The 109,537-nt window shown below is 63.2% G+C and carries 123 protein-coding genes and 2 pseudogenes; 61 read left to right on the plus strand and 64 right to left on the minus strand.

Translation table 11 applies throughout. The annotated features are described in order from the left end of the window. Window positions 1-245: 245 nt before the first annotated feature. The 10 genes and pseudogenes from LCF60_RS06530 to LCF60_RS06575 form a co-directional block, all read right to left on the minus strand. Window positions 246-371: pseudogene (locus LCF60_RS06530) on the minus strand (IS5/IS1182 family transposase); the annotation flags it as partial. A gap of 316 nt (window positions 372-687) precedes the next feature. Continuing rightward, the gene (locus LCF60_RS06535; protein ID WP_292290551.1) at window positions 688-1,131 is read right to left on the minus strand and encodes a hypothetical protein; all 444 of its coding nucleotides are present in this window, start codon (window positions 1,129-1,131) and stop codon (window positions 688-690) included. Between the two features lie 11 nt (window positions 1,132-1,142). After that, complete coding sequence (locus LCF60_RS06540; RefSeq protein WP_292290552.1) at window positions 1,143-1,823, minus strand: hypothetical protein; 681 nt, start codon at window positions 1,821-1,823, stop codon at window positions 1,143-1,145. 38 nt (window positions 1,824-1,861) lie between these two features. Beyond that, window positions 1,862-2,281 carry a hypothetical protein gene (locus LCF60_RS06545; protein ID WP_292290553.1) on the minus strand — a complete coding sequence of 140 codons (420 nt, stop codon included), beginning with the start codon at window positions 2,279-2,281 and terminating at the stop codon, window positions 1,862-1,864. A gap of 119 nt (window positions 2,282-2,400) precedes the next feature. Next, window positions 2,401-3,105 (minus strand): hypothetical protein, encoded by a 705-nt coding sequence (locus tag LCF60_RS06550; RefSeq protein ID WP_292290554.1) that lies wholly within the window; start codon window positions 3,103-3,105, stop codon window positions 2,401-2,403. Between the two features lie 134 nt (window positions 3,106-3,239). Beyond that, window positions 3,240-4,130 (minus strand): hypothetical protein, encoded by an 891-nt coding sequence (locus LCF60_RS06555; protein WP_292290555.1) that lies wholly within the window; start codon window positions 4,128-4,130, stop codon window positions 3,240-3,242. Window positions 4,131-4,644: 514 nt separating this feature from the next. Next, entirely contained in the window at window positions 4,645-5,205 is a 561-nt protein-coding gene (locus tag LCF60_RS06560; RefSeq protein WP_292290557.1) for a hypothetical protein, read from the minus strand. A gap of 322 nt (window positions 5,206-5,527) precedes the next feature. Next, complete coding sequence (locus LCF60_RS06565) at window positions 5,528-6,328, minus strand: hypothetical protein (protein WP_292290558.1); 801 nt, start codon at window positions 6,326-6,328, stop codon at window positions 5,528-5,530. Then, entirely contained in the window at window positions 6,316-6,477 is a 162-nt protein-coding gene (locus tag LCF60_RS06570) for a hypothetical protein (protein WP_292290560.1), read from the minus strand. Before LCF60_RS06570 ends, LCF60_RS06565 begins: the two co-directional genes overlap by 13 nt. A gap of 214 nt (window positions 6,478-6,691) precedes the next feature. Continuing rightward, a complete protein-coding gene (locus LCF60_RS06575; RefSeq protein ID WP_292290561.1) occupies window positions 6,692-7,366 on the minus strand; it encodes a response regulator transcription factor in 675 nt (224 codons plus the stop codon). Window positions 7,367-7,805: 439 nt separating this feature from the next. Here LCF60_RS06575 and LCF60_RS06580 point away from each other — a divergent pair, with 439 nt between their 5' ends. After that, complete coding sequence (locus LCF60_RS06580; RefSeq protein ID WP_292290562.1) at window positions 7,806-8,189, plus strand: oxidoreductase; 384 nt, start codon at window positions 7,806-7,808, stop codon at window positions 8,187-8,189. Window positions 8,190-8,326: 137 nt separating this feature from the next. Further along, complete coding sequence (locus LCF60_RS06585; RefSeq protein ID WP_292290564.1) at window positions 8,327-10,852, plus strand: ATP-binding protein; 2,526 nt, start codon at window positions 8,327-8,329, stop codon at window positions 10,850-10,852. A gap of 314 nt (window positions 10,853-11,166) precedes the next feature. On the opposite strand, the gene LCF60_RS06590 is transcribed toward LCF60_RS06585, so the two are convergent. The 6 genes from LCF60_RS06590 to ppk2 all read right to left on the minus strand — a co-directional run bounded on the left by LCF60_RS06590 (window position 11,167) and on the right by ppk2 (window position 17,160). Further along, window positions 11,167-11,733, minus strand: a complete 567-nt coding sequence (locus LCF60_RS06590; RefSeq protein ID WP_292290565.1) for a hypothetical protein — start codon at window positions 11,731-11,733, stop codon at window positions 11,167-11,169. Window positions 11,734-12,028: 295 nt separating this feature from the next. Then, window positions 12,029-13,126, minus strand: coding sequence for a redox-regulated ATPase YchF (gene ychF, locus LCF60_RS06595; protein WP_292290567.1), 1,098 nt, complete (start codon window positions 13,124-13,126; stop codon window positions 12,029-12,031). A 36-nt stretch (window positions 13,127-13,162) separates the two neighbouring features. Continuing rightward, window positions 13,163-14,545 (minus strand): MATE family efflux transporter, encoded by a 1,383-nt coding sequence (locus tag LCF60_RS06600; protein WP_292290569.1) that lies wholly within the window; start codon window positions 14,543-14,545, stop codon window positions 13,163-13,165. A 48-nt stretch (window positions 14,546-14,593) separates the two neighbouring features. Further along, window positions 14,594-15,511 carry a hypothetical protein gene (locus LCF60_RS06605; RefSeq protein ID WP_292290570.1) on the minus strand — a complete coding sequence of 306 codons (918 nt, stop codon included), beginning with the start codon at window positions 15,509-15,511 and terminating at the stop codon, window positions 14,594-14,596. Beyond that, window positions 15,490-16,131, minus strand: coding sequence for a DUF1007 family protein (locus tag LCF60_RS06610; RefSeq protein ID WP_292290571.1), 642 nt, complete (start codon window positions 16,129-16,131; stop codon window positions 15,490-15,492). The genes LCF60_RS06605 and LCF60_RS06610 overlap by 22 nt, the downstream gene beginning before the upstream one ends. A gap of 78 nt (window positions 16,132-16,209) precedes the next feature. After that, window positions 16,210-17,160 (minus strand): polyphosphate kinase 2, encoded by a 951-nt coding sequence (gene ppk2 / locus LCF60_RS06615; protein WP_292290573.1) that lies wholly within the window; start codon window positions 17,158-17,160, stop codon window positions 16,210-16,212. 151 nt (window positions 17,161-17,311) lie between these two features. Here ppk2 and trpA point away from each other — a divergent pair, with 151 nt between their 5' ends. Both trpA and LCF60_RS06625 read left to right on the plus strand, forming a co-directional pair. Continuing rightward, window positions 17,312-18,103: a tryptophan synthase subunit alpha gene (gene trpA, locus LCF60_RS06620; protein ID WP_292290574.1), complete on the plus strand. Its 792-nt coding sequence runs from the start codon at window positions 17,312-17,314 to the stop codon at window positions 18,101-18,103. After that, the gene (locus LCF60_RS06625; RefSeq protein ID WP_292290575.1) at window positions 18,096-18,884 is read left to right on the plus strand and encodes a hypothetical protein; all 789 of its coding nucleotides are present in this window, start codon (window positions 18,096-18,098) and stop codon (window positions 18,882-18,884) included. Before trpA ends, LCF60_RS06625 begins: the two co-directional genes overlap by 8 nt. A 181-nt stretch (window positions 18,885-19,065) precedes the next feature. Here LCF60_RS06625 and LCF60_RS06630 read toward each other — a convergent pair whose 3' ends face one another. The 3 genes from LCF60_RS06630 to LCF60_RS06640 form a co-directional block, all read right to left on the minus strand. Beyond that, window positions 19,066-20,361, minus strand: a complete 1,296-nt coding sequence (locus LCF60_RS06630) for a hypothetical protein (protein ID WP_292290576.1) — start codon at window positions 20,359-20,361, stop codon at window positions 19,066-19,068. A gap of 178 nt (window positions 20,362-20,539) precedes the next feature. Continuing rightward, the gene (locus LCF60_RS06635) at window positions 20,540-21,001 is read right to left on the minus strand and encodes a MarR family transcriptional regulator (protein ID WP_292290577.1); all 462 of its coding nucleotides are present in this window, start codon (window positions 20,999-21,001) and stop codon (window positions 20,540-20,542) included. Continuing rightward, window positions 20,994-22,115 carry a twin-arginine translocation pathway signal protein gene (locus tag LCF60_RS06640; protein ID WP_292290579.1) on the minus strand — a complete coding sequence of 374 codons (1,122 nt, stop codon included), beginning with the start codon at window positions 22,113-22,115 and terminating at the stop codon, window positions 20,994-20,996. Before LCF60_RS06640 ends, LCF60_RS06635 begins: the two co-directional genes overlap by 8 nt. Before the next feature lie 137 nt (window positions 22,116-22,252). On the opposite strand from LCF60_RS06640, the gene LCF60_RS06645 reads away from it, so the two are divergent. Then, window positions 22,253-23,419, plus strand: coding sequence for an alpha-hydroxy acid oxidase (locus LCF60_RS06645; protein ID WP_292290580.1), 1,167 nt, complete (start codon window positions 22,253-22,255; stop codon window positions 23,417-23,419). A gap of 440 nt (window positions 23,420-23,859) precedes the next feature. Here the strand turns inward: LCF60_RS06645 and LCF60_RS06650 are convergent, their stop codons facing one another. Continuing rightward, on the minus strand, window positions 23,860-25,020 hold the full coding sequence (locus tag LCF60_RS06650) for an MFS transporter (protein WP_292290582.1): 1,161 nt from the start codon (window positions 25,018-25,020) through the stop codon (window positions 23,860-23,862). A 171-nt stretch (window positions 25,021-25,191) separates the two neighbouring features. On the opposite strand from LCF60_RS06650, the gene LCF60_RS06655 reads away from it, so the two are divergent. Beyond that, window positions 25,192-25,839 carry a 50S ribosomal protein L25/general stress protein Ctc gene (locus tag LCF60_RS06655; RefSeq protein WP_292290583.1) on the plus strand — a complete coding sequence of 216 codons (648 nt, stop codon included), beginning with the start codon at window positions 25,192-25,194 and terminating at the stop codon, window positions 25,837-25,839. 196 nt (window positions 25,840-26,035) lie between these two features. Here the strand turns inward: LCF60_RS06655 and LCF60_RS06660 are convergent, their stop codons facing one another. Continuing rightward, window positions 26,036-26,452 (minus strand): VOC family protein, encoded by a 417-nt coding sequence (locus tag LCF60_RS06660; RefSeq protein ID WP_292290585.1) that lies wholly within the window; start codon window positions 26,450-26,452, stop codon window positions 26,036-26,038. Window positions 26,453-26,513: 61 nt separating this feature from the next. Beyond that, window positions 26,514-26,855, minus strand: a complete 342-nt coding sequence (locus LCF60_RS06665) for an antibiotic biosynthesis monooxygenase (protein WP_363318398.1) — start codon at window positions 26,853-26,855, stop codon at window positions 26,514-26,516. A 174-nt stretch (window positions 26,856-27,029) separates the two neighbouring features. Here LCF60_RS06665 and chrA point away from each other — a divergent pair, with 174 nt between their 5' ends. The 3 genes from chrA (at window position 27,030) to LCF60_RS06680 (ending at window position 29,577) form a co-directional block, all read left to right on the plus strand. Then, on the plus strand, window positions 27,030-28,283 hold the full coding sequence (gene chrA, locus LCF60_RS06670; protein WP_292290587.1) for a chromate efflux transporter: 1,254 nt from the start codon (window positions 27,030-27,032) through the stop codon (window positions 28,281-28,283). Between the two features lie 75 nt (window positions 28,284-28,358). Next, entirely contained in the window at window positions 28,359-29,066 is a 708-nt protein-coding gene (gene pth, locus LCF60_RS06675; protein ID WP_292290588.1) for an aminoacyl-tRNA hydrolase, read from the plus strand. A gap of 127 nt (window positions 29,067-29,193) precedes the next feature. After that, window positions 29,194-29,577, plus strand: a complete 384-nt coding sequence (locus LCF60_RS06680) for a DUF2237 domain-containing protein (protein WP_292290590.1) — start codon at window positions 29,194-29,196, stop codon at window positions 29,575-29,577. A gap of 5 nt (window positions 29,578-29,582) precedes the next feature. On the opposite strand, the gene LCF60_RS06685 is transcribed toward LCF60_RS06680, so the two are convergent. The 8 genes from LCF60_RS06685 to LCF60_RS06720 form a co-directional block, all read right to left on the minus strand. Then, complete coding sequence (locus LCF60_RS06685) at window positions 29,583-30,113, minus strand: helix-turn-helix transcriptional regulator (protein WP_292290591.1); 531 nt, start codon at window positions 30,111-30,113, stop codon at window positions 29,583-29,585. A 30-nt stretch (window positions 30,114-30,143) separates the two neighbouring features. Further along, the gene (locus tag LCF60_RS06690) at window positions 30,144-30,590 is read right to left on the minus strand and encodes a hypothetical protein (protein ID WP_292290592.1); all 447 of its coding nucleotides are present in this window, start codon (window positions 30,588-30,590) and stop codon (window positions 30,144-30,146) included. Window positions 30,591-30,654: 64 nt separating this feature from the next. After that, on the minus strand, window positions 30,655-31,314 hold the full coding sequence (locus tag LCF60_RS06695; RefSeq protein WP_292290593.1) for a PepSY domain-containing protein: 660 nt from the start codon (window positions 31,312-31,314) through the stop codon (window positions 30,655-30,657). Between the two features lie 229 nt (window positions 31,315-31,543). Further along, the gene (gene trpB, locus LCF60_RS06700; protein WP_292290594.1) at window positions 31,544-32,764 is read right to left on the minus strand and encodes a tryptophan synthase subunit beta; all 1,221 of its coding nucleotides are present in this window, start codon (window positions 32,762-32,764) and stop codon (window positions 31,544-31,546) included. Between the two features lie 153 nt (window positions 32,765-32,917). After that, window positions 32,918-33,148, minus strand: a complete 231-nt coding sequence (locus LCF60_RS06705; RefSeq protein ID WP_292290595.1) for an N-(5'-phosphoribosyl)anthranilate isomerase — start codon at window positions 33,146-33,148, stop codon at window positions 32,918-32,920. A gap of 35 nt (window positions 33,149-33,183) precedes the next feature. Next, window positions 33,184-34,512 carry an MATE family efflux transporter gene (locus tag LCF60_RS06710; RefSeq protein WP_292290596.1) on the minus strand — a complete coding sequence of 443 codons (1,329 nt, stop codon included), beginning with the start codon at window positions 34,510-34,512 and terminating at the stop codon, window positions 33,184-33,186. Beyond that, window positions 34,505-35,011: a PaaI family thioesterase gene (locus tag LCF60_RS06715; RefSeq protein WP_292290597.1), complete on the minus strand. Its 507-nt coding sequence runs from the start codon at window positions 35,009-35,011 to the stop codon at window positions 34,505-34,507. Before LCF60_RS06715 ends, LCF60_RS06710 begins: the two co-directional genes overlap by 8 nt. Before the next feature lies 1 nt (window position 35,012). Then, on the minus strand, window positions 35,013-35,441 hold the full coding sequence (locus LCF60_RS06720; RefSeq protein ID WP_292290598.1) for a PaaI family thioesterase: 429 nt from the start codon (window positions 35,439-35,441) through the stop codon (window positions 35,013-35,015). A 115-nt stretch (window positions 35,442-35,556) separates the two neighbouring features. Between LCF60_RS06720 and LCF60_RS06725 the strand changes: the two genes are divergently transcribed. The 9 genes from LCF60_RS06725 to LCF60_RS06765 all read left to right on the plus strand — a co-directional run bounded on the left by LCF60_RS06725 (window position 35,557) and on the right by LCF60_RS06765 (window position 44,624). Next, window positions 35,557-35,928: a MerR family DNA-binding transcriptional regulator gene (locus LCF60_RS06725; RefSeq protein ID WP_292290599.1), complete on the plus strand. Its 372-nt coding sequence runs from the start codon at window positions 35,557-35,559 to the stop codon at window positions 35,926-35,928. Between the two features lie 258 nt (window positions 35,929-36,186). Further along, window positions 36,187-36,591: a MerR family DNA-binding transcriptional regulator gene (locus LCF60_RS06730; protein ID WP_292290600.1), complete on the plus strand. Its 405-nt coding sequence runs from the start codon at window positions 36,187-36,189 to the stop codon at window positions 36,589-36,591. A 26-nt stretch (window positions 36,592-36,617) separates the two neighbouring features. After that, the gene (locus tag LCF60_RS06735; protein WP_292290602.1) at window positions 36,618-38,399 is read left to right on the plus strand and encodes an acyl-CoA dehydrogenase C-terminal domain-containing protein; all 1,782 of its coding nucleotides are present in this window, start codon (window positions 36,618-36,620) and stop codon (window positions 38,397-38,399) included. 39 nt (window positions 38,400-38,438) lie between these two features. Then, window positions 38,439-38,651 (plus strand): hypothetical protein, encoded by a 213-nt coding sequence (locus LCF60_RS06740; RefSeq protein ID WP_292290604.1) that lies wholly within the window; start codon window positions 38,439-38,441, stop codon window positions 38,649-38,651. Between the two features lie 18 nt (window positions 38,652-38,669). Further along, a complete protein-coding gene (locus tag LCF60_RS06745) occupies window positions 38,670-39,809 on the plus strand; it encodes an acyl-CoA dehydrogenase family protein (protein WP_292290606.1) in 1,140 nt (379 codons plus the stop codon). Between the two features lie 310 nt (window positions 39,810-40,119). Beyond that, a complete protein-coding gene (locus LCF60_RS06750) occupies window positions 40,120-40,758 on the plus strand; it encodes a glutathione S-transferase (protein WP_292290607.1) in 639 nt (212 codons plus the stop codon). A gap of 13 nt (window positions 40,759-40,771) precedes the next feature. Continuing rightward, complete coding sequence (locus LCF60_RS06755; RefSeq protein WP_292290608.1) at window positions 40,772-41,983, plus strand: acetyl-CoA C-acetyltransferase; 1,212 nt, start codon at window positions 40,772-40,774, stop codon at window positions 41,981-41,983. A 3-nt stretch (window positions 41,984-41,986) separates the two neighbouring features. Next, window positions 41,987-42,403, plus strand: a complete 417-nt coding sequence (locus tag LCF60_RS06760) for a hypothetical protein (RefSeq protein ID WP_292290610.1) — start codon at window positions 41,987-41,989, stop codon at window positions 42,401-42,403. A 34-nt stretch (window positions 42,404-42,437) separates the two neighbouring features. Then, window positions 42,438-44,624, plus strand: coding sequence for a 3-hydroxyacyl-CoA dehydrogenase NAD-binding domain-containing protein (locus LCF60_RS06765; RefSeq protein WP_292290611.1), 2,187 nt, complete (start codon window positions 42,438-42,440; stop codon window positions 44,622-44,624). A 72-nt stretch (window positions 44,625-44,696) separates the two neighbouring features. On the opposite strand, the gene LCF60_RS06770 is transcribed toward LCF60_RS06765, so the two are convergent. Continuing rightward, on the minus strand, window positions 44,697-44,891 hold the full coding sequence (locus LCF60_RS06770) for a hypothetical protein (RefSeq protein WP_292290612.1): 195 nt from the start codon (window positions 44,889-44,891) through the stop codon (window positions 44,697-44,699). Between the two features lie 172 nt (window positions 44,892-45,063). Further along, window positions 45,064-45,714: a sulfotransferase family 2 domain-containing protein gene (locus tag LCF60_RS06775; protein WP_292290711.1), complete on the minus strand. Its 651-nt coding sequence runs from the start codon at window positions 45,712-45,714 to the stop codon at window positions 45,064-45,066. Window positions 45,715-45,818: 104 nt separating this feature from the next. Here LCF60_RS06775 and LCF60_RS06780 point away from each other — a divergent pair, with 104 nt between their 5' ends. The 3 genes from LCF60_RS06780 to LCF60_RS06790 all read left to right on the plus strand — a co-directional run bounded on the left by LCF60_RS06780 (window position 45,819) and on the right by LCF60_RS06790 (window position 49,280). Then, window positions 45,819-47,447: an AMP-binding protein gene (locus LCF60_RS06780; RefSeq protein WP_292290614.1), complete on the plus strand. Its 1,629-nt coding sequence runs from the start codon at window positions 45,819-45,821 to the stop codon at window positions 47,445-47,447. Window positions 47,448-47,507: 60 nt separating this feature from the next. Then, on the plus strand, window positions 47,508-48,035 hold the full coding sequence (locus LCF60_RS06785; protein WP_292290615.1) for a GNAT family N-acetyltransferase: 528 nt from the start codon (window positions 47,508-47,510) through the stop codon (window positions 48,033-48,035). 219 nt (window positions 48,036-48,254) lie between these two features. After that, window positions 48,255-49,280 carry a hypothetical protein gene (locus LCF60_RS06790; RefSeq protein WP_292290617.1) on the plus strand — a complete coding sequence of 342 codons (1,026 nt, stop codon included), beginning with the start codon at window positions 48,255-48,257 and terminating at the stop codon, window positions 49,278-49,280. On the opposite strand, the gene LCF60_RS06795 is transcribed toward LCF60_RS06790, so the two are convergent. From LCF60_RS06795 to LCF60_RS06820, 6 genes and pseudogenes are all read right to left on the minus strand, one after another. Then, the gene (locus tag LCF60_RS06795; RefSeq protein ID WP_292290618.1) at window positions 49,281-49,916 is read right to left on the minus strand and encodes a hypothetical protein; all 636 of its coding nucleotides are present in this window, start codon (window positions 49,914-49,916) and stop codon (window positions 49,281-49,283) included. Window positions 49,917-49,974: 58 nt separating this feature from the next. After that, window positions 49,975-50,607, minus strand: a complete 633-nt coding sequence (upp, locus tag LCF60_RS06800; protein ID WP_292290620.1) for a uracil phosphoribosyltransferase — start codon at window positions 50,605-50,607, stop codon at window positions 49,975-49,977. Next, entirely contained in the window at window positions 50,604-51,581 is a 978-nt protein-coding gene (locus LCF60_RS06805; protein ID WP_292290713.1) for an adenosine deaminase, read from the minus strand. The genes upp and LCF60_RS06805 overlap by 4 nt, the downstream gene beginning before the upstream one ends. Before the next feature lie 62 nt (window positions 51,582-51,643). Then, complete coding sequence (locus LCF60_RS06810) at window positions 51,644-52,852, minus strand: phosphopentomutase (protein ID WP_292290621.1); 1,209 nt, start codon at window positions 52,850-52,852, stop codon at window positions 51,644-51,646. Then, window positions 52,849-54,141, minus strand: a complete 1,293-nt coding sequence (locus tag LCF60_RS06815; protein WP_292290623.1) for a thymidine phosphorylase — start codon at window positions 54,139-54,141, stop codon at window positions 52,849-52,851. Before LCF60_RS06815 ends, LCF60_RS06810 begins: the two co-directional genes overlap by 4 nt. Then, window positions 54,141-54,539 (minus strand): annotated as a pseudogene (locus tag LCF60_RS06820) (cytidine deaminase); the annotation flags it as partial. The pseudogene LCF60_RS06820 and the gene LCF60_RS06815, both read right to left, overlap by 1 nt. 112 nt (window positions 54,540-54,651) lie before the next feature. Here LCF60_RS06820 and LCF60_RS06825 point away from each other — a divergent pair. After that, on the plus strand, window positions 54,652-54,852 hold the full coding sequence (locus tag LCF60_RS06825; RefSeq protein ID WP_292290625.1) for a DUF3072 domain-containing protein: 201 nt from the start codon (window positions 54,652-54,654) through the stop codon (window positions 54,850-54,852). Window positions 54,853-54,931: 79 nt separating this feature from the next. Next, window positions 54,932-57,211 (plus strand): NADP-dependent malic enzyme, encoded by a 2,280-nt coding sequence (locus tag LCF60_RS06830; protein WP_292290627.1) that lies wholly within the window; start codon window positions 54,932-54,934, stop codon window positions 57,209-57,211. A 78-nt stretch (window positions 57,212-57,289) separates the two neighbouring features. Here the strand turns inward: LCF60_RS06830 and LCF60_RS06835 are convergent, their stop codons facing one another. Genes LCF60_RS06835 through LCF60_RS06845 form a run of 3 tightly spaced genes read right to left on the minus strand, consistent with a single transcriptional unit; the run spans window position 57,290 to window position 59,879 of the window. Then, on the minus strand, window positions 57,290-58,804 hold the full coding sequence (locus LCF60_RS06835) for a cryptochrome/photolyase family protein (RefSeq protein ID WP_292290628.1): 1,515 nt from the start codon (window positions 58,802-58,804) through the stop codon (window positions 57,290-57,292). Then, entirely contained in the window at window positions 58,798-59,463 is a 666-nt protein-coding gene (locus LCF60_RS06840) for an SDR family NAD(P)-dependent oxidoreductase (RefSeq protein ID WP_292290630.1), read from the minus strand. The genes LCF60_RS06835 and LCF60_RS06840 overlap by 7 nt, the downstream gene beginning before the upstream one ends. Before the next feature lie 41 nt (window positions 59,464-59,504). After that, a complete protein-coding gene (locus LCF60_RS06845; RefSeq protein ID WP_292290631.1) occupies window positions 59,505-59,879 on the minus strand; it encodes a hypothetical protein in 375 nt (124 codons plus the stop codon). Window positions 59,880-59,942: 63 nt separating this feature from the next. Between LCF60_RS06845 and LCF60_RS06850 the strand changes: the two genes are divergently transcribed. Beyond that, window positions 59,943-60,707, plus strand: coding sequence for an alpha/beta fold hydrolase (locus LCF60_RS06850; protein ID WP_292290715.1), 765 nt, complete (start codon window positions 59,943-59,945; stop codon window positions 60,705-60,707). Here the strand turns inward: LCF60_RS06850 and LCF60_RS06855 are convergent. Then, the gene (locus LCF60_RS06855) at window positions 60,701-61,120 is read right to left on the minus strand and encodes a hypothetical protein (protein ID WP_363318399.1); all 420 of its coding nucleotides are present in this window, start codon (window positions 61,118-61,120) and stop codon (window positions 60,701-60,703) included. The two genes, LCF60_RS06850 and LCF60_RS06855, sit on opposite strands and share 7 nt — an antisense overlap. 102 nt (window positions 61,121-61,222) lie before the next feature. On the opposite strand from LCF60_RS06855, the gene lepA reads away from it, so the two are divergent. The 5 genes from lepA to LCF60_RS06880 all read left to right on the plus strand — a co-directional run bounded on the left by lepA (window position 61,223) and on the right by LCF60_RS06880 (window position 65,045). After that, window positions 61,223-63,025 (plus strand): translation elongation factor 4, encoded by a 1,803-nt coding sequence (gene lepA / locus LCF60_RS06860; RefSeq protein WP_292290632.1) that lies wholly within the window; start codon window positions 61,223-61,225, stop codon window positions 63,023-63,025. A 164-nt stretch (window positions 63,026-63,189) separates the two neighbouring features. After that, entirely contained in the window at window positions 63,190-63,855 is a 666-nt protein-coding gene (locus LCF60_RS06865) for a hypothetical protein (RefSeq protein WP_292290633.1), read from the plus strand. A 112-nt stretch (window positions 63,856-63,967) separates the two neighbouring features. Further along, window positions 63,968-64,279 carry a TraR/DksA family transcriptional regulator gene (locus LCF60_RS06870; RefSeq protein WP_292290634.1) on the plus strand — a complete coding sequence of 104 codons (312 nt, stop codon included), beginning with the start codon at window positions 63,968-63,970 and terminating at the stop codon, window positions 64,277-64,279. 212 nt (window positions 64,280-64,491) lie between these two features. Continuing rightward, window positions 64,492-64,794 (plus strand): DUF6455 family protein, encoded by a 303-nt coding sequence (locus LCF60_RS06875; RefSeq protein ID WP_292290636.1) that lies wholly within the window; start codon window positions 64,492-64,494, stop codon window positions 64,792-64,794. Window positions 64,795-64,862: 68 nt separating this feature from the next. Further along, window positions 64,863-65,045, plus strand: a complete 183-nt coding sequence (locus LCF60_RS06880; RefSeq protein WP_292290638.1) for a CTP synthetase — start codon at window positions 64,863-64,865, stop codon at window positions 65,043-65,045. Here LCF60_RS06880 and LCF60_RS06885 read toward each other — a convergent pair. Beyond that, window positions 65,036-65,500, minus strand: coding sequence for a low molecular weight protein-tyrosine-phosphatase (locus LCF60_RS06885; RefSeq protein ID WP_292290640.1), 465 nt, complete (start codon window positions 65,498-65,500; stop codon window positions 65,036-65,038). The genes LCF60_RS06880 and LCF60_RS06885 overlap by 10 nt on opposite strands. A gap of 44 nt (window positions 65,501-65,544) precedes the next feature. On the opposite strand from LCF60_RS06885, the gene LCF60_RS06890 reads away from it, so the two are divergent. Continuing rightward, on the plus strand, window positions 65,545-66,240 hold the full coding sequence (locus tag LCF60_RS06890; protein WP_292290641.1) for an NAD-dependent deacylase: 696 nt from the start codon (window positions 65,545-65,547) through the stop codon (window positions 66,238-66,240). 5 nt (window positions 66,241-66,245) lie between these two features. Here LCF60_RS06890 and LCF60_RS06895 read toward each other — a convergent pair whose 3' ends face one another. The 8 genes from LCF60_RS06895 to parA form a co-directional block, all read right to left on the minus strand. Then, complete coding sequence (locus LCF60_RS06895) at window positions 66,246-66,728, minus strand: copper chaperone PCu(A)C (protein WP_292290642.1); 483 nt, start codon at window positions 66,726-66,728, stop codon at window positions 66,246-66,248. Between the two features lie 39 nt (window positions 66,729-66,767). Continuing rightward, window positions 66,768-67,124, minus strand: coding sequence for a hypothetical protein (locus LCF60_RS06900; protein ID WP_292290643.1), 357 nt, complete (start codon window positions 67,122-67,124; stop codon window positions 66,768-66,770). A gap of 95 nt (window positions 67,125-67,219) precedes the next feature. Next, the gene (gene rpmB / locus LCF60_RS06905) at window positions 67,220-67,510 is read right to left on the minus strand and encodes a 50S ribosomal protein L28 (RefSeq protein ID WP_292290644.1); all 291 of its coding nucleotides are present in this window, start codon (window positions 67,508-67,510) and stop codon (window positions 67,220-67,222) included. Between the two features lie 246 nt (window positions 67,511-67,756). Beyond that, window positions 67,757-68,749, minus strand: a complete 993-nt coding sequence (gene meaB, locus LCF60_RS06910; protein WP_292290645.1) for a methylmalonyl Co-A mutase-associated GTPase MeaB — start codon at window positions 68,747-68,749, stop codon at window positions 67,757-67,759. A 63-nt stretch (window positions 68,750-68,812) separates the two neighbouring features. Next, window positions 68,813-69,364 (minus strand): hemerythrin domain-containing protein, encoded by a 552-nt coding sequence (locus LCF60_RS06915; RefSeq protein WP_292290646.1) that lies wholly within the window; start codon window positions 69,362-69,364, stop codon window positions 68,813-68,815. A 48-nt stretch (window positions 69,365-69,412) separates the two neighbouring features. After that, window positions 69,413-69,820, minus strand: coding sequence for a universal stress protein (locus LCF60_RS06920; protein ID WP_292290648.1), 408 nt, complete (start codon window positions 69,818-69,820; stop codon window positions 69,413-69,415). A gap of 72 nt (window positions 69,821-69,892) precedes the next feature. After that, complete coding sequence (locus LCF60_RS06925) at window positions 69,893-70,738, minus strand: DUF6206 family protein (RefSeq protein WP_292290650.1); 846 nt, start codon at window positions 70,736-70,738, stop codon at window positions 69,893-69,895. Between the two features lie 31 nt (window positions 70,739-70,769). Continuing rightward, a complete protein-coding gene (gene parA, locus LCF60_RS06930) occupies window positions 70,770-71,411 on the minus strand; it encodes a ParA family partition ATPase (protein WP_292290651.1) in 642 nt (213 codons plus the stop codon). 95 nt (window positions 71,412-71,506) lie between these two features. Here parA and LCF60_RS06935 point away from each other — a divergent pair, with 95 nt between their 5' ends. Further along, window positions 71,507-71,998, plus strand: coding sequence for a pyridoxamine 5'-phosphate oxidase family protein (locus LCF60_RS06935; protein ID WP_292290652.1), 492 nt, complete (start codon window positions 71,507-71,509; stop codon window positions 71,996-71,998). A 32-nt stretch (window positions 71,999-72,030) separates the two neighbouring features. On the opposite strand, the gene LCF60_RS06940 is transcribed toward LCF60_RS06935, so the two are convergent. Continuing rightward, entirely contained in the window at window positions 72,031-72,447 is a 417-nt protein-coding gene (locus LCF60_RS06940; protein ID WP_292290654.1) for a DUF4864 domain-containing protein, read from the minus strand. Between the two features lie 63 nt (window positions 72,448-72,510). Further along, window positions 72,511-74,088: a lysine--tRNA ligase gene (locus LCF60_RS06945; protein ID WP_292290655.1), complete on the minus strand. Its 1,578-nt coding sequence runs from the start codon at window positions 74,086-74,088 to the stop codon at window positions 72,511-72,513. A 124-nt stretch (window positions 74,089-74,212) separates the two neighbouring features. Here LCF60_RS06945 and LCF60_RS06950 point away from each other — a divergent pair, with 124 nt between their 5' ends. Beyond that, window positions 74,213-74,638, plus strand: coding sequence for a tellurite resistance TerB family protein (locus LCF60_RS06950; protein WP_292290657.1), 426 nt, complete (start codon window positions 74,213-74,215; stop codon window positions 74,636-74,638). Window positions 74,639-74,667: 29 nt separating this feature from the next. Here the strand turns inward: LCF60_RS06950 and LCF60_RS06955 are convergent, their stop codons facing one another. Continuing rightward, complete coding sequence (locus LCF60_RS06955) at window positions 74,668-75,096, minus strand: PaaI family thioesterase (RefSeq protein ID WP_292290658.1); 429 nt, start codon at window positions 75,094-75,096, stop codon at window positions 74,668-74,670. 56 nt (window positions 75,097-75,152) lie between these two features. Here LCF60_RS06955 and LCF60_RS06960 point away from each other — a divergent pair, with 56 nt between their 5' ends. The 3 genes from LCF60_RS06960 (at window position 75,153) to dacB (ending at window position 78,157) form a co-directional block, all read left to right on the plus strand. After that, window positions 75,153-75,938, plus strand: coding sequence for an enoyl-CoA hydratase (locus LCF60_RS06960; protein WP_292290661.1), 786 nt, complete (start codon window positions 75,153-75,155; stop codon window positions 75,936-75,938). Between the two features lie 2 nt (window positions 75,939-75,940). Continuing rightward, complete coding sequence (locus tag LCF60_RS06965) at window positions 75,941-76,549, plus strand: nicotinate-nucleotide adenylyltransferase (protein WP_292290718.1); 609 nt, start codon at window positions 75,941-75,943, stop codon at window positions 76,547-76,549. A gap of 99 nt (window positions 76,550-76,648) precedes the next feature. Then, on the plus strand, window positions 76,649-78,157 hold the full coding sequence (gene dacB / locus LCF60_RS06970) for a D-alanyl-D-alanine carboxypeptidase/D-alanyl-D-alanine-endopeptidase (RefSeq protein ID WP_292290662.1): 1,509 nt from the start codon (window positions 76,649-76,651) through the stop codon (window positions 78,155-78,157). A gap of 66 nt (window positions 78,158-78,223) precedes the next feature. Here the strand turns inward: dacB and LCF60_RS06975 are convergent, their stop codons facing one another. After that, complete coding sequence (locus tag LCF60_RS06975) at window positions 78,224-78,451, minus strand: DUF1127 domain-containing protein (protein ID WP_292290664.1); 228 nt, start codon at window positions 78,449-78,451, stop codon at window positions 78,224-78,226. Window positions 78,452-78,634: 183 nt separating this feature from the next. On the opposite strand from LCF60_RS06975, the gene LCF60_RS06980 reads away from it, so the two are divergent. The 4 genes from LCF60_RS06980 (at window position 78,635) to rpsI (ending at window position 81,714) form a co-directional block, all read left to right on the plus strand. Next, entirely contained in the window at window positions 78,635-79,972 is a 1,338-nt protein-coding gene (locus tag LCF60_RS06980; RefSeq protein ID WP_292290665.1) for a PLP-dependent aminotransferase family protein, read from the plus strand. A gap of 89 nt (window positions 79,973-80,061) precedes the next feature. Beyond that, window positions 80,062-80,586 (plus strand): GNAT family N-acetyltransferase, encoded by a 525-nt coding sequence (locus LCF60_RS06985; protein ID WP_292290667.1) that lies wholly within the window; start codon window positions 80,062-80,064, stop codon window positions 80,584-80,586. A gap of 175 nt (window positions 80,587-80,761) precedes the next feature. Further along, window positions 80,762-81,226: a 50S ribosomal protein L13 gene (gene rplM / locus LCF60_RS06990; protein WP_292290668.1), complete on the plus strand. Its 465-nt coding sequence runs from the start codon at window positions 80,762-80,764 to the stop codon at window positions 81,224-81,226. Then, window positions 81,226-81,714: a 30S ribosomal protein S9 gene (gene rpsI, locus LCF60_RS06995; protein WP_292290669.1), complete on the plus strand. Its 489-nt coding sequence runs from the start codon at window positions 81,226-81,228 to the stop codon at window positions 81,712-81,714. The genes rplM and rpsI overlap by 1 nt, the downstream gene beginning before the upstream one ends. A 110-nt stretch (window positions 81,715-81,824) precedes the next feature. On the opposite strand, the gene LCF60_RS07000 is transcribed toward rpsI, so the two are convergent. Both LCF60_RS07000 and tsaA read right to left on the minus strand, forming a co-directional pair. Further along, complete coding sequence (locus LCF60_RS07000; protein WP_292290670.1) at window positions 81,825-82,853, minus strand: fatty acid desaturase; 1,029 nt, start codon at window positions 82,851-82,853, stop codon at window positions 81,825-81,827. 100 nt (window positions 82,854-82,953) lie between these two features. Continuing rightward, window positions 82,954-83,448 (minus strand): tRNA (N6-threonylcarbamoyladenosine(37)-N6)-methyltransferase TrmO, encoded by a 495-nt coding sequence (gene tsaA, locus LCF60_RS07005; RefSeq protein ID WP_292290672.1) that lies wholly within the window; start codon window positions 83,446-83,448, stop codon window positions 82,954-82,956. A 179-nt stretch (window positions 83,449-83,627) separates the two neighbouring features. Here tsaA and LCF60_RS07010 point away from each other — a divergent pair, with 179 nt between their 5' ends. The 8 genes from LCF60_RS07010 (at window position 83,628) to LCF60_RS07045 (ending at window position 89,501) form a co-directional block, all read left to right on the plus strand. Then, on the plus strand, window positions 83,628-84,521 hold the full coding sequence (locus LCF60_RS07010; protein ID WP_292290673.1) for a helix-turn-helix transcriptional regulator: 894 nt from the start codon (window positions 83,628-83,630) through the stop codon (window positions 84,519-84,521). A gap of 26 nt (window positions 84,522-84,547) precedes the next feature. After that, a complete protein-coding gene (locus tag LCF60_RS07015) occupies window positions 84,548-84,910 on the plus strand; it encodes a DUF202 domain-containing protein (RefSeq protein ID WP_292290675.1) in 363 nt (120 codons plus the stop codon). A 95-nt stretch (window positions 84,911-85,005) separates the two neighbouring features. Further along, on the plus strand, window positions 85,006-86,760 hold the full coding sequence (locus LCF60_RS07020; protein ID WP_292290677.1) for a DNA polymerase III subunit gamma/tau: 1,755 nt from the start codon (window positions 85,006-85,008) through the stop codon (window positions 86,758-86,760). Beyond that, window positions 86,736-87,119, plus strand: a complete 384-nt coding sequence (locus LCF60_RS07025; protein ID WP_292290679.1) for a hypothetical protein — start codon at window positions 86,736-86,738, stop codon at window positions 87,117-87,119. The genes LCF60_RS07020 and LCF60_RS07025 overlap by 25 nt, the downstream gene beginning before the upstream one ends. A gap of 15 nt (window positions 87,120-87,134) precedes the next feature. After that, entirely contained in the window at window positions 87,135-87,479 is a 345-nt protein-coding gene (locus LCF60_RS07030) for a YbaB/EbfC family nucleoid-associated protein (RefSeq protein WP_292290681.1), read from the plus strand. A 45-nt stretch (window positions 87,480-87,524) separates the two neighbouring features. Then, a complete protein-coding gene (gene recR, locus LCF60_RS07035; RefSeq protein ID WP_292290683.1) occupies window positions 87,525-88,118 on the plus strand; it encodes a recombination mediator RecR in 594 nt (197 codons plus the stop codon). A gap of 89 nt (window positions 88,119-88,207) precedes the next feature. After that, window positions 88,208-89,107, plus strand: a complete 900-nt coding sequence (locus LCF60_RS07040) for an MBL fold metallo-hydrolase (RefSeq protein ID WP_292290684.1) — start codon at window positions 88,208-88,210, stop codon at window positions 89,105-89,107. Window positions 89,108-89,117: 10 nt separating this feature from the next. Then, a complete protein-coding gene (locus LCF60_RS07045) occupies window positions 89,118-89,501 on the plus strand; it encodes a rhodanese-like domain-containing protein (RefSeq protein WP_292290686.1) in 384 nt (127 codons plus the stop codon). 73 nt (window positions 89,502-89,574) lie between these two features. On the opposite strand, the gene LCF60_RS07050 is transcribed toward LCF60_RS07045, so the two are convergent. Further along, the gene (locus LCF60_RS07050) at window positions 89,575-90,342 is read right to left on the minus strand and encodes a cell cycle transcriptional regulator TrcR (RefSeq protein WP_292290687.1); all 768 of its coding nucleotides are present in this window, start codon (window positions 90,340-90,342) and stop codon (window positions 89,575-89,577) included. Window positions 90,343-90,477: 135 nt separating this feature from the next. Between LCF60_RS07050 and LCF60_RS07055 the strand changes: the two genes are divergently transcribed. After that, window positions 90,478-91,116 carry a ribonuclease T2 gene (locus LCF60_RS07055; protein WP_292290688.1) on the plus strand — a complete coding sequence of 213 codons (639 nt, stop codon included), beginning with the start codon at window positions 90,478-90,480 and terminating at the stop codon, window positions 91,114-91,116. A gap of 2 nt (window positions 91,117-91,118) precedes the next feature. Here the strand turns inward: LCF60_RS07055 and LCF60_RS07060 are convergent, their stop codons facing one another. Next, the gene (locus tag LCF60_RS07060; RefSeq protein WP_292290689.1) at window positions 91,119-91,811 is read right to left on the minus strand and encodes a COQ9 family protein; all 693 of its coding nucleotides are present in this window, start codon (window positions 91,809-91,811) and stop codon (window positions 91,119-91,121) included. Window positions 91,812-91,968: 157 nt separating this feature from the next. On the opposite strand from LCF60_RS07060, the gene LCF60_RS07065 reads away from it, so the two are divergent. The 11 genes from LCF60_RS07065 (at window position 91,969) to LCF60_RS07115 (ending at window position 102,016) form a co-directional block, all read left to right on the plus strand. Beyond that, a complete protein-coding gene (locus LCF60_RS07065) occupies window positions 91,969-92,661 on the plus strand; it encodes a hypothetical protein (RefSeq protein WP_292290690.1) in 693 nt (230 codons plus the stop codon). Window positions 92,662-92,747: 86 nt separating this feature from the next. Then, window positions 92,748-92,954, plus strand: coding sequence for a 30S ribosomal protein S21 (gene rpsU, locus LCF60_RS07070; protein ID WP_008207378.1), 207 nt, complete (start codon window positions 92,748-92,750; stop codon window positions 92,952-92,954). Window positions 92,955-93,157: 203 nt separating this feature from the next. Beyond that, window positions 93,158-93,835: a haloacid dehalogenase type II gene (locus LCF60_RS07075; protein ID WP_292290691.1), complete on the plus strand. Its 678-nt coding sequence runs from the start codon at window positions 93,158-93,160 to the stop codon at window positions 93,833-93,835. Next, window positions 93,835-94,656 (plus strand): alpha/beta hydrolase, encoded by an 822-nt coding sequence (locus tag LCF60_RS07080; RefSeq protein ID WP_292290692.1) that lies wholly within the window; start codon window positions 93,835-93,837, stop codon window positions 94,654-94,656. Before LCF60_RS07075 ends, LCF60_RS07080 begins: the two co-directional genes overlap by 1 nt. 7 nt (window positions 94,657-94,663) lie before the next feature. Next, complete coding sequence (locus LCF60_RS07085; RefSeq protein WP_292290693.1) at window positions 94,664-95,641, plus strand: threonine/serine dehydratase; 978 nt, start codon at window positions 94,664-94,666, stop codon at window positions 95,639-95,641. Between the two features lie 11 nt (window positions 95,642-95,652). Further along, window positions 95,653-96,441, plus strand: a complete 789-nt coding sequence (gene pcaD, locus LCF60_RS07090; RefSeq protein ID WP_292290695.1) for a 3-oxoadipate enol-lactonase — start codon at window positions 95,653-95,655, stop codon at window positions 96,439-96,441. 82 nt (window positions 96,442-96,523) lie between these two features. Next, window positions 96,524-97,729: a TCR/Tet family MFS transporter gene (locus tag LCF60_RS07095; protein WP_292290697.1), complete on the plus strand. Its 1,206-nt coding sequence runs from the start codon at window positions 96,524-96,526 to the stop codon at window positions 97,727-97,729. 75 nt (window positions 97,730-97,804) lie between these two features. Then, entirely contained in the window at window positions 97,805-98,884 is a 1,080-nt protein-coding gene (locus LCF60_RS07100) for a Zn-dependent alcohol dehydrogenase (protein ID WP_292290698.1), read from the plus strand. Window positions 98,885-98,972: 88 nt separating this feature from the next. Further along, window positions 98,973-100,208 carry a mandelate racemase/muconate lactonizing enzyme family protein gene (locus LCF60_RS07105; RefSeq protein ID WP_292290699.1) on the plus strand — a complete coding sequence of 412 codons (1,236 nt, stop codon included), beginning with the start codon at window positions 98,973-98,975 and terminating at the stop codon, window positions 100,206-100,208. A gap of 72 nt (window positions 100,209-100,280) precedes the next feature. After that, the gene (locus LCF60_RS07110; protein ID WP_292290700.1) at window positions 100,281-100,601 is read left to right on the plus strand and encodes a metalloregulator ArsR/SmtB family transcription factor; all 321 of its coding nucleotides are present in this window, start codon (window positions 100,281-100,283) and stop codon (window positions 100,599-100,601) included. Then, window positions 100,598-102,016: an amidase family protein gene (locus LCF60_RS07115; RefSeq protein WP_292290701.1), complete on the plus strand. Its 1,419-nt coding sequence runs from the start codon at window positions 100,598-100,600 to the stop codon at window positions 102,014-102,016. Before LCF60_RS07110 ends, LCF60_RS07115 begins: the two co-directional genes overlap by 4 nt. Here the strand turns inward: LCF60_RS07115 and LCF60_RS07120 are convergent. The 5 genes from LCF60_RS07120 to LCF60_RS07140 all read right to left on the minus strand — a co-directional run bounded on the left by LCF60_RS07120 (window position 101,988) and on the right by LCF60_RS07140 (window position 108,366). Continuing rightward, window positions 101,988-102,404, minus strand: a complete 417-nt coding sequence (locus tag LCF60_RS07120) for a DUF1801 domain-containing protein (protein ID WP_292290702.1) — start codon at window positions 102,402-102,404, stop codon at window positions 101,988-101,990. The two genes, LCF60_RS07115 and LCF60_RS07120, sit on opposite strands and share 29 nt — an antisense overlap. 154 nt (window positions 102,405-102,558) lie before the next feature. Further along, a complete protein-coding gene (locus LCF60_RS07125; protein ID WP_292290703.1) occupies window positions 102,559-104,439 on the minus strand; it encodes an acyl-CoA synthetase in 1,881 nt (626 codons plus the stop codon). 188 nt (window positions 104,440-104,627) lie between these two features. Then, window positions 104,628-106,013 carry an FAD-linked oxidase C-terminal domain-containing protein gene (locus LCF60_RS07130; protein WP_292290705.1) on the minus strand — a complete coding sequence of 462 codons (1,386 nt, stop codon included), beginning with the start codon at window positions 106,011-106,013 and terminating at the stop codon, window positions 104,628-104,630. Between the two features lie 58 nt (window positions 106,014-106,071). Continuing rightward, window positions 106,072-106,737, minus strand: a complete 666-nt coding sequence (locus LCF60_RS07135) for an SOS response-associated peptidase (RefSeq protein WP_292290706.1) — start codon at window positions 106,735-106,737, stop codon at window positions 106,072-106,074. A gap of 45 nt (window positions 106,738-106,782) precedes the next feature. Then, window positions 106,783-108,366, minus strand: coding sequence for a bifunctional metallophosphatase/5'-nucleotidase (locus tag LCF60_RS07140; RefSeq protein WP_292290707.1), 1,584 nt, complete (start codon window positions 108,364-108,366; stop codon window positions 106,783-106,785). 162 nt (window positions 108,367-108,528) lie between these two features. Here LCF60_RS07140 and LCF60_RS07145 point away from each other — a divergent pair, with 162 nt between their 5' ends. After that, window positions 108,529-108,864 (plus strand): DUF952 domain-containing protein, encoded by a 336-nt coding sequence (locus LCF60_RS07145; protein ID WP_292290708.1) that lies wholly within the window; start codon window positions 108,529-108,531, stop codon window positions 108,862-108,864. Further along, window positions 108,861-109,537 (plus strand): dihydroorotate dehydrogenase (quinone) (gene pyrD, locus LCF60_RS07150; RefSeq protein ID WP_292290710.1); only part of this gene is annotated, 677 nt, incomplete at its 3' end. The genes LCF60_RS07145 and pyrD, both read left to right, overlap by 4 nt.

Below are 109,537 nucleotides of genomic sequence, written 5' to 3' on the forward strand. Positions count from 1 at the left end.
ATGAGAGCTTGCTCAACCGTCGTCTCAGTTCCGTCTCCAACCTTGCGCATCTACATCACGCAGTGCCCGGCGCCGCCGGATTATTTGCCATGAACCAAAGGCTTGACAGCGATCATGAGAACAGGATGCTGAAGAAGTCGGTTGGAAGGACGCTGTTCCTGCTATCACGGTTTGACTGCGGAACTTCGAGGCAGCGGACCTGGTCTGGGCTACCCCTTTCGTCAGGCCGCCAATAGTTTCGGTAGCCTGCCCGTGGACTTGGGTGCTGGCATGAAGGGCGCGATCAGTGCCCATTCGGGGTCTGTCAGCTCGCTTGCATACTTGTCGCCCACTCGGTCATGTTGGCGGCGGGTGAGTTCGGTCCAGGCCATCGTGATCTCCGTTCAGCTTTGCAACCGAACAGAAGCACAACCTGCTGAACTCACACAATTAGTTTCAAATCGGGTTTTAAGAGAAAGGTTGGCCAAAGTCTGGCCAACCGAAGATTTTTTACAACACATTCGGTAAGGGGCTTGCTAATCTTACTGGGGTCTTTTTTCGGGTTTGTCGTCGAAATTGGCACCAACCGGCAGGAAGGAGTTGGGCGGTGGCAATAATCTAGCAAATCTTTTCATCCTCGATCACAGCTACGGATCGATGACCCGCACTGGTCCTCGTTCATTGCCAACCATCTAGTTCCAACCACTTTCAGCCTCCCGGCACGAGGCCGAAAATCAACTCGCCTCGGCGATCGACTGCGCGATCTCCGCCGGCCGCCGCAGCCATGCTTTCCTTGTTCCCCTGCGAGATGGCCGAGACAACCTTGTCTGCGACACCGCGTTCCGACAGGTGGCCCATCAGAATTCGGACCCTCGCCTCATCCAAGGGAAGACCCTCAATTTTCTTGCGTTCGTCGCTGGCCCTATGGGCCACCACCTTCACGCCGATATTGTCGAATACGCTCAGCACGGCGGCCGTCTGGTCAAAGACCTCCTCGGATCCCTCAACCGGGACCACGCTGTCCTTTTGGAAGAAGACGAACATGGCGGTCGGAACATCTTTGGAGGCAACCTCGCGCTCGAGCTTGGTCATCTGCGGCGCGCATCCTCCGAGCGCCGCTGCAAGCCCGACGGCGGCCGCGACTTTATACAAGATCTTTTTCCTCATTTCGAGTTCGACCCGCTTTTGCTCTCACTGAACGAGACGTTTTCGACCGATCCATCGGCAGAAAAAGTGCCCGACATCGTGGTGTGGCCGTTGTCCACCGAAAAGGAACCGGTCCCGTCCCGATTGGAAGAGGAGGTAGCGGCGGTACTCACGCTGCCCGTTTGACTGGACGCCGAATGGCTTTCACCCTCGGGGTCGGTGCGGCTGGACGCGCTGACGCGGTTGTCTCCGGCAGAATTCGACGCATCCTGTTCGGTGGACTCGTCCGCCGGTGGCGCTGGCGGGAGCGACGGGAATGCCGCCGCGTCGCCCGTTAGGTTCGCTTCGGCGAGCTCAACCCAGACGAAACAGTCCGGAAAATCCATGACCGTCGCGTTTTCCGAACGTAGCCAACCGCAGGAGACCGGCACCCGTGACATCCAGATTTCCTGTTCGTCCAGTTTTTCAGTGTCATATGTCTGCTGGTCGACGATGGCGCCGTGGTCCTTGCATCCGGGAACCGCGCGGGCAAGATCGACATTCAGCACGCGACACTCAACAACACCGGGGGTAATCTTGTCCGGTGAAAAGGCAAGGCTGTATCCGGGCCGAGGCTGTAGTTTGGATTGAGCTCCGTCCACGCAGGCGGACAAGGACATGGCGGCGAGAGTGGCCGTGCAGAGGGCGATATTCTTCAACGTTTGCTCCAATTCGGTTTTGTTTTTTGCGTGCCCAGTCACTGTTCGCCGAAAAAACCGGACTCCGTTTCGGGTCCGGGTGCTTCGGAAACATCGGGGGCGAACGCGGTTTCTCGGTGTATCGTGGCGGTCGACCGACTGGCGGCCCGATCGCCTGGCAAACCGGAACCCTCTTGTGTCGGAACTGTTTCCGACGGTCCCGGAACCACATCTGCCGGGTTCCAGCCGATGAAGGCCGGGGGCGCCATGGACACAGGGCTGGCCTGGACAGCTTGTGCTTCGATGAAATCGTCCACGGCCTCGTCGACGCGTTCGGTCCAGTAAACTGCGAGGGTCCTGTTAAACTCGATCAGGTATTGAGGATCAGGCAGGATCATCGGTTCGTAAGGCGCGATGTAGTGTTCGACCACGCCCCCCGAACCGGCAAACTGACGAACCCGCGCTTCAATCCGGGCCATCGCGGGCTCGAAACCTTCGACCATTGGCGGAAAAGAGGTCACAGGTGCCGCTACGGGATCTGCGGCCGCCGTGACGACAGACCATACAACCAACGAAACCGAGACCAGACAATGTCGCATCACTGCACCTCGGGGCGGCATCCCTGCGCCTTGAGAAGGCGGGCCATGGCGGCGGGCGCTCCGCGCGGAATGACCGCGGTGCAGCTGCCGGCAAGCTTGCCGTTCGTTTTCGACGGGGCGGACCGTGTCTCGGCGGCTTGAGCCCGACTGCGGTCAGCCGGCCTGGCGGGTTGCGACTCCTGTGCTTTCTCGCGGCGCTCTTTTGCGCTTTCGTAGCCCAGTGCGCGAAAAGCCTCGCCGGCATATTTGTCCTGCATCATGATCTCGATGGCGGCTTTCTTCAGGGCGTTCGCCTCCTGTTCCGGCATGTGCTGCGCCGCGCCGATCAAGGTCTGCACCCAGTTGCGCCGCTGGCAGGATTCGTCCTCCAAGGACTGGCCGTAGCCGAGCGAAAACCCCGGGGCAGAGCCCGACATCGCATGACCCGGGCCGACACAGGATCCGCCCCCGAAAGCACCAACCGACGGCGCCGGCGGCGTGTTGCGAGAGCTGCTGGAAAAGTCGAAGACGTTACCACCCGATTGCGAGTTGGCGTCGTTGTTGACTTCGTTCTGGCTCTCGATGTCCACATTGGCATCCGCGTTCGGGGACCCCACGTTCCGTGGCGGGTTTTCCTGCGCTTGCGCCATGGGAATGGTCGATCCCGTGCCGAGGACGAGTGCGACAGCAATCGTCCGGACCGTGCGGGCAAGCGTGAGGGACATGAAAAGCCTTTCTTTCTGTTGGCAGTGAAATCAGTGATGAAGGCCGCCCTTGCAGGCGACCTTCTGACACCCGACCGGGTGGGTTTGCACGACGCGGCCGGGGCCAATGCCTGAAGCAGGTCGGACAGACCTTGTTAGTTGGCGCCGTCGGTGGTTGTGCCGAACTCGAAGTCACCAAAGGCGGACGAGCCACCGTTGAAGAAGCCACCGGACTGAGCACTCAGAGCCACCGAACCGCCGCCGGCGTTCGCGATCGACAGGTCGATCGGGCCGCCCAACTCGGAATCCATCGCGAATGCAACGCCGTCTTCCTGATCTGCGGGGACACCGAGACCGGTGAACTTTTCATAAGCCTCAATGGTCGCATCGTCCTGACCCGTAAGAATGAGCGGATTGATGGTGATCCCGCCAGTGCTCGAATCCGACGTCAACGCGCTGTAGGCGAAACCTTCATTGCTCTCGGACAGCGTGGTTCCGTTTGCTGCGGCAAAGCGGGTTTCGGCGCCGTTCAACTGCAGGTTCGCTCGCGTCGAAACGCTACCGGTCATGGCCGCTTCACTCTCGACGTTGGAGGAAGAGGTTGCTGCCGTTGTGTTTCCGGAACCATCGGACGTCGTGTTGCCGAATTCGCCAGTGCCGAAAGCAGAACCGACGAAGCCGGACGCACCTGTTGCCATACCTTCGGATACGGCGGTGCCGGTCCCCACGAGTGAGCCGTTCACCGTGACCGCACGGTCGAACGTGAACGTGCCCAGAACACCAGCATCGCTTACGGACCGGTCGGATGCTGTTCCCGATGACGCGTAGCCGGTGAAGCCGTGCACAGACGCGCTTTCCGCGACGCTGGCTGCGGCAGAGCCCACGCCGTTCACGCCGACGGTCGCGCCAAACAGGAAGCCGGTGTCCTGAGGAGCCATGAGTGCAACCCCCGCAGTTGCCGACTGCGTATTCGCCGAATCCTGAGCCAATGCGCCAGAAGCGGCCAAGCAGAGCGCCAGTGCCGAAGTAACATTTAGATATTTCATTTAGGTTCTTCCTATATTTACCTTTTCACATGGCCGAGCGCAGCACTGAAATGGAGCTTCATGTCCACTCCATTTCGCCATGCGTGGCGGCGACCGGGATTTAGGTAACACGCGCTCAGATCCGGATCGACAAATCTAAAGCCAATCTCACTCTATCTAAAGATGACATTGATTGCACTGTGGACAGCACTTTGTATGCAGCTAATGCAATTCTCAAATACTTTTGGCCCGTGCTGCGTGACCCACGCCCAGCATATACCCGCGGCGAAAATCACGGCATTTCATCAAAAGATATGGGCAATTATACCAAAGCTTGTGTACGATTGTCGAAGCAACAGGTTACAAGTACAGGGTACGGTTCGTCGATAGGCCTCTTTTGCCAACCACTCACGAAACCTCGGTAGCCTGGCAAGGTGTTTCGTTGGCCGCCGGTCCCCACCCGGCCTCGTGCACAAGGCGCCAGATAAACCGGCGAACCGTACATTTTCTAAATAAGACCGGACTGACAAGCGTCCTAAACGGATTCCCCTGCCTTGAAATTGGATTTCATGGCGTCAATACCGGCGAGCAACCGGCTGCGGAATACCGGCTTGCGCAGGGTCGCGTCACCGATGGCTCGACGATGATCCGACAATTCATCCTGCTTGACCGATTGCGACAGCAACAGCACCGGAATATCCGCGCAATCCAGGCGAAACGCCATCAACTCGTCCACGCAGGCGTCCAGATCATCGAACAGATCAAGATCGAAGATGATGAAATCCCAATCGACAGGGCGCGTCTGGACTGTCTCGAACATGGCGTCGATGTCGGTCGTGTGGTGAATGTCGTAGCCCTGCTGGGCGAGGTCCGTCGCGATCCTGCGGGTTTGCACCGTGTTCCGAGCGATCAGCGCGATACGCAAAGCATCGTCTTCTTCCCGTGAATAAGAATAGGATCGCCAAACCTGCAAATCCTCCATTGGCGTGTCGCGAATTCTCTGCGAACTCACACTGACCCCAGCGTCGCCGGATGTTCGGTAGAAACCGATCATCATGAGGATCAGGAAAACCAGGAGTTGCAGGCCGATGGTCAACAGGGCCGCTTGAAGAAACGTGTATCCAACCCACCAGAGGCTCGGGAGGGCGACGAGCGCAATCGGTCCGCATAAAACAAGGGCGAACACCGCGGATCCGGCAGGATTGCCATCGGTTGATCCTTGCGGCTGGCCGTCCTGTCCCACCCGCCTTGCGGTCGAGTCAGTTGGATCGTGGTTCCACCGCAACGCCATCCATCAAGGTTAATCCGCCAACGCGCCACGTCCAGCGGTCTTCCTTGGTAAGCAAGTTCTTGCTTGATACCTGTCCATGATCCGGAGGGACGCAGATGTCCGGTACCCCGTCAAGACAGCCGATCGATCAGCTTGTTGCAAGCGCTCGACGCTCTGTACCGCGGCGAAACATCAGAATCTTTCCGCCCGTAGACGGAACTTCCTTCTGCGCCTGGCTCGTCCGTTCATCCTTGTTCTCGACAGTGGTTTTGACCGCGACATGCAGGCGGGCCATGGTTACCGGAGCGCGCAACGTCGCATCGCAAATCGCTTTCCGATCTGCGCTCAGATCGTCGCTTGCGACCTTGGATGAAACAAGTACAACCGACATGTGCGGTCGGATTTCGCGGAAACTCTTGAGCGCATCTACCGCGCTGAACAAGTCGCCAAAGGCGTCGCCATTTACCACCAGCATGGAAACCGTTTCGTGAATGGCCGCAATGTCCAGGATCTCGTGTATACCGGCAGAGAACGCGTTCGGTGAAAGTGCCGCGCTTTCCAGATAGGCAATCATGGTGTCACTATCCGACTTGTCGAAACCCATGACGCAGATGCGGCCTTGACCTGCATCAGGTGATACCCGGCGCTCTGCTTCTGACCACAGGCGCGACTGGAGTTCCGAAATATCCTGAAATCTCGACCCAACCCGTCCTGGATCGGGATATCTGTCTTTCGCACCTGCATCAGCAACCCGGTATTCAGGCGCCAATTCATACTGCCGTCTGGATGTGGACAGAGATTGAATTTTCCTGCTTGTATCGCGGACACCTGCGAACAGAGAAACCACTCCGGCTTCCCAGAACCCGCCTCTTGTATCGTCGGCGTCAATTCGGCGCGGCTTGCTCTCTGTGGCTACGGCAAAAGCGTCGTCAAAAATCAGAAAACCCATACCAACAGCCTCCCCAGCAGGTAAATCCAGAACAGGAGGCCAAGAGGTACAAAAACCACGAATAGAGCCGGGACAAGAAGCGACGGGAAACCGTCCATCTCGCTTTCGTACTTTTTCGGAATTTGCTCAAATTCCGAAAAACGTTCCATCTTGGGACTATATTGGTTCATGACGCCTCCAAATTCGAGACGACATTAGCGCTATTTGCGTCGCGGAAGAATTGTATCTTTCGATTATTGGAGCGGGAATTAGTTTTCGAACGTTATCCCGTTTTGCTTTTCGACGGTCTTTGTCAGGCCGGCTGCGCACTGCGCCATGGGTTCGCTGTTCAGGAACGTCGCCCCAAAAGCCTGACCTGACCGCTCAGATGATCTGGGTCTGCTTTGCAATCATGGCGGCCTGAGTGCGGTTCTTGGCGCCCAGCTTGGTGCATATGGACCGCATGTGCATCTTGACGGTCACTTCAGAGATCGACAAGTCATGGGCGATCTCCTTGTTGGACTGACCTATCGAAGCACCGTACAACACCTTGAGTTCACGCTCGTTCAGTTTTGATGCCGCGTCACTTGCCGGCTCGCGCTTGGCGCGATTGTCCTGGGGGGTCTCGAAGAAACTGTAGGGCACGAAACGTTCTCCGGAGGCGACCAGACGCAGGGCATTTTCCAGGGACCTGAGCGAAACCGATTTCGGGATGAAGCCCCGTGCCCCTTCCTCGAGCGCCCTCATCACAACCACACGCGAGACGGAGCCGGAAAAAAGAACTACCGAGCCGCCGGCATTCTCGGCAACGATGGATTTGATCGTCGACAAACCGTCCATGCCCGGCATGTTCAGATCAAGAAGCACAACGTCGAAAGGTCCATCCGCCCTGATCCGCTCGCAGGCCGAGGAGAAGCTGTTGGCCAGATGCACATCGAAGCCGCATTTTTCCAGCGGTCGTACCATCGCATCCAGCAACAACTGATGATCATCCGCGATGAGGACCTTTATGGAACCGGATTCGGCCGCGGCTGTCGCGGCTTTGGTGTCTGTCGGCATTGATTTTTTCTCGTTCTGTGTGCTGGCTTTTGGTACCTCTCGATTGAGAAGCACTCATTCTGGTGGGGAAAAATCTTCAAGGAAGATCAGCACTGGTCTCTTGTAACAACGGCTGTCTATACTTTACGTCGGCCCGGGGAAGGCTGGCGCAACGCATGCACATGGCTTCCTCCAAATGATCCAATTCGCTATCTTAAGATAGCTTGAATTGGATCAAAGGTTGGAAAACTATCGGCCAAGAAAAACAACCTTTAGCCGAGCAAAACAGAAGCCACTTGATATGACTGAACACAGAAAAACAAGACCGACTTGGACAACGATCATCGCCTGCCTTCTTCTCGTGGGTGCGTCTACAATACTTGCTCAGGTTGCATCGGCCCAAAACGACATCTTGTCGCAGGAAAACGTCCTTCTCCGTGTTGCACCCACAAATGGACCCATGGCTGATAGCCGTTCGGTCAACTTCGACCGCGCTCGGCTGGACGACTTGCCACAGCAGGAGTTCACGACCTCGACCATATGGACAGTCGGAGACCTTTCATTCTCAGGGCCCTCGCTCTTCGACGTGTTGGGAGCGGCTGATGTCAGCGGCAGCACGGTGCACCTTGTCGCGGCGAACGGATACGAAGTCAGGATGGCTTGGGAAGAGATCGAAGAAACGGTTCCCATCGTCGCCACGCGAATCGATGGCGAACCTTTCTCGGTCCGCGAAAAAGGTCCGCTCTGGGTTGTCTTTCCCTATGATCTGGACCCGAGCTACCGGACAGAAGCGGTTTATGCCCTGAGCATCTGGCAGCTCACAGACGTGCGTGTCTCCAGGTGAAGCTGTCGGTCCGGTTCACTGAAGGCGGGCCTGACCAGGACGTACGGATATCTTCCAGGCTGTGGTTCAGCATTCTGCTGCTCCTGTTCGTGGGGGTCGGGGCAACCGTCTTTGTCGGCTCACATGTCGTAAGGAACATGGTCCAGACAGGGCAGGAGTCGCTCGACAATCGGACCTGGGTTTTCGCGCAATTGGAAGTCGATTATTTTCGCTTCGAAACGGCACTTCATGACGCGATCAACGCCGACCGATTGTCCCCCGCAGTCATGCGTCCGCTGCGTCACGCTTTCGACATCTATTACAGCCGTGTCGATACAGTCAACGCGAGCAACTCCCTGTTTGACGCAGCCGACCCCGGCGGGCTTGCTCTTCAGACCGGCATCGCGCGTACCGTGGGCCACCGCGACGCTCTGGCCGGGTTGATAGATCAGATCGAGATCCCGACCCGGGAAGAGCTTGTGGACATTCTCGCCCTGTCCAAGGAAGTGCTGCCGACACTGCGCGACGTGACCACGGGTGCATTGATGCAATTGACCCGCCGCTATAGCGAAACCCGCCAAACAGAAGAGATGGCGGTCAAGCAGTTCATCGCCCTGTCTTCCGTTCAGGCTTTGGTCCTGTTCGCGATCGCGATCCTGGCCATTCGGTTGGCCATCAAGCTTCGCATCCGCGCGACGGCCATGAAACGTGTCGGGGACAGCTTCAAGAACATCGTCGAAGCCTCGCTTGACGGGGTCGTATTGCTCTCGTCGAAAGGCAAGATCCTAAGCTACAACTCGGCGGCTGCGACGATTTTCGACTGTCACGACACCGATCTCGTCGGCCAGTCACTGGCCGACATCGCCCTGCCCCGGCTCAGGCACACCGCCTTCAAGTCGGACCCGGCCGCCTTCATGAAAAGCGCCCTTGGCATACTTGCAAACCGAAGCCGTCTGCGGACACAGTTGAAGACCAGCCGTGGTCGGATGTTCAATGCCGAAGTCGCGCTTGCACGGCACGAGGATACGTTCGGTCGCTCCATCATCATCGCGTTCGTCCGCGATCTGAAAGATATCATCGCGCACGAGAATGACCTCAAGCGGGCCCGCGACAAGGCATTGCAATCGATGTCCGCAAAAGGCCGGTTCCTGAACATGATGAGCCATGAAATGAAGACGCCGCTGCACGGAGTCATCGCGTCGCTGGATCTGCTGCAAGGCGATGCCCTGTCCCCCGATGATCACGAAAACCTGCAGATCGCGCGGGACTCCGCGGCAGCCGCTCTGGCCCAGGTGGAAGATGTCCTGGCCATCAGCAGCAACGAGGCCGGAACCCCGGAAACCACGCCCCTCAAGCCGTTCGACCCCGTGGAAGTCACCAAGCTCATTGTCGGGCAAGCACGGCTGAAAGCGCGACATAAAGACGTGACGGTTGGCTACACCATCACCGAAGACGGCGGAGACAGCTGCATCCTGGGCCGCGAGGAAGCGTTTCGGCGGGCCGTGGCGAACCTCGTCGACAATGCGGTCAAATTCACCGAGATCGGAAGCGTCAAGGTCCACCTGGTCTACGGGCCGGAAGACGCATCGGGCCGGCGGCTGACCGTAAAGGTTTCCGACACCGGACCGGGTATCCCCCCGGATGTTCAAGACCGCGCATTCGAGGATTTTCAGACCGTGTCCCATGGCGAAGCGCTAAGGTACGCCGGCAGCGGCCTTGGGCTGGGGATTGCAAGGCGCGCGGTTGTCCGCATGGGCGGTATCCTGCATCTGGACAGTCGCAAGAACGAAGGCAGCCATTTCAGCTTTGACATCCCCGCGCCTTCGGTCCCGAAACCGCAACTCACGCGCATCGAGCCACAGGCCAAGGAACATGCGGCCCCGTTGTACAGGACACAGACGTTCGCCCGCGCCCTGGTGGTTGACGATAACGCGGCAAATCGGATCCTGATGCAAAAGATGCTGGAGCGACTTGGCTACTCGGTGCAATGCGCCGAGAACGGAGAACACGCCGTTGACCTGTCCGATACCTGGCGCTTTGCCTTGATCCTGATGGACATCCAGATGCCCGGATTGGACGGGTTCGAAACCGCCATGGCCATTCGCGCCGGCAGCTTTTCGCGCGACGCGGTGATCCTTGGCATCACGGCCAACCTGGCATCCCAGGACGCGGAACGCTTCAAGGTCTCGGGGATGCAGGAGATGCTCGCCAAACCTTTGACGATTGGTCAGCTCAGCGAGAAGGTCTCGCACCATATCGATGGGCTGAAAGATGGCTCTTTGCCGAGTCTACCTGTTGTCGAGGCCATCGAAGCGGAGGATCAATTCGTGATTTCCGCCACGTCGGGCAACCTCTCGTTTATCTCCGAAAGCATGGAGCGCGACGAGTTCGAAGGCTGGCTGCATGCCTGTTTCGACGAAATCAGGCGTGCTCTTGACGCCGCAGCGCGCGACGAGCCCGACTTTATCCAGGCCATCCACAAAGCTGCGGGAACGGCCGCATTCATCGGCCTGCCGGGACTTCAGGCCGCGCTGAACCAGATGGAGGTCGCCTCGGCCCAAACCGACACCGGTCTCTTCACGTCAGCCTTCTTCGACGCATCTGAAATCTTCCGGAAGATCCGAGTAGATCTTTCGGGCATGAACGACGCGGATAACCGCAGCAATTCTCCTTTGAACGTTTGATATGATCACCGGGCCTCCGTAAATTCGCGACATGGGGAGTGTCTGGCGCGGTGCCCACCGTGCTTCTGATAGGCTCGAACAATGTGACCATCTGGTCACCGTCTATCACAAGCCGGGACGCGTTTAGCCCACTAATACCGCCTGAAACTGTCCGGTGACTGTCGCCCTTGGGATATCCGACACGCACCGGACATTTTTTTTGCGCCGTATTACGTCATCCGCCCGGGCAATTCCCTAATGCGTCGCGTGTTTGCGAAAAGGAACCAGGGTGGTTGACGCCCATGGAATAAATCGCGCGGAATTTTGGTGGACCGCTATTGCGAAATCAACACGGAATTTCCATGCCCGGTCTGTGTCACCAACGCGCTGTTGCCGCGACCGACTTGCTGCACTGCACTCAGGTTGCGTTGCCCGACGACACGCAGGTTCGCGTCTGAAGCAGACCCGATCTGCCTGATCGAGAACTGGTTTTCCGCACCGCTGATAGAAAGGCTCGAAATCAGCCCTGCGCCATCCTGGAGCACCGAGTTTGGCGGCAATCCAGTCGCCGTTGCACGAAGCCAGCTCGGCGCTGAACTGAGCGCATTCGATCCGTCCAGCAGAATTTGCAGGCTATTGCCGCTACCATCAACTTTCTGGATCGACACCAAGTTCGCCCCGTTATCACTCGCATAGACAAGAATGCCTTCATTTGGTCCGCCTGAAAAGACCTGCGCATCTTTCCCGTCAGTCTTGGCGTGCTCCACCGGGCTTTCTTTGGTCGCACCTGTGATGACAAGAATGTTTTCATTCCCATCTGAACTATAGGCCATTTGCGGCGCCATAGCCGCCACGAATACCAGAACGGCCATTTTTTCATGCTTGAAAGTATCAAAGATCATGGCGTTCCCTATTCAGGCAATTCAATGCCATTTACATAAAGGGACCCACATAGGAACGCAGCATATCTTAATGCCAATGATATTCGCATTGGCGCAAGGACAGCTATCTTACGATATCTTCACGGATTGCCTGCGTGTCGATGAATTGATCGCCTCGCACGGCATCGATATGCCAAGGCGGGTCAGCAAACGCGCCCGCATGTTCACGCGCCCATCCTTGCGACATGGTCGGGACGGGCACGGAAAGGTGGCGCGTCAAGCCGCGCGCGCACCCGCGCCCCGGGTTTTTCGCGGCTTACGTATTGAACAGGAAATGCAGCACGTCGCCGTCCTTGACGACATAGGCCTTGCCTTCGGCGCGCATCTTGCCGGCTTCCTTGGCCGGGGTTTCGCCCCCCAGCGTCACGTAGTCGTCATAGGCGATGGTTTCGGCGCGGATGAAGCCTTTCTCGAAATCGCCGTGGATCACGCCGGCGGCCTGCGGCGCGGCGGTGCCCCGCGTGATGGTCCAGGCACGGGCCTCTTTCGGACCGACGGTGAAATAGGTCTCAAGCTGCAACAGCTCGTATCCGGCGCGGATCACGCGGTCGAGGCCCGGCTCCTCAAGCCCCATTTCCGACAGGAATTCCTGCGCCTCTTCGGCATCAAGCTGGCTGATCTCTTCTTCAATCTGCGCCGAGATGACCACGTGGCTGTTTCCCTGCGCGGCGGCCATTTCGCCCACGGCGGTGGACATCGCATTGCCTTCGGCGGCTTCGGCCTCGGAGACGTTGCACACGTAGAGCACCGGCTTGGTGGTCAGCAATTGCAGCATGTCCCAGGCGCGGCGGTCCTCGTCGTCGACGGGCACGGTGCGGGCGGGTTTGCCCTCTTCCAGCGCCGCGAGGGCGGCGCGCATCAGGCGTTCCTGCTGCACCGCGTCCTTGTCGCCGCCACGCACCTTGCGGACGATGTTCTGGAGCCGTTTCTCGAGGCTTTCGATATCGGCCAGCATCAGCTCGGTCTCGATGGTTTCGGCATCGGCCACCGGGTCGACGCGACCATCGACATGCACCACGTCGTCGTCTTCGAAACAGCGCAGCACATGGGCGATGGCGTCGACCTCGCGGATGTTGGCCAGGAACTGGTTGCCCAGGCCTTCCCCCTTGGACGCGCCTTTCACCAGGCCGGCGATGTCGACAAAGGTGATGCGGGTCGGGATGGTCTGCTTGGACTTCGCGATCCCGGCAAGCCTGTCGAGCCGCGCGTCGGGAACGGCCACGTCACCGACATTGGGTTCGATCGTGCAGAACGGAAAGTTCGCCGCCTGCGCCGCTGCCGTCTTGGTGAGCGCGTTGAAGAGGGTCGACTTGCCCACGTTCGGCAAACCCACGATTCCCACCTTGAAGCCCATGTCGCTCTCTCCTGATCCTGCGAATGTGGGCCGCTTCTATGCGTTGGCCGCAGGGGCCGCAAGACGGCTGAGTCCGGGGATCATGCGAAACCAGAAGCGGTGGTTGAGAAGCACCGCGGCAACCGCCAATCCGATCACCAGCCCGCTCCAGACCCCGGCGCCGCCCCAGCCCAGCCCGAAGCCCAGCACGTAGGCGGCGGGCAGGCCGACGCCGAAATAGGACACCGCCGCCAGCACCATCGGCACGCGGGCATCCTGGATACCGCGCAGAAGGCCCAGCGCCACCACCTGCGCGCCATCCACCAGTTGGAACAGCGCGGCCAGCACCAGCAGGATCACCCCGGTGGCGATGATGTCGGCCCGCGCCGGATCGTCGGGATCAAGGAAGACCGAGATCAGCGGCTCGGGCAGGCTCACGAAAAGGACGATCGTCAGCAGCGCCACCAGCGCGGACAGGGTCAGCGCCACCGCGCCGCCGCGCGCCAGATGCGGCATGTCGCGCCGGCCAAAGGCGTTGCCCGCGCGCACCGTGGCGGCGTTCGACAGGCCCAGGTGCAGCATGAAGGTCATCGACGCCAGTTGCAGCGCGATGCCATGCGCAGCCAGCGGAATGGTGCCCAGCCAGCCCATCATGATCGCCGAGGCGGCAAACAGCCCGACCTCGGACAGGGTGGTCAGCCCGATGGGCCAGCCCAGCCGGAACACCGTGGCGAACATGTCCCAGTCCGATTTCCAGATCCGCTGGAACAGCGAATGTTCCGGAACGAAGGCGAGGATGTAGCCGACGACCACCGCAGCCGAGAAGAGATGCGTGCTGAGCGACGCGATCGCCGCGCCCTCGATACCGAGTTCGGGAAAGCCGAAATTGCCGAAGATCAGCGCATAGTTGGCAAGGGCGTTGAAGGGCACCGCCACCGCCGTGACCCAGAACACCACCTGCGTGCGTTCGAGCGCGGCAAGGTAGCTCTTGAGCGTCATCGTCACCAGCGCGGGCAGCAGGCCGAACACCAGGATCCGCAGGTACAGCTGCGCCTCCGAGGCGACCTGCGGCAGCTGGCCCAGCATCAGGAGCAGGGCTTCGGACCACCACAGCAGCGGGAACACGGCGGCACAGAAGAGCGCCGACAGCCACAGCCCCATCCGCGTGGAGCGGCGGACGCTCTGGTCGTCGTCCTCGGCGTGGTACTTGGCGACCATCGGCATCACCGCCCAGGCAAAGCCCGACCCCGCCAGCATCAGCGTCATGAAGAGCGTCGTGGCCAGAGTCACCGTGGCCAGCGCCTCGGCCCCGTACCAGCCGACCATGATCGTGTCTGTCAGGCCGATGCCCATCTGGGCCATGTGCCCACCCACCAGGGGCAGACCCAAGACAAGGATGGCCCTGACATGGGCCGGGTATGACATCTGCGCGGAAAGCATGGCCGAGCGTTAGCGCCACCGTCCAGAACGGGCAAGCGCTTTGTCGCGTCAGATCGCGCGAAGCAGGAACTGTGCCGCGAGAAGCGCGATGATCAGCCCCGCCGCGGTTTCGATCATCCCGGCGATGCGCGCGGTGTGCGGCCCACCGGCAAAGCGCGCCAGCGCGCCTTCGCGGAACGTCACCGACCCGATGGCGGCGGCAAGGGTGACACTGGCGGTGCCCAGCCCCATCGCCAGCGTGCCAAGGATGCCTGCAAGGTCTATCCCCATGCTCACCGCAAGGATCAGCAGGAACAGCGCCCCGGTGCAGGGCCGGATGGCAATGGCCCCGATCAGCACCAGCGCATCGCGCAGCGATTGGACGTTCCGCGCCTGTTCGGGGCTCGGCGCATGGGCGTGTCCGCAAGAGCCGCACACAGTGTCTTCACCGTGGTCGTGGTCGTGCGGATCGCGCTGCCCTCCCGTGACGGCCTGGTCGCGCCAGAGCCGCAGGCCCCCGCGCAGCGCCAGCCACAGCCCGATCAGGCCAATGGCGGCATAGCTGACCGGCGCGAACCAGTCCTCGGCCGCGCCCACCATGGCCTCGCGGCCCAGACCGAGAAACCAGACGCCCGCATAGACCACAAGGATCGCGGTCAGCGCCTGCGCAAGACTGGACAGCACCGCCAGCAGCGACAGGCGGGTCAGCGCCACGCGTTCGGCCACGCCGTACCCGGCAATCAGGATCTTGCCATGCCCCGGCCCCACTGCATGGAAAAAGCCGTAGCCGAAGCAGACCGCCATCAGCGCGCCGATCGCGCCGGGCTCGTTCGCCCGCAGCGCGCGCAGGCTTTGGGCCATGCCGCTCTGGGCCATGCGCTGGCCTTCGGCGGCCCAGCGTTCCAGCATCCGCGCACCATCGAAGCCCCAGAGCCAGACCGCAAGGGCGACGACGGCCAGCGCCGCTAGTTGGAGGGCTGTGCGCATGAGAGGGTGACAGTGTCGGCGAAATGGATGCCGACCCGCATTTCGTTGAAAATGTCTTCCATCGACCCGCCTGCCAGTTCCTTCTCGACCGCGTCCTGCGCCGCCTGCTGATCGGGATCCGTCACCGTGGCGGTGCAATCCGGGTCCGTCAGGCTGACGCCCTGGGACACGTCATAGGCGACATAATAGGTCGGATCGTATTGCAGGATCTCGATGGCCTCGACCGGCACGGGCGGGATCTCGCGGAAATGCGTGGCGGTGATGAACCCGTCCTCGACCGCAATGCCGATGGGACGCGGGCGCGGCATCTCGACCTTTTCACCGGCGGAATAGACGTAAAGATCACCCTCGAACCCTTCCGGCCATTCGATCAGGTCGAAGCCGTGAAGCTCGTCCAGTTCGGCCTGCGTCAGTTCACCATCGCCATCCGGGTCCAGGCCGTAATCCTCGAGGATCAGCAGCGTGAAGAAATCGTCATAGGTCCAGGTGACCGTGACGCCCGTGACCTCCAGCCGGTCGTTGATCTCGAGCCGCAGGGCGGTGTCGACAAAGATATGCGGATGCGCCCCCAGGGGCGTCGCGACAAGAGCAAGGGCAAAAGCGCAATAGGCGTGTTTCATCATATGTACCGGAGGTAGAACCCTCTGGTACTTAACGCAAGATCAACCGGCCGCCTGTGGCGGGGTTTCGCGCACATCTCAGCTTCGAACGTTGCGCGTTTCGGGATGCAGCGAGGTGCCAAGGATATGATCGGACCGGTGGATGACATGCCCGGCCCCGCCGACGATCAGCGGATCGAAAGGAATGGCCACGGCATGATCCTTGCCCGGATAGTCCAGCGTCGACAGGAAATGCTTCATGCACTCCAGGCGCGCGCGCTTCTTGTCGTCGGACTTGACGATCGTCCAGGGCGCGTCGGCGGTGTCGCTGTAGAAGAACATCGCCTCTTTCGCGTCGGTGTAGTCGTCCCACTTGTCGAGGCTCGCCTTGTCGATGGGCGACAGCTTCCACTGTTTCAGAGGATCGGTCTCGCGGCTGGCAAAGCGGCGGCGCTGTTCGGCCTGCGTGACCGAAAACCAGTACTTGTAAAGTCGAATGCCCGAGCGCGTCAGCATCCGCTCGAAATCGGGCGTCTGGCGCATGAATTCGAGGTATTCGCTGGGTTCGCAAAAGCCCATCACCCGCTCGACCCCGGCACGGTTGTACCACGACCGGTCATACAGCACCATTTCCCCCGCGGTTGGCAGATGCTCGATATAGCGCTGGTAATACCACTGGCCGCGCTCCACATCGGTGGGCTTGTTCAGTGCCACCACCCGCGCGGCCCGCGGGTTGAGATGCTCGGTGAACCGCTTGATCGTGCCGCCCTTCCCCGCCGCGTCCCGGCCTTCGAAGATCATCACGAATTTCTGGCCGGTCTCCTGCGCCCACAGCTGGACCTTGAGCAACTCGGCCTGAAGCGCGGCCTTCTCGGCCTCGTAGGCCCTGCGCGACAGGCGGTTGCGATACGGGTATTTGCCGGACTCGAAGGCGCGGCGCACGTCATCCGCGCTGACGACCTTGTTCCGGGCAGGCGGCAGGTCTTTCAGGGCGCCGGTCGGCGTGTCCTTGATCTGTGTGTCGGCGGCGATCGTGGGGGATGATGGCATGCGGGACTCCCGGGCAGGTGGTTCGGATTGCCCCGAGTGTAACAGGTGCGTGATAATGTCTCTTTGACACGCATCAAAAACAGCCGCCCCTGCCCCATTGATTTTCCCCGCCAACTCCGGCAATCGGTTCTGATCATTTCAGGAGATCGCCATGACCCGTATCGACGCCAAATTCGCAGAGCTGCGCAAAGACGGCAAAAAAGCCTTTGTGTCCTACGTGATGGCAGGCGATCCCGATTTCGACACCTCGCTGGAGCTGGTCAAGGGACTGCCGGGTGCCGGCGTGGACATCATCGAACTGGGACTGCCCTTCACCGACCCGATGGCCGATGGCAGCACGATCCAGCTGGCCGGTCAGCGCGCGCTCGAAGGCGGCATGACGCTGGACCGCACGCTGGAGCTGGCGCGCAGGTTCCGCGAAGAGGACGACACGACACCGATCGTGATGATGGGCTATTACAACCCGATCTATTCGCGCGGTGTCGACCGGTTCCTGACCCAGGCCAAAGAGGCGGGCATCGACGGTCTGATCATCGTCGACCTGCCACCCGAGGAAGATGACGAGCTGTGCATCCCGGCGCAGGCGGCGGGTCTGAACTTCATCCGTCTGGCGACACCCACCACCGATGACAAGCGCCTGCCCAAGGTGCTCCAGAACACATCCGGCTTCGTCTATTACGTGTCGATCACCGGCATCACCGGCGCCGCCGAAGCGCAGGCCGCCGATGTCGGTCCCGAAGTGGCGCGGATCAAGTCGCAGACCGACCTGCCCGTGATCGTGGGCTTCGGCATCAAGACCCCCGAAGCCTCGCAAGCGATTGCCGGTGTGGCGGATGGCTGCGTGGTCGGATCGGCGATCGTGTCGGAACTGGCCAAGGGCAAACCGGTGAGCGACGTTCTGGCCTTCGTCAAATCGCTCGCGGACGGGGCGCACCGTGCGTGACACGTCCGCAGATGCCCTGCTTGCGGCCTTTGACGGCAATTTCCAGATTGCGCCGCTGACGGACGCCTCTCCTGACCTGACGCTGGACGAGGGCTACGCCATTGCGGCGAAGATAGGCGAGATGCGCCGCGCGCGCGGCGAACGGATCGCGGGCCGCAAGATCGGGTTCACCAACCGCACGATCTGGCCGATCTACAATGTCGATGCGCCGGTCTGGGGCTGGATGTACGAAGGCGGCGTAAGTGACATTCCGTCGGATTGCGTGATCCCCCTGCCCGCCCTGCCGGAACCCCGGATCGAGCCCGAAATCGTCTTTGGGTTCAAAGCCTCCCCCGCGCCCGACATGGACCTGACCGCGCTTGCCGACTGCATCGACTGGGTGGCGCATGGGTTCGAGATCGTCACCTCGCTTTACCCCGCTTGGCGGTTCACCGCGCCCGATGCCGTGGCCGCGATGGCGATGCACGGCGCGCTCTGGGTCGGTCCTCGCAGGGCAGCGACGCCCGACCGGCTCGAAGCCTTGACGACCTGTGGCGTCACCTTGTCCGGACCGGGAGAAGCGCTGATCGGGCACGGCGTCGACGTGCTGGGTGGGCCGTTGATGGCGCTGCTGCATCTGGTCAGCCAGATCGACCGGATGCCGGGTGCCGCGCCGATCCAACCCGGTGAAGTGATCACCACAGGCACCCTCACCGACGCCCGCCCGATTGCGCCGGATCAGGTGTGGGAAACCACCTTCGACACACCCCTGATCGACGGGCTGCGCGTCACCTTCGCCTGAACCGAGCGCCCGATAACCAGCCCCTAGGATTGCAGCAGGACAAATGATGCCTTTTGGGAGTATGGCTCGAACAGGGAACTGACGACGCTGGACAATGCTGTCGGATGTCGGCCTGGAGACCATTGGGACTAATGCAGCGCAACGTATAATATCCGCTTCGTCTTTGAGCTGCGCATATACTCTAACGACACAAAACAAACCCCTCCGCGTATTTCAATTCCGTCTCACGCAATTGTTTTAGATGGGTACTGCAAAGTTGATCCGACAACAAAGGTTTTGGCGCGTCTTCAAAGCGGTCGAGAAGCAAATGGAAGAACGTAGTTTCGGTTGCAAAACCGTTCAAAAGAGCCGTCTCAAATGTCTTGTGCAAAAGCTTTGAGGCATGCTCATGGGGCAGTAAAGGTATCATGAATCTATGGATCATAGAGATGTCCGGACCTTGATCGCTTCCGAAGCCATCCAGAACGCGGATCGCAATTTCAAGCGCACGATCCTGCACCGCAACGCTGAGTGCGTCTCTAGGTGCTTCGCACGACGGTGTCCCAAAACAAGCTGCAGGCCTCAATATTGAGTAAAGCAAGTTTTCACCATGATTTGACTCAAGATGCTTGTCAGAAAAGAGCAGCTTTTCTGCGTAATCCATCGCCCTTAGCGGATCCGGGGATGCAGTATCCAGCCATGACAAATCCATTTTGACGCCAAGAGCGCGCTCAAGCAATGCATAGGATAGGTTGCTGGGAGTGTCATGGAGCGGGTCGTACCAACCTTGCGCCCCGAATGACCATCGCTCCTTTCCTTGCGCAGGTCCTTTGGCATGTATCGTCGCGCTTCGCTCACGAAGAGCCGCTTTTCGCTGCTCAAGTTCGGGTATGGCGGGCCAAAACTTCGGAAGTTCTTTCCCTGCATCGTCACTTTTGAACTCCGTAGCGATTGCCCGTCCCAAAAGCGTCTCTTGTCCATCGATCCGTTCAGACAGATCAAATTGCCAAGCTTCGTCGTGACCAAACTTCCCAGGATGGTCCCAAGCATAGTGTATCCAGCCGTTCCAACGACTTTCGAGGTGGTGATCCCGAATAAGCCGCAAAACCAGTGCCTCTGATGGCTTATCCGTCTTTTCACGAATGAGACAATGATCGAACAAACCTAATTCAACAAAGACGTACTTTGCAAAAGCTGAAGGCTCTTCGCAGACAACTCCGGTTGCCGCGCGAATGGCAATCAGTTGAGGATCAGTACTCGAAACCGGCACAATCACTGTTACTGGTGCGCTCATGACGATGTCTATAAAAACGGCGGACTGAATAGTGCGGCCATGAAGCTCAACAAAATTGTGTTTCTGTATCGGACGGTTAATCGTTGTCGTTGCTGCCGCTTCAAGCCGTGCCGGCCACGTCCAACCGAACCAGATCTCGTAGATGAGCATGGCGAACACAGATGAGAAAATGACGCAAAAAACAGTTTTTGACATTTTTTTCATTTTGGGGTGCCTAGGTCGACCTCCGGAAGCCCTTTTACAATGCCAACCATTTAGAACCAGATGGAAAGCAGACATTCAACATTGATAAATGAGCGTCTGCGCCGTCCGCATACACGCGCCGCGACACGAAGCTGCCAAAGCCTTGAGCCCGTGGAACCCTTTTGTCACGCGGCAAACCCTAATCCCGCGCGGCGTCCATCCGTTTGCGCAGGATGGCCAGCTTGTCGATGACAGCGCGCACCTCCTCCGGGTCCAGCGTGTCGGCCATGCCGGCAAGGTCAGGCGCGATCCCGGCAATCGCGGTATCGCGAAATCTGCGGCCCGCGTGGGTCAGCCAGACCTGCTTGCTGCGGGCATCGCCCGGATTGACGCGCATCGTGACAAAGCCGCGTTTCTCCAACCCCGCCAGCGTGTGGGTCATGCTGGTCTTGGGCACCTGAAACGCGCGGGCCAACTGCAAGGGCGTGCGCCCGTCCTGCACCCGGATCAGGTGGTTGATCACCGTGAAATGCGGCAGCACCAGACCGTCGGGCAACCGCGCCTCGAACAGGGCGCGGCTGAGTTGGCCGAGGATGCCGATCTCGTTGAAGAGTTCGAAATAGAGACCCGTCGCTGTGTGTGTGTCTGGTGTGTCAGGCATTCCCGGGTCTTGGCCTCATCCGTGCATCGATCGGCCATCGCGGGGTGCGGGCCGTGGGCGCAGCGTAGCCCAGAAGCCCGAGCATTTGAACTGTCCCGCCGTCGGGTGCGTGGGCGGCATGGATCGCGTCGTAAAGCGCCGTCATCTCGGGGTATTCCTGCAATGCCTGACTGACGGGCCGCACCCCCAGCCCGGCACCCGTGGCCGCAAGGTTGAGCCGCAACCACCGCGCCCCTGTGGCGATCTGGTCGGCGCGGGTATTGGTGGGGCTGGTCTGCACCACCAAAGCAGGAGCTGACGCGATGGCGTCCACCGTGCCCTGGATCGCGCCCTGCGCGGCCATTGTCGTCGGATCAAGCGAGGCCTCGCGGGTCAGAAGACCGGTCCTGTTCAGCAGCTCGAACGTCGCACCGCCCAAGTCGATGCCATCGGGTTGCGCGTTGATCTCGGCCTTGCCGATCCGCAGAAGATCAATGCTTTCCTTCCACGCATCGGGCGTCCCGGCTTCGATCAGCCACGCCTCGGTCGCGAGATCGCGCAGGGCTACGGCATCGGCACCTTGCGCGACCAGATCGACATGCGGCGCGATGCTGTCCAGAGCGGCGGCATCCAGCGCTCGGTCCTGAAACATTTCCTTGTGCGAGCGCCTTTGCAGGACATGGGCGAACAGCGGATCGGGCTGCGCGCCACCGGCGATGAAGCGGCACAGCGCCACCGGACCCGCCTCGCCCGCGGGAAACAGCGTCTGGTCGATGGCGTAACCTTCCTCGGCGGCGGCCAGGCGCATCAGGTCCAGAAAGCAGCCCATCCCGATGGTCAGTTGGCGCGCATAGGGGTCCGTGACGGGCAGATCCCGCGCCGGGTCGCGCCAGATCGCAACGGTGTCGTCCCCGATCAGTTCAGCCTCCCACGGCTGGCGATTGTGCGGGTTCGGTGCCAGCAGCGCATGGGACAGGGCACGCAGGCGGGGATCGGGGTACTGGCCCGCCATGTCCCACGGGGCAAGCGCGGCATGGGGCGTGCGGGTGGCGGCGAAAAGGCCAAGACCGGCGGCGGCAGCAAGCACCGTTCCACCCCCGATCAGGCCAAGTGTCTTGCGACGGGAAAGAGTCATGCGAATCTCCTTTGGTTCGATATCGCAATACTTAGTTCGATTTCGAACCATTAATCAATCATTAACAAAATGCCGCGTTGCGTGGTTTCGCCGTCATTGGTAAACAAATCTAACCAATACTTCCGAAAGGCCGTGCCATGCCCATGATTACCGAAATCGAAGACCTCCGCCGCATCTACAAGCGCCGGGTGCCCAAGATGTTCTTCGACTACACGGAATCGGGCAGTTGGACGGAACAGACCTTCCGCGAGAATTCGTCGGATTTCGACAAGATCTACCTGCGCCAGCGCGTTGCCATTGACATGGACGGGCGCAAGACCGCGACCAAGATGATCGGTCAGGAGGTGTCGATGCCGGTGGCACTTGCGCCCGTGGGCCTTACGGGCATGCAGCATTTCGATGGCGAGATCAAAGCGGCACGGGCGGCGGAAAAGTTCGGCGTGCCCTACAGCCTGTCGACCATGTCGATCTGTTCGATCGAGGACGTGGCGGCCAATACGTCGAAACCGTTCTGGATGCAGGTCTACACGCTCAAGGACGACGATTTCATGCAGCGCCTGTTCGACCGGGCGAAAGACGCCAAATGTTCGGCGGCGATCATCACGGTCGATCTGCAATTGCTGGGCCAGCGGCACAAGGACGTCAAGAACGGCCTTTCCGCCCCACCCAAGCTCACACCGGCCTCTGTCGCCAACATGATGACCAAGGTGCAGTGGGGCATGGGCATGCTGTCGACCAAACGGCGGTTCTTCGGCAATATCGTGGGTCATGCGAAAGGCGTGAAGGATCCGTCCTCGCTGGGCAGCTGGACCGCGCAGGCGTTCGACCAGTCGCTCAACTGGGACCGGATCCGGCAGTTCCGCAAGATGTGGGACGGCCCCTTGATCATCAAGGGCATCCTCGACCCGCGCGATGCGCTGGAGGCGCTGAATGTCGGGGCGGACGCCATCATCGTGTCGAACCATGGCGGTCGGCAGCTTGATGGGGCGCTGTCGTCGATCCGGGCGCTGGAGCCGATCCTGGATGCCGTGGGCGACAAGATCGAGGTGCATCTCGACAGCGGCATCCGGTCGGGTCAGGACGTGCTCAAGGCGATGGCGATGGGGGCCAAGGGCACCTATATCGGGCGCGCCTATGTCTACGGGCTGGGGGCCAAGGGCCAACAGGGTGTCACCGACGCGCTCAACGTGATCCACAAGGAACTGGACGCGTCGATGGGGCTGTGCGGGCGGACCGACATCAACTCCGTCGACCGCGATATCCTGATGGTCCCCAAGGGATTTTCGGGGGATTGGGCCGAGTAGACACGGCGCAGCCCCGGTCGGGCCGTTGCCCGCCGGTTGCCGGTCTTGCCGGCCGGGCCTGTGCCCGGCATGGGATGTCTCGAAAGGAAGCGGCGCCGCTCTTTGGGCCTGACCCGTCTCTCGCATTCCGGGGTGGTGTCCCCCGTGACCTGGGCCCTTTCGGGCCTCGCAAAACCGGTTTCTCAGGGTCCGCCCTTGCGGGCATCCGAAAGACGGTCAGTCTGGTGTCGCGGCATGGGAGTGACCCTTCCCGCTCGATGCGCATCGTGGGAAAGGGTATGGCGCCAGCAAGGTTAAGGATCTGGAAACCGGGCGTTCGGTGGGGCGGCTTTTCGAAAAGCCGCAGACAGAGCCTTGCAAGGCTCTGATCCGCATTTTCGAAAATGCGGGCCACCCCGTTTCGAAACGGGGTTTCAAGCCTGTTCGAACAGGCTTGCCCCTCATCCCGCGCGCAGGGCCGCACCCCGCCTCAGCACCGGCAGCAGCCCCAGCGGGACGACGAACAAGAGCACTCCGATCACCAGGAATGACGTCGCCAGCCCGAATCCTTCGGACAGGAATCCCATGAGCGGCGGGCCGATGAAGAACCCCGCATAACCCACCACCGAGATCCGCGAGATCGCGTGGCTGCGGTACTGGTTCGGCACCATCCGACCGATCCAGGCATAGGCCATCGGCGCCACCACCGACACGCCGAGGCCAAGCACCGAGAAGCCGAGATAGGCGATCCAGAGGGTCGGTGCCGCGGCGGCGATCGAGGCCCCGATGCCTGCCGTGACCGACGCCCAGCGGATCACCACGCGCTCGGACACCCGGTTGGCGACGACCTGCCCGGTCAACCGCCCGACCGCCATCGTGATCCCCAGAAGCGCCGGACCCAGCGCCCCCTGCGCCGCCCCCGCCCCCAGGTTGCGCTCAAGATGCAGGGCCGACCAGCCTTCGGTCGCCTGTTCCGACATGAAGGCGATCAGGATGATGGCCCCGCCCGGCAGCAGCAGCGTCCAGGGCAGCGGCGCGACCGTGGCACCCTCGGGTTCGTGCGCGGGATCGGCCACGGGCGCAGCCCTGGCCTGCAGCGCCAGAAGCGCGATCAGGACGCCCGATCCCGTCAGGATCATGTCTGGACCAAGGCCCGCCTCGCGCGCCAGCCCCGTGGCAAGCGCGCAGGCGGCATAGGCCACCGAGAAGACCGCGTGATTGAGGTTCATCAGGCTGCGCCGCACCTGCGCCTCGAGCGCGCTCACGCGGGCGTTCATCGACACGTCGAGCGTGCCGGAGGCCATCGTCACGCAGAGCATCGCCAGTGTGAAACTGACACCGCCATAGGTGTGCCCCGGCAGGAACGTGGCCCCCGCCAGCAGCACCGTCAGGACCGCCAGCGCCCTTGGACCCAGCCCGCGCTCGGCCAGCGGCGCCAGCCACATCGCCAGCACCGCGCCGACCGAGGTGATCAGGAGCGCCACGCCGAACTGTCCGTCCGACAGGCCGATCTGCGGCTTGAGCACCGGCACGAGGGCCGCGAAACTGCCCCAGAAGACACCCACGGCGGCAAAGCCGGCCGCCGGGCCGCGGCTGATGTAAAGGTCACGCAAGAGGCTCATATCGCTGCCAGTGCCACGGGGCGGGGGACCGGTCCAGCCCACAAAGCAACCGAAAGCGGCAAAAACTGCGATCTTGTGTCTTGTCTTGGCGCCCGAACCGGTCTATCGCGCGGGCTTCACGCGGGGTGACAGCCTTGGAGGCACCCTGCCCTTACATATTGGAGACACATCATGGCTGGAGAGATTCCTGATCTCGAAGCTCTGGAACGGACGGGGACAGGCAAGGGCGCCGCTCGTCAGGCACGCCGCGACGGCATGGTTCCGGGCATTGTATTCGGTGGCGACAACGACCCGCTGCCGATCAACCTTCCCTTCAACGTCCTGCTGGCGCGCCTGAAGAAAGGCCGTTTCAAGTCGACCCTGTTCAACCTCAAGGTTGACGGTCACGAAGACGTCCGCGTGATCTGCCGCGACGTGCAGCGCGACGTGGTGAAGGACCTGCCGACCCATGTCGACCTGATGCGCCTGCGCCGGACGTCGAAGATCAACCTCTTCATCCCGGTCGAGTTCATCAACCACGAAGCGGCCCCCGGTCTCAAGAAGGGTGGCGTGATGAACGCCGTGCGCCCGGAAGTCGAACTGGTCGTGACCGCCGGTGACATCCCCGAGAAGCTGACCGTGGACCTGACCGGTCTCGAAATCGGCGACACGGTGACGATCTCTGCGATCACCCTGCCCGAAGGCACCAAGCCGACGATCGACCGCGATTTCGTGATCGCGAACATCTCGGCCCCGTCCGGCCTGCGCGCCGCGGAAGATGCCGAAGCCGAGGAAGCCGACGCGGACGAGGTTCCCGCAACCGAACAGTCCGACGACTGATCCCGCCGGGCCTCATGGTTCGAACGGCCTCGCCCCATGGGCGGGGCCGTTTTCGTTCAGGGGGGATGTGCAGGCGGAGACTGTGCGCTCTGACTGCGTCGGGGTCCGCGCGGGGGCCGGATCAGGGTCTGAGTCCGAGGCCGGTTGACGGCTTTCGCAACCATGGCGAAGGCTTCCTGGCGCTCCCGCAGAAGCCTTATCCGTCTCGTCCGGGTTCGGTTGGATCGTTTGAGAAGATCGCGATTTTGTTGCCCTGCGGATCGCGCAGGTAGCCGACATAGAAACGCGCCCCGTAGGACGCGCGGAAACCGGGCTGACCCGCGTCCGAACCGCCTGCGGCAAGCGCGGCAGAGTGAAGGTCGCGCACCTGCTGCTGAGTGCGCGCCTCGAATGCGATCATCGCACCGTTGCCGGCCGAGGCCGGGCCTCCGTCAAAGGGGGTCTTGACGTAGAAATCGGGCAAAGCGGCCGGCTGACCGGGTTGCAGGGGCAGCGCATAGCTGAGGCCCTCGGGCCCTTCCTCAAGCGCATACCCAAGGGCTGGCAGGACCGCCGAGTAAAACTGCCGCGCGCGCGTGATGTCATCGGCCCCGACGGTAACATAGGCAATCATGCAACCTGTCCCTTCCTTGCACGTCCGGCCAATTCCCGGCCGGTGCCGTGGATCATCCGGGTCATGCGACCCCGGATATTTCGTAGGCGCGTTGAAGCCCCGCCGTCGCTGTTCCCCAGGACGACGCGCGCGTTCGATGCCTGTGAAACTCGAACGCCTCTTTGTCGAGGAAGCACTCCTCTACCTGCCAAATCAAAGGGTCATCCGTCTGGAAGACATCGAAGGACAGACACCCGGGTTCCGCCCGCGTGAGGCGGATGTGCTCTGAAAGATGCTCTTGCACGAGTTCGGCGTCGCGCTCCGACCCGCAAATCAGGCGTCCCGTCAACCGCACCTGACCAGCACTGGCATCCGTTTTGGCACCCATGTCACGACTCCTTTTCGTTCGGGCCGAGCCTAGCATGGGCTCGGAGCGACAACAAAGTTCCGCTGGCCCGATGCTTCAAGAGATGACGTCCCGACAAAAAGACCACCCCCCGACTTCGGATATCAGCGCGACGCGACATCCTGCGCGGGATCTGTCAATGAGGGTCAGATTGTCATGTTCCTGAAACGCAGATCAGAGACACCGCCCCTCATGTCGCCCACGATTGCCCAGATCTTCGTCGTCTTCCTGAAAATCGGGCTGCTGTCCTTCGGTGGACCGGCGGCACAGATCGCGCTGATGCACCGGATGCTGGTGGACGAGCGCGACTGGCTGACGGAAAAGCAATTCCTGAACGCGCTCAGCTTTTGCATGTTGCTGCCGGGGCCGGAGGCGATGCAGCTGGCCACCTATGCGGGCTGGCGGTTGCAGGGCGTGTTGGGCGGGCTGATCGCGGGGCTGCTCTTCGTGCTGCCGGGGGCGGCGGTGATCTTTGCGCTGGCGCTGCTCTACGTGACCTATGGCGACCTGCCGCTGGTCGATACGCTGTTTCTGGGCGTACAGGCGGTGGCGGTGGTGATCGTGGTCGAGGCTTTGCTCAAGCTGTCCAGACGCGCGTTGCACGGGCGGGCGCATTGGGTGCTGGCGGGGCTGGCCTTTGTCGGGATCTTCTTTTTCGCGGTGCCGTTCCCGGTGATCGTTCTGGCGGCAGGCGTTTATGGCGCGCTGATGGCTGGGTCAGACGCGGCCCCGGCCCTGCCCGTCACGGTTTCGGCCGGGCGCAGTCTGGGCACGATCGGGATCGGTCTGGCGATCTGGGGCCTGCCCGTGCTGGCGGTGGACGCGGCGTTCAACGGCACGATCCTGACCGAGATCGCGCTCTTCTTTTCCAAGCTGGCCGTCGTGACATTCGGCGGCGCCTACGCGGTGCTGGCCTACATGGCGCAGGACGTGGTGGTGCAGTATGGCTGGCTGACCCCGACCGAGATGATGGACGGGTTGGGATTGGCCGAAACCACCCCCGGCCCGCTGATCCTTGTCACCCAGTTCGTAGGCACCTTGGCGGCCTTCCGGGAGGGTGGCTACGGGCTGGCCGTGGCAGGCGGTCTGATGACGCTCTGGGTGACCTTCGTGCCCTGCTTCCTGTGGATCTTTGTCGGCGCGCCCTACATCGACTGGATTTCCGCGCAGCCGCGCCTGAACGGTGCCTTGCGCGCAATCACGGCGGCGGTGGTGGGCGTGATCCTGAACCTGTCGCTGTGGTTCGCGCTGCATGTGGTATTCGGCACGGTCGCGGAAACGCAGGTCGGAGTGCTGCGGCTCTGGCTGCCGGATGCGGCCACGTTGAACTGGCACGCGATGGCTCTGATCGCGCTGTCGGCGGGCCTGCTCCTGCGGCTGCATCTGGCGATTGGCTGGGCCCTGGGCCTTTCGGCAGCGGCGGCATTGGTCTTGGCGCAGTTTTGACCATCGGCTTTTGCCCTTGGCCCGAGTTTCGCCTAGAGAGGGGCAACCGCTTTGCAGGATGGAGCACGGGCAGCGATGAAACTCTTTGTGGGTCTGGGGAATCCGGGCGCGAAATACGCGAGGAACCGGCACAATATCGGCTTCATGGCGATGGACCGGATCGCATCGGATCATGGCTTTGCGCCGTGGAAATCAAAGTTTCAGGGCGAGGCGACCGAAGGGCGGCTGGGCAATGACAAGGTTCTGCTCCTGAAGCCCGGAACGTTCATGAACCGCTCGGGCCAGTCGGTGCAGGCGGCAATGCAGTTCTACAAGCTGGAGCCCTCGGACGTGGTGGTCTTCCACGACGAGTTGGACCTCGCCCCGGGCAAATGCCGGGTCAAGCAGGGCGGCGGCCATGCGGGCCACAACGGCTTGCGCTCGATCCACGGCCATATCGGCGAGGCGTACGGCCGCGTGCGGCTGGGCATCGGGCATCCCGGTCACAAGGATGCTGTGGCGGGATACGTGCTGCACGATTTTCCCAAGGCGGACGAAGAGTGGCTGGATGACCTGCTGCGCGGGATCGCCGATGGCGCGCCGCAACTGGCGGATGGGGATTCCGGCAAGTTCATGAACGCCGTGGCGCTGCGCGTGGCGCCCGCCCGGTCGTCGAAAACGCCGGCGACGCAAGCGAAGGCGGAAGCTCCGAAGCCCGAGCCGAAGCCAGAGCCGAAACCCGAAGCAGCGCCAGAACCCGACACCCGCAACCCCTTTCAAAGGCTGGTGGACCGGTTCCGGTGACATCGACCCTCGGGCGCAAAGCGTCCTCGGGCCTGGGATGCCCACAGTTTTTCACGGGCGCTGGGTGGCATGGGCGGACGATCCCGCCTAGGTTCAGATGAAACCACCGCATGACAGGAGGCCCCCGATGGAACCGGACGACGCAATCAACGTGATGGGTGGCCCGCTTGGGTCGTGTTCGACAGAGCCGCTGACCGGGTTCTTCAGGGATGGCCATTGCAACACCTGCGCTGCCGACACGGGAAGCCACACGGTGTGCGCGGTGATGACGGCGGAATTCCTGGCCTATTCGAAATACGTCGGCAACGACCTGAGCACCCCTGTTCCGCAGTTCCGCTTTCCGGGGCTCAAGCCCGGCGATCACTGGTGCCTGTGCGCGTCACGGTTCCTGCAAGCCCATGACGAGGGCTGCGCGCCCATGGTCAACCTTGCCGCGACGCACAGACGGGCGCTCGACATCGTGCCGATGCGGGTTCTGGAACAGTACGATATCGACTCGTCCGACGTCTGACCGGCTCATGACGCCTTGTCCATCTGCGGTCCCGGATCGGATCCGGACAGCGCGATGGGGTCGCCCATCAGTTCGTCGATGAACAGGCTGAGCAATTGCGGGCGGCCCGACACCCCCGCCTTGCGATAGATCGCGTTGGTCTGCGCCTTTACGGTGCCTTCGGAGGTGCTGCGCAGCCCGGCGATGTCGGCCGTGCTCAGCCCCTTGATCGAAAACAGCGCCACGTCCTTTTCGGCGGGGGTCAGTTCCCATTCGGCAAAGCGTTCCTGCAACACGTCCATGAAGGCGCCCGACGCCAGACGCAGGCTTGCCTCGGCGGCGCGCTGCCGCTTGAGCGAGCGGACCATGAGCGTCGCACTGACGACCATGCCAAGGATCAGGCCGATCACCGCTCCGATCTGGGCCAGTTCGTAATAGACCCAGGCGATCGGAGAGGACGCGATGCCCAGCATGCTGCCAAGGATGTCCCACAAGAGGAACAGGCCGCTGGCCAATTGCAGCGCGCCAAGGGGGATCAGGACGATCCAGATCCTCACAGGCCAACCGGTGCCCGGAGGGACGTATGATCAATCGTCGTCATCGTCATCTCCGCCGCCACCGCCGCCATCGTCATCATCGCCGCCGTCATCATCGTCGTCGCCGTCGTCATCATCGTCGTCGCCGTCGTCATCGTCGTCATCGCGGTCGTCATCGTCATCATCGCGGTCGTCGTCCCGGTCATCGCGATCATCATTATCATCGTCGCGATCATCGCCGTCGCCGCCGCGATCCGAGCGGTCGACATAGTCCCGCAGGATCGCCCCGGTCGCGGGATTGAGAATGATCTCGCGCCGGCCGCGCGGGCCTGTCGCCACGATGCGCGTCCGGCCCAGCAGCGTGCGGCCAAGCGTGATGCGCCGATAGCCCTGCCGCCTGAGTTGATCGATCACCTGATCCTGGGCTGTCTGCGCGAGCACATCGACCGGAAAGGCGACCCCGGCCAGGAGGCCCGCAACAAGCTGTCTTCGTTTCATTCTCGAACTCCAGGAGGCTCCCGTCAGCGGGACGGAAGCCTCTGTTCTTCAGCTATCAGACGTTTCAATCGTCGTCATCATCGTCGTCGTCGTCATCGCTGTCGCCGTCGTCATCGCTGTCGCTGTCATCATCATCGTCATCGCTGTCATCATCGTCGTCGTCATCGTCGTCCCGACCGCGATCGTCGTCCCGCGCATCATCCCGGTCGCCGTTGCGGTCATCGTCGTCGCGATCCTCGTCCCGGTCATCATCCCGGTCGTCGTTGCGGCCATCGTCGTCGCGATCGTCATCGCGATCATCATCGTCGTCGCGATCATCGTCATCATCGCCGCGGCCGCGTGCGTCATCATCCCGACCACGATCATCCCGGCCACGGCCACGGACGTCATCGTCATCGTCATCGTCACCCAGGTCAGAGCGCGCGATCTCGACGAAGTCGCGGGCCCGATTGCGGATCTCGACACCTGGGCGGGTGTCGTCATCACCACGGACGCGTTCGACCTCCTGCTTGAGAATATCGCCGGTGGCACGGTCGTAGACCACTTCGAGCTTTTGCGTGCCGCGAATGGCCTCGACCTTGATCTGGCCAAGGCCATTGTCGATTTCGATACGTTCGAAGCCCTGCCCTTTCAGGTCGTCGACGATCTGATCGGTTGCAGATTGCGCGAAAGCCATGCTGCAAGTGAGCGTGGCGAATACGGCGGTCATCAATGTCTTTTTCACGTTTCGGTCCTTTCATGTCCCTTGGGCCTGCCATGCGGCAGACACCGGGAACACTGACCACCTGGATGTTCGCAGGATATTGGCCGGCGGTTTAGGGCGGGGTTCATAAACCACTGTCCCATGCGCCTAAACCGCAGTTTATGCGGACCCTTGGGAAGGTGGCGGACAAAGAAAAACCCCTCGCGCCAGGAGCACGAGGGGTCTGAAGGTCAGGTTGAGGTGGCTGCGGTCAGCCCATGTCGAATCCCAAGTGTTTGGCGACGGTAAAGATGTCCTTGTCGCCGCGTCCGCACATGTTCATGCAGATGATGTGATCCTTGGGCAGGTCGGGCGCGATCTTCATCACATGGGCCAATGCGTGGCTGGGCTCCAGCGCCGGGATGATGCCTTCCATCTCGCAACACAGCTGGAACGCCTCCAGCGCCTCGGCGTCGGTGATCGACACGTATTGCGCGCGGCCAATGTCGTGCAGCCAGGCGTGTTCCGGCCCGATGCCCGGATAATCGAGCCCTGCCGAAATGCTGAACCCTTCGAGGATCTGGCCGTCATCGTCCTGCAAGAGATAGGTGCGGTTGCCATGCAGCACACCCGGCCGCCCCCCGGTCAGGGACGCGCAATGCTCCATCTTGGCATTCACACCCTTGCCGCCCGCTTCGACGCCGATGATGCTGACCTCCTTGTCGTCAAGGAAGGGATAGAACAGGCCCATCGCGTTCGACCCGCCCCCGATGGCGGCAATCAGCGTGTCGGGCAGACGGCCCTCGGCCTCGTGCATCTGATCGCGGACCTCCTTGCCGATGATCGACTGGAAATCGCGGACCATCGCCGGATAGGGGTGCGGGCCGGCCACGGTGCCGATGCAGTAGAACGTGTCGCGCACATTGGTCACCCAGTCGCGCAGCGCGTCGTTCATCGCGTCCTTGAGCGTGCCGCGACCGGATGTGACCGGGATCACTTCGGCGCCGAGCAGTTTCATCCGGAAGACGTTGGGCTGCTGGCGCTCGACGTCATGCGCACCCATGTAGACGACGCATTTCAGGCCGAACTTGGCGCAGACGGTGGCGGTGGCCACGCCGTGCTGACCGGCGCCCGTCTCGGCGATGATGCGGGTCTTGCCCATGCGGCGGGCCAGGATGATCTGGCCCAGCACGTTGTTGATCTTGTGCGCGCCGGTGTGGTTGAGTTCGTCGCGCTTCATGTAGACCTTCGCGCCGCCGAGCCGCTCGGTCAGGCGTTCGGCGTGATAGAGCGGCGACGGGCGGCCCACGTAATGCTTCCAGAGGAAGTCCATCTCGGACCAGAAACTCTCGTCGGTCTTGGCGCGCTCGTACTGCTCTTCGAGTTCGAGAATGAGCGGCATCAGGGTTTCGGAGACAAAGCGTCCGCCGAAGATGCCGAACCGGCCCTTTTCGTCGGGACCGGTCATGAAGCTGTTGAATAGATCGTTCATCGCGCGCGCCTCTCTTGTCGAACAGGACACAGGTAGCGATGTGCTGCGCGATGGGCAAGGGCAAGCGCCTTCGAAGGCGCTTGGGACCGCGTTTCGAAACGCGGTTTTCAAGCCAATTCGAATTGGCTTGGGCAAGCGATTTCGAAATCGCTTCTACCGGACGCGCCGGATCGGCTGATCGTTGCAGAACACCACGTAATGTCGTCCGTTGCGCACCGCCTGGAATCCACGTTCCTCGACGGCGGCGACAAAGGCGTCGCGGCCCACGAGCCGTTCGACATCGCGGATCTGCCGCTTGACCACGCCGCCCTTCTGCGCCTCTGCCGAGGACAGCATCTGGGTCAGCCAGATTTCGGGGGTCAGGTGATCGGGGAGTCGTGTCATGCGCCCGGTTTTGGCAAATCAAGGTAAATGCCGGGTTAACGCGCCACCGCCCGTTCCAGCGCCGGATAGCGCGCCGCCAGCGTCAGGCCCCGCGCCACGAAGGAAATCAGAAGCGCCATCCAGAGCCCGTGATTGCCAAAGCTCGGCACCAGCATGAATGCAGCACCCGCGTAGATCAGCGCCGAGACGAACATCATGTTGCGCATGTCGGCCGTGCGGGTGGCACCGATGAAGATTCCGTCGAACATGAAGGAGGCCAGCGCCAGCACCGGCGCTGCGGCCATCCAGGGCAGGTAGGCGCGCGCCGCCTGCTGCACCTCGGCGTTCTTGGCCATCAGGTCGACGACCTGCGCGCCGAAGACCCAGAATCCCAGCGCCAGCAGGACCGAGGCCCCGAGGCCCCAGAGGCTCGCCAGGACACTGGCGCGGCGCAGCAGCGGCACTGCGCGGGCGCCGACCGCCTGCCCGACGATCGCCTCCGCGGAAAAGGAGAAGCCGTCGAGCGCATAGGCCGTGATGTAGAGGAACTGCAACAACACCTGGTTGGCCGCCAGCGTCACATCCCCGAAATCCGCACCCAGGAACATGAAGGACAGGAACACCGCCTCGAGCAGCAGCGACCGGATCAGGATGTCGGAATTGACCCGTGCCATGCGCACCAGCTTGGACCGCTCGAACACCCGCGCCCAGTCGCGCCAGTCGGGCACCCGAAAGGCGGCGCGGCAGAGGTATAGACCCATCGCCAGACCGCTCCATTCGGCGAGGAAGGTGGCAAAGGCCACGCCGTTCACGCCCCAGCCCAAGCCCAGCACGAACAGCACGCTCAGCACCACGTTCACGCCGTTCATCCAGAGCTGGAGCACCAGCACGGCGCGCGTGCGTTCCTGCGCGATGAGCCAGCCGATGATGCCGAAGATCGCGATCGCCGCCGGCGCCGACCAGATGCGGATCTGCATATAGCTGCGCGCGAGGCCTTCGACCTCGTCGCTGGCGGGCGCGATATGAAAGGCCGCCCATAGCAGCGGGGCTTGCAGCAGGATGAGAATGGCCCCGGCGCCGAAGCCGATCATCAGGACACGGGTCAGCAGGGCCGCCACCTCGGTGCGGTTGCCCTGCCCCTTCGCCTGCGCGGTCAGACCGGTCGTGCCCATGCGCAAAAAGCCGAATACCCAGTAGATCGCCGACAGGATGATCGCGCCGAGGCCCACCGCGCCGATCGGGGCGGCTTCGCCCATCTGGCCGACTACGCCGGTGTCCACCGCGCCCAGGATGGGGATCGTGACGTTCGACAGCACGATGGGCAGCGCGATCCCGAGAACGCGGCCATTCGTGACGTCGCGTGGCGCAAGCGCCGTGTCAGTCATCGCGCGGCATCAGGAAATGCGCCGTCGCCTGAGCAAAGGGTCGGTCGCGATTGTCCTGCCACGCGATCGCCTGCACCGATGCATAGCGCCGCCCGGCGCGGGTGATCGTGGCCCGCGCATAGGCGTCGCGCGGCAGGCCCGAGCGCAGGTAATCGACGGTGAAGTCAATCGTCTTGGGCAAGCGCGGCAGGTCTCCGGCGGCCAGCGCCTCGACATCGAGGGCGCCGCTTTCGAAATCTTCCCAGATATAGGCCCAGCTGAGCGAGATCACGGCGGTCACCTCGAGAAAGGCCGCCGTCACGCCGCCATGGATCGCCGGCAGCATCGGGTTGCCGATCAGCTTGTCGTCGAAGGACAGGAGCCCGGTCAGTTCGTCGCCGCGCCGGTCAAAGCTGATGCCCATGAAGGTGATGTAGGGCACACCGCTGACCAGGGCGTTGAGCGCGGCGTCGCGGCGCTGCTTGACGACCTGGACGGGTTCGGGAGCCTTGCGTTCCATGTCAGCTCCCCTCCACGGTGAAGGCGCCGGTGGCGGTGGCCACCGGGCGGTCGGTGTCGTCGTCGCAGGCGGTGGCGCGGACAAAGGCCACCGAGCGCGTGATGTGATAGACCTCGGCCCGCGCGGTGATCGTCTGGCCGGGGGTGGCTGCGCGCATGTAGTCGATGCGCAGGTCGATCGTCGCGGTGCCCGCGGGCGCGTCCGGGTGGCTCATCACCGCCGCGCCGCCGCAGGTGTCCATCAGCGCCGACACCGCGCCGCCATGGATCACCCCGGTCTTGGGATCGCCGATGAAGCGTTCGTCATAGGGCATGCTGATCTCGGCCATGCCATCGGCAATTTCCATGATCTGCATGCCAAGCGCCCTGGCATGCGGGATCAGTTCGATGAATTGTCGGGCGATTGTCACTTTGTCGGCGGTCATCGGCATTTCCTGTCAGTCGCCCCTGTCTACGACGCCAGACCGGCGAGGACCAGAGAGCGCAGGAGGGCGGTTGCTCAATCCTTGGGCGGCTCCTATCATCGGTCGCAAGAGAGGGAATGGAATGACGGAGAAAAAGCTCAGCTTCAAGGAGATGTGCGCGAAGTTCGACGTGACGCCGCGCACGCTGCGCTATTACGAGTATATCGAACTGCTCCAGCCCGAGCGGGATGGCCGGTCACGCTGGTATGGTCCGAAGGAAGTGGCGCGCATGACGTTGATCCTGCGCGGACGCAAGTTCGGGTTTCAGCTTGAAGATATCCGTCAATGGCTTCTGATCTACGAAAACGAAGGCACCGAGGCGCAGATGCGCGCCTGGATCGAACTGGCCGACCGACAGCTGGCAGAGCTTGACGAGCAGCGCAAGCAGCTTGACGAGGCAATCGACGAATTGCAGTCCTTGCGCGACGAGACCGTGGCGACCCTGGGCGACTGACGGCACTTTTCCGCTGGCGCCGAATCGCGCTCTGATTGTGCCGGCTGGGTGTTTCCGCCCGTTTGCCCATCTCGTCCGCGCAGCTTTCCCGAAGCGCACCGAAAGATTGTTTCCGCGCGGACAGGGTGACGTTGCCTGATCTTACGTCAACCTGGAAGTGACGCCGCGTCCGAGTTACGTCAACGTCATTTCCCATTGTAAGAAGACATCGGCCTTCGCATTTCGGTGCCACAAGAGCATCGGACAAGGATGATGACTATGACCGACGACCGCATCATGACGATCAGGGAAATGTGCGACGCGTTCGACGTGACGCCGCGCACATTGCGGTTCTACGAAGCCAAGGAACTGCTGTTCCCCATCCGCGAAGGACAAAAGCGCCTGTTCACCAAGCGCGACCGCGCGCGGCTAAAGCTGATCCTGCGCGGCAAGCGCTTCGGCTTCAGCCTCGAGGAAATTCGCCAGTTGCTGGATCTCTATCACATGGGTGACCAGCAGCACACTCAGCTGGCCCGGACCTATGAAATTGCCCAGCAGCGCCTGGCCGACATGGAATCGCAACGCGACGAGCTTAACCAGGCCATCGACGAACTCAAGGAACAGATGCGTTGGGGCGAGAAGATGCTTGCCTCGATGGAACAGAACAAACGCGCGGCCGGCTGAGCCGCGCCGCAGTCAGGGAGACCGCAATGCCAAGCTATCACGCACCTCTGAAAGACATGCAGTTCATTCTGCACGACGTTCTGAACGCCTCGGAACAGGACATTCCCGGTTATGACGAACTTGACCGCGATTTCACGGGCGCGGTGATCGAGGAAGCGGGCAAGCTGGCCTCCGAAGTGCTGATGCCGCTGAACGCGGTGGGCGACACCGAAGGCTGCGTGCTGGAAAACGGCGTCGTGCGCACGCCCACCGGCTTCAAGGAGGCGTTCGACCAGATGCGCGACGGCGGCTGGACCGCGCTGGACTGCGATCCGGACTATGGCGGTCAGGGTCTTCCCTACCTCATGCACACGGCCGCACAGGAACCCTTCGTGTCGGCCAACATGGCGTTCAACATGTACCAGGGCCTGACCCATGGCGCCTATACCGCGATCTACATGCACGGGTCGGACGATCAGAAGCAGACCTACCTGCCCAAGATGACGACCTGCGAATGGACCGGCACCATGAACCTGACCGAGCCGCATTGCGGCACCGATCTGGGCCTGATGCGCACCAAGGCGGTGCCGCAGGACGATGGCAGCTACAAGCTGACCGGTCAGAAGATCTTCATCTCGGCCGGCGATCACGACATGGCCGAGAACATCATTCACCTCGTTCTGGCGAAAATCCCCGGCGGGCCGGATGGCATCAAGGGCGTGTCGCTCTTCATCGTGCCCAAGTTCATCGTGAAGGAAGACGGATCGCTGGGCGACCGCAACGGCGTGTCCGTCGGCAAGATCGAAGAGAAGATGGGCATCCACGGCAACTCGACCTGCGTCATGAACTATGACGACGCGACGGGTTATCTCGTGGGCGAGATGCACAAGGGCATGCGCCCGATGTTCACCATGATGAACGAAGCGCGCCTGGGTGTCGGCCTTCAGGGCTACGCGCAGGCCGAAGTCGCCTATCAGAACGCCGTGGCCTATGCCAATGACCGGCTTCAGGGCCGTGACGTGACCGGGGCCAAGGCGCCCGAGAAATCGGCAGACCCGATCATCGTGCACCCCGACATCCGCCGCAACCTGATGGATCAGAAAAGCTTTGTCGAAGGGGCGCGCGCCTTCACCTATTGGGGCGCCTACCTGATCGACCGGGCGCACAAGAATTCGGACGCCGACGCCGATGGCCTGATCTCCCTGCTGACCCCGATCATCAAGGGCTTCCAGACCGACAAGGGCTTCGAGATGGCGGTCAACGCCCAGCAGGTCTATGGCGGGCATGGGTATATCGAGGAATGGGGCATGTCCCAGTTCGCCCGCGATGCCCGGATCGCCATGATCTACGAAGGTGCAAACGGCATTCAGGCACTCGATCTGGTGGGCCGGAAACTGGCGCAGGACGGCGGCAAGCATGTCATGGCGTTCTTCGACATGATCAAGACATTCGCGTCCGAAACCAAAGGCCAGGACGAGGCGTTTGACCGTGATTTCCTCGACCCGCTCAAGGCGGCGTCCAAGGATTTGCAGGCGGCGGCGATGTATTTCATGTCCGAGGGCATGAAGAACCCGAACAACGCTTTGGCCGGGTCGTATGACTTCATGCACATGTTCGGCCATGTCTGCCTTGGCTACATGTGGGCACGGATGGGGCTTGCGGCGTCGAAGGCTTTGGCAGACGGTGCCTCGGACGTGGCGTTCTTCGAGACAAAGCTGGCCACCGGGCGATATTACATGGCGCGACAGCTTCCGGCGACCAGGATGCACCTGGCGCGCATCGAAACCGGAGCCGAGCCCGTGATGGCGCTGGAGGCCGCCAATTTCTGAGCAAGCGGTGCGTGCAAGCACGCACCCTACGGAGGACAGATGCCGAAACGCTTTCGCCTGACCCGCCGCTTTCCGGTCGCGATGACCGAGGATGGCTATCGACGTCTCAAACGGTTCGCCGGTGAGGCGGGTCTGGACGAGGGCGAGGCGCTGTCCTTCCTGTTCGAGAATTTCGACAGCGTCACGGATGACGAGGCGCTGGGGCATCGGCTGCGGCTGTTCAACGCCGAGCTCGAGGCGCGCAAACGATAAGCGGGATTGGGGGGAGCCATGCGATCAAACTGGATGACCGACGAGCACCAGATGCTTGCCGAGATGACCGCGAAGTTCATCGAAACCGAGTGGCAGCCGCTTTACGACAAATGGCGGAAACAGGGCCAGATGGACCGCGAGACATGGGCACAGGCCGGTGAACTGGGCCTGCTCTGCCCGTCGGTGCCCGAGGAATATGGCGGCGCGGGTGGTGATTTCGGCCACGAGGCGGTGATCCTGATGGAAGCAGGCCGCGCCAACCTGGCAAGCTGGGGGCACGGCATCCATTCCGGCATCGTCGCCCATTACGTGCTATCCTACGGCACGGAAGAGCAGAAGACACGCTGGCTGCCGAAGATGGTGACGGGTGAACTGGTCGGCGCCTTGGCGATGACCGAACCGTCGGGCGGATCGGATGTGCAGGGGATCAAGACGCGCGCGGTGAAAGATGGCAACGCCTACCGGCTGTCGGGGCAAAAGACGTTCATCACCAATGGCCAGCACGCCAACCTGATCCTCGTGGCAGCCAAGACCGATCCGTCGCTGGGATCAAAAGGCACGTCTTTGGTCGTCGTGGAAACCGACGGGGCCGAGGGATTCCAGCGCGGACGCAACCTTGAAAAGATCGGCTGCCATGCGGCGGACACGTCCGAGCTGTTCTTCGACAACGTCGAGATCGCACCGGAAAACCTGCTGGGCGGCGAAGAAGGTCAGGGCTTCTATCAGATGATGAAGCAATTGCCGCAGGAACGGCTCATCATCGGTTGCGGCGCCGTGGGTGCGATGGAGGGCGCTGTTGCCCGCACCATCGCCTATTGCAAGGAACGCGAGGCGTTCGGCGGGCCGCTGACACAGTTCCAGAACACCCGGTTCAAGCTGGCGGAATGCCAGACCAAGACCACCGTGGCGCGCGCGTTTCTGGACAATTGCATGGAAGAGCATCTGCGCGGAGACCTGTCGGTCGAGAAAGCCGCGATGGCGAAATACTGGCTGTCGGACACGCAGGGCGAAGTGCTGGACGAATGTGTGCAGCTGCATGGCGGCTATGGCTACATGCAGGAATACGCCGTCGCCGAGATGTGGGCCGATGCGCGCGTGCAGCGGATTTACGGCGGCACCAACGAGATCATGAAAGAGCTGATCGCGAGGGCGCTCTGATGCTGTCAGCCATTGCGCAAACAACAGGTTCGGGATGCCTCCGGCGGGAGTTTATCCGGCAAGATGAAGGAGCGCGGCAAGCTCCACCCCGCCGGTCGGCCTCTTTACCACGCGGCGTCAGGCACTGTCGGCGGGGCTTCACCTTGCACATGGCTCAGCTCTCCAGCCTGCCATGCCGTTTCACCCTGGAGCCATTAACCTTAACGGGCGGTAAAGAAGAGACCGTTTCCCGCTTCATCTTGCAAGATAAACTCCCGCCGGAGGCATCCCGGCCTGCGCGGCAGGCGCTGTCAGTCGAGGACCTCACATAATGACCATCGAACTCTATTGCTTCGGCGAGAGCGGCAATGCCTACAAGGCGGCGCTGGCTTTGGAACTGAGCGGGCTCGAGTGGGCGCCGGTGAAGGTGGATTTCTTCGGCGGCGAGACCCGTACGCCGGACTACCGCACCAACATCAACCCGATGGGCGAAGCGCCGGTGATGGTGGATGGCGATGTGAGGCTGACGCAGTCGGGCGTGATCCAGATGTATGTGACGGAAAAATCCGGCAAGTTCGGTGGGGCCTCGGCGGTAGAGGCGCGCGAGGTGATGCGCTGGGTGTTCTGGGACAACCACAAGCTCAGCAGCCAGGCCGGAATGACGCGGTTCCTGATGAATTTCCTGCCCGAGGACAAGCGCCCGGCGGAGGTGATCGGCTTCATGCAGGGGCGGCTGAATGCGGCTTATGCCGTGCTCGACGCGCATCTTGCGGGCCGCGACTGGATTGTTGGTAACGGGGTGACCAACGCCGACATCTCGTGCTGCGGCTACCTTTTCTATCCCGAGCCGTTCGGTTTCGACCGGGCGGACTGGCCCAATATCGACCGCTGGCTCACGGGCATCGAAGCCCTGCCACGCTGGAAACACCCATACGACCTGATGCCCGGCTCCCCTGCGGACCGGGCCTGAAACGGAGAGCAGAATGACGGAAGCCTATATCTACGACGCCGTGCGCACGCCGCGGGGCAAGGGCCGCAAGGACGGCAGCCTGCACGAAGTGACATCCGTGCGTCTGAGCGCGCAGGTGCTGGACGCGGTGAAGGAGCGCAGCGGCCTGGACGGCCATGCCGTCGAGGACGTGATCTGGGGGAACGTGACGCAGGTCGGCGAACAGGGCGGGTGCCTTGCGCGGACCGCCGTGCTGGCCTCGGGGCTGGATCAGTCGATCCCCGGTCTTGCGATCAACCGGTTCTGTGCGTCTGGCATGGAAGCGGTGAACCTTGCCGCCAACCAAGTGCGCGGCGGTGCGGGTGAGGCCTATATCGCCGGTGGCGTGGAAATGATGGGCCGGGTTGCCATGGGCAGCGACGGGGCGGCGATCGCGGTTGATCCGAGCATCGCGATGGAGAGCTATTTCGTCCCGCAGGGCATTTCGGCCGACATCATCGCCACCGAATACGGATTCTCCCGCGACGATGCCGACAGCCTTGCGGTGGAAAGCCAGCGCCGCGCCAAGGCGGCGTGGGATGACAAGCGCTTTGCAAAGTCGATCCTCACCGTGCGCGACCAGAACGGTCTGCCGATCCTGGACCATGACGAATACATGCGCCCCGGCACCGACATGCAGAGCCTTGGCGCGCTCAACCCGTCGTTCCAGCAGATGGGCGAGGTCATGCCGGGCTTCGACGCGGTGGCGCTGATGAAATACCCGCACCTGGAGCGGATCAACCATATCCACCACGCGGGCAATTCGTCGGGCATCGTGGACGGGGCCGCCGGTGTGCTCATCGGCAACAAGGCGTTCGGCGAGAAATGGGGTCTGAAGCCCCGCGCGCGGATCAAGGCCACCGCCAAGATCGGCACCGATCCGACGATCATGCTGACGGGGCCGGTGCCGGTGACGGAAAAGATCCTTGCCGACAGCGGCATGAGCATCAGCGACATCGACCTTTTCGAAGTCAACGAGGCGTTTGCCTCGGTCGTGCTGCGCTTCATGCAGGCGTTCGACGTCGATGCCGGCAAGGTCAATGTCAATGGCGGCGGCATCGCGATGGGCCATCCGTTGGGCGCGACCGGTGCGATCATCATCGGCATCCTGCTGGACGAGCTCGAGCGGACCGGCAAGGGAACGGGCCTTGCCACGCTGTGCATCGCCTCGGGCATGGGGGCCGCGACGATCATCGAGCGGGTCTGATCCATGCCGGCGGTCAACTTTCAGGCCTGGCTGGACCGTGTCGGGGATTCCTTCTTCGACGCGGATTTCGCCACCTACCGGGATGCCGTGCTTCTGCCGCTGACCGTCGCGACGCGGGACGAGACGCATATCGTGTCCGACGAGGCCCAGCTGCAGCAAGGGTTCACCGCCTGGATCGACATGATGGAGGGGGCTGGCATCGACACCATGATCCGGACCTCCCGGGATGTGGAGCAGCTTGGTCCGGAACTGATCGTGGGCCGATACGAGACCGAGCTCCTGCGGGGCGGCAAGCGCATGGTGGAGCCGTTCGCGTCTTCCATGCAGCTGCGGCTCGGGGGCGACGGGACATGGCGCTGTTTCAGCGTGGCAAGCGGGTTCGGGGCGGCGTCGGGCTGGCCCATGGACCGACCGAAATGATTTTCTGGGCCAAGCGCCCTGTGGGAGACAGAGAATGACCGATTTCACGATGAGCACAGACGCCGAGGGCGTTGCGACGATCACTTGGGACGTTCCCGAGAAATCCATGAACGTGCTGAGCTTCGAGGGCTTGCAGACGCTCGATGACCTGGTGCAGTCCGCGCTGGGGGACGAGGCCGTCAAGGGCATCGTCATCACCAGCGCCAAGCCCGATTTCGCGGCCGGGATGGACCTCAACGTGCTGGCGACGCTGCGCGAGGCCGGGGCCGAGGCGGTGTTCGAAGGCATCATGAAGATGCATGGCGTGCTGCGCCGGATCGAGCTGGCGGGCATGGATGCCAAGACCCAGAAGGGCGGCAAGCCGGTCGCGGCGGTACTGCCGGGCACCGCGCTTGGCATCGGGCTGGAGATTCCGCTGTCCTGTCACCGCGTCTTTGCCGCCGACAATCCCAAGGCCAAGATCGGCCTGCCGGAAATCATGGTCGGCATCTTCCCCGGTGCGGGCGGCACGACCCGTGTGGCGCGCAAGATGGGGGCAATGGCGGCCTCGCCGTTCCTGTTGGAAGGCAAGCTGTCGGATCCGACAAAAGCCAAGGCGGCGGGCCTGATCGACGAGGTCAGCGAAGACCCGATGGCGGCGGCGCGAGACTGGGTGTTGAACGCAAAGGATGCCGATCTGGTCAAGCCGTGGGACGCCAAGGGCTACAAGATGCCGGGCGGCGCGCCCTACCATCCGGCGGGCTTCATGACATTCGTCGGGGCATCGGCGATGGTCAACGGCAAGACCAAGGGTGTCTATCCGGCGGCCAAGGCGCTGCTGTCGGCGGTCTATGAAGGTGCTCTGGTGCCGTTCGACACCGCGCTCAAGATCGAGGCGCGGTGGTTCACGTCGATCATCATGAACCCCTCTTCGGGGGCGATGATCCGGTCGCTGTTCGTCAATAAGGGTGCGCTTGAAAAGGGTGCCGTGCGGCCCGAAGGCGTGAACGATCAGCGCGTCAAGAAGGTCGGCATCCTGGGTGCCGGCATGATGGGCGCGGGCATCGCGCTTGTGTCGGCGCAGGCGGGGATCGAGGTGGTGCTGCTCGACCGCGAACAGGCGGCGGCGGACAAGGGCAAGGCCTATTCCGCCGATTACACGGCCAAAGGCGTGTCACGCAAGAAGATCACTCAGGACAAGGCCGACGCGATGCTGGCGCGGATCACGGCCACAACGGATTACAACGATCTGGCGGGCTGTGACCTGATCGTCGAAGCGGTGTTCGAGGATCCCAAGATCAAGGCCGAGGTCACCGCCGAGGTGGAGAAGGTCATCGGCGAAGACTGCATCTTTGCCACCAACACCTCGACCTTGCCGATCAGCGATCTGGCGAAGGCGTCCAGGCGGCCCGAGCAATATATCGGCATTCACTTCTTCTCGCCGGTCGAGAAGATGATGCTGGTCGAGATCATCAAGGGCAAGCAAACGGGTGATCGCGCCGTGGCCAAGGCGCTCGACTTTGTGCGTCAGATCAAGAAGACGCCGATCGTGGTGAATGACGCGCGGTTCTTCTATGCCAACCGCTGCATCATTCCCTACATCAACGAAGGTATCCGGATGGTGAAGGAAGGCGTGTCCCCTGCCCTCATCGAAAACGCCGCCAAGATGGTGGGCATGCCGCTGGGTCCGTTGCAGCTTGTCGATGAAACGTCGATTGATCTGGGGGCCAAGATCGCCCGTGCCACCAAGGCGGCGATGGGGGATGCCTATCCCGATGGCGAGGTGGACGAGGTGATCTTCTGGATGGAAGAGCAAGACCGGCTGGGCCGCAAGACCAAGGCGGGGTTCTACGACTATGACGACAAGGGCAAGCGTCAGGGTCTGTCCGATGTGGTCAAGGCGCAGTATCCCGAAGCCGAGGACCAGCCCGATCTGATCGACGTGCAGCATCGTCTGCTTTTTGCGCAGTCGCTCGAAGCGGTGCGGGCGCTGGAAGACGGTGTTCTCATGGACATCCGCGAAGGCGATGTCGGCGCGATCCTTGGCTGGGGCTTTGCACCGTGGTCCGGGGGCCCGCTGTCCTGGCTCGACATGCTGGGTTCGGAATATGCGGCGGTCCGCTGTGATGAGCTGGTCGAAGCGTTCGGCGACCGTTTCGCCTGCCCCGACCTGCTGCGCGAGATGGCCGCGAAAGGTCAGAGCTTCTACGGACGCTTCGCGCCGGAGAAGTCGGTGGCCTGAGACCGCCCGCAACAGACGTTCGGACGCCGCCCGCCCTTGCGCGGGCGGTTTTCGGTCTGGCGCCGGTCGGGGTTACTCTGCCCGCAGCGTCGCGAAGCGGTCCAGCCTGTCGATCTGCGGTGCCATCGTGCACCATTCATCCTCGACCGCGACCCAATGGGCGTCGCGGGATTCGGCATGGACGATGATGCGGCCCGGTTCCATCGTGATCTCGGGCACCATGATCATGTTGAGGAACAAGGCGAGGGCTTCGGTCGTCAGACACATGGGAAAACTCCTTTTTCAAGTGTCCTCCCTTTTGACAATGTCCGCCTCTGACGTGCGGTGTTGTCACGCTAACCCGCAGGGGACCAAAAATATCCCGACGCCGTGCTGCAGCGCAGCAATTTACGGACATTTCGCTGTCTTATTCAGCGAACCTTGCCTGTCCGCATAATTTTCAGGCATCAAACCGATAGCCAAACCGCGCGATGTCGGCTGCGCACATCTCGGCCACCGCCTTTGCCGATCGGTCGCAATAGGCCGTGCGGTAGTCCGCGGGCCGGTTCGAGGCATTGGCGCGCGGCAGGGTCAGCGTGAACCCCAGGTGTTTTTCCACCGGAGCAAGATCCTCTTGCAGTGCTTCGAGGCGCACGAAGGCCGCGGCGCGGTCCCGACCATTGGCGTCGGTGACATGGCGGCCATAAGGAAAGGCGCGCAGGCTTGCGCTGGTCTCGGGGTGCAGGACGAACGCGTCGAAGGACCGGGCTTTCGCCAGTCTGACCGCCGGATGGTCGAACCGCTGGTGCCGCAGCCAGTGATAGTAGCTGACCATCCGATCCCACGGGTTGCGCACCATGGTGAAGACGAAAAGTCCATCCAGATCCTCGGGGCTGACAATGCCGTCGATATCGGCCAGCGTGCTGTGTTTCCAAAGCCGGCCCCGGGGTTTCAGGGCGGTCAGACGGCGCTTGCGCTTGATGGCTTTCGGCGTGTCTCCGATCAGGATGTCGTCGCGATGCGCCCGCGCCTCGAGGGCCAGGGCCATCGAGGTTCCGCCCGTTTTCGGGATATGCACGAAGATGAAGGTCCGTCCGGGCGAGATGATCATGACCCAGAGGTGCCATCCGGGCCGGATCGGCGCAAGGATTTGCTTTTCCAAACGTCAATCGCTGCGCTATGTCCTTGGGATCAGGGGTTTATGGAGAGTGCATCATGGGTTGGATGCGGGATGAAACGGGTCTGGACAAACGCGCAGCGAACCATGTGCCCTTGACGCCGCTGTCGCATCTGCAACGCGCGGCAGAGGTGTTCCCGGACACGCTTGCCGTGGTGCATGGTCCGCATCGCAAGACCTACCGCGAATACCACGACAGGGTGACGCGGCTGGCGTCGGCGCTCGCGGCGATGGGGATCAGGCCGGGCGACGTCGTCGCAACGATCCTGCCCAACATTCCCGCGCAGGCCGAAGCGCATTTCGGCGTTCCCGCCTGTGGTGCGGTGCTCAACACCATCAACACGCGGCTGGATGTGGACACGATCGCCTATATCCTCGACCATGGCGAGGCGAAGGTGGTTCTGTGTGACCCGCAGTTCATGTCGGTTCTTGCCGAAGCCATGGAGCAGATGGAGGGCGCTGCCCCCGCCGTGATCGAGGTTGCCGACCCACATGAAGGTGTCAACGCAACCAGCGACTATCCGCAATATGAAGACGTGCTGGCCGCGGCCGATCCGGAGTTCGACTGGATCATGCCCCAGGATGAGTGGGAGAGCCTCGCGCTCAACTACACCTCGGGCACCACCGGGCGGCCCAAGGGGGTCGTCTACCACCATCGCGGCGCCTACCTGATGACGATGGGCACGGCGGTCAGTTGGGAAATGGCGCTGCGGCCGAAATACCTGACCATCGTGCCGCTGTTTCATTGCAACGGCTGGAACCACACCTGGATGATGCCGCTTCTGGGCGGCACGGTGGTGTGTTGCCGCGATATCTCGGCGCGGGCGATCTATAACGCGATCGCCGACGAGGGTGTCACGCATTTCGGCGGTGCGCCCATCATCCTGAACACAATCGTGAATTGCGACCCGAGCGAGCGGCGCGATTTTGACCATCTGGTGAAAGTCTACACCGCAGGCGCGCCGCCTGCCCCGGCGACGCTGGCCAAGATCGGCGATCTGGGCTTTCACGTGATGCAGGTCTACGGGCTGACCGAGACCTATGGCCATGTCACCGAATGTCTCTGGAACGGCGATGCCTGGGACGGGCTGGAGCAGGACGCCAAATCCGCCATCAAGGCGCGGCAGGGTGTTGCCTTTCCGATGATGGAAAAGATCGACGTTCTGGACTCCGAAGGCGCGCCGGTGCCGCGTGATGGCACCACGCAGGGCGAGATCGTCATTCGCGGCAATGCGGTGATGAAGGGCTACCTCAAGAACCCCAAGGCCACTGAAGAGGCGTTTGCCGGCGGGCATTTCCATTCCGGCGACATCGCGGTGATGCATCCCGACGGCCATGTGCAGATCGCCGACCGCGCCAAGGACATCATCATCTCGGGCGGCGAGAACATTTCCTCGGTCGAGGTCGAAGGCTGCCTGATGGCCCATGACGCGGTGCTGCTCTGTGCCGTCGTGGCCAAGCCGGACGACACCTGGGGCGAAGTGCCCTGCGCCTTTGTCGAGCTGAAGGGCAACCACAGCGCCACCGAGGAAGAGCTGATCGCCTTTGCCCGGTCGCGGCTGGCGGGGTTCAAGACACCCAAGAAGGTGGTGTTCGAGGAACTGCCCAAGACCTCGACCGGCAAGATCCAGAAGTTCCAGCTGCGCGAGCGGGCCAAGGCGCTTTGATGCTGAACATATTGCGACGGTCCGTCGCCAAAAAAACTTTGCGATTTTCAGGGTATTTTTATGAAAAACATCGAGATCGAACTCTGCCAAAGTTTGCCACCCCGAGAAGAGCTCAACGGCATTCTGTCTCAGTATTATGAGCTGATCGTGCACCGCATGCGAGGCATGGGCTTTGATATCCCTCTTGCCGCTCCGAAGAGCGCACTTGCAGAATTTTGGGCCAATTCGGGCGACTACTTGCCGCCCAAGGGCTGCCTCGTGATCGCGCGAAACAAGACCGGTGGCATCGTCGGATGCGGTATGTTGAAACGCCTCGATCAACAGACAGGAGAATTGAAACGGGTCTTTGTCATCGAAGACGCAAGGGGCACCGGCACCGGCAGAGCCTTGATCGAAGCGCGGGAAAACGCGGCGCGCAACATGGGGTTGAAGCGCCTGATAGCAGACACGCTCACGCCCAATGTCGAGATGCGAGATCTTTATCCCAAGCTTGGCTTTGTGGAACTGGATGAGCCCGTGGAAACGACGACATACAACGATCAACCGATGCTGCGCCCGTATCTGCACTATTTTTCGAAAGACCTTTGAGGCGTTATCATCCAGAAACCTGTGCCGTGCGACGATTGCTCTTGAGCGGGACACCATCGGCAGCAAAGCTCCGCAGAGCCACCCCTCATCCGCAAGACCACGCCACAAACGGGTCGAGATCCGGCCGTCGATGTGCAGGCGTATCCCCCCTCTGCCGCATTGCGCGAAACTCCGCGCGGGTGTACCCTTGCCTGCAATCAACGAGGCAGAGCAGCCCGCATGACCGCGCTGAAGGAATTTCAACGGCTGGAGGCCGAAGCTGTCTGGCGTGCGACGCCCGCGGACCAGCGAAAGGATGTGATCGTGTCGCTGGGCGATGCGTCGCTGACGATCCTCGATCTGCGGGAAAACGTGCTGGCGCATTGGTCGGTGGCCGCCGTGGCGCGCGCCAACAAGGGGCAGATGCCCGCGATCTATCATCCCGATGGCGATCCGGGCGAAACGCTCGAATTCGGCGAGGACAGCGCCCAGATGATCGACGCGATCGAGCGTATCCGCTCGGCCATCGACAGGAGCCGCGCCAAGCCCGGCAAGCTTCGGGTGTGGATCACAACCTTCATCGCGGCTTTGGTCGTGGGCTTTGTCGTGTTCTGGCTGCCGGATGCGCTTTTGCGGCATACGGTGCAGGTGGTCCCGGCCGTCAAGCGCATCGAGATCGGCGACGCGCTTCTGGCGCGGATCACCCGGATTTCCGGTCAGCCCTGCATGACGCGCGATGCGCAGGAACCGCTGCGACGGCTGGCTTCGCGGGTGCTTGGCCCGGCGCAACGCGGCGCGCTTGTGGTGCTGCCCGGCGGTGTTGCGGAAACCGCGCATCTGCCCGGCGGGCGCATCCTGCTGAACCGCGCGATGATCGAAGACCCCGAAGAGCCCGACGTGACCGCAGGCTATATCCTGGTGGAGCGGTTGCGCGCTTTGTCTCAGGATCCGCTTGAGGAACTGCTGATCCAGACCGGGCTGTGGTCGAGCCTGCGGCTTTTGACGACCGGACAACTGGCCGAGGACGATCTGGACCGCTACAGCGAATATCTTCTGTCGCGGGAGCCTGTTCCGCTTGCGAACGAGGTGGTGCTGGCGGGGTTCGAAACCGCCAATCTGCGCAGCACGCCTTATGCCTATGCCATTGACATCACGGGCGAAACGTCCCTTCCCCTGATCGAGGCCGACCCGGTCAGCGGCACCGACACGCGGCCGGTTCTGAGCGATGCGGACTGGGTGCGGTTGCAGGGCATCTGCGGTGAGTGATCAGTGACCGAGGCCCTTGCCGCGCCCGACGATCACCGGTTCCTGGATCTCTTGCGGCTCTGACAGAAGACGACGCGGCACGGTGTTGCTCCAGATCTGCTGCGTCGCGCGGTGGCCCTGGCGGGTCATGTGCGCACGGTGCGGGTTGAGGCGGTCGTCCTCCCAGGCGGGTTCGTAGCCTTTCGGCAGCGGCGGCAGCGTGTCGCCATTCTGTTTGTAGACATGTTCCGGCACGATACGCGGTTCGCGACGCACGGGCTGAGCCGGGGCGGCTTTCGGGCTGTATTTCCGAACCTGAACGCGGCGATCGGGTACGGACGGCACCACCCGTTGCGGCGTGCTGACGACCGGCGCCGGCGCCTGTGCCACGGTGGCCGGGGGCTGCGCAAGGCTGGGTTGCTGTCCGCAGATCAACTGACGGTCACGGGACACGCGCGGCACCCAGGTCACCGCCCCGTCGACCCCCGCCCGGACATAGACGCAGCCCCGACTGTCGACATATTGACGCCCCTCGAAGCTTGCCGGCGGGGTTTCCGCCGGTGGCCCGACCGATCGCAGGTTCTGCGCGGTGGCGTCAGACGATGCGGCAAGCACCGCGACCAGCACGGCCACGGCTTTGAAGATATGTCCGGTCATGGCTCTGTCCCCACAGATGTGTCCCAAGACTGCCTGTCAGGTCATTGAGTGTAAAGGGCTACTTCGTGCCGAACATCCGGTCGCCCGCGTCACCCAGGCCGGGCACGATATAGCCGTTCTCGTTCAGACGCTCGTCAAGGGACGCGGTGACGATGGGCACGTCGGGATGTGCCTCCTTCATGCGGGCGACGCCTTCGGGGGCGGCAAGCAGGCAGAGGAAGATGATGTTCTTGGCGCCTGCCTCCTTGAGCAGGTCGATCGCGGCCGCCGAACTGTTGCCGGTGGCGAGCATCGGATCGACGACAATCGTAATGCGATCCTCGAGTTGCGACGGGACCTTGAAGTAATACTGCACCGGCTTGAGTGTGGCCTCGTCGCGGTAGAGACCGACAAACCCCACCCGCGCCGCCGGGATCAGGTCGAGGATGCCGTCGAGCAGCCCGTTGCCCGCGCGCAGGATCGAGATCAGGGCAAGCTTCTTGCCGTCGATCACCGGGGCGTCCATCTCGCACATCGGGGTTTCGATGCGCTTGGTGGTGAGCGGCAGGTTGCGTGTCACCTCGTAGGCCAGCAAGTGGCTGATTTCGCGCAGCAATTGGCGGAACGACTTGGTCGAGGTGTCTATTTCGCGCATCAGGCTCAGCTTGTGCTGCACCAGCGGGTGGTCGACGATGGTCAGGTGTTGGGTCATGTGCGCTCCAGTCGTTTCAGGACACGGGCCCGGGTGTCCTCGTCGCAGAAGGCCGCGCGGGCGGCGGTGTCGTTTATCTCGGCGAAAACAGCCTCGTCCCAGCCAAAGCTGCGGGCAAGCTTGAGGTATTCGTCGCGCATCGTGGTATGAAAGAAGGGCGGATCGTCGGTCGAGACCGTGACCTTCACCCCGCGTTGCCGCAGCTTTTCAATGGGGTGCGCGGCAAGGTTCGGGTAGACGTTCAGGTTCACGTTGGAACCCGGACAAATCTCGAGGGTAATTTCGTTTTCCACAAGCTCGTCCACAAGCGCCAGATCGTTGATTGCATGGACGCCGTGGCCGATGCGTTCGACCTTCAGGTCCTCGACAGCATCCCGCACCGATTGCGCACCGCCCCATTCACCCGCATGCGCGGTCAGGCGCAATCCGGCTTCACGTGCCATGTCAAAGCTGTAAGCAAAGTCCCTGGGTTTGCCCTTCATCTCGTCCCCGGCAATGCCGAAGCCGACGATCCAGTCACCCGCGGTTTCAGCAGCACAAAGCGCCGAGGCCTTGGCTTTGTCAGGGCCGAAATGGCGGATGCATGTGACGATGCCGCGCAGGATGATGCCGGTGTCGCGTTCGGCCTCAATGGCGGCGTCGCGGATGGCGTGCAGGTATTCGCGCCATGCGCCCACATCGCCACCGCCGCAAAAATCCGGCGACAGGAAGGTTTCGGAATAGACCACGTCATTTGCGGCGCTTTCTTCAAGCACCGCCTTGGTCAGGCGCGCGTAATCCTCGGGTGTCTTGAGCACGCTTGTCGCGGCTTCGTAGACGCTCAGGAAATGCACGAAATCGCGGAAGGCATAGCTGCCATCGGCTTTGAACACGCCGTTGAGGTTGACAGATTTGTCCTTGGCGAGCCCCCGGATGAAGGCAGGCGGCGCCGCGCCTTCGTGATGCAGATGCAGTTCGACCTTGGGCAGGCGCATGATGCGGTCAAGCTGTTCTTCGTCCATGCCGCGGCGCATGCGTTCGCGCTGTTCTTCATCCATCACAGGAAACTCCGCCCCGATCCTCTTGGCTCAACACGCAGATGCGCGGCGATGCTGGCAGCCACGTCCACAAATCCGACATGGCCAATTTCGCCCGTGCCGGCCCCGGCAATCAGCACGGGCACGCGTTCGCGGGTGTGGTCCGTGCCGATCCACGTCGGGTCGTTGCCATGATCGGCGGTGATGAGCAACAGGTCATCGGGTTTGAGGCGCGGCAGCAGCCTGCCCAACGCGCCGTCGAACCATTCCAGCGCGCCTGCATAGCCGGACACATCGCGGCGGTGGCCGTACTTGCTGTCGAATTCGACGAAATTGGCAAAGATCAGAGCCCCGTCTGGGGCGGTGTCGATCTGATGCGCGAGGAGATCCATCAGCCTGGCATCGGCGCCCTTGTGAACCTCGTCGATCCCCGCCATCGAAAAGATGTCGCCGATCTTGCCAATACCGACAACGCGTTGGCCGGCCTCCTGCACCCAGTTGGTGAGCACGGGTCGGGGCGGCGCGATGGCATAGTCGCGGCGATTGGTGGTGCGTTCGAACCGGCCCTCCTGTCCGACAAAGGGCCGCGCGATCACCCGCCCGATCTTGCGGTCATGGCACATCGGCGCGAGGTCCTGGCAGAGCTTGAGCAGACGGTCGAGGCCAAACGCCTCTTCATGGGCGGCGATCTGGACGACGCTGTCGGCAGAGGTGTAGCAGATCGGTTTGCCGCTGCGCAGATGCTCGGCCCCGAAGGTTTCGATCACCTTGATCCCGTTGCTGTGGCAATTTCCAAGAATGCCATCCGTGCCCGCGAGGGCGCAGATCCGGTCGGTGATCTCGGGCGGGAAGGACGGCACAGTGTCCGGAAGATAGGTCCAGTCCCACGGCACCGGCAGGCCCGCGAGTTCCCAATGACCCGAGGGCGTATCCTTGCCTCTGGAGATCTCGGTCGCGGCACCCCAAAGCCCGGTGGGTGATGCATCAAGGCCCGGTGCGGTTTCGCCACATGCCAGTTCGACGGCCCGGCCCAGGCCCAGCGCGTCGAGTGTCGGCAGGCGCAAGGGTCCGCTGCGCCCGTTCTCGGCGCGGCCTGCCGCGCAGGCCTGGGCGATGTGCAGAACGGTGTTGGCCCCGGTGTCGGCTGTGCCGTCATTGAAGAAAAGATCGGCGTCCGGCGCGCCGCCGATGCCGACGGAATCCATGACGACAAGGAAAGCGCGGCTCATGTGATCTGCTCCAGAACCAGCTTGGGCGCGGTTGCAGGCCCGTCGCCCAGAGTGATCGCGGCGCGCACCGCGTTTTCGGCCGCGTCGGCCTGCCCTTCGCGGGCGGCATGGATGCGGGCCAGCGGTTGGCCTTTGGTGATGGTGTCCCCGATGGAGACCACATCGCCGAGCCCCACGGCGGGATCGACCACGTCGGATTCCACCTGTCGCCCGCCGCCCAGCGACACGACGGTCAGGCCCAGCGCTTCTCCGTCAATGGCGGTGACGGTGCCGGAGGCAGGCGCGGTCACTTCGCGGATCACCGGCGCTTCGGGCAGGAAACGCACCCAGTCCTCGACGAAATGCACCGGGCCGCCCATCGCGTAGACCATCGCCCCGAATTTCTCGGCTGCGGCGCCGCTGCTGATGGCGGTGCGGATCTTTGCGGGTCCGTCACCGAGCCCGGCCTGGTCCAGCAAGACCCCCCCCAGCGCAACCGTCAAGTCGAGGAGCCGCCCGGACGCCGCCCCGGTCAGGACGCGCATCACGTCGACCACTTCAAGCGCGTTGCCGAGGCTGGGGGCCAGGGGTTGCGACATGTCGGTGATCAGCGCGGATGTCGGACAGCCGGTGGCGTTCGCCGTATCGACCAGCGCGCGGGCCAGCGCACGGGCGCTGTCTGCGGATTTCATGAAGGCACCCGAGCCGCATTTGACGTCGAGCACCAGCCCTTCGAGCCCTGCCGCCAGTTTCTTGGACAGGATCGAGGCGGTGATCAGGTCAAGGCTTTCGACTGTCGCGGTCACGTCGCGGATCGCGTACAGCCGCTTGTCGGCGGGGGCGATATCGGCGCTGGCGCTGACAATGGCGCAGCCAACCTTGGCCACCACCTGGCGGAACTGGTCTTCGGTCAGCGTGGTGCGGAAACCGGGAATGGCCTCGAGCTTGTCGAGCGTCCCCCCGGTATGGCCCAAGCCCCGCCCCGAGATCATCGGCACGTAGACGCCGCAGGCTGCCAGAGCGGGTGCAAGGATCAGGCTGACGCAATCGCCGACGCCGCCGGTCGAATGCTTGTCCAGTACCGGCGCGTCGAGATCCCAGCGCAGGACCTTGCCACTGTCGCGCATGGCGGCTGTAAACGCGGCGCGGCCGCTGTCGCCCAGCCCGGTCAGGCAGACCCCCATCGCAAAGGCCCCGGCCTGCGCATCGGTGACTGAGCCATCGGCAAGCCCCTGCGCGAACCACGAAAGCGACTCGGCATCCGGCGTGCCGCCCTTGCGCAGCGTGGCGATGATGGCCCTTGCATCCATCAGCTTTTATCCATGTGGCCTGCGTCGAACGCGCCGGGCAGCAGATCGCCCACCGTCGTCTTGAACTCGGTGCCGTCCAGTGTCGCGAGTGTCACCGGCACATCCTTGGCCGCGAACTCGGCCAGTTTCTGGCGGCAACCGCCACAGGGTGGCACGGGTGACGGGCTGTCGGCGATCACGTAGGCTTCGGTGATGACGGTCGCGCCCGCCGCCACCATCGCGGCAATCGCGCCGGCTTCGGCACAGGTGCCTTCGGGATAGGCCACGTTCTCGACATTGCAGCCGCTGAAGACGGTGCCGTCGGCGGCGCGCAGGGCCGCACCCACCTTGAACCGCGAATAAGGCGCATAGGCGTTTTCCCGAACCGCGTGCGCTGCGTCCTTCAATTCCATCTCTGTCCCGCCCCATTGTTGTGACCTGCATGATTGCGAGGCCGCGACGCCGAATGCAAGGGCTCGCGGGAACCTCTTGGCGTGTCGTCGCGTTCCGCCTCAAACCAAGGAGTACAACATGCCGATGCGAAACAGCATTGCGCTTGATCCATCGCTTGGATTGGGCCCCGACCCGGAAGAAGAGATGACCGAAGTACAGGCGGTCGAGCTGCGCGAGTTGACCAGCGAGGCGGACGAGCCCTTCGATGCCAGCCTGACGCGCCGCCAGGCCGAACGCCGGATCGCGCATCTTAAAGAATATCTGAATTCAGCTTCGTGAACGAGCGCTGCCCCGGCGCTCTTTCCCTCCGCACCGTTGTGGTTTACCCCTAAACCAAACACGTGCGGGGGGAATTTTCATGTCGGACGGCACCAACGAGTCACTGCGCCAGGCGGCGCTGTTCTATCACGAGCATCCCAAGCCGGGTAAGCTTGAAATCCGCGCCACCAAGCCGCTTGCCAACGGGCGTGACCTGTCCCGCGCCTACAGTCCCGGCGTGGCCGAAGCCTGTCTCGAGATCAAGGCCGATGCGACCAACGCGGCGCGCTACACCGCCAAGGGCAACCTTGTTGCGGTGGTCACCAACGGCACCGCCGTCCTCGGGCTTGGCAATATCGGCGCGCTGGCCTCCAAGCCGGTGATGGAGGGCAAGGCGGTCCTGTTCAAGAAATTCGCCAATATCGACTGTTTCGATATCGAGGTTAACGAGAGCGACCCCGAAAAGCTGGCCGATATCGTCTGCGCGCTAGAGCCGACCTTCGGCGCGATCAACCTCGAAGACATCAAGGCCCCCGATTGTTTCATCGTCGAAAAGCTATGCCGCGAGCGGATGAACATCCCGGTCTTTCACGACGACCAGCACGGCACCGCCATCGTGGTGGGTGCGGCCGCGACCAATGCGCTGCACGTGGCGGGCAAGGCGTTCGAGGACATCAAGATCGTGTCCACGGGCGGCGGGGCTGCGGGCATCGCCTGCCTGAACATGTTGGTCAAGCTGGGCGTGAAGCGCGAAAACATCTGGCTCTGCGACATTCACGGGCTGGTCTATGAAGGCCGGGCCGAGGACATGAACCCGCAAAAGGCGGCCTTTGCGCAGAACAGCGACCTGCGCGGCCTGGATGACGTGATCGACGGGGCGGACCTGTTCCTTGGCCTGAGCGGCCCCAAGGTGCTGAAGCCCGAGATGGTTGCGCGGATGGCGGATCGCCCGATCATCTTTGCGCTGGCCAACCCGACGCCGGAGATCCTGCCCGACGAGGTGCGCGAGGTGGCACCGGGTGCGATCATGGCGACGGGACGCAGCGATTTTCCCAACCAGGTCAACAACGTGCTGTGTTTCCCGTTCATCTTTCGCGGCGCATTGGACGTCGGCGCGACCGAGATCAATGACGACATGCAAATCGCCTGCGTCGAGGGCATCGCCAAGCTGGCCCGCGCCACCACAAGCGCAGAGGCGGCGGCGGCCTATCATGGCGAACAGCTCACCTTCGGGTCGGAATACCTGATCCCGAAACCCTTCGATCCGCGGCTGTCCGGCGTGGTTTCGACCGCCGTGGCCAAGGCCGCGATGGAATCGGGTGTCGCGCTCCGGCCGCTCGACGACCTGGCGGCCTACAAGGCCAAGCTGGATGCAAGCGTCTACAAGTCCGCGCTGCTCATGCGGCCGGTGTTCCAGGCGGCCGCCACCGGCGCACGTCGAATCGTCTTTGCCGAGGGCGAGGACGAGCGGGTGTTGCGGGCCGCGCAAGCCATTCTCGAGGAAACCACCGAGACCCCGATCCTGATCGGCCGTCCTGACGTGATCGCCACGCGCTGCGAGCGGTTGGGTCTGGAGATCCGTCCTGAACGCGACTTCACGCTGGTGAACCCGGAAAACGACCCCCGCTACCGCGACTACTGGGAGACCTACCACAAGATCATGGCGCGGCGCGGCGTGACGCCCGATCTTGCCCGCGCGATCATGCGCACCAACACCACCGCGATCGGCGCGGTCATGGTACATCGCGGCGAGGCAGACAGCCTGATCTGCGGCACCTTCGGCGAATTCCGCTGGCACCTGAACTATGTCACGCAGGTTTTGGGCACAGCCGAGCACACTCCGCATGGCGCGCTGAGCATGATGATCCTCGAAGACGGGCCGCTTTTCATTGCCGACACGCATGTGCGGTCCCTCCCGACGCCCGAGGAACTGGCCCAGACGGCGATCGGCGCGGCGCGGCATGTGCGGCGCTTCGGTCTCGCGCCGAGCATCGCCTTCTGTTCGCAATCGCAGTTCGGCAACCAGGAGGAAGGCTCGGGCAAACGGCTGCGCGAGGCGATTGCGCTGCTCGACGCGGAACCGCGCGATTTCTGCTACGAGGGCGAGATGAACGTCGATGCGGCGCTCGATCCGGACCTGCGCGAACGCACCCTGCCCGGCAACCGGATGGCCGGCACCGCAAACGTGCTGATCTTCGGGCACGCCGACGCGGCCTCGGCGGTGCGCAACATCCTCAAGATGCGGGCGGGCGGGCTCGAGGTGGGGCCGATCCTGATGGGCATGAGCAACCGCGCGCATGTGGTCACACCGGGCATCACGCCGCGCGGCTTGCTGAACATGGCGGCGATCGCCGGAACGCCGGTTGCGCATTACGGGTAAACGAGGCGTCGACGCCTCGTGATTTCGGGTTGACCCGAAACGGGTCGATCCACCGCTGGGCCGGGTTGACAGGAGACCTCAGTTCAACCCGTCAAGAAACGCCTCGGCTTCGGACAGGATCGTGTCCTTGCGGTCCTGATCCATCCGTTTCCAATTGGCATAGATCTGGTTCATGCGGTTGTTCCCGCTGAACCTTTCGGCGTGCCGATCCAGGAAATGCCAGTACAGCAGGTTGAACGGACAGGCATCCTTGCCGGTCTTGTCATTGACCTTGTAGCGGCAGGATTTGCAGTAATCCGACATCCGGTTGATATAGGCGCCGGACGACACGTAGGGCTTGGAGGCGATGATCCCGCCATCGGCGAACTGGCTCATGCCCACGGTGTTCGGGGCCTCCACCCATTCATATGCGTCGATGTAGACGCGCAGATACCAGTCATGCACCTCGTAAGGGTCGATGCCGGCCAGGAGCGCGAAATTGCCCGTCACCATCAGGCGTTGGATGTGGTGGGCGTAAGCCTCTTCCTTGGTCTGGGTGATCGCCTTGGCGAGACAGTTCATGTCCGTCTCGCCGGTCCAGTAGAACCACGGCAGCTTGCGCTGGTGGTTCAGCGCATTGCGGCGGGGGTAGTCCGGGCCTTCGCGGAAATAGATGCGGCGCACGTATTCGCGCCAGCCGATGATCTGGCGGATGAAGCCTTCGACGGCGTTGAGCGGCGCGTGGCCGTCCCGGTACGCCTCTTCGGCGGCTCGGCAGACCTCCATCGGGTCGAGCAGCCCGACATTCAGGTAAGGCGAGATCAGCGCGTGGTAGAGAAAGCGGTTGTCGTTGAGCATCGCGTCCTGGTAATCGCCGAACCGCGGCAGCGCGTAGGTGACAAAATGCGTCAGCGCGCGCCGGGCCTGTTCCTGATCGGTGCCGAAATGGAAGGGGCGCAGCGTTCCGAAGGAATTGCCGAAGCGTGCCTGCACAAGGTCGAGCACCTCGTTGACCGTATCGTCGGGCGTGAACTGCATCGGGCCGAAAAAGGCGATGTCATCGGGCGCGGGCTTGCGGTTCTCGGCATCGTAATTCCACTTGCCGCCCTCGGGGTCGTCGCCATCCATCAAGAGCCCGGTCTTGCGGCGCATGTCGCGGTAGAAATACTCCATCCGCAGCGCCTTGCGGCCCTCGGCCCAAGCGTCGAATTCCTCCTGCGTGCTGACGAACCGGGTGTCGGGTTTCATGCTCAGCTTGAGCGGCATGTCCTCCAGCGCGCCGATCAAGCGCCATTCGCCGGGTTGCGTCGCGATCACCTCGGTTGCGCCGGTGTCATTGGCCCGGCGCAGCAGCTCGCCGGGGATGGAGCCTGCGTTTTCGGCGTCATCGAGTTTCGTGTAGCGGACGTCCCAGCCATCGTCCTGAAGACGGGCCGCGAATTTGCGCATCGCGGAAAAGATGAAGGCGATCTTCTTGGGATGATGCTGGACATAGGTCGCTTCTTCGGAAACCTCGGCCATCACGACCACGTCCGATGTCTTGTCGGCCGCTTCAAGCGCGGACATGGTGTCGGTCAATTGATCGCCGAGGACGAGAACGAGGCGGCTCACCACGGCACCTCCTTGCCCTGCCAGTCGTAGAACTTGCCAGTGTCCCCGGATGTCAGGTCATCCAGAACCGAGAGCAGGTTTTCCGCCGCTTCGCTGGCCGGAACGGACGGATTATGGCCGACATATTTCTCGGTGAACGGCGTCTCGACCGTGCCGGGATGCAGCGCCACGCAGATCAGGTCCTTATGTGTGCGCCCAAGCTCGACAGCCGCGCCGTGCAACATCTGGTTCAGCGCCGCCTTGGAGGTGCGATAGCTGTACCAGCCTCCCAGCCGGTTGTCGCCGATCGACCCGACGCGCGCCGACAATGCCGCAAAGACCGCCCGCCCGGTGCGGGGCAGCAACCGCATCGAATGTTTCAGGACAAGCGACGGACCGACCGTGTTCAGCTTGAACTGGTCGATCATCGCCTCGGCGGAGACATGGCGCAGGGTCTTTTCCGGTTTGGCCCCGTTGATCTCCAAGGCGCCGGTGGCGACGAACACCAGATCGAAGGGGCCGTCCAGGGCGCCAAGCGCCTCCGACACACTGGCCTCGTCCGTCACGTCGAGCCCGTCGCCGCTGCGCGAAAGGCCGGTCACGGCCACGCCGCGGGCGGTCAGGGCCTGTGTCAGCGCCGTGCCGATGCCGCCGCTCGAACCGATGATGAGTGCCTTGTTCATGACGCGGTCATCTAGGGTGCCGGGTCACCGGGTCAACGGCGTCAGATCAGTCCGCGCCAGCGCAGGACGACGAGGAGCAATGTCATCGCGGCAAGGAAGTTGAAGGCCATGCTGCCGAGGATCGACAAGGCCATCCCCTTGCGGCGGTCGGCGACATCGATGGCGCGCAGGTGAACGGCGGCCCGGTCATAAGAACTCTTGATCGTGTTGGCGTCCAGACGCACCGCCAATTTGGGATTGCTGGCGATCTTCTCGGCCTCGGCCACGGTGGCGATGTCGTTGCGCACTCCCGAGGGCAGACGCCGCCCGGCCCTGGCCACACGTCGGGCCAGCGACCCGCGCTTGAGGCCCAGTCGCTGGGCCATGAGCGTGCGAAGCTGATCCGCCTGGGTCCGTATCATCTCGACATGTTCCATGGCATGGGTGTAAGGCGCGCCACCCCCTTGCTCAAGCGGGTATCGGCGCTTTATGAGGCCAATATGCTGAACACATTGTTTACCCATTCGACCGGCACAGCCCCGCATCTTCTCATCGTTCACGGGCTGTACGGCTCGGGTCGCAACTGGGGAGTGATCGGCAAGCGCCTGTCGGATCGTGGTCCGGTCACGGCCGTCGACATGCGCAATCACGGAGACAGTTTCTGGTCCGACAGCCACGGCTATCCCGACATGGCCGACGATCTGGCCGAGGTGATCGCCGCGCAGGGTGGCCCGATGGACGTGCTGGGGCATTCGATGGGTGGCAAGGCGGCGATGGTGCTGGCACTGACCCGGCCCGAACTTGTGAACCGGCTGATCGTGGCGGATATCGCGCCGGTTGCATACGGACATTCGCAGATCCAGTTCATCGAGGCGATGCGCGCGGTGGACCTGTCTCGGGTCGAGAAGCGCTCGGATGCCGTCGAACAGCTAGCCGCGACGGTTCCGGACCCGACATTGCAGGCGTTCTTCACCCAGTCGCTGGACCTGAAGGCGAAACGCTGGAAGCTGAACCTCGAGGCGCTGACCGAAGAAATGCCGAAGATCCTCGGCTTTCCCGAGATCGCGGGGAGTTTCGACAAACCCACGCTGTTCCTGTCCGGCGCGGAATCCGATTACATCGCGGCAGACCATCGCCCGGCCATCAAGCGCCTGTTCCCCAAGGCCCGGTTTGCAAAAATCCCCGGCGCGGGTCATTGGTTGCATGCCGAAAGGCCGCGCGAGTTCGAAGCGTCCGTGCGGGCGTTTCTCGACCTGTCTCAGTAGCCGCGGCAGGATTGTTCGGAGCGCGCGGCAAAGACCTTGTAGCGTTCCCAGAACGCATCGTCCGACGGGCTTTTCGACATCCAGACATCATGCGCGCGCTGCGGGTCTTCAAAGAACCGCGACGCCCGGCGCTGATCCGAGCCGGACAGGGACTGATTGGCGACCGTCTGGATGCAACCGCACAGCCGCGACGTGCGCGCCTTTCGGTCCGAGGACAAGCAGGCCCGGCTGATCGGGCCGGAGGAAAACCGCGTGACTACGCCGCTGTCGCCCCGATCCAAACGGTTGCCGCCACATCCTGCGACCAATGCCAATGCCAGTAGTGATGCCAGAAATCTCATGCTGCCTGCTCGCTTGTCATCGTCCCGCGTCCGGGTCTTGCGCCCGGCATCGTCGGTCTGTGCCTTATGCAAGGATGCCCGAAACGCGCGACGTTTTCAAATCACCTTTTGTCAAAGCCGCAAGCCGCGTCACGCCACCTTGACCAGACCTCAAAACCGCATCATATCCCGCGCATGACAGAGCTTTCGCATATCCGCAATTTCTCCATCGTTGCCCATATCGACCACGGGAAATCCACCCTGGCCGACCGGCTGATCCAATCGACGAACACCGTCACGGAACGGGAGATGAAGGAACAGCTTCTCGATTCGATGGATATCGAGCGCGAGCGCGGCATCACGATCAAGGCCAACACGGTCCGGATCGAATACAAGGCCGAGGATGGCGAGACCTATATTCTGAACCTGATCGACACGCCCGGACACGTGGATTTCGCCTACGAGGTGTCGCGGTCGATGCGCGCGGTCGAGGGCTCGCTGCTGGTGGTGGACGCCACACAAGGCGTCGAGGCGCAGACGCTGGCGAACGTCTATACCGCGATCGATGCGGATCACGAGATCGTGCCGGTTCTCAACAAGATCGACCTGCCCGCATCGGAACCCGAGCGGGTGAAGGAACAGATCGAGGACGTGATCGGCATCGACGCGTCAGAGGCTCTGGAGATTTCAGCCAAGACCGGCATCGGCATCCCGGCCGTGCTGGAGGCCATCGTCAAGCGCCTGCCGCCGCCCCATGAAGGCGATGCGGGCAAGCCGCTCAAGGCGATGCTGGTGGACAGCAAATACGACCCCTATCTGGGCGTCGTGGTGATCGTGCGCGTCATCGACGGGGTGCTGAAAAAGGGCCAGCGCATCAAGATGATGAAGACCGGCGGCACCTATGACATCGACCGCGTCGGCGTATATCGCCCGGCGATGCAGGCGGTGGACACGCTTGGCCCCGGCGAGATCGGCTATATCACCGCGCAGATCAAGCAGGTCAGCGACACCCGTGTCGGCGATACGATCACGACCGAGAAGAAGGGCTGCGAGGCTCCCCTGCCCGGCTTCAAACCGTCGATCCCGGTGGTGTTCTGCGGACTGTTCCCGGTCGATGCCAACGATTTCGAGGACATGCGCGGCGCGATCGAAAAACTCGCGCTGAACGATGCGTCCTTCACATCCGAGATGGAAACCTCGGCCGCGCTTGGCTTCGGGTTCCGCTGCGGGTTCCTTGGCCTGCTGCACCTCGAAGTGGTGCGCGACCGGCTGGAGCGCGAATACGATATCGACCTGATCACCACGGCACCGTCGGTGATCTATCACATCTACACGCGCGACGGCGAGATGCTTGAACTGCACAACCCCGCCGACATGCCCGATCCGTCCACCATCGACCATATCGAGGAGCCGCGCATCAAGGCATCGATCCTCGTGCCGGACGAATATCTGGGTGACGTTCTCAAGCTGTGCCAGGACCGGCGCGGTGAACAGCTGGACCTGACCTATGTCGGCAACCGCGCGATGGTGGTCTATGACCTGCCGCTGAACGAGGTGGTGTTCGATTTCTACGACCGGCTGAAATCGGTGACCAAGGGCTATGCGTCGTTCGATTACCAGATGATCGGGTATCGCGAAGACAACCTGGTCAAGATGCAGATCCTCGTGAACGACGAACCGGTCGATGCGCTTTCCACGATGGTGCACCGCGACCGGGCGGAAACCCGCGGGCGGGCAATGTGTGAAAAGCTCAAGGACCTGATCCCGCGCCACATGTTCAAGATCCCCATTCAGGCGGCCATCGGCGGCAAGGTCATCGCCCGCGAGACCCTCGCCGCGCTGCGCAAGGACGTGACGGCGAAATGCTATGGCGGCGACGCGACCCGGAAGAAGAAGCTTCTGGAAAAGCAGAAAGCCGGCAAGAAGAAGATGCGCCAGTTCGGCAAGGTCGACATCCCGCAGGAAGCGTTCATCTCTGCATTGAAGATGGACAGCTGAACCCGTCTTTCCGGGCGTAGGGTGCGTGCTTGCACGCACCCTACGGCGCCATGCGGAGGTGCGCGGTCTGTTGCCGGTCCACCGGAACGTGATCGCGCCGCCCTGACATCGGGCCCCGGTTTGGCGTAAGCTGCCTGAAAAACACCCGAGCAGGACCACCACTCATGCGATCGATTCTCCTGGCTGCCCTTGTGCTGGCCGCGCCGTCCGTGCAGGCCGATGTCTGCGATTTCCGCCCCAGCGTGCTTGCCGGCAAGGCCGGAAAGGCGGCCAAGTCCACCGCCGGGACGATTGGCGCCGTCACCGCCGAAGGGGTGCGGGCGATGGGGGCCTACACGCTGGAAAACCCGGTCTCGGGTGTCAGCATGATCGGCAGCGGCGTCAGCAGCGCGGCGGCGGCGGGCGGCAGCATCGCTTCGGGGGCCGGCGGAGCGGTCGGCACGGCGACGGCGCTCGCCACGGCACCGGTGACCATCGCGGTTGCGGGTCTCACGGCGATGGCGCTGGGCGGCTATGAAGGCGCGTGCTATTTTCGCGCAGATCGGATCACCGACACGGACGAGATCCTGTATATCGTCAGCAACCTTGCCGCCAATTCCGACCCCACCCGCTTCAGCCTGATCGCGGCCGGATCGGGCTATGTCACGCTTCAGGGCCGGGATGCGATGGCGCGCACCGACAAGGTGCGGATCGCGTCGGCGGGTGTGGGTCCCTTCCTGTTCGACGTCGAGGATCTCTATATCGTCGACGGTGTGCTGATGCATCGCGACCTCGGGCGCAACACGGTGATCGGCAATATCGGCCTCGAGGTCGTGGAGGTATCGGAGTAACGGGCGGCACCGCCCGGTGCGCCTCTTTTTCCCACCGGCACTTTAATTTGACCGATATCAACGCGCAGTGCGTTGGTCCGGGACAGGATCAACCAAAGGAAGGGAGACCGTCATGGACCTGAACGACACCAAAGAGCTGCTTCTGAAGCGCCGGACCGAGTTGACCGGAGATCTGGCGAAGATCGAGGACAGCCTTGACGATCCGATGCCGAAGGATTGGGAAGACCGCGCCTCGGAGCGGCAGGGGGACGAAGTGCTCGAGGCGCTGGGCAATGCCGATCTTGACGAACTGCGCCGGATCGATGCGGCCCTGTCGCGGATCGAGAAGGGCACCTACGGCATCTGCGTGAAGTGCGGCGACCCGATCTCGGAGGAGCGGCTTCAGGCCGTGCCGACAACCCCGCTCTGCCGGAACTGTGCCTAGACGGCGCGGAGTCCATCCCCTGCGGACGCGCTCCCCTTCGGGACCGCGCCCCCTTCTTCTGCTGCCATCTGCCCAGACCGGAGCCGCCTTGGGGCTCGAAAACCGCGCGCCCTTTCAGGGTGTTGCGGTTTTTCTGCATTTTCGGTGATCCAAAGGCAGCATGCAGCCGTACACATTTATGTCAGGAAAAATTTACACTTTGGGAGGAGCAAGTGTCAGATTTTCTAGACTCCATGCGGGCCGATTTCGATGCCCGGCTGAGCGCACATGAAGGGATGCTGGCCCATCTGGGTCTGCATCCCTCCGGGGACGACGCCCCGTTCCTTTTGGACGAGTTGAAGGCGACGATGGTTGCCTGCGGGGCGTGTCACTGTCCGCGGACCTGCCTTGACTGGCAGGACCGGGACGAGGACGGGCCGCCACCGTGGTGCCACCGCCGCAAGACCTTCCTGACGCTCAAGGACGCCTGCAGGGCGCTCGAGGCGGAAAAAGCCCGACAGATCGCGGCGATTTGATCCGGGTCAAGGATTTGCGGTTTGTCCCGTGGCATGGATGAGCCAACCAAGACGCTATGGAGGCTCTGATGTTCCGACTTGCCAGTATCCTGTATTCCCTGATCGGCACAACGCTGGCCGGCACCGCCATGATCGCCGTATTGACCGCCGGGTTCGACACGCTGGTGCCCATCGTGGCCGCGGCCGCCATCGGCGCGGTCGTCGCGGTGCCGGTGACCTGGTACGTGACCAAGGCGATCTATCAGGCCTGAGCCGTCCCCGACGCGTCCAGCCAGTCCAGCAAACCGTCGGCGCAGCTTTCGATCAGCGTCAGCGCGCCGTCGAAATCCCGTGTGAAATACGGGTCGGGCACATGGGTGGCGCCACTGCCGGGCGCGAAATCGGTAAAAGCCCGCACTGCGGCCTCCGGGTTCAGACCGCGCAGGTCTGCGACATTGTCGTCATCCATCGCGATGATCAGGTCGAACGCGGCGAAGTCCTTTCGGCCCACCTGCCGGGCGCGCAGCGACGACAGGTCATAGCCTCGCGCACTGACCGCCGCCTGCATCGCGCCGTAGGGCGGCTTGCCGACATGCCAGTCACCGGTGCCCGCGCTGTCGAGCACCAGGTCGAGCCCCCGTTGCTGCGCCTTGGCGCGGGTGACCGCCTCGGCGGTGGGAGACCGGCAGATGTTGCCCAGACAGACAAAGAGGATACGGTAGGTCATGCAATGGACTTAGCCGTTCGCGGCGTTTCGGGAAAGGGCACGGGATGCGACAGGTGGACCGGATCGTGATTCTCACCGGGGCAGGCATATCGGCCGAAAGCGGGCTGGGCACCTTCCGCGACGAAGGCGGATTGTGGGCCCAGCACCGGATCGAGGACGTGGCGACCCCCGAGGGTTTTGCCCGCGACCCGGCGCGGGTGCACCGCTTCTACAATGCGCGGCGGGAGCAGGCGGCAAAAGCCACGCCCAATCCTGCGCATGACGCGCTGGCGCGGTTGCAGGCCGACTTTCGCGGCGAGGTGATGCTGGTCACGCAAAATGTCGACGGGCTGCATGAAAAGGCCGGTGCGACGGCGGTACACATGCACGGCGAACTGTCGCGGGCGCTTTGTGCTGCCTGTGCGCATCGCTGGGATGCGCCTTCGGAAATGTCCGTGACAGACACCTGCCCGAAATGCGGCATGACCGGCGCGCGGCCCGATGTCGTGTGGTTCGGAGAGATGCCCTATCACATGGAGCGGATCCTCGATGCGCTGCAAACCTGCGATCTCTTCGCCGCGATCGGCACGTCGGGGCAGGTCTATCCGGCTGCGGGATTCGTCGAGGAAGCGCGGCTGGCGGGGGCCGCGACGGTCGAATTGAACCTGGCGGACAGCGACATGACGCACGCCTTCGATGACCATGTCGCCGGGCCGGCCAGCAGGACGGTTCCCCTCTGGGTGGACCGCCTGCTGGCCTGACCGGGTCAGTTGCCCGCGGTGCCCTTCATGTCGCCGTGCGTCATGCCGCCGTGATCCTGACGCTCAAGATCGACGGGAACCTCGACCACGAGGTCACCCGCCTTTTCGAAGGTCAGCGTGAGGGTGACAGTCTCGCCCTGCTCCATCGGGTCCGTCAGACCCATGAGCATGACATGGGCGCCGCCGCGCTGCATCGCGATCGTGCCACCGGCGGGAAGCTCGAACCCTTCCTCGACATGCACCATGCGCATCACCCCGGCCTCGCCTTCAAGATGGGTGTGCAATTCGGTGCGGGCCGCCGCGTCGGAACTGGCGCCGATCAGCCTGTCGGCCGTGTCGTCGGTGTTGCGGATGACGAGGAACGCAGCGCCGGATTTGGCCATCGGCGAGGCGGCGCGCGCGTAGGCGTCCGCGATGGTGATCTCGGCATAGGCGGGTGCTGCGAGCGCAAGGGTGGTCGCCCCGGCGAAGAGAAACGTTTTGAACATTTTCGTGTCTTTCCATTTGAAATCAGTGGGATGTGAGTTTCAAACGGCCAATGGCGGCCCCCTCGCCTGGGCGTCGACCCGGATCTGGTCGGCGCTTTGAACACCGGGCTGCACGACCCAGACATCCTGCCACGAGTCGATCCGGCGGACATCGGAGACCTGTGACCAGACATCGGCGAAAAAGGCCATGGCGTAGTCCGGGCAGATCATCACGCCCCCGGTCGGGACACCATTCTGATCGACCAGGATATGCACAGGACCGGTGCCGGTGCAGATCACCATGGTGCCGGTCGCAGGAGGCTGGCCGCGTGCCGCAGCCAACTGGACGCTGGTGACGCCAATCACCAACGCGACCATCAGGACCGTGATCTGTCGCATCCAGAACCGCATGGTCATGACCTACCCGCCCCACATCCGGCAGCAAGGCGACAAAAGGAAACAGCCCCGCCGGGAAACCCCTGCGAGGCTGTCAAATTCGACATACGGAAGGCTTACGCCTGGGCGGTCTGCGCCTTAGCGATTTCCTTCTTCACCTTCAGCGCGGCGGCCGACAGTTCGGTGTCCTTTGCCTTGGCAAGGAACTTGTCAAGACCACCGCGGTGGTCGACGCTGCGCAGCGCGTGGGCGGAAATGCGCATCTTGATGCCACGGCCCAGCGTTTCGGACTGAAGCGTCACGTCGTTCAGGTTCGGCAGGAAACGCCGACGGGTCTTGTTGTTGGCATGGCTGACATTGTTGCCAGTCATCGGGCCTTTGCCGGTCAGTTCGCAAACACGCGACATGGGTTCATCCTCGTTTTATCAGAAGCGGAAGGACAGGCTCCCGCCAATATGAAAGGGCGCCGACTGACAGCGCCCGAAATCTCGTTGGCTGTCCTTAGAGGGATGCGGCATAGCCGTCAAGTCCGGTCCAGGCGAAACCACGCGCGAATCGCCATATATTTCGATTCCTGAAACCGGGAGGACCGTCACCTTTGCATGGCCGCAGGCCGGACAGGACGAAGAACCGCGCATGAGCGCATCCTGAGATCAGGAAATCGGGGATGTGCGGCCTTCAAGCTGGGCAAGCACGGCCTCGGCGGCCTGGCTGGGCGTCTGGCTTCCGGTCTCCACCTCTTGGGCCAGCGACTTGACCAGTCCCTTGAGCGGCTCCCGTTCGAGCCGGGCCAGCAGCGACTGCTTGAGTTCTGCCTCGAACCAGAATCGCGCCTGCCCGGCCCGGCGGGCCGCGAAATGGCCCTGTGCGCGGCGCCAGTCGGTCAGTGCCTGCATCTCGTCCCAGGCGGTTTGCAGGCCGGTATCCTCGAGCGCGGACACGGTCATCGCCTTGGGAAACCCCTGCGGATCCTGAGGACGCTTGCGCAGCAGGCGCAACGCGCCCGCGTAATCGGCACAGGTGCGGGTGGCGGTGGTCTTGAGGTCGCCATCGGCCTTGTTGACCAGGATGATGTCGGCCATCTCCATGATGCCGCGCTTGACGCCCTGCAATTCATCGCCGCCGGCCGGGGCCAGCAGCAGCAGGAACAGGTCCGACATTTCGGCCACCACGGTTTCCGACTGGCCGACGCCGACGGTTTCGATCAGCACCACGTCAAAGCCGGCAGCCTCGCACAGGTCGATCGCCTCACGGGTGCGGCGGGCGACGCCCCCCAGGTGCGATTGCGACGGCGAGGGCCGGATGAAGGCGTTGGGGTCGCGCGACAGCCGTTCCATGCGGGTCTTGTCACCCAGGATCGATCCGCCAGACCGCGCCGAACTGGGATCGACGGCAAGCACCGCCACCTTGAGCCCCTTGGCGGTCAGCATCAGCCCGAAGGTTTCGATGAAGGTGGATTTGCCCACCCCCGGCGTGCCGGACAATCCGATTCGCAACGCCTCGCGGTCGTGGCCCTTGAGCCTGTCGAACAGCGCCAGAGCCTCGGAGCGGTGGTCGGCGCGGCCACTTTCGACCAGCGTGATGGCCCGCGCGAGCGCGCGGCGTTCGCCGTTCAGAATGCGGCGGGCCAGGTCGTCGATGTCCATGCGCGGGGCTCCGGTGTGATGTGGCGGCAGATGTGCCACGGGCGCGCCTTGCAAGTAAAGCCGTCAGCCCAGCCCGGCAGGCCCGTGCTTGAGAATCACCGGCACCACCAGTTCTTCCTCGTCGATCAGGTGACGGTCGAGCATGGTCTGGAAATCAAGCAGGTCGGCGCGGAAGGGCCCCGGTTCGCCCTGCCCCTGGATCACTGCATTTGCCCCGTCGGCAAAGCGGTTGAGCAGCCCGTCCATGGCGTGGTGATCGGAATCGAGCAGTCCGAACCCCTTCTTCAGCACCGGTTCCCGCGCGCTGAGCACCGGAAAGTAGTGGTGGTCCTCGATCTGGTGGTGCCCGTGCAGGTTCTGGAGCAGCATCGAGCCGTAGCGCGACAGCTTGGCGGCATGGGTCTGCGGATCGATCTTGCGATCAATCGCCTCTTCGGCATCGGTGATGAGCGCGGTCATCAGGCGCCGGAACATCAGGTGCCGGTCGAGCCAGAAGGCCACGAGCCCCGCGAAATTGTCGTGATCAGGCCAGGTGTCGCGCGGATACTCTTGCAAGAGCACGCGGAGCGCATCGGGCAGCCCGTTGCGGGTGTCGAGTTTCAGGTCATCGTTCATGGGCACCTCCTGCGTGGGAGGAGGTGCAGCCCGCGCAGGAATTGTCAATCAGCGCAGGACATGAACCGCGCAATTCGCGTGGCGCACCACATGGGTTGCCGTGGAGCCAAGCAGCAGCGTCTGCATGCCGGGCCGGTGCGAGGCGATCACGATCAGGTCGCAGCCCTTTTCCTCGGCATGGTCGAGGATCGAGCGCCCGGCATGACCGTCGATCACAGCCGAATTGACATCATGATCGGCCGCCAGCCGCATCATCTCGGACTTGATGCCCTTGCGGGTCGCGACCATGAAATCTTCGGGAATGTAGGTCATGGCGTAGCTTGGCACGGATTCCACCACATGCAGAAGGGTGATCGCTGCGCCGTCCTTTGCAAGCGCCTTCGCAACGGCGATGGAGTCGGGGATGCGGTCGTCTTCGTTGTCGAGCGCAATCGGTACGAGAATGTTGGAATACATGGAATCCTCCTTGTCTTGGCCTGACGGTCTGCATAGCGCAGTCAGACGCCCGCCGCCTTGATCCGGATCAGATCACGATACGTTGGGTTCGCCCTGCAGGCCAAGCAATTTGCGGAACCCGGTCCAGTAGCCCGGCAGGCGCGGCGGTTCCTGCAACTCGGGCAGCGCCTCGTCCGCCCAGCGCGCCATGCGGCGCTGGGTGAAATCGCGGCCCCAGTCGAGATAGGCTTCGGCATCATCGGGGCGCAGACGGCAGGCCGATCCGACCAGACCGACCAGCGTTTCGGGGGGCGAATACCATTCGTCCTGAATGCCCGTGACCTTGGTTTGAAGCAGCGGCCCGACCCAGCGCATCAGCGCCTTGTCCGAGAACAGAAGCAGCATCTTGCCCATTTCCTCGCGGCTGTAATGGATCAGCGGCGGGAAGGTGTCGAAAAAAAGCGCGCGCCCGTCGAGATAGGCGAAATTGCGGATCGAGGGGTGAAAGCCGATGCGGGTGTCGAACTGGTCGGAATTGTTCCAGAAGGTGGCGATCACGTCGCCCGCCGCTTCCATCATTTGGAGCGTTTCATCGACCGTGGCGGTCTGCATCTGCGGGCGCATCATGCTGTCCGAGGGCAGCGCCTCCTGCACGATCACCGGGATACGCGTGCCGTCCATGTCCAGAAGGTGAAATTCGGTCTGCGGCAGGGCGACCCCGGCGGTGTTGAGGGCGGCCACGTAATCGTCATGGCACTGCGCCAGGCGGTCGAGGGCTGATGCATCGCGCAGGCCACGATAGACCTTTATCACCTTGTCGGAGTACGGGCCCGATGCGGGCCGGAACGGCGCGCAGAAATAGCCGAGCTTTGACACGGTCTGCCGGCGCGCCGCGCTGTCGGCGCGGATCACGGCTTTCAGGGCGTCGAGGTCGGTCATGATGCAGGCTCCTTGATCGGGTGCCCTGCCCTTACCCGTTTGCCAGCGCCTGTGCCACCTCGGAGGTAAGCGCGTCTACCTCGGCCTGTGCGGGTGTCTTGCGCCCCTCGGCGGCACCCCGGCCCTGCCCCAGAGCCTCGGCATAGATCACGCGGTTGGCCAGAGTGGCGTCGGCGATGCGCGCCATCAGCTTTTCCGCCGCCTCGGCCACTTCGGCACCAAGCCGGGTGTTCTGCCGCGCGCGGTTGAGCACGATCATCGCTTCCTTGTCTTCGCGTCGTGCCAGATCCAGCACGCCTTCGGTGGCCCAGAGATCGACATGGCTGACGCTGACCGGCACGATCACGAGATCGGCCACCCGCAGCGCCGGGCGCAGGTCGCTGTCGGCCTTGGGGGGCGTGTCGATGATGACGATGTCATGAGAATCCGACAGTTTGCGCACCTCGTAGGTGATGCCCCACGCCGAGGATGTGGCAAATTCGAGGTTCTCCACAGGTCCGGAGCCTGTGTCGATCCGGGTCATGAACCAGCGGCCAAGACTGCCTTGCGGGTCGATATCGACAAGCGCCACGCGCTTGCCCTGGCGCAGGAAGCCGACGGCAAGATTTGCGGACACGGTGGTCTTGCCAGAGCCGCCTTTTTGCTGCGCAACTGTGATGACGTGGCCGGGCATGGTCTGTTCCTTCGATTCGGCCAGAGGGTACAGTTTTATTGTGCAGGTGCAGCATAAAAATTGCCACACCCCCGCCAGAGGACAGGATCAGTTACATGAAATCACCCATCCGCCCCACCGACGAGGACGCCCGCGCCCTGGCCCGCGAACTGATCGACGCCGCCCGGTTCGCCGCCTTGGCCTATACGGACAAGACCAATGGGGCGCCGATGATCAGTCGGGTTGCGCTGGTCGCAGGGCCCGAAGGCGCGCCGCTGAGCCTGATCTCGGACCTCAGTCATCACAGCGCTGCACTGCAGCAAAACCCGGTCTGTTCGTTGCTGATCGGAGAGCCGACAGGCAAGGGGGATCCGCTGACCCATCCGCGCCTGAGCTTGCAGGCGACCGCCCGTTTCGTGCGGCATGGCGATGCGGAGTACCCGGCCCTGGCCAAGGCGTTTTTGGTGAAACAGCCCAAAGCCCAGCTTTACATCGGGTTTGCCGATTTCGCGCTGGTGCGCTTCACGCCGCTGGGGGCAAACCTCAATGGCGGTTTTGGCAAGGCCTATGTGCTGACTGCCGAGGACCTGGCGCGGGCGATGCGGTGACGCATCGCAGCGTTCCGTCGACGGAACGCACGCTAGGCGGCAACCTCCGGCGCTTTCAGGATTTGAACGCCGGAGATTCGCCATTGGCCGTCGATCATCGACATCCTGTAATCCACGTAATGCAGGTTTCCGGCCCGATCGGTCAGGATCACCATCTGGTAAAGCCCGCCCGCGATCGACCTCAGGTCGCCGAAGGTCACGCTTTGAGGGCGCCAGACCATCGGATAACCCTGCTGGACCATCGCGCCAAAGTTTTCCGGAGTGCGAAAGATGTTGCGGATGTTGGGCGCGGCAAAGGTGAAGGCCGTGCCGACATCGTCTTGCAGGAAGGCGTCGATCTGGCTCTGGATGGTGTCTTCGATGGCCGGTTCGGGCGCGAGAACGTCTTGCGCCCAAAGCGTGCCGGTCATCGACAGGGCAAGGGTCAGTCCGGCGATGAGTTTGCGCATGGGGTCACCTCTGGTTGCTGAACCAGAGGTAGCGCGCGACTCGCGATGGGCAAAATTCCCGGCTCAGGCCAGTTCGTGCGCCAAGGCCTTGCGGATCAGGGACACGGTCTCATCGACGCCGTACAGAGCGATGAAGCCGCCGAAGCGCGGACCCTGAGATTGACCCAGAAGCACCTCGTAAAGCGCCTTGAACCAGTCGCGCAGCGGGTCGAACCCGTGATCCTTGCCGACAGCGAACACCAGTGTTTGCAGCGTTTCGTCGTCGGTCGGACCGTCATGCGCCTCGAGTCGTGCCGCAAGGTCTTCGATCGCGTCGCGTTCCTTGATGTCGGGCGCGCGGAAGGTCTTGGTCGGTTTCACGAAGTCGTTGTAATAGCGCACCGCAAAGCCCGCCGCCTGATCCAGGTCGGCATGGGTTTCGGGGCTGGCGTCGGGCGCGTATCGCTTGATGAAGCCCCACATGGTTTCGGTGTCCTCGGCCCCGGCAGCCGACGCGAGATTGAGCAGCATCGAGAACGGCACCACCATCTGCGACGCTGGCACGTCGCCGGAATGGATGTGCCAGACCGGGTTGTTGGCCTGCTGCGTGACGTCCTGCGTCGGGTAGGCGCGCAGTTGCTGGTGGTATTCATCGACCGCCTTGGGGATCACGTCGAAATGCATCCGCTTGGCCGTCTTGGGCTTGAGATACATGAAATAGGACAGCGATTCCGTGCTGGCATAGGTCAGCCATTCATCGATGCTGACGCCATTGCCGGTGGTCTTGGAGATTTTCTGACCATTGGCATCGAGGAACAGTTCATAGGTGAAATGCTCGGGCTTGCGACCGCCGAGGATCTCGCAGATGCCGTCATAGATCGGCGTGTTGGTGCTGTGGTCCTTGCCGTACATCTCGAAATCGACATCGAGCGCCGCCCAGCGTGCGCCGAAATCGGGTTTCCACTGAAGCTTGACGTTGCCGCCGGTGACCGGAAGCGTGATCTCGCGCCCGGTCTCGTCGTCAAAGGTGATCTCGCCCTTGGCGGCATCGACATTCTTCATCGGCACATAAAGGACGCGGCCGGTGTCGGGATGGATCGGCAGGAAGATCGAATAGGTCTCGCGGCGTTCGTCCCGCAGGGATTTGAGCATCACCGCCATCACCGCGTCATAACGTTCGGCGGCACGCAGCAGAACCTCGTCGAACCGACCGGTGCGGTAGAACTCGGTCGAGGAGATGAATTCGTATTCGAACCCGAACGTGTCCAGGAACCGGTTCAGCATCGCGTTGTTATGCGCGCCAAAGCTGTCATGGGTACCGAACGGGTCCGGCACATCGGTCAGCGGGCGCTGCAGGTGTTCGCGCAGCATGTCGGGGTTGGGCACGTTGCCCGGCACCTTGCGCATGCCGTCAAGGTCGTCGGAAAAGCAGATCAGCTTGGTCGGGATGTCCGAGATCACCTCGAAGGCACGGCGGATCATCGTGGTGCGCGCGACCTCTCCGAAGGTGCCGATATGCGGCAGACCCGACGGACCGTAGCCGGTCTCGAACAGCACATAGCCCTTTTCCGGCGGTGCCTTTTCGTAGCGTTTGAGCAACCGGCGCGCCTCTTCAAAGGGCCACGCCTTTGAGGTCATTGCAGCTTCGCGCAGATCGGACATTGCTCTTGTACTCCTGGGGGCGTCGCGCACGCGCGCGACCTTCAAGGCGCACTCCCTATTGCGGGGGCGCGGTCGGGTCAATAAGTTGCACAACAGTGACAAGTCATTCCAGAAAGCAACACCCGTGACAGACGACGACACCCACCCGCTGAGCCCGCAAGATTGTCTGATCGCGCTGATGATCGCCGTTTCGGCATCGGACGAGAGAATCCGGACGGCCGAACTGGTCAAGATCAACACGGCAGTCAACAACCTGCCGGTCTTCGCCGAATATGACGAAACGCGGATTCCCAAGATGTCCGGGCTGGTGTTCGAGCTGTTCGAGCAGGAAGACGGGCTTGATGCGCTGTTCGGCCTGATCCGCGACAACCTGCCCGAACGGCTGTTCGAAACCGCCTATGCGCTGGCCTGCGATGTCGCGGCCGCCGATGGCACGCTGCGCGAGGCCGAGCTTCGGCTGCTGGAGGAAATCCGCTACGAACTGGAGCTGGACAGGTTGCACGCGGCGGCCATCGAACGCGGTTCGCGGGCGCGCCACATGCGGCTGTGATCAGGGCCCATTTGATCTGGCTGCTTTGATCAGGCGGCACTTTTAGGGGGCAACGAATAGGTCAACGTTGCCCGCGCCACCGGATCGGGCTGGCCGTCCGAGAACAGCAGGACATCCGTCACACTGAGCGCGCGGCCCAGCTTGAGAACCCGTGCATGGGCGATCACGTCCGCCCCGGCCACCGGTTTGCGCATGAAGTCGATCGAGCAGTTGGTCGTGACCGCCAGCGCCTCTTTGCCGATGCGGGCCATGGTGGCCACGTAGGCGGCGACATCCGCAAGGCTGAACATCGCGGGACCGGACACGGTGCCGCCCGGCCGAAGATGCTGCTCGCCGGCATGCAGACGCATCACCAGCAGGTCTTCATCCAGCCGGTCGATGCCGAACATGCCTTTGACCTGCGGGAAAACCTCGTCGAGATAGAGTGCCATTTCATCTGCCGGAACTTTGAGCGCCATGCTTTCCTCCGCTGCCCTGAACCGCTAGAGTCGCCTCAAGTCACTGGGAGGACAAGATGAAAATCCTGGAACGTCACGATGAAAACGCGGTGTGCCATTTGCACATGAACGCGCCGGAACGTCTGAACGCGCTGTCCGAGGAAATGCTGGAGGCTTTGCAAACCCAGATCGAGAGTTTGCAAACCGACACGTCGGTGCGGGTTGTCGTGATCTCGGGCGCGGGCAAGGCATTCTGTGCGGGCCATGACCTCAAGCAGATGACGGCCGGGCGACAGGCCGAGGATGGCGGCAAGGCGTATTTCAAGGATCTCTTCGACCGCTGCACAAGCGTGATGACCGGGCTTCAGCGCCTGCCGCAGCCGGTGATCGCGCAGGTGCATGGCATCGCCACCGCCGCCGGGTGCCAGCTGGTCGCCTCCTGCGACATGGCGGTGGCCGCCGAGGGCACGCGGTTCGGGGTGAACGGCGTCAATATCGGGCTGTTCTGTTCGACGCCGATGGTGGCGCTGTCACGCAACATCCCGCGCAAGAAGGCGTTCGAGATGCTGGTGACCGGCCAGTTCATCGACGCCCACCGCGCCGAGGCGCTGGGGCTGGTGAACACGGTTGTCCCCGCCGACGACCTGGCCCCTGCGACGCAAGAGCTGGCACAGCTGGTGGCCAGCAAGCTGGGGGCGGCGGTGAAGATCGGCAAGCAGGCGTTTTATGAACAGGCCCAGATGGGTCTGGACGACGCCTATGCCCATACCGGACAGGTCATGGTCGAGAACATGCTGCACCGGGACACCGAAGAAGGCATCGCGGCCTTTCTCGAAAAACGTCCCCCCGAGTGGTCGCAGTAACCTTGCCGCCGGACCGGCCTCACTTGCGGCCCGGCATGCGCGTCGGTCTGCTGGGCGGATCGTTCGACCCGGCCCATGCGGGGCATGTGCATCTGACCCGCGTCGCGCTGCGGCGCTTTGCGCTGGACCGGGTGATCTGGCTTGTGTCGCCGGGCAATCCGCTCAAGAAACACGGGCCCGCCGCGCTGGACCTGCGGATAAGCCGGGCGCAGGAGATGATGCAGGACCCCCGCGTGATCATCAGCGATTTCGAGGCGCGGGTCGGCACACGCTATACCGCGGAAACGATCGATGCACTGCAAGCCGCCTGTCCCGGCGTCCGGTTCGTCTGGCTGATGGGGGCCGACAACCTGCAACAGTTTCACCGCTGGCAACGCTGGCAGGACATCGTTCACGCCGTGCCGCTGGGCGTCCTCGCCCGGCCCGGCTGGCGGCAATCCGGGCTGCATTCGCGCACCGCCCGGCAATATCGCGCGGCGCGCCTGCCCGGTCGGGCCTCCCGGATTCTCGCGGATCAGGAAACCCCCGCCTGGTGTTTCGTCAACATGCCGATGCTGCCGGTCAGCTCGACCGAACTGCGGGCGTCGGGGGTCTGGGACAAGGCGGACTGACCCGGCATCACGCGACCGGGAACGGCCTGTTCGCGCAGTCTTCAAGATCACCAAACCGTGTGCTTGTCACCTCGCGATCCGTCAGGTTACATCCGCGACATGACACGGGAATTTTCACGTCGCGCCGTCCTGGGCGGCCTTGCAGCAACCGGGCTGGCACCGGCCGCTTTTGCGCAATCCGACCTTGCTCCGCAAACCTCGCTGCGCCCTGCCCTGCGCGGTGGCGACCTGCTCAAGACATACCAGGCACCGTTGAGCGAATTGATCGCCGAGGCGGGTCTGCCCGGCAGGATCAGCGTCCAGGTTGCGGATGTGAAAACCGGGCTGGTCCTCGAATCGCACAATCCGTTGCGCGGCCTGCCCCCCGCCAGCGTCGCCAAGGCCGTGACCGCCTGTTATGCGCTCGATGTTCTGGGGCCGGGCTATCATTTCAAGACCCGCCTGCTGGCGGCGGGGCCGATCACGGATGGCAGGCTCGACGGCGACCTCGTGCTTGTCGGCGGCGGCGATCCGGTTCTCGACACGGACGCGGTTGCGGACCTGGCAAGACGGCTGCGCGAAGACGTGGGCCTGACCGAAGTGACGGGCCGTTTCCTGGTCTGGGATGGCGCGTTGCCATCGCTGAACGGCATCGATGCGGAACAGCCTTACCAGGTGGGGTACAATCCGGGGATTTCGGGACTCAACCTGAATTTCAACCGGGTCCATTTCGAATGGATCCGGAATGGCAGCGATTATGCCGTGAGCATGGACGCCCGGTCCGGCAGCCTGCGCCCCGAGGTAAAGGCCGCCCGGATGCGGATCGAGCCGCGCCGATACCCGGTCTACACCTATGATGACGGCGGCGACCACGACAACTGGACCGTGGCGCGCGGGGCGTTGGGCGACCGGGGCGCGCGCTGGCTTCCGGTGCGCAAACCGGCGCGCTATGCCGCCGAGGTGTTCCAGGTGCTGGCCCGGTCGAACGGCATCGTGCTCAAGGCACCCGAACTGATCGACACGCTGCCCGGCGGAACGCGTGAGGTCGTGGTGCACGAAAGCGCGCCGCTGCGGATCATCCTGCGCGACATGCTGAGCTATTCGACGAACATCACCGCAGAATGCATCGGGCTGACCGCCACGACACAACGCGTGGGGCCGGTGACGGCATTGAAGGATTCTGCCGATGCGATGAATATCTGGGCCAAGGAAAGGCTGGGCATGTCCTCGGTGGCGCTCGAGGACCATTCCGGCCTGGGCGATGACAGCCGAATGTCAGCGCGGGACATGGTCAAGGCGTTGATAACCGCGCGAAATTCAATGGGATTGAAACCACTTCTGAAGACACATCCGATCCGGACGGAAACACGCCAGATCATCGAAGACCCGTTGATTTCGGTTCACGCCAAGACCGGAACGTTGAATTTCGTCAGTGGCTTGGGCGGGTTCATCGACCTGCCCGACGGCACCGAACTGGCCTTCGCATTCTTCTCCGCAGACCTGCCACGGCGCGACGCCCTGAGCCGCGAGCAACGCGAAAGCCCGCCGGGGGGCAAGTCCTATGCGATCCGGTCGCGCAAGTTGCAGCAACGGTTGCTGGCGCGCTGGGGCGTTCTTTACAACGGCTGACCGGGGTCCAAAAAAAGGGGCGCAAGGCCGGTCCTTGCGCCCCCAGAGGTCCAGCTGACACAGGGATTACATCAGCCAGAACTTCCGGTTGGCCTCCCGGTGGGCGGTCAACCGATCCAGACCGACATCACGCAGCAGATGATCGTCAAGCGCCTTGAGATGACGCCGCGTGCGGCTGCGTTCGGACCATTTCGTGAGGGTCACCGCGACTCGCAACGCCACGACAGCCAGCGGCGACAGCGTGGACTGCGCACCAAGATAGGCGATCTGCGGGGCATGAATTGCGTGTGTCATGGGTGACTCCTTGAATGTATCGACACAATGTTATTAATTCGTGATACGACTTGCGCTAACACGATACAAAATGCGATACATTCTCAGCATTGTACGATCCAGAGAAAGATTGTGTCGGATACAATATCTCCAGAGCACATCGTCAGGCTTCCTCAGTCGGGAAGCGGACCGAAATACCGGAGGGTGGCCGATGCCATCCAGTCCGCCATACGGTCCGGCGATCTGAGCGCGGGCGACAGGCTGCCTCCGGTGCGCGAACTGGCCTGGTCCCTGGGCATCACGCCGGGCACGGTGGCACGCGCCTACACGCTGCTGACCGATGCCGGACATGCGGTGGCCGAGGTGGGACGCGGCACTTACGTGGCCCATCGTTCCCGGCAAGGGGCAGCGCCGCGACGCGAATATGTCTCGGTGCCGATGCAGGACGGCAAGCTGTCGCTTGTCAGCCCGCAGCTTCCCGATCTCGGACAGGTGGCGCTGCTGCGTGCGGCCTTCGCCCGGATCGGAGAAACCGCGCCAGAGCGCTTGCTGCATTATCCGACGCGCGAGGCGTACAGGCCGCTGCGTGAGGCCGCGGTCCATTGGCTGCGCACCATCCCGCTGGGCGGCATCGACGAAAGCGATATCGTGCTGGTGAACGGCGCGCAGAACGGGCTGAACGTGATCCTGCAAGCGATCCTGCGGGGGCCAAGCCCGACACTGCTGGTCGAAGAGATGGCCTATCCCGGATTTCGCCGCGCCGCCGACCTGCTGCGCGCCGAGGTCGCGGGCGTTCCGACCGACGACAAGGGGATCGTCCCGGACGCGCTCGAAACCATCGCGCGGCGGACCGGCGCCCAGGTGCTTTGCACCTCTCCGGACGTGCACAATCCGACGCTGCTGTGCACGCCGGAATCGCGACGCCGGGAGATCGCCGAGATATGCCGCGCGCTGGATCTGCAGATCATCGAGGATGACTGCTACCGCCGGACCGATTCAACGGCGCCCAGTTACCGCATCCTCGCGCCGGAGCGGACATGGCACGTGGCGTCGATCTCGAAGGTGCTGACCCCGGCCTTGCGGCTCGGCTTTGCCATTGCCCCGCCGGGGCGCGGATCGGACCTGCGCCAGATCGCGGAATACGGGTTCTTCGGCATCGCCCAACCGTTGGCGGAAGTGGCCGAGCAGATCCTGGCAAGCCCGGAAACGGATGCCATTGCGGCCGCCATCCGGGACCGCATGGCGGCCTATGTCCGGGTCGCGGTGAACGCGCTGGGGGCGCATAACCTGACCTGGCACGAGGATGTTCCGTTCCTCTGGCTGCCCCTGCCCGCAGGCTGGCGCGCCGCCGCGTTCTGCCGGGCGGCCGAGGCGCGCGACATCCAGATCCGGTCGGCCGACGAATTCGCGCTGCGCGACGGGCGCGCTCCGCATGCCGTGCGCATCGCCATCAACGCACAAATCCCGCTTGCGACCTTCGAAGAGGCCATGCACCAGCTGCATGATCTTCTTGTACACCCGCCAGAGCAGATAAGTGTCTGATTTCTCCGTGGAATGGTTAAAAAATGGTCGCCTGCCCAAAGAACGGTCGCTAGGCTCGCCGCGACGACTCACTTCCCCCTGGACCAAGCATGGCTTTAGACATCACCCTGGCCTTTGTTGACGCGCGCCCGGACCTGGACGAACTGTCCGAGATCCTGACAGAATATTACGCGCAGATCCTCGAACGGCTGATGACGGTCGGCGGCCCGGGGCTTTCGGTGCAGGAAGAGGTGCGGTCCAGCCTTGATATCATAGACGATTTCCTGCCCCCCAAGGGCGGGATCGTGCTGGCGCGGGATCGGTCGGGATATCTTCTGGGCTGCGGATTCGTGCGCATGATCGACGATCACCGGGCCGAGTTGAAACGCCTGTTTGTCCGCGACCTGGCGCGGGGTTACGGGCTGGGGCGCAAGATGATCGAGATGCGCATCGCAAAGGCGGTCGAGCTTGGCGCGACCACGATCCTGGCCGACACGGTGCGCGGCAACAGTTCCATGTTGGCGCTGTATGACCGGCTGGGGTTCACCGAAACGCCGCGCTATGACGGCAATGCGGCCCCCGAAAGCTTCGACAAGTACCTCATCTACCGCAAGCTGGAACTCGGCGAGACGTGATCGGGCGGTTTTCAGTGGGGTAATATAATACCTTATTTTCAACCATCTGATTTTGCTTCATTTATTCGGAATAACGCCGCTTGACGGGGATTTCGCAATCCTTATAACCCGCCCATCGGAACACACGGGGCGCCTGCGCCCTGAACCACCAATCCAACGTCAGGGACATCCCACGATGAAAACCTATTCTGCAACACCGGCAGACATCGACAAGAAATGGATCCTGATCGACGCCGAGGGCGTCGTTCTGGGCCGTCTTGCGTCGATCGTTGCCACGCGCCTGCGCGGCAAGCACAAGCCGACCTTCACTCCGCACATGGACATGGGTGACAATGTCATCGTGATCAATGCGGACAAGATCCAGATGACCGGCAACAAGCGTCACGAAAACTTCTACTGGCACACCGGCTATCCGGGCGGCATCAAGTCCCGCACCAAGCAGCAGATCCTCGAAGGCGCCCACCCCGAGCGCGTCGTCCAGAAGGCTGTTCAGCGCATGCTGCCGGGCAACCGCCTGTCCCGCAAGGTGATGACCAACCTGCGCGTCTATGCAGGTTCCGACCATCCGCACGAGGCGCAGAGCCCCGAAGTGCTGGATGTGAAGTCCATGAACTCCAAGAATACACGGACGGCGAAATAATGGCTGAGCAACTCAATTCACTCGAAGAGCTGAACACCGCCGCAGGCCTCGATGCCGCGCCGGAAGTGGCTGAAATCCCGCGTGAGCCGCAGCGTGATGCGCTGGGTCGCTCCTATGCCACAGGCAAGCGGAAAGATGCGGTCGCCCGCGTCTGGATCAAGCCGGGTTCGGGCAAGGTCAGCGTGAACGGCAAGGAAATGAAGGCGTATTTCGCGCGCCCGGTTCTGCAGATGATCCTGCGCCAGCCCTTCACCATCTCGGGCACCGAAGACCAGTTCGACGTGATGGCCACCGTCAAGGGCGGCGGTCTGTCCGGTCAGGCCGGTGCGGTCAAGCACGGCATCTCGAAGGCGCTTCAGCTCTACGATCCGTCCCTGCGTGGCGCGCTCAAGGCCGCCGGCTTCCTCACCCGCGACAGCCGCGTGGTGGAACGCAAGAAGTTCGGTCGCGCCAAGGCCCGCAAGAGCTTCCAGTTCTCCAAGCGCTGATCACCACCGCTCGCAAGACATGCAAAAGGCCGCCTTTCGGGGCGGCCTTTTGCATGTCTTGCGTGTGGGGTTCAGCCGGGCGTGAGGCCCGGCATCAGAAGCGGTGCGCCCTAGAGAGCGCGGGCCTGCCGGAAGGACAGCAACCGCCGGGAACTTTCGTCCCACAGGTGCAGGCGCGCATTGGCAAAGCTTTCGCGAATCGTCATGCGGTTATGCTCGGCAAGGTTGGCGTGATCGCGCACGACCTCGGTCAGCCTGTAGAACGGGATGCGGCTGTAAAGGTGATGCACATGGTGGATGCCGATATTGCCGCTCAACCACTGGAGCACCGGGGGCAGCACGTAATGCGAACTGCCGTGCAGCGCCGCGTCGTGCAGTTGCCAATCCTCTTCACTGTCCCACAATGTCGTTTCGAACTGGTGCTGAACATAGAAGAGCCAGACGCCCGCGGTGGCCGCGAGCAGCGTCGAGGGCAGGTAGATCAACAGGATCGGCATCAGGCCGCCGAAATAGAGGATCACCAGAAGCGCCGCCAGGATCGCCGCATTCGTCCCCATCGCGCTAGCCCAGTAGCGGACCTGCGACATCAGACCGAGAGGAATGCGGTTCTGGATGAAGAACAAATACCCCGGCCCCAGGCCGAACAGGACCACCGGATGCCGGTACAGCCGATACATCAAGCGGTTCCAAGGGCTTAGCGCCTTGTATTCGGCAACCGTCATGGTGTGCACGTCACCGATGCCGCGCCGGTCGAGATGCCCGGCATTGCTGTGGTGGATCGAATGGGTACGGCGCCAGACATCGTAGGGCGTCAGCGTCAGCACCCCGAGCACTCGGCCCAGCCAGTCGCTCAGCGTGCGGTTCGTGTAGAACGATCCGTGACCGCAATCGTGTTGAATGATGAACAGCCGCAGCAAGAAAGCCGCGTTGACCATCGATATCAGGAAGGCAAGCCAATAGCTTACATCAAGCGCCACCCAGGCGGCGGCCCAGAGTGCCACGAAGGGCCCAATCGTCACGGCGAGTTCGAACGAACTGCGGAGCGTACTGGGTTCGCGGTATTTGGCGAGGACCTTCACCCAGTCTTTTGCACTGGGCTGCTCGGGCGTGAGCCCGGACTTCTTAAACTGCTCGGACATAGACCTGCTTTTTTTGTCTGCGTTGCAGCGTTCTACCCGATGTTGTGCGCTCCGCCTACGCTCCATTTGTAACGAAGTGGCGAGGCGAGGCATTATGCCTCTATTTGTCGCGGTCGGCCTTTTTGAACGGTGCCTGCGGTGTGTAGGCACAGCGCTCTGGCTTGATGTCGAGAAGCGGCGTTTTATCAAGACAATCCAGACCCTTGACGATCAGGACCGGGCCCATCCGCCGAATCAACCGCACCTGCGACACGCCGATCGGGTTCGGCCTGACAGGAGAGCGCAGGGCGAAAGTGCCCGTGGTGGCGCCATCGCTGCGCGGACTTTGGCGCACGAGGTCGCGGCGCGATTGGTGCAACCAGTAAAGCACGTCGAGATGCGCGAACCTGGTGATCCCGTCCAGCGCCGGTTCCCATTGCGGCAGCAGTTCGAGCCGACACTCCGGCCCGTCCAGCCTGCCCTGCCGCGGGCAAAGGTCGCGCGTTGTAAAGGGCGTCCGGATCGTACCGATGAACTGGACGGTCGCATCCGGCGCAACCGGCCCGTCGCAAAGAACTTCTCCGTCGCGAAGATCCGAATTGTCCGTCTCGGTCATGTCTGTTCATCCGCTTGAAAGTCAGGCGATGCGCGGCGCACCAACGATGCGGCCCGGTCACACCCACAGCATGCAGAGTCCGGAGGCAAATGCCAGCCCCCGCGACGTTCTGCCGGCCACGTCTTGCCGCCAATACCCGGCTTGCCGCGGTCCCGGCAGTCGGGCATGGTTGCGCTGATATGATGAATACCGACCCGACCTCGCAAAACCGCTATCTGACGGTGCCGGAGCTTGCGGCGCTGCTGCGCATCAAGGAGCGCAAGGTCTATGACCTTGCCGCCAGCGGCACCGTGCCCTGTTCCAAGGTGACCGGAAAACTGCTGTTCCCCGAACAGGCTGTGCTGCGCTGGATCGAGCGGGGCCAGACCGGTCAGGCCGACACCGATGACGCACGCCCATCGGTGTTTCTGGGCAGCCACGACCCCCTGCTCGACTGGGCGTTGCGCCAGTCGGAATCCGGGATCGCCACCTATTTCGACGGCTCGCAGGACGGGTTGGACCGGTTTGTCGCGCGCGAAGGGCTGGCATCCGGGCTGCATATGTTCGATCCGGCGACGAATGACTGGAACGTAGCTTCGGTTGCGGCCGGATTTGCCGGATCGCCGGTCGTGCTGCTGAGTTTCGCCAGGCGCCAGCGCGGTTTGGCGGTGCATCCCGACATGGCGACTCAGATCACAGGGCTTGCCGATCTGCCCGGCCGGACCGTAACCCCGCGACAGGTCGGGGCCGGAACCCGGACGCTTTTCGAGCATGTGTTGCGCGAGGCCGATCTCCTGCCCGACACGATCCGCATGCGCCCCGTGGCCCGGAGCGAGACGGACGCGGTGCTGGATGTGGCCTCGGGCGAAGCGGACGCGACCTTCGGGCTTGCGGCGCTGGCCCAGCAACACAAGCTTGCCTTCGTTCCCCTGATCGAAGAGCGCTTTGACCTTCTGGTCAGCCGCCGGGCCTATTTCGAGCCGCCGTTCCAGCGGTTCATCCGGTTTCTGGGCAGTTCGGATTTCGCGGCCCATGCCGCGGCGCTGACCGGATATGACGTTTCAGAGGCGGGCCGGGTGCGGTGGAACGGGTAGGCCCCGCACCGGACGCATGAGGACATATGACGGACAAGACGGATCTTGCGGAACGCCGCACCAACTGGGCCGAAGACCGGACGGTTCTGGCCAATGAACGCACCTTTGCCGGCTGGATGCGCACCGGGATGGCCTGCATCGCGATTGCGCTTGGCCTGAAGGCGCTGTTCGGACCGGTGGAGCCGACCTGGATCGCCCAGGCGGTTGCGACGATGTTCATCGTGGTGGCGCTGCTGATCTTCTGGGCCGCGTGGCGCAACAGCCATGAAGCGCAGCGCCGCATGGACGATCACAAGGCCGACGGCCAGTCATCGCAGAAGATGGGCTGGATCTCGGCCGGGCTGTCGCTTGGCTCGGTGGCCACCGGCATCATGCTCTGGCTGCTGTGACGGGTCTCTGAAATCTGTGGAAATCGCATCCGCGTGGTGGACGTCCCGGCACGGAGCGCATAGCCTGACAGCCGACCGCAAGGAAGTGTCTGCCAATGTCCGAAACCACCCCCTACCAGGTGCTTGCACGCAAGTATCGTCCTGAAACCTTTGCCGATCTTGTCGGCCAAGAGGCGATGGTGCGCACGCTGAAGAACGCGTTCGAGGCGGACCGCATCGCGCAGGCGTTCGTGATGACGGGGATTCGCGGCATCGGCAAGACCACCACGGCGCGGATCATCGCCAAGGGGCTGAACTGTATCGGCGTCGATGGCACAGGTGGGCCGACGACCGACCCGTGTGGCCAGTGCGAGCATTGCGTGGCGATCATGGAAGGGCGTCATGTCGACGTGATGGAGATGGACGCGGCATCCCGCACCGGGGTCGGCGACATCCGCGAGATCATCGATTCCGTGCATTACCGGGCGGCCTCGGCGCGCTACAAGATCTACATCATCGACGAAGTTCACATGCTGAGCACCTCGGCGTTCAACGCACTCTTGAAGACGCTCGAAGAACCGCCCGCGCATGTGAAATTCATCTTCGCCACAACCGAGATCCGCAAGGTTCCGGTCACTGTCCTGTCGCGCTGTCAGCGCTTCGATCTGCGCCGGATCGAGCCCGAGATGATGATCGCGCTTTTGCGCAGGATCGCGACACGCGAAAAGGCCGAGATCTCAGATGATGCCTTGGCGCTGATCACGCGGGCCGCCGAAGGGTCCGCGCGCGATGCAACCTCGCTCTTGGACCAGTCGATCAGCCACGGGGCCGGAGAAACCACCGCCGAACAGGTCCGCGCGATGCTGGGCCTGGCCGACCGGGGGCGCGTGCTTGACCTTTTCGATCTGGTGATGAAGGGCGATGCCGCGGGCGCGCTGACCGAACTGTCGGCGCAATATGCCGATGGCGCCGACCCGATGGCGGTGCTGCGCGACCTGGCCGAAATCACCCATTGGATCTCGGTTGTGAAGATCACGCCGGAAGCCGCGGAAGACCCGACGATCAGCCCCGATGAGCGACAGCGCGGTCAGGAACTGGCCGAGGCTCTGGGGATGCGGCCGCTGACGCGGCTGTGGCAGATGCTGCTCAAGGCGCTGGACGAGGTGGCGCAGGCGCCCAACGCGATGATGGCGGCGGAGATGGCGATCATCCGCATGACCCACGTGTCGGAGCTGCCCAGCCCCGAAGATCTGCTGAAGCGACTTCAGGACGCGCCGCCACCGCCGCCGCCTTCACCCGGGGGAGGCATGAACGCGGGCGTCGGGGCGGCGCGGACACAGGCGACGGGCACCCCTGCCCCGACACATGCATCGTCCTCGGGTCCACATGCGTCCCACGGCGGAGCGGCCCTGGCGGTTGCCACCGATCAGGCGCTGGCGCGCTATCCGACCTTCGAGCACGTGGTTGAACTGATCCGGGCCAACCGGGACGTCAAGCTGCTGGTCGAGGTCGAGGGCTGTGTCCGGCTGGCCGCCTATCAACCCGGCAGGATCGAATTCACGCCGACCAACAACGCGCCCGGCGACCTGGCGCAAAGGCTGGGCAGCGCGTTGCAGCGCTGGACCGGCAACCGCTGGGGCGTGACGGTGGTGAACGGATCGGAGGCGCCGACCATCGTGGAGACCCGCGACGCGGCGGTGACGGCCATCAAGGCCGAAGCGGCGGAACATCCGCTGGTCAAGGCCGTCCTGGCGGCGTTTCCCGGCGCGGTGATCGAAGAGGTGCGCACACCCGACCAACTTGCCGCCGTGGCCGAGGCCGAGGCGTTGCCCGAAGTGGAAGACGAATGGGACCCGTTCGAGGAGGGCTGATCCTGTCGCTGCTGCCGGGGGCCGCGCTGGCGCAATCCTGCGCCGTGCAACGGCCCGATTGGGACGGCACATCCGTGACCGCGGTGCAGGAGGCGGTGTTCCTGGCGTCGTCGCCCGCCGCCCTGGTGTTGTTCCTCGGCACTGTCGCGGCGCTCCGGTTCAAGAGCCAGTGGGGATCGCTGGCGGTGGTGCTGGGCTGGACCGCGTTCGTCACCTTCCTGACCATGCTCGCCCCCGCCTCGCGAAAACTCGCCATGGCGGAAGGCTGCGTCGGGTCGCCCGCCTTGTTCATCGCCATCATCGCTGCAATATGTGTGGGGATGATCTTTTACACCGCGCCACCGATCAAGGGGCGCTGAAACTCGGAGAGAGACATGTTCAAGGGTTTGGGCCAGATGGGCGACATGGCCAAGATGATGAAGGCCGCGCAGGAAATGCAGGGCAAGATGGCCGAGATGCAGGAAGAGATGGCCAACATGACCGTCACCGGCGAAAGCGGCGCGGGGCTGGTCAAGGCGACATCCACCGTCAAGGGCGAACTGACCGGGCTGGACATCGACCCGTCGATCTTCAACGGCGACGACAAGGAAGTGGTCGAGGACCTGATCCTCGCCGCGATCAAGGACGCCCAGCAGAAGGCGCAGGCCAAGGCGCAGGAAGAGATGTCCAAGCTGACCGAAGGTCTGGGACTGCCGCCGGGGATGAACCTGCCGTTCTGAGCCGGGTGGGTGACACCCCCCTTCTCTATCGGTTGGACCTGACACATGCGTGACGGCGGCGATATCGAGACGCTCATCGCGATGATGGCGCGTCTGCCGGGGCTGGGGCCCCGGTCGGCGCGTCGTGCCGTGCTGCACATGATCCGCAAGCGCGGGCTGCTGCTGGGGCCATTGGCCGAGTTGATGACGCGTGTGGCCCGCGATGCGCGGGAATGTCTGAACTGCGGCAATATCGGCACGCAGGACATCTGCGACATCTGCCAGGACAACCAGCGCAACAACGGTCTCTTGTGCGTGGTCGAGGACGTGTCCGACCTCTGGGCAATGGAGCGGTCGGGCGTGTTCAAAGGCCGGTATCACGTTCTGGGCGGCACCCTGTCGGCGCTGGATCAGGTGGGGCCAGAGGAATTGCGCATCCCCAAGCTGTCGGCGCGGGTGGACAGCGAAGAGATCACCGAAGTGATTCTGGCCCTCAACGCCACGATCGACGGACAAACCACGGCGCATTACATCGCAGATCAGCTTGAGGGCCGGGTGACGATGACCTCGCTGGCGCAAGGCGTGCCGATCGGCGGTGAACTGGATTACCTTGACGAAGGCACGATCACCGCGGCGATGAACGCGCGCAAGCCGGTCTGACGGGAAAACTGCCTCGAAAGGACATCTTCCAAAAATGGAACCTGTTCCGTTTCCCTGCTGTTGAGGGCCAAACACCAAGGGGAGCAATCATGACATACTCACGCACGAGTCCTTCTCGAGGCGACGGATCACCAGAGGTGACCGGATTTCATGATGCTGATACCGGCAGCATCCAGTACCTGGTCACCGATCCGAAAACCCACAAGGCCGCGTTGATCGACACGGTTCTGACCTTCGACCCGCAAGATGCCTCCACCAGGACCGACAGCGTGGACGCCATCTTGCGTTTCGCGCACAGCGAAGGTATCGAGATCGATTGGATTCTCGACACCCATCCGCACGCCGATCATCTGATGGCGTCCTCCTATCTGAAGGACAAGCTGGGCAAGCCCAACGCCATCGGGGAAATGGTCAAGGACATAGCCGAACTGTGGCGCGACTATTACCACATGCCGGATGCCTTCGACCCTAAAAGCGATTTCGACCACCTTTTTGCCGAGGGCGACAGGTTTGAGATAGGATCGTTGCCGGTACGGGTGATGTTGTCGCCCGGCCACACTCTGGGGTCGATCACCTATGTCGTGGGCGAGGACGCGGCCTTTGTGCATGACACGTTCATGCAGCCGGATGCCGGCACGTCGCGGGCGGATTTCCCCGGGGGCACGGCGGCGGACCTGTGGCAGTCCCTGCAGGACATCCTTGCCCTGCCCGACCACACGCGGCTGTTCGTCGGGCATGATTACGGCACCGATCAGCGCGCCCAACCGGCATGGGAAGCGACGGTGGCCGAACACCGACGACACAACATCCATATCGGCGGTGGCGTCAGCAGGGACGATTACATCGCGCGCCGCGAGGCGAAGGACAAAACGCTCGTGTTGCCGGACCGGATGTTGCACGTCTTGCAGATGAACCTGCGGGCCGGACGCGCCCCCGCGCCCGAAGAGGATGGCCGCAGTTACCTGAAAATTCCACTGAACCGATTCTAGGAGACGCCGCATGGACACGGAAACCACCGACCACGGAACGCTTGAACACTGGACCCCTCAAGAAGTGGCCGATGCCTTTGCCGAGGACAGGATCATCCTGATCGATGTCCGCACGCCGCAAGAATTCGCCCTGGAGCGGATCAACGGTGCTTTGCTGGCGCCGATGCAGGCGTTCCAGCCCAATCACATGCCTGACCAGTCGACGAAACAGATCGTGTTCCACTGCGGATCGGGCGTGCGGTCGGCCAAGGTCGCGAGACAATGCCTGGAACATGGCGAAGACCGCATCGCCCATATGTCCGGCGGCTTTGCCGCGTGGAAAGAGGACGGCCAAGGCTACATGGGCACCGATCTTGCCACCGGTGCCCCGAAGGAAATGCGCAAGTCGTCCTGAGGCCCAAGAGGGCGCAAAAAACCCGGCTCCGCAAACCGGGCCGGGTTTTTTTTCGACAGGTCAGATCGCGCGATCAGCGGCGCGGATCGTCGTCATCCTCATCGTCGTCGTCATCGTCATGGGTGCCGTCCGGAAGGTTGAAGAAGCTGTCCGCGTCGGCGTAATCGCTGTCGCTCTTCTCCTTTTCTTCCGAACCACCCGACAGGCTGAAGGTTTCCAGCCCCTCGATGGCGCTTGGCAGGCGCGGTTCGGCATCCATTTCAAGGCTCTGCTCGGTCGAGACCAGCTTGCGGCGCTCGTCGTCGGTCATCACCGCTTCCTGCTTTTTCGCAGCCTTGGCAATGGCCGCGTCGAGTTCGGATTGCTTGCACAGGCCAAGGGCCACCGGATCGATCGGCTGGATGTTGTTGATGTTCCAGTGCGTCCGATCGCGGATCGCCTGGATGGTCGGCTTGGTCGTGCCGACAAGCTTGGAGATCTGGCCATCGCTGAGTTCCGGATGGAATTTGACCAGCCAGTAGATCGACGCCGGGCGGTCCTGACGCTTGGACAGCGGCGTGTAGCGCGGACCACGGCGCTTTTCCTCGCCTTGCGCGGCGGCATAGACCTTGAGCTTGAGCGGATGCAGCGGGTTCTGTTCCGCCTTCTTGATCTCATCCGCGTCCAGCTGGTTGTTGGCGATGGGATCGAACCCCTTGACGCCCGCGGCCACGTCGCCATCGGCGATGCCCTGCACCTCGAGTTCGTGCATCCCGGTGAAATCCGCGATCTGCTTGAAGGTCAGTGTCGTGTTGTCCACCAGCCAGACGGCGGTGGCTTTTGCCATGATCGGTTTACCCATCTCGCGTCTCCTTACGCATAGCTTTTCTGGTCTCTCGGAGCGGGTCCAAGAGGTCCCGGATCAGGCCGGGACGGTTTCCATTGTCAGGGAACTTGGCGGCCTTATAGTCGCGCAGAGGCAAAGAGGGAAGAGGGAATGCAGGTATTGGGGCTTGCTCTCATCGGTTTGATCGCCGCGACGAGTGTCTGGGCCAAGGGCGAACGGGCCGGTGCGTTCGACTATTACGTGCTGTCGCTAAGCTGGTCGCCGACGTGGTGCGCGCTTGAAGGCGACGCGCGCCAGTCGCCGCAATGCGATGCAGAGGCCGATTTCGGCTGGGTGATGCACGGGCTCTGGCCGCAATACCATCGCGGCTGGCCATCCTATTGTCCGACGGCTCAATCAAACCCGTCCCGCGCGATGACCCGCGACATGGCCGACATCATGGGCACCTCGGGGCTGGCATGGCACCAATGGAACAAGCACGGGGTCTGCTCGGGGCTTTCGGCCTCGGACTATTTTGCCCTGTCGCGCGACGCCTATGGCACAGTGACCCGGCCCGCGGTGTTCCGCCAACTGGACAAGGCGATCACCTTGCCCGCGTCCGTCGTGGAAGAGGCGTTTCTCGAGGCCAACCCGCAGCTTGAGCGCGACATGATCACGATCACCTGCAAACAGGGGCGCATCCAGGAAGCGCGGATCTGCCTGTCCAGATCGCTGGACCCGGTGCCCTGCGGGCGGGACGTGGTGCGCGATTGCACCGCCAGGGACGCGCTGTTCGATCCGATCCGCTAGGCTCAGCGCGGCACGGTCCAGCCGCCGGGCAGGTCGGTGCGGCGCGGCTTGGGTGGCTTGATCCGTGAAAAGACAGAGTCGGCCGTCTTGATCATTCGGTTCAGGCCCGGAGCCTTGCGGACCTGCGCCTTGACCTTTTCGATCTGCATCACGTCATCGATGCGTCGGTCCAGAAAGGCCCAGGTTGCCTGGTTGTCCAGCGAATCGTCGCCCAGCCAATAGAGCACGGTCGAGGAATAGACCCCCGACAGCGTCGCGCGCTTGGTGTACCAGTTGATGTCCTGCGAATTGTCGCCCAGTTCCGTCCAGATGCGATCGGCGGTGCCCCAGATGAGCCTGGCGCCTTCCGCCGCGTGCATCGGCAGCGCAAAAAGCGTCACGCCGCGACGGACCGCTTCCTTGTCATCGACGGTCTCGAGCCGCAGGCGCACGGCAAGCGCCACCTTGTCCCGAAAGCGCATGCTGCCCAGATCCCGCTCGCGCAGCGCCGCGGCCATCGCATCATCGCCCCGCCGGTGAAACGCCACCGCAAGATCGACGGCCCCGCGCGGAAACAGACCCCGCGCAAGGGCGTGCGACGTGCCGGTGTCCGCAATGGCCGCCTTGAAGGCGGTGTCCGACCAGCCGTCGAAGGGCACATGCATCAGCGCGGCGTCAAGAAGCTCTGTGGCGGGATCGCTTTGGGTCTCGGTCATGGGGGTGAACTCCAGTCGATAAACACGTGTCAGCTGACAACCATGTAGATCGACGACGACGACAAGGCCACCTTTTCGAACGTTCGGAACTTTTTCCGGTGTTCGGAGTTGTGTAACTTATTTATGACAACTTCAAACCGCTCCGGATGCCCCAATCGTGACTCGCCAAAAAGCTGACTACCTGTTTCTGACCATCGGCATTCTTGTCCTGGTCGCCGCCTTTGTCGTATCGGCAATTTCGAAAGACCTGTTCTTCAGCTATTTCGGCGCCGAGGATTCCCTGATCGAGAACTTCACCGCCATCTTTCTGGCTTGCGGCGGTGCCGTGCTGGTCGCCCGCGTGCTGCAGGTTCGTGACTCGCTGACGCGCGGCGCCCTGGTGCTGGGGGTGCTTTACGGGCTGGCCTATGTCTGGGCGGCGGGCGAGGAAATCTCGTGGGGCCAGCGTATCCTGGGGTTTGAAAGCCCCGACTATTTCCAGGAAAACAACGACCAGCAGGAATTCACCCTGCACAACCTGGTGATCGGCGACGTCAAGCTGGACGAGGTGATCTTTGGCCCGGTGCTGTCCTGGATCATCCTGAGCTACCTGATCATCCTGCCGGTGCTCTGGCGTTGGGCCGGGTGGGTCCGCCGCGTGACGCAGGCGATGGTGATCCCGGTGCCGCGCCTCTACCACGCGGCGTTTGCCATCTTCGTGTCGGTCGCGATCCCGTTGCTGGCCGAAAGCCGCCGCTGGGAGGTGTACGAGTGCATCTTCGCGCTTCTGTCGCTGGCGATTTTCATCCATCCGGCCAACCCGTTGCGCGGCACGACCTCCGCACAAGCCACGCCGGATATGGCGCAATGACGGCTGGACAAGTCCTCCGGTCTTTGCTAACAGGCTGCTTCCTGCAATTCCTTGCAAATCCAACTTAGAAAGGTGGTGAAAACCACATGCAGGTTAGTGTTCGTGACAACAACGTCGATCAGGCGCTCCGCGCTCTGAAGAAAAAGCTGCAGCGTGAAGGCGTTTTTCGTGAAATGAAGCTCAAGCAACATTTCGAAAAGCCGTCCGAGAAAAAAGCACGCGAGAAAGCCGAAGCGATCCGCCGTGCGCGCAAACTGGCGCGCAAGAAGGCACAGCGCGAAGGTATGCTCTAAGCAGGTCTTTCCGACACGCTTTGATTTTGACAACCCCCGGAGCTTGCGCTTTCGGGGGTTTGTTTTTGCGTGGTCCTTGGTCGCAACGGACCAGCCGCTCGGGTGGCATCGCATGGCATGGGCGGCCAGAGATCAAACAGTGCTTTTCTCGCTCGATCCGATCTGACACCTTGCCCGCAGATCAACAGAAGGGGTGTTGCGACATGGCAAAGGTCTGCATCTTCGATGCCTATGGCACGCTTTTCGACGTGGCTGCGGCAGCCCGCGTCGCGGCCGAGGAACCGGGGCGCGCGGCGCTCGAGGCCGTGTGGCCGCAGTTGGCCGAACATTGGCGGCTGAAGCAGCTTCAATACACGTGGCTGCGCACCATCACCGAGGACTACACGCCGTTCTGGGATGTCACGAAGGATGGTCTCGACTGGGCGATGGAGAAGGTCGGCCTGACCGACGATCCGGAACTGCGCGAACGGCTGTTGGCGCTTTACTGGGAGCTGGCGGCGTACCGCGAGGTGCCGATGATGCTGGCGCAACTCAAGGCGGCGGGGAAGACCTGCGCGATCCTGTCCAATGGCAGCGTCGACATGCTGGAGGGCGCGGTCGACAGCGCCGGGATCGGCGCGTTTCTCGATGCGGTCCTGTCGGTCGAGGAGGTGGGCATCTTCAAGCCCTCGTCGCGGGTGTATGACATGGTCGGCGCGCGGTTCGACTGCACCCGGGACGACGTGCTCTTCGTGTCGTCGAACGGCTGGGACATCGCCGGGGCGGCAGGCTATGGCTTCGAGACCGTCTGGGTCAACCGCGCGGGCGACCCGGTGGACCGCCTGCCCCACCGCCCCGCCCATGTGCTGACCGATCTGACCACTATTCCGGAGCTGGCCTGATGCCACGATTCACAACTTCCGACGGCCTGTCTCTCTATTACACCGACACGGGCGATGGCCTGCCCCTGCTGTGCCTTGCCGGCCTGACACGCGACGGGCGCGATTTCGAATTCGTGGCACCGCACCTGGCGGATCTGCGCGTGATCACACTGGATTATCGCGGACGCGGGCAATCGGACTGGGGCGATCCGTCGACCTACCAGATCCCGGTCGAGGGCCGCGACGCGGTGGAACTGCTTGACCATCTCGGCATCGACAAGGCGGCTGTTCTGGGCACCTCGCGCGGCGGGCTGATCGCAATGCTTCTGGCGGCGACGGTCAAGAACCGGCTGCTGGGGGTCGCGTTGAACGATATCGGCCCCGAGATCGCGCCGGAGGGGCTGGAGGTGATCAAGGATTACCTTGGCCGGCCCCCGGTTCTGAAAACCCACGCAGAGATGGCCGCCGCCCGGGCACGTGTGCTGACCGGGTTTGCAAACGTGCCGCCCGAACGCTGGCTGCGCGAGGCGCAGATCCTGTTCAACGAAACCGAGGACGGGCTGGAGCTCACCTATGATCCGCGCCTGCGCGAGGCGGTGCTCGAGGGCGGCGCGCAGCCCGCGCCCGACCTCTGGCCGCTGTTCGATGCCCTGTCCGGTCTGCCGCTGGCCTGTCTCCGGGGGGCAAATTCCGACCTTCTGTCGCCCGCCACCTTTGCCGAGATGAAAAGGCGGCGCCCGGACATGGTCGCGGTCGAAGTGCCGGACCGGGGGCATATCCCCTTTCTTGACGAACCACAAAGCCTGAGCGCCTTGAAGCGCTGGCTGGATATGCTGAGGTAGAACGCAGATGGACATTCATCGCATCGAGGCGGCGGCGGGCCGCCTGAAAGGTCACGCGCGGGTGACGCCGCTTCTGTCCTCGCCCTTTCTGGACGAGATCGCTGGGCGGCGCGTTCTGATCAAGGCGGAATGCCTGCAACATACCGGCAGCTTCAAGTACCGCGGCGCGCGCTCGGCTTTATCCGCCCTGCCGGACGAACAACGGGCGAGAGGCGTGATCGCCTATTCCTCGGGAAACCATGCGCAGGGCGTGGCCCTGGCGGCGCGGCAGTTCGGCGTCGGCGCGGTAATCATCATGCCATCGGACGCGCCGAGGATGAAGATCGACAACACCCGCGCGCTGGGGGCCGAGGTGGTGCTTTACGACCGCGCCACAGAAGACCGCGACGCCATCGGAACCAAACTGTCGCAAGACCGCGGCCTGACCCTGATCCGGCCTTTCGACGACCCCGAGGTGATCGCCGGGCAAGGCACTTGCGGGCTCGAGATCGCGGCACAGGCGGCAGAGTTGGGTGTGACCGAAGCCGAGGTGCTCGTCTGCTGCGGTGGCGGGGGCCTGACATCGGGCATTGCGCTGGCGCTCGAGGCGCGCGCGCCGCGGATGCGGGTGCGACCGGCCGAGCCCGAAGGCTTCGACGATGTAACGCGGTCGCTGGCATCCGGCCGGATCGAACGCAACACCGGCAGCGCCACGGGGCTTTGCGATGCCATCGTCACGCCACAGCCCGGAAACGTGACCTTTCCGATCATGCACCGGCTCTGCGCTCCCGGGATCGTCGTCAGTGACGACGACGCCCAGCGCGCCATGGCGCTGGCCTTTGCCCGGCTCAAGCTGGTGGCCGAACCGGGCGGCGCGGTGGCGCTGGCGGCAGCGCTTTTTCACCCTGACCGGGTTGAAGGCGACACGGTGATCTGTACCATTTCGGGCGGAAACGTGGACCGCGCGGTGTTCCTGCACGCGCTGACGCAATTCGGGCAAGACTGAGGAGGCACGCAATGCAGATCGCTGAGCTTGACGGCATCCGGTTGCACTACCGCATCGACGGCGACCCGGACGGAGCGCCTGTGATCTTCGCCAATTCGCTGGGCACCGATCTGCGACTCTGGGACAAGTTGATCGCTCGAATGCCGCGGACCGGGTTGTCCTATATCCGCTATGACGCGCGCGGGCACGGGCTGTCGGACTGCCCGGAACGGCCCTACCCGATGGGCATCCTCGTGCGCGACGCGGAACAGTTGATGGACCATCTCGGGGTCAGGGACGCGGTGTTTGTCGGCCTGTCGATCGGCGGCATGGTCGCGCAGGGGCTGGCAGCCAAGCGGCTCGACCTGGTGCGCGCGATGGTCTTGTCGAACACCGCCGCGCGCATCGCCACCCGCGCGATCTGGGAGCAGCGGATCGCCGATGTCGACGCGGGCGGGATCGAGGCCCTGGCCGATGCCACGATGGCGCGCTGGTTCACCCCGGCCTTCCGCGCCACGACCGAATTCCCTGCCTGGCGCAACATGCTGACCCGCACTCCGGCGGAAGGCTATATCGGCTGCTGCCATGCCATCGCCGGAACGGATTTCTTCACCACCACGGCTGCGCTCCGCCTGCCGACACTGGGCATCGCGGGAAGCGAGGATGGATCGACGCCACCCGACCTGGTGCGCGAAACAACCGATCTCGTGCCGGGATCGCGGTTTCACCTGATCCGCAAGGCCGGGCACCTGCCTTGCGTCGAAGCGCCCGACGAATACGCCCGTGTTCTTGCCGAGTTCATCTCCGCACAGGCGCATTGAACAGGCGCATTGACCTGAAATCTGTCAAGTGTAGTTTACACATGAAAAGGCGCATCGGCCTGATTTCGTGAAAGCTGCCTGAATGCGCCTGCCCGTCGTCTTCATCCTGCTGACCGTCATGATCAACGCCATGGGTGTCGGTCTGATCATTCCGGTGATGCCCGACCTCATCCGCGAGGTCACGGGCGGCGATCTGGCCAATGCGGCGCTTTGGGGCGGCGTGCTGGCGACGGTCTTTGCCGTGATGCAGTTCCTGTTCGGACCGGTGGTGGGCAACCTGTCCGACCGCTTCGGCAGGCGCCCCGTGCTGCTGGTCTCGCTTTTTGCGATGGCCGCCGATTACGTGATCATGGCGGTGGCCGGGACCATGTGGCTCTTGCTGCTGGGCCGGGTGATCGGCGGGATCACCGCCGCGACGCAGGCGACCGCCACGGCCTACATGGCCGACATCTCGGAGCCCGGCAAGAAGGCGCAGAATTTCGGCCTTGTCGGCGCGGCCTTCGGGCTTGGCTTTGTCATCGGTCCGTTGATGGGCGGTCTGCTGGGCGAATGGGGGACCCGCGCGCCGTTCTGGGCCGCAGCGGCATTGGCCGGCGCGAATGCAGCCCTGGGCTATGTGGTGCTTGGGGAAACCGTGACCGACGCGATCCGACGCCCGTTCGAGTGGCGCCGCGCCAACCCGCTGGGCGCGTTCAGATCGCTGCGCCAGTTGCCGGGTCTGGGACGGCTGTTCACGGTGTTCTTCCTCTACCAGGTGGCCTTTTTCGTCTACCCGGCGATCTGGGCCTATTTCGGGCAGGCGCGGTTCGGCTGGAACGCGGGCATGATCGGGCTGTCGCTGGGCCTGTTCGGCGTCATGATGGCAGTGGTTCAGGGTGGGTTGATCCGGCTGATCCTCGCCCGCCTTGGCCCACGCGGCACGGTGATCTACGGGTTGGTGTTCGACATCTTCGCCTTTGGCGCGCTGGCCTTCGTGACATCCGGCACCGTGGCGTTGATCCTGACTCCGCTGGCGGCGCTTGGCGCGGTCATCACACCGGCCTTGCAGGGCCTCATGTCCGAGGTGGTGGGCGACAGGCGGCAGGGCGAATTGCAGGGCGCGCTGACCTCGGTCGGAGCGGTGGCGATGATCGTGGCGCCGATGCTGATGACATCGGTCTTCGCGCAGTTCACACGCGGCGGGGCTCCGGTCGATTTTCCCGGCGCGCCGTTCCTGGTGTCGCTGGGCCTGATCGTCATTGCGCTGATCCTCTTTCTGGCGCCGCGACGTGGCGCTGTCGCGGCCTGACCTGCAAAAGTCGCCTTCCCTCTTGCGCTTGACCCGCCCCCGCCGCAGGTTGCCCGAAAGATCAACGGAGGGGCCATGACCCGCATCAAAGCCGCTGTTTGCACCGCATTCGGCAAACCGCTCGAACTGGAGGACCTGGAGCTGCGGGCGCCGCAAGCCGGAGAGATCGAGGTCACGCTCGAGGCGGTGGCGATCTGCCATTCAGACATTCACTACGCCGATGGCGCCTGGGGCGGTGATCTTCCGGCGGTCTATGGCCACGAAGCGGCGGGCCGCATTTCGGCTGTCGGACCGAACGTGGCCGACCTGATCGAGGGCCAGCGCGTGGTGGTCACGCTCATCAAGGCCTGCGGCGCCTGCCCCAATTGCGCCAGCGGTCGACCGACGATCTGCGAAACGCCCGGCACCGGCCCGTCGCCGCTGACGCGCGGCGATGGCACCGCCGTGGTCAAGGCGATGAATTGCGGCGCCTTTGCCGAACGGGTGGTTGTCGACCAGAGCCAGGTCGTCCCCCTGCCCGACGACATGCCGCCCGAGGCGGTGGCACTCATGGCCTGTGGTGTGATCACCGGGGTCGGCGCGGTGGTCAATGCCGGCCGCCTGCGCGCCGGCGAGGACGTCGTCGTGATCGGCGCAGGCGGCGTTGGCCTCAACGCCATCCAGGGCGCGCGGATCGCGGGCGCACGGCGCATCGTCGCGGTGGACATGACGGCGGAGAAACTGGAAACCGCCAGGGCCTTTGGCGCAACCGACGGCGTGCTGGCGACGGAGAAAGAGCCCTGGAAAGAGGTCATGCGCGTTCTCGGACGCGGGGCTGACCTGGTGGCGGTCACCGTGGGCGCCATTCCCGCCTATAACGACGCGCCGCGCTTTCTGGGCTGGGGCGGGCGCATGGTGATGGTCGGAATGCCGCATTCCGGGGCGATGGCGGAATACGAACCGGTGGTGCTGGCCTACATGGCGCAGGGCATGACCGGGTCGAAGATGGGCGACGTGGTGATCCGCCGCGACATTCCGTGGCTGGCCGACCTTTACCGCCAGGGGCGGCTCAAGCTGGACGAACTGGTGTCGGGCCGCTGGTCGCTGGATCAGATCAACGAGGCCATCGAGGACACCAAGGCAGGCGGGGCCAAGCGCAACGTGATCGTCTTCTGAGCGGCGTCGACCTCCCGCACGCGTTTCCGTGAACGGAAACTCTGCGATGCGTCGACGCATCGTCCGCCCGACACCAGAAGGAGCCGCCATGAAACTGCAGTCGCTCGACATCCTCACCACCGCCCCGCCCGCCCCCGGATGGGGTGGGCGCTACTGGACACTGGTCAAGGTGACCACCGACACCGGCCTCACCGGGTGGGGCGAATGCTACGCCTCGTCGGTCGGCCCCGTCGCGATGAAGGCGGTGATCGAAGACGTGTTCGACCGGCACATGAAGGGTGAGACCCCCGAAAACATCGAGTTGATGTTCCGCCGCGCCTATTCCGCCGGATTTACCCAGCGCCCGGACCTGACCGTCATGGGCGCGTTCTCGGGCCTGGAGATCGCCTGCTGGGACATCCTCGGCAAGGCCCGCGAGAGGCCGGTCTGGGCGCTGCTGGGCGGGCGCATGAACCCGAAGGTGCGCGCCTATACCTATCTCTACCCCCTGCCGCATCACGATCTGAACACGTTCTGGACCGACCCGGACGCCCATGCCGAAGCGGCGGTGGAATATGTCAGGCAGGGCTACACGGCGGTCAAGTTCGACCCGGCCGGCCCCTACACGATCCATGGCGGGCACCAGCCCGCGCTCACCGACATCTCGCTCTCGGTCGAGATGTGCAAGGCAATCCGGGCCGCGGTGGGCGACAGGGCCGACCTGCTCTTCGGAACCCATGGCCAGTTCACCACCTCCGGCGCGATCCGGCTGGGCCAGGCGATCGAACCCTATCTCCCGCTCTGGTACGAGGAACCGATCCCGCCGGACAACCTGCTGGAGTTCGCAGAGGTGGCACGCGCCGTTCGCATTCCCCTTGCCACCGGCGAACGGCTGACCACCAAGGCGGAATTCGCCACCCTGCTGCGCACCGGCGGCGCAAAGATCCTGCAACCGGCGCTGGGGCGTGCGGGCGGCATCTGGGAGATGAAGAAGGTCGCCGCGATGGCCGAGGCGTTCAACGCGGAACTGGCCCCGCATCTCTATGCCGGTCCGGTCGAATGGGCCGCAAACGTGCACCTGTGCACCTCGATCCCGAATGTGCTGATCGCCGAGACCATCGAAACGCCGTTCCACAAGGCGCTGATCCGCAACACGATCCGGGTCGAGGACGGCTATATCACCCCCCCCGACGCCCCCGGCCTCGGCATCGATGTGGACGAGGATCTCGCCCGCGCGAATCCCTTCACCGGCGACGGGTTGCACCTGCAGATGCAGGATGACCCCTGTGACTACAAAGGCGGCAACAATTTCATGGGCGGGGCACCGCCGGTTACAGAGGACTGAGCCGCGCGATAAATCTTTGAACCGCCTCACGCTTCGGTGCTATATGCAGTGTGGACACGCGAGGGTTTGCAAATGAAAGACGTTGGGGTCGCCCCGGAGGCGGCACAGGACATGGCGCAGAGCGCACGCGAAGCGGCGGCCTATCTCAAAACCCTGGCGCATGAAGGTCGCTTGATGATCCTGTGCCATCTTGGCACCGGAGAGAAATCCGTCGGCGAGCTGGAAACCCTGCTGGATATCCGCCAGGCGGCGGTCAGCCAGATGCTCGCCCGCCTGCGCGACGAGCAGCTGGTCAAGACCCGCCGCGATGGCAAGACGATCTACTACAGCCTGAGCGACGCCAACACGGCCCGGCTGATCGCGCATCTCCACGGCATGTTCTGCGCCCCGTGACACGTCCCGACACGCATTTTTCCGGCCCGGAGCTGTGCGCCCTGTCGGCGCGCGACGCCATCGCGCAGCTGCGCAAGGGCGAGGTCACACCCGCCGATCTGATCGAGGCCAGCCTCACCCGGATGGATCAGGTCGAAGCGGCGGTGAACGCCGTGGTCACCCGCTGCCCCGAGCGCGCCCGCAAATCGGCGGTCACACCTGCAATGGCGCTGGCCGGCCTTCCCATCGGCATCAAGGATCTCAACCCGGTCGAAGGCGTCCGGACAACCTTCGGCACCAGGGGCATGGCCGACCACATCCCGTCCGTCTCCGACCCGCTCGTTGCGCGGCTCGAAGAGCGCGGCGGCGTGGTTCTGGGCAAGACCAATACGCCCGAGATGGGCGCTGGCGCCAACACCTTCAACGCGGTGTTCGGCGCCACCCGCAACCCCTGGAACACGGCGATGAACGCGGCCGGGTCCTCGGGCGGCGCGGCGGTATCGCTGGCCACCGGAGAGCTGTGGCTCAGCCACGGGTCGGATTTCGGCGGCAGCCTGCGCAGCCCGGCCAATTACTGCGGCATCGTCGGCCTGCGCCCCTCGCCCGGCATCGCGGGCGGCAGTTCGGCCCATCTCGGCTTCACCAGCGGCGGCGTCGACGGCCCCATGGCACGCGACGTGCTGGACTGCGCGCTCTTCCTCGACGCGATGGCGGGGTACGACCCGATCTGGCCGATCTCCTTCCCGGCTCCCAGCACATCTTATCTCGACAGCGCGCGGCAGGACGCGGGCCCGGTGCGCATCGCCTATACACCCGACCTCAACGGCTTTGCCGCCGTCACATCCGAGATCGACAGCGTGTTGCGAAGCGCGCTCGAGAGCCTCCGCCTGCCCGATGTCACGGTGACGGACCACTGCCCCGACCTGCCCCGCCTCGACGAAACCTTCCGCGCATTGCGCTGCATGTCCTTCCTCGGCAGCTACCAGGTCACACCCGAAAGCGTGACGCGGCACTACAAGGACACCATCAAGGGCAACCTCGCCGATGCCCGCGCGATGAGTTTCGACGACTACGTCCAGGCCGAACGGGACCGGTCGACGATCTACAACAGCATGGCGGCGTTCTTTCGCACGCATGACGTTCTGGCCTGCCCGGTCAACGGCCTTGCGCCATTGCCGGTCGAGATCGAATACCCGACCGAGGTCGCGGGACGTCCGATGCGCGACTATATCGACTGGCTGCAATTCGCTTTTCTCGCCACCGTCGCGGGGTTGCCCGCGCTGTCGCTGCCTGTCGGGTTCACCCCATCGGGCATGCCCGTCGGCCTGCAGCTGATCGGCCCGCCGCGCGGCGAAGCGCGTCTGTTGCAGGTCGCGCACACCATCGAACAGGCGCTGAACCTGCCGGTCACGCTGATCGACCCGATGACCCCCTGAGCCGATAGGTCAGCGCGGCGTGGATCACCTGCCGCAGGGCCGCGTCGGGAAACGGTCGGTCCATCGGCACCAGGATCGCGCGGTTGCCCTCGAATTCGAGCGCCGTGTCCAGAACCGCCCGAGCGTCGGCAACAACGCGCGTCTGGCAATGCGCGAACAACGCCGGCTGCCCGGCCCGGGTCAGTCCCAGCCGCAGCGGCGTGCCGGTTGGCACGGCATAGGACGGCTGCCCCCACTTCAGTGTCTCGGACATGCGGGCGGCGTCGGGAAGGCCAGCGGCGATCTCGAATATCAACGCGCGCACATTCAGCAGAACGGCGCGCGGCTCTGCGGGCACTGCCTCAAAGGCAGGGACGACAGTGGCAGGCATGGCGGGCGCATCGATCATTGAGAAAAGAGATACGGCAACGCGGCCCCCGTCAAGACCCTTGCCCCACCGCCAGACGCGCCAACTTCTTCTCTTTCCAAATATGCAAGAAAACGCGCGCCGAAGGCGCGCGTCGGTCGGATCGGCATTGCCGATCCGAAACCATCTCCGGCGCTCAGGCCGCCTCTTCCCAGCGATTTGCGAAATTGCCCAGGACATCGCTCACCTCGTCATGCGACGCTCCGTGCATCTCGACCTGCGCCACCAGCCCGCGGGTGCGGTCATCGACCACCGCCGTCACCCGCGCCGCCGATCCCGCCTTGTCCAGCGCGGCGTTGAACACCCGGGCGATCGCCTGTTTGCGCAGGTCGGGCTTGAACACCTTGCCGACAGCCGTCTTGGGCAACTCGTCCATGATGGTCAGGTGCTTGGGCTGGGCCGCACGTTCATGCACATGCACCTTGCAATGCTCCAGGAGCTCCTGCTCGGTCACGCTGGCCCCGTCCATCAGTTCGACGAAGGCACAGGGCAGTTCACCCGCATGGGCGTCGGGCTGCCCGATCGCGCCGGCCACGGCAACGGCGGGATGCGCCAGCAGCGCGTCCTCGATGTCGGCCGGATCGATATTGTGCCCACCCCGGATGATCAGGTCCTTCGCCCGGCCGGTGATCCACAGATAGCCATCCGCGTCCAGACGGCCCAGGTCGCCGGTGCGCAGGTACATGTCGTCATGATAGAGATCGGCATTCTTGGCGGTGTCGGTATAGGTTCCGCCCGGAATCACGCCGGGGTTAGACACGCAGATCTCGCCGATCTCGTCGGTTGCGCATTCCGCAGCCTGACCATCCTTCAGCGCCATGATCTTCACATCGGTATAGGGGAACGGCATCCCCACCGATCCCACCTTCTTGACGCCATCGGGCGGGTTGATCGACACCAGACAGGTCGCCTCGGTCATGCCGTAGCCTTCGCAGATCGTAAGGCCGCAGGATTCCTCGAACCGCCGGAAAAGCTCGACCGGCATCGGGGCCGACCCGGAAATCGCGAATTGAACGCTCGAGATATCCGCATTGACCGGCCGCTGCATCAGCGCGGCGACGGCCGTCGGCACGGTGATCATGTAGGTCACCTTCCAGCGCTCGCAGAGCTTCCAGAAATTGTCCATCACGCCCTCGCCGCGATAGCCCTGCGGCGTCGGGAACACCACATGCGACCCCGACACGATGGCAGACATCAAAAGCGCCTGCGTCGCCATCACGTGGAACAGCGGCAGCGGACAGATCATCGTGTCCTTCTCGGTGAAGAGAACGGTGTTGCCGATCCAGCCATTGTACAGCATGCCGGAATACTTGTGCTGGACGACCTTGGGCATGCCCGTCGTGCCGCCGGTGTGGAAATACGCCGCGACGCGGTCGCCCGGACTGTCGGCGAAATCGAGCGTGGTGTTCTGCTTTTCCAGCTCGCCATTGAAGCTCAGGACATCCGCATGATGCCCGCCGGGATTCTTGGGCCGGATCAGCGGCACGATCCACGACTTGGGCGGCGTGAGGTAGCGGTTCAGATCCACTTCGAGGACCGTCTGCACCTTCGGCGCGTGGCGGCAGGCCTCGGCCACCTTCTGCGGCACGTCCGTCTTCGGGAACGCCTTGAGCGTCACCACGACCTTGGCCCCGGTCTCGCGCAGGATCGCCGCGATCTGTTCCGGTTCGAGCAGCGGGTTGATCGGGTTGACGATCCCCGCGACGGCACCGCCCAGAAGCGTGAGCACGGTTTCCGTGCTATTGGGCAGGACATAGGCCACGACGTCGTTTTCACCGACCCCGAGCTTGCGGAACATGTTGGCCGCCTGGACCGTCTTGCCCAGCAGCCCGGACCAGCTCAGCGTTTCCGCCTTGTCGGTCGGACCCGACAGCAGCTGGAAGCTGACGGCAGATCGGTCCGGAAAGGCGGCGGCGGTCTTGCTCAACTGACCATAGAGCGTCACGGGCATGTCCCGCTCGGCCCACGGCATTTCATTCTCGACAGTGTCGCGGTCCTCGAAACTCGCAAACGTCATGGTTTCCCCTCCCTTTTGTCACGCAGCGCCCGCGCCTTCGCGTCATTGGCAGGCCTGTTTAGCCGATATTTGGCGAAAACAAGACACCACGACGCTACGACAATTCTTTTGTGACGCTGCGTTCAGTTCTGGATGTGGGGACCGGTCCCTCCCAATACAAATGAAATCGGCGGCTGCGGTCGCATATTTCAGTTCAAGGTCACCAGCTTACCCGGATTCATGATGTTGCCCGGATCGACTGCCTTCTTGAGCACTCCCATCAACGCATAGGCCGCGCCATGTTCCTGCGGCAGGTACTTGCGCTTGCCCAGGCCGATACCGTGTTCGCCGCTGACCGTGCCGCCGAACTCCAGCGCCAGCATGTTGACCTGGTTGGCCAGGTCCCGGGCCTGCGCCAGTTCCCCGGATTGGTCGGGATCCACCAGGATGAGAAGATGGAAATTCCCGTCCCCCACATGCCCGACCAGAGGCGCAATCAGCCCCGACGCGGCGATCAGATCCTTGGTGCGTGCAATGCACCCTGCCAGCGCCGAGATCGGCACACAGCAATCGGTGACGACCCCCTCGCAGCCGGGGCGGAGCGCCTTGCCCGCGTAATAGGCATTGTGCCGTGCCTGCCAGAGGCGGTTGCGGTCTTCCGTTCGGGTGGCCCATCGAAAATCCGACCCGCCATGCTCTTCGACAAGCCCGGCAAAGCTTTCGACCTGTTCGGCCACCCCCGCCTCGGTGCCGTGGAATTCCAGGAACAGATGCGGCATCTCGGGCAGCCCCATGTCGGGATTGTAGAGGTTCATCCCCTTCATCTGCACCTCGTCCAGCAATTCGATCCGCGCCATCGGCAGCCCCATCTGGATCGCAAGGATCACCGAGTCCACGGCGCTTGCGATATCGGGAAAGGCACAGGTCGCCGCCGCAACATGTTCAGGCTGACCATGCAGCTTGACCGTCAGCTTGGTGATGATGCCCAGCGTGCCTTCCGATCCGATGAAGAGATGCGTCAGGTCATAGCCTGTCGACGATTTGCGGGCCCGGCTGCCGGTGTGAATGATCTGCCCGTCCGGCAGCACCACCTCGAGCGCCAGAACATTGTCGGCCATCGTGCCATAGCGCACCGTGTTGGTCCCGGACGCCCGCGTTGCCGCCATGCCACCCAGTGACGCATCGGCGCCCGGATCGACCGTGAACATCAGCCCTGTCGCGCGCAGCGCCTCGTTCAGCTGCACCCGCGTCACACCCGGTTCGACCACCGCGTCAAGATCGCTCTGGTTGATCTCAAGCACGGCGTTCATGCGGCTGGTATCGACGGTGATGCCGCCCTGCACCGGCACGATATGCCCCTCGAGCGACGACCCGATCCCGTAGGGGATCACCGGGCAGCCGTGCTGCGAACAGATCTTCAGGATCTGCGACACCTCCTCGGTGGTCTCGGGAAAGGCCACTGCATCGGGCAGAACCGGCTTGGTATAGGCCTCGTCATGGCTGTGCTGGTCGAGGATCGATGCCCCGGTGGACAGCCGGTCTCCAAGAAATTCGCGGAGCGCTGTCATGGTCGCGTCGATATTGGCGTTGGACATTTGGGACCTCCCTGTTCGGCGCCACGCTACTGCCAAGCGCGCGCCGGGAAAACCCCGATCACGTGTCCATCGGACGGATCAGGTCCGGCCCGGCGGCGCGGTTGGAATTGACCTTGGGATCAACCCGGTAGAAGGCCATCGCGTCCTCGGGTGCGGCCTTCATCAGCGTTGCGGCACCGTGTCCCGCCTCGCCCAGCCACAGCGCCCAGTCTTCGGGGCGCAACGTCACCGGCTGGCGGTGGTGGATGGCCGACATCGCGTCGTTGGCCGCCGTGGTCACGATGGCACAGGACCGATGCGCCACGCCGTCGCGTTCCCAGTCCTGCCAGACACCGGCAAAAGCCAACAGGTCCGTGTCAGTCGGATGGATGTACCACGGCAGGCGATTGCCGTCCTCGTCCTTGGTCCATTCGTAGAACCCCGTGGCGGGGATCAGGCAGCGCCGTTCACGGCACGCGGCCTTGAAGGCGGGCTTTTCCGCTATCGTCTCGGCCCGCGCGTTGATCAGAAGCGGTCCGCCGTTTTCCGCCTTGTACCAATGCGGCAGGAACCCCCAGCGCATCGCCACCAGCCTTCTCTGTCCCTCGGCCACATGAACCGCATGGACCTGGTTGGTCGGGCAGATGTTGTAATTGGGAACCTCGGGCAGCGCGTTCGACGGCACTGCATCGAACAGCTGCGCCATCGCATCGGACGGCAGGGTCAGGGAGAAACGTCCACACATGGCCAAAAGCTGGGCCGGACAAATGCGTCCGGCCCAGGAATGTCCTTACGGGGTCACGTTGATGCGACCGTCCGTGTAAGGCGTATAGGGCGCGTTCGCGGCAAGGTATTCCGCCGTGACATCGGCCAGGTCGGGGCCGTAATCATAGGCGTTCATCGCGTCACGGAACATGCGGTACCCGTCGCCGCCATTGCGGACGTAGTTGTTGGACACCGCGCCATAGGTCGCGTCCGGATCCAGAGGGGCATCGCCCACCATGACGTTCGACACACGGCTGCCGGGTTCGGCGCTCAGATCGACGGCAAAGCTCATGCCCGCCACCTGCGGAAAGCGGCCTGCCCCTTCCTCGACCTGGCTCACGCCGTTCTCGAGGGCTGCCAGGATCTGTGCACCCGTGACCTCGAAGGTGGACAGGGTGTTCTGGAACGGCAGCACCGAGATCACCTCGCCCATGGTCACTTCACCGGCGTCGATCGACGCGCGAAGACCGCCGCCATTCTGGATGGCGATCTGGACGCCCTGGTCCTTCACCCGGTCGAGCATCGCATCGGCCACCAGATTGCCCATCGGACATTCCATAGCACGGCACACGTCGCGGCTGCCTTCGATGGCCTCGGCGGATTCGGCCACGATGCGGGTCTTCATCTCTTCGATGGGACCGGCGAGTTCGGCGACCCGCGCGACGATCTCGGGGTCTTCGGCGACCGACGCATCCAGAAGGATCGTGTCGCCCGCCGCATAGGTCAGGTTGCCGTCATCGTCGAAATTCAGTTCCAGATGGCCGACATATTTCGAATAGGCATAGGCCTGCACCACCGGCACCAGCGTGCCGTCTTCCTGGCTGACAAAGGTCGGATAGGCGCCGTCGCGGTCCGGGTCGGTCGCCGACAGGTAGGTGTGGCTGTGCCCACCGACCACCGCATCCAGCCCAGGCACCGCTGCCGCGATGTCAAGGTCCTTGGGCAGCCCGACATGGTTCAGCGCGATGATCTTGGTCACGCCTTCTTCGGTCAGCGTCGCCACATCCGCCGCAAGGCTGTCGGCCTCGTCCTGGAAGATGACCGCGTCCGACGGCGACGAGGTTTCCACCGTGTCCGTGGCAAGCGCGGAAATGATGCCGATCTTCTCGCCCCCGACCTCGAGCACGACATGGTTCTGCACCTTGTCGGCCAGGATGTTCGACTGGCTCACGTCAAGGTTCCCCGAGATCACCGGAAACGACACGTTCTCGATCAGCTTGAGCAACCCGTCATCACCATCGTCGAATTCGTGGTTGCCGACGGCCATCACGTCGAACCCGATCTTCTCCATCATCTCGGCTTCGACATCACCCTTGTAGGTCGTGTACATGAGCGAGCCCTGGTACTGGTCGCCCGCGTCCACCACGATGACGTTCTGGCCGTCAAGTTCGGCGCGCAGCTGGTCGATCATCGTCTTGACCCGCGCGACGCCACCGAAACACTCGCCCGCTGCATTGTCTTCCGCCGAACAGGTCGAATCGAATCGGTTGATCGGCTCGATCCGGCTGTGCAGGTCGTTGATATGAATGACATGCAGCGTGTAATCGGCCTGAGCCACCCCCGCCGTAAGCGCCAGCGCCGCGGCACTGGATAGAAGTCGGTAAGCCATGTGAGTCCCCTCTGTCGGATTGTTATGGCGCAATCGTGCATCGCCGCGCGGAGGGAGTCAAAACTTACCCAAGGGGCACCCGGGCGATCGACGCTCCACCGCCCGCGCAACAGGCACATGACAGTGCTTGACGCGACGGGATTCAGGCGGCACATCGCAGGGATGATTTACAAAATCCTCCGCTCAGATGAATGGGCCAAGTTGCAGGCCGATGGCGAAACCGCCGGGGCCCCGATCGATATCGAGGACGGCTTCGTGCATTTCTCCACGTCCGAGCAGGTGCGCGACACCGCGACCCGGCATTTTGCCGGAGCCGAGGGGCTGATGCTCCTGGCCTATGACGAGGCCGCGATGGCGGGTGACCTGCGCTGGGAGCCATCGCGGGGCGGGGCGCTCTTTCCACATCTCTATGGCCCGCTGCGCCTTGCCGACGTGGTCTGGGCGAAACCCTTGCCGATGGCGGGCAACGGCCATCTGTTTCCGGATGATCTCGCATGACAGCGCTGGAGACGGCCGGGCTTGCGCTGTTGCACCGGTTCGACCCGGAAACCGCCCACGCGCTGGCGCTCCGGGCATTGCAACTGGGCCTTGCGCCCACCACCGGCACGATCACCAGCCCGCGCCTGCGCACGACGCTTGCAGGCCTGAGCCTGCCCAACCCGGTGGGCCTTGCCGCCGGGTTCGACAAGAACGCCGTCGCCCTTCGCCCGCTGGCGCGCGCGGGTTTCGGTTTTCTCGAAGTCGGGGCGGCCACCCCGAGACCGCAACCCGGCAACCCGAAACCGCGCCTCTTCCGATTGAGCGAAGACCGAGCCGTGATCAACCGTTTCGGCTTCAACAATGACGGCATGGCACGGATCGCAGAGCGCCTCGGAACCCGCCCGCGCGACGCGATCATCGGCCTGAACCTCGGGGCCAACAAGGACAGCGACAACCGCGCAGCCGACTTTGCCACCGTGCTGGCCACCTGCGCCGCGCACGTCGATTTCGCCACCGTCAATGTCAGCTCGCCCAACACCGAGAAACTGCGCGACCTGCAAGGCAAGGACGCGCTGTCGGCCTTGTTGGCGGGGGTGATGGAAACGCGCAGCACACTGAAGCGTCGGATCCCGATCTTCCTCAAGATCGCACCGGACCTGTCCGAAGCAGAAATCGCGGACGTGGCCGAGGT

The sequence above is a fragment of the Marivita sp. genome, assembly GCF_020055635.1.
Taxonomy (GTDB): Bacteria; Pseudomonadota; Alphaproteobacteria; order Rhodobacterales; family Rhodobacteraceae; genus Marivita.

Coding starts and splice junctions, on each gene's coding strand:
- LCF60_RS06545 (WP_292290553.1), bottom strand. CDS start 2,281: ATGGCCCGGATTGAAGCGCGGGTTCGTCAGTTTGCCGGTTCGGGGGGC.
- LCF60_RS06550 (WP_292290554.1), bottom strand. CDS start 3,105: ATGTCCCTCACGCTTGCCCGCACGGTCCGGACGATTGCTGTCGCACTC.
- LCF60_RS06555 (WP_292290555.1), bottom strand. CDS start 4,130: ATGAAATATCTAAATGTTACTTCGGCACTGGCGCTCTGCTTGGCCGCT.
- LCF60_RS06565 (WP_292290558.1), bottom strand. CDS start 6,328: ATGGGTTTTCTGATTTTTGACGACGCTTTTGCCGTAGCCACAGAGAGC.
- LCF60_RS06570 (WP_292290560.1), bottom strand. CDS start 6,477: ATGGAACGTTTTTCGGAATTTGAGCAAATTCCGAAAAAGTACGAAAGC.
- LCF60_RS06575 (WP_292290561.1), bottom strand. CDS start 7,366: ATGCCGACAGACACCAAAGCCGCGACAGCCGCGGCCGAATCCGGTTCC.
- LCF60_RS06580 (WP_292290562.1), top strand. CDS start 7,806: ATGGCTGATAGCCGTTCGGTCAACTTCGACCGCGCTCGGCTGGACGAC.
- LCF60_RS06585 (WP_292290564.1), top strand. CDS start 8,327: ATGGTCCAGACAGGGCAGGAGTCGCTCGACAATCGGACCTGGGTTTTC.
- LCF60_RS06590 (WP_292290565.1), bottom strand. CDS start 11,733: ATGATCTTTGATACTTTCAAGCATGAAAAAATGGCCGTTCTGGTATTC.
- ychF (WP_292290567.1), bottom strand. CDS start 13,126: ATGGGCTTCAAGGTGGGAATCGTGGGTTTGCCGAACGTGGGCAAGTCG.
- LCF60_RS06600 (WP_292290569.1), bottom strand. CDS start 14,545: ATGCTTTCCGCGCAGATGTCATACCCGGCCCATGTCAGGGCCATCCTT.
- LCF60_RS06605 (WP_292290570.1), bottom strand. CDS start 15,511: ATGCGCACAGCCCTCCAACTAGCGGCGCTGGCCGTCGTCGCCCTTGCG.
- LCF60_RS06610 (WP_292290571.1), bottom strand. CDS start 16,131: ATGAAACACGCCTATTGCGCTTTTGCCCTTGCTCTTGTCGCGACGCCC.
- ppk2 (WP_292290573.1), bottom strand. CDS start 17,160: ATGCCATCATCCCCCACGATCGCCGCCGACACACAGATCAAGGACACG.
- trpA (WP_292290574.1), top strand. CDS start 17,312: ATGACCCGTATCGACGCCAAATTCGCAGAGCTGCGCAAAGACGGCAAA.
- LCF60_RS06630 (WP_292290576.1), bottom strand. CDS start 20,361: ATGAAAAAAATGTCAAAAACTGTTTTTTGCGTCATTTTCTCATCTGTG.
- LCF60_RS06635 (WP_292290577.1), bottom strand. CDS start 21,001: ATGCCTGACACACCAGACACACACACAGCGACGGGTCTCTATTTCGAA.
- LCF60_RS06640 (WP_292290579.1), bottom strand. CDS start 22,115: ATGACTCTTTCCCGTCGCAAGACACTTGGCCTGATCGGGGGTGGAACG.
- LCF60_RS06645 (WP_292290580.1), top strand. CDS start 22,253: ATGCCCATGATTACCGAAATCGAAGACCTCCGCCGCATCTACAAGCGC.
- LCF60_RS06650 (WP_292290582.1), bottom strand. CDS start 25,020: ATGAGCCTCTTGCGTGACCTTTACATCAGCCGCGGCCCGGCGGCCGGC.
- LCF60_RS06655 (WP_292290583.1), top strand. CDS start 25,192: ATGGCTGGAGAGATTCCTGATCTCGAAGCTCTGGAACGGACGGGGACA.
- LCF60_RS06660 (WP_292290585.1), bottom strand. CDS start 26,452: ATGATTGCCTATGTTACCGTCGGGGCCGATGACATCACGCGCGCGCGG.
- LCF60_RS06665 (WP_363318398.1), bottom strand. CDS start 26,855: ATGCTAGGCTCGGCCCGAACGAAAAGGAGTCGTGACATGGGTGCCAAA.
- chrA (WP_292290587.1), top strand. CDS start 27,030: ATGTCGCCCACGATTGCCCAGATCTTCGTCGTCTTCCTGAAAATCGGG.
- pth (WP_292290588.1), top strand. CDS start 28,359: ATGAAACTCTTTGTGGGTCTGGGGAATCCGGGCGCGAAATACGCGAGG.
- LCF60_RS06680 (WP_292290590.1), top strand. CDS start 29,194: ATGGAACCGGACGACGCAATCAACGTGATGGGTGGCCCGCTTGGGTCG.
- LCF60_RS06690 (WP_292290592.1), bottom strand. CDS start 30,590: ATGAAACGAAGACAGCTTGTTGCGGGCCTCCTGGCCGGGGTCGCCTTT.
- trpB (WP_292290594.1), bottom strand. CDS start 32,764: ATGAACGATCTATTCAACAGCTTCATGACCGGTCCCGACGAAAAGGGC.
- LCF60_RS06705 (WP_292290595.1), bottom strand. CDS start 33,148: ATGACACGACTCCCCGATCACCTGACCCCCGAAATCTGGCTGACCCAG.
- LCF60_RS06710 (WP_292290596.1), bottom strand. CDS start 34,512: ATGACTGACACGGCGCTTGCGCCACGCGACGTCACGAATGGCCGCGTT.
- LCF60_RS06715 (WP_292290597.1), bottom strand. CDS start 35,011: ATGGAACGCAAGGCTCCCGAACCCGTCCAGGTCGTCAAGCAGCGCCGC.
- LCF60_RS06720 (WP_292290598.1), bottom strand. CDS start 35,441: ATGCCGATGACCGCCGACAAAGTGACAATCGCCCGACAATTCATCGAA.
- LCF60_RS06725 (WP_292290599.1), top strand. CDS start 35,557: ATGACGGAGAAAAAGCTCAGCTTCAAGGAGATGTGCGCGAAGTTCGAC.
- LCF60_RS06730 (WP_292290600.1), top strand. CDS start 36,187: ATGACCGACGACCGCATCATGACGATCAGGGAAATGTGCGACGCGTTC.
- LCF60_RS06735 (WP_292290602.1), top strand. CDS start 36,618: ATGCCAAGCTATCACGCACCTCTGAAAGACATGCAGTTCATTCTGCAC.
- LCF60_RS06740 (WP_292290604.1), top strand. CDS start 38,439: ATGCCGAAACGCTTTCGCCTGACCCGCCGCTTTCCGGTCGCGATGACC.
- LCF60_RS06745 (WP_292290606.1), top strand. CDS start 38,670: ATGCGATCAAACTGGATGACCGACGAGCACCAGATGCTTGCCGAGATG.
- LCF60_RS06750 (WP_292290607.1), top strand. CDS start 40,120: ATGACCATCGAACTCTATTGCTTCGGCGAGAGCGGCAATGCCTACAAG.
- LCF60_RS06755 (WP_292290608.1), top strand. CDS start 40,772: ATGACGGAAGCCTATATCTACGACGCCGTGCGCACGCCGCGGGGCAAG.
- LCF60_RS06760 (WP_292290610.1), top strand. CDS start 41,987: ATGCCGGCGGTCAACTTTCAGGCCTGGCTGGACCGTGTCGGGGATTCC.
- LCF60_RS06765 (WP_292290611.1), top strand. CDS start 42,438: ATGACCGATTTCACGATGAGCACAGACGCCGAGGGCGTTGCGACGATC.
- LCF60_RS06770 (WP_292290612.1), bottom strand. CDS start 44,891: ATGTGTCTGACGACCGAAGCCCTCGCCTTGTTCCTCAACATGATCATG.
- LCF60_RS06775 (WP_292290711.1), bottom strand. CDS start 45,714: ATGATCATCTCGCCCGGACGGACCTTCATCTTCGTGCATATCCCGAAA.
- LCF60_RS06780 (WP_292290614.1), top strand. CDS start 45,819: ATGGGTTGGATGCGGGATGAAACGGGTCTGGACAAACGCGCAGCGAAC.
- LCF60_RS06785 (WP_292290615.1), top strand. CDS start 47,508: ATGAAAAACATCGAGATCGAACTCTGCCAAAGTTTGCCACCCCGAGAA.
- LCF60_RS06790 (WP_292290617.1), top strand. CDS start 48,255: ATGACCGCGCTGAAGGAATTTCAACGGCTGGAGGCCGAAGCTGTCTGG.
- LCF60_RS06795 (WP_292290618.1), bottom strand. CDS start 49,916: ATGACCGGACATATCTTCAAAGCCGTGGCCGTGCTGGTCGCGGTGCTT.
- upp (WP_292290620.1), bottom strand. CDS start 50,607: ATGACCCAACACCTGACCATCGTCGACCACCCGCTGGTGCAGCACAAG.
- LCF60_RS06805 (WP_292290713.1), bottom strand. CDS start 51,581: ATGCGCCTGCCCAAGGTCGAACTGCATCTGCATCACGAAGGCGCGGCG.
- LCF60_RS06810 (WP_292290621.1), bottom strand. CDS start 52,852: ATGAGCCGCGCTTTCCTTGTCGTCATGGATTCCGTCGGCATCGGCGGC.
- LCF60_RS06815 (WP_292290623.1), bottom strand. CDS start 54,141: ATGGATGCAAGGGCCATCATCGCCACGCTGCGCAAGGGCGGCACGCCG.
- LCF60_RS06825 (WP_292290625.1), top strand. CDS start 54,652: ATGCCGATGCGAAACAGCATTGCGCTTGATCCATCGCTTGGATTGGGC.
- LCF60_RS06830 (WP_292290627.1), top strand. CDS start 54,932: ATGTCGGACGGCACCAACGAGTCACTGCGCCAGGCGGCGCTGTTCTAT.
- LCF60_RS06840 (WP_292290630.1), bottom strand. CDS start 59,463: ATGAACAAGGCACTCATCATCGGTTCGAGCGGCGGCATCGGCACGGCG.
- LCF60_RS06845 (WP_292290631.1), bottom strand. CDS start 59,879: ATGGAACATGTCGAGATGATACGGACCCAGGCGGATCAGCTTCGCACG.
- LCF60_RS06850 (WP_292290715.1), top strand. CDS start 59,943: ATGCTGAACACATTGTTTACCCATTCGACCGGCACAGCCCCGCATCTT.
- lepA (WP_292290632.1), top strand. CDS start 61,223: ATGACAGAGCTTTCGCATATCCGCAATTTCTCCATCGTTGCCCATATC.
- LCF60_RS06865 (WP_292290633.1), top strand. CDS start 63,190: ATGCGATCGATTCTCCTGGCTGCCCTTGTGCTGGCCGCGCCGTCCGTG.
- LCF60_RS06870 (WP_292290634.1), top strand. CDS start 63,968: ATGGACCTGAACGACACCAAAGAGCTGCTTCTGAAGCGCCGGACCGAG.
- LCF60_RS06880 (WP_292290638.1), top strand. CDS start 64,863: ATGTTCCGACTTGCCAGTATCCTGTATTCCCTGATCGGCACAACGCTG.
- LCF60_RS06885 (WP_292290640.1), bottom strand. CDS start 65,500: ATGACCTACCGTATCCTCTTTGTCTGTCTGGGCAACATCTGCCGGTCT.
- LCF60_RS06890 (WP_292290641.1), top strand. CDS start 65,545: ATGCGACAGGTGGACCGGATCGTGATTCTCACCGGGGCAGGCATATCG.
- LCF60_RS06895 (WP_292290642.1), bottom strand. CDS start 66,728: ATGTTCAAAACGTTTCTCTTCGCCGGGGCGACCACCCTTGCGCTCGCA.
- LCF60_RS06900 (WP_292290643.1), bottom strand. CDS start 67,124: ATGACCATGCGGTTCTGGATGCGACAGATCACGGTCCTGATGGTCGCG.
- rpmB (WP_292290644.1), bottom strand. CDS start 67,510: ATGTCGCGTGTTTGCGAACTGACCGGCAAAGGCCCGATGACTGGCAAC.
- meaB (WP_292290645.1), bottom strand. CDS start 68,749: ATGGACATCGACGACCTGGCCCGCCGCATTCTGAACGGCGAACGCCGC.
- LCF60_RS06915 (WP_292290646.1), bottom strand. CDS start 69,364: ATGAACGATGACCTGAAACTCGACACCCGCAACGGGCTGCCCGATGCG.
- LCF60_RS06920 (WP_292290648.1), bottom strand. CDS start 69,820: ATGTATTCCAACATTCTCGTACCGATTGCGCTCGACAACGAAGACGAC.
- LCF60_RS06925 (WP_292290650.1), bottom strand. CDS start 70,738: ATGACCGACCTCGACGCCCTGAAAGCCGTGATCCGCGCCGACAGCGCG.
- parA (WP_292290651.1), bottom strand. CDS start 71,411: ATGCCCGGCCACGTCATCACAGTTGCGCAGCAAAAAGGCGGCTCTGGC.
- LCF60_RS06935 (WP_292290652.1), top strand. CDS start 71,507: ATGAAATCACCCATCCGCCCCACCGACGAGGACGCCCGCGCCCTGGCC.
- LCF60_RS06940 (WP_292290654.1), bottom strand. CDS start 72,447: ATGCGCAAACTCATCGCCGGACTGACCCTTGCCCTGTCGATGACCGGC.
- LCF60_RS06945 (WP_292290655.1), bottom strand. CDS start 74,088: ATGTCCGATCTGCGCGAAGCTGCAATGACCTCAAAGGCGTGGCCCTTT.
- LCF60_RS06955 (WP_292290658.1), bottom strand. CDS start 75,096: ATGGCGCTCAAAGTTCCGGCAGATGAAATGGCACTCTATCTCGACGAG.
- LCF60_RS06960 (WP_292290661.1), top strand. CDS start 75,153: ATGAAAATCCTGGAACGTCACGATGAAAACGCGGTGTGCCATTTGCAC.
- dacB (WP_292290662.1), top strand. CDS start 76,649: ATGACACGGGAATTTTCACGTCGCGCCGTCCTGGGCGGCCTTGCAGCA.
- LCF60_RS06975 (WP_292290664.1), bottom strand. CDS start 78,451: ATGACACACGCAATTCATGCCCCGCAGATCGCCTATCTTGGTGCGCAG.
- LCF60_RS06985 (WP_292290667.1), top strand. CDS start 80,062: ATGGCTTTAGACATCACCCTGGCCTTTGTTGACGCGCGCCCGGACCTG.
- rplM (WP_292290668.1), top strand. CDS start 80,762: ATGAAAACCTATTCTGCAACACCGGCAGACATCGACAAGAAATGGATC.
- rpsI (WP_292290669.1), top strand. CDS start 81,226: ATGGCTGAGCAACTCAATTCACTCGAAGAGCTGAACACCGCCGCAGGC.
- LCF60_RS07000 (WP_292290670.1), bottom strand. CDS start 82,853: ATGTCCGAGCAGTTTAAGAAGTCCGGGCTCACGCCCGAGCAGCCCAGT.
- tsaA (WP_292290672.1), bottom strand. CDS start 83,448: ATGACCGAGACGGACAATTCGGATCTTCGCGACGGAGAAGTTCTTTGC.
- LCF60_RS07010 (WP_292290673.1), top strand. CDS start 83,628: ATGATGAATACCGACCCGACCTCGCAAAACCGCTATCTGACGGTGCCG.
- LCF60_RS07015 (WP_292290675.1), top strand. CDS start 84,548: ATGACGGACAAGACGGATCTTGCGGAACGCCGCACCAACTGGGCCGAA.
- LCF60_RS07020 (WP_292290677.1), top strand. CDS start 85,006: ATGTCCGAAACCACCCCCTACCAGGTGCTTGCACGCAAGTATCGTCCT.
- LCF60_RS07025 (WP_292290679.1), top strand. CDS start 86,736: ATGGGACCCGTTCGAGGAGGGCTGATCCTGTCGCTGCTGCCGGGGGCC.
- LCF60_RS07030 (WP_292290681.1), top strand. CDS start 87,135: ATGTTCAAGGGTTTGGGCCAGATGGGCGACATGGCCAAGATGATGAAG.
- recR (WP_292290683.1), top strand. CDS start 87,525: ATGCGTGACGGCGGCGATATCGAGACGCTCATCGCGATGATGGCGCGT.
- LCF60_RS07040 (WP_292290684.1), top strand. CDS start 88,208: ATGACATACTCACGCACGAGTCCTTCTCGAGGCGACGGATCACCAGAG.
- LCF60_RS07045 (WP_292290686.1), top strand. CDS start 89,118: ATGGACACGGAAACCACCGACCACGGAACGCTTGAACACTGGACCCCT.
- LCF60_RS07050 (WP_292290687.1), bottom strand. CDS start 90,342: ATGGGTAAACCGATCATGGCAAAAGCCACCGCCGTCTGGCTGGTGGAC.
- LCF60_RS07055 (WP_292290688.1), top strand. CDS start 90,478: ATGCAGGTATTGGGGCTTGCTCTCATCGGTTTGATCGCCGCGACGAGT.
- LCF60_RS07060 (WP_292290689.1), bottom strand. CDS start 91,811: ATGACCGAGACCCAAAGCGATCCCGCCACAGAGCTTCTTGACGCCGCG.
- rpsU (WP_008207378.1), top strand. CDS start 92,748: ATGCAGGTTAGTGTTCGTGACAACAACGTCGATCAGGCGCTCCGCGCT.
- LCF60_RS07075 (WP_292290691.1), top strand. CDS start 93,158: ATGGCAAAGGTCTGCATCTTCGATGCCTATGGCACGCTTTTCGACGTG.
- LCF60_RS07080 (WP_292290692.1), top strand. CDS start 93,835: ATGCCACGATTCACAACTTCCGACGGCCTGTCTCTCTATTACACCGAC.
- LCF60_RS07085 (WP_292290693.1), top strand. CDS start 94,664: ATGGACATTCATCGCATCGAGGCGGCGGCGGGCCGCCTGAAAGGTCAC.
- pcaD (WP_292290695.1), top strand. CDS start 95,653: ATGCAGATCGCTGAGCTTGACGGCATCCGGTTGCACTACCGCATCGAC.
- LCF60_RS07095 (WP_292290697.1), top strand. CDS start 96,524: ATGCGCCTGCCCGTCGTCTTCATCCTGCTGACCGTCATGATCAACGCC.
- LCF60_RS07100 (WP_292290698.1), top strand. CDS start 97,805: ATGACCCGCATCAAAGCCGCTGTTTGCACCGCATTCGGCAAACCGCTC.
- LCF60_RS07105 (WP_292290699.1), top strand. CDS start 98,973: ATGAAACTGCAGTCGCTCGACATCCTCACCACCGCCCCGCCCGCCCCC.
- LCF60_RS07110 (WP_292290700.1), top strand. CDS start 100,281: ATGAAAGACGTTGGGGTCGCCCCGGAGGCGGCACAGGACATGGCGCAG.
- LCF60_RS07120 (WP_292290702.1), bottom strand. CDS start 102,404: ATGATCGATGCGCCCGCCATGCCTGCCACTGTCGTCCCTGCCTTTGAG.
- LCF60_RS07125 (WP_292290703.1), bottom strand. CDS start 104,439: ATGACGTTTGCGAGTTTCGAGGACCGCGACACTGTCGAGAATGAAATG.
- LCF60_RS07130 (WP_292290705.1), bottom strand. CDS start 106,013: ATGTCCAACGCCAATATCGACGCGACCATGACAGCGCTCCGCGAATTT.
- LCF60_RS07135 (WP_292290706.1), bottom strand. CDS start 106,737: ATGTGTGGACGTTTCTCCCTGACCCTGCCGTCCGATGCGATGGCGCAG.
- LCF60_RS07140 (WP_292290707.1), bottom strand. CDS start 108,366: ATGGCTTACCGACTTCTATCCAGTGCCGCGGCGCTGGCGCTTACGGCG.
- LCF60_RS07145 (WP_292290708.1), top strand. CDS start 108,529: ATGATTTACAAAATCCTCCGCTCAGATGAATGGGCCAAGTTGCAGGCC.